We start from the raw sequence: 115,343 nt of genomic DNA, 5'->3' as shown, positions 1-115,343 counted from the left end.
ACAATATAAAAAACCGTGCTCCCAAGATAATTCAGGCATTACATCAAAGTCCATCCCATAAAATGTACCTACCAATGTTAGTGATAAAAACACAGCAGTAATAATAGTAAAGACCTTAACAATTTGGTTTTGTTTAATATTCGTGACAGCATTCTGAAGATATCTAACTTGTTCATACTCAAATGACGCGTATTTCTTAACTTCCACAACGTCACAAGCTAGTTTAGATACTAAAATCTGCGGTTCTACCAAATCACTATCAAATGATGGTGGTAGAACGAAGGCGGGTTGACAGACCAGTCATCTAGAAACCGGCACGCACAAGGCGTCCCACCTCCGTCCTACCGCTACGAAGGTTAGTAGCCAAGCCCCATACAGTCAAGCACACAAAATGACATTTGTTTTAAATTAGATCATTAAAAACTAAGGATAAATAATTAAAAATTATTGTTCATTTGGGATTTATAAAGTCTCGGTTTAAAGGCCTTTAAATCTCTCAGTTGACTGTATAAAAAGGCATAACAAAATCAGTAAAACTTCGCTTCACCAGCAGGACGAGTTTTAAACCTTCTATGAAACCACATGTATTGTGTTGGGGCGATCCGAATCTGGTTTTCAATAATTTTATTGACGCGTTCAGCATCATTCACTTCGCATTCGCTAGGAAAATTTTCAAGTTTAGGTTCTACTAGTACGTTATATTGAGGATCTCGAATATCCCCGCTTCTGTAAAAATATAATGGTATTGCAACAGCGTTTGAAATATCCATGAGTCTTCGATGTGCCGTGACTGTGGCTGCTTGTATTCCAAAGAATGAAGCCATGACACCTTGCTTTAAACCAAAGTCTTGATCAGGGCTATACCAGATTGCATGACCATTTTTGAGTTTTTCAATTAAGCTACGCATGTTGTCTTTTGCAATTTGGTTTTTATAAACCCTAGCGCGACTACGATGAATGAGGAAATCCATGAAAGGATTATTTTGAGGTCTATACACCACATCCATATCAAAAAATAACGTACATGCAGCACCTCCGGCATCGAGTAATGTGCTATGCGTGCCTAACAGCAGAATGCCCCGATCCCGATTGTCATTTAGATGTTCCAAGCCTTCTATATGAACTCTTTTTTTAAACCATGCAGGACAATACCAAGCATTTAAGGCTTCAAATATACCAATCATCGTATCGGTAAAAACCGACTTAGCCTTGGCCTCAATTTGCTCAGGTGTTTTTTCCGGAAAACACGCACCTAAATTTCTTAAAGTCGTTTTCCTTCTAGAACCCAATAGTGTCCAAGCAATTTTTGAAAATAGTTTTGCTAAGCGCCACTGGATTGCCCAAGGCAAGTACGCAAGAAACATTAGAATAAAAGCTGTGAACCAGATACCCCAATATTTTAATGATAGAAAGGAAAATTGAAATTGCCCTGATTGATACTGCGCTTCAGGTTTCGTCATATTGTAAATATCTAGAGGTATAGAAATTCATCCTAACACACTCGCACTCTACATACGTTTGTAAAGTGTGTCTTAATATTAGACTCAATCTAGCAAACTACTGCTAAACAGTACTGGTGAGTGCTCAGATTTATTCTTTATCGGTCTTGATGGACAATTGCTTGATAAACTCATTTAAAGACATTGGGCAGCCCCATAAATAGCCCTGAAACTCGGTACAACCATTACTTTTAAAAGCACTAAACTGTTCAGCCGTTTCTATTCCTTCTACCAACACGCGAAGGTTTAAATCTAGGCCAATTTTAATAATACCCGTCACTAATTTATTGCTGCGTTTATCATCTAAAGCTGCCTGTACAAAGCTGCGATCAATTTTAATTTGTTTAATTGGCATTTTTTGTAAATAGCTTAAGGATGAATACCCTGTACCAAAGTCATCAAGTGAAAGCTGAATACCATGCTTAGATAAGAAGTGCATTTTTTCGATCATGCTCGCACAATTATTTAAAGCAATATTTTCAGTAATTTCTAATATGAGCCGAGATGGATTGAAGTCATACCGCTGAACCAGACCAATCACCGTGTGCTCAAAGTTAGATTGCATAAAATGATCAGCACTAATATTGATTGAAAGCGTAAGATCTTTGGTCTCTTCTTTTTTACTCCAGTCCTGTAAAACTTGGCAGGCTTGGTCCAATACCCACTCGCCGATCTCTGGCATTAACCCAAAAGTTGCCGCTGCCGGAATAAACTCTTTTGTTGGAATATACCCTAAAACCGGATGATGCCATCTTAACAAGGCTTCCGCACCAATCAGTTTTTCTGACGAATTAACTTGGGGCTGATAAAAAAGCTCAAATTGTTGCTTAGTGAGTGCCAAACGTAGATTGTGCTCCATACTGCTTTCTATTTGTATCTCTAGTTGCATGGTATAAATTGAAATACAAATCATAAGAGTAGCGACACAAGTGGCTATCCACCCACCATGATCACGAATATCTTCTGATAAAGGTATGGCATTATCGAGAGTAAAAGAGCTACCACTAAAAAATATAAAGCAGCCAATCGACAGTAAAATTAAAACAATTTGTAAGAAGCTTGGCTCCCTACGGTAATTCAAATACCCCAATATCGCTCCGGCAGGTAAAAACAAATGGGCCACTCGAGGGCGATCAGGCGTAGCAACATCGAAAAATAAGCAAAAAACCACTGGAAACACCAGCAGAACCGCTTGTGATAAAAGTATCCCTGCCGAAATACGGTTTATATAAATAAGAAAAAAGCTAAATATGGAAATTAGTGTGAAACAGATATCCATATAAACAATCACCCACATTTGGGCAAATGCAAAATATATAGTCCAAAATAAGCAAAAAATAATACAAATAAAGATATTTGCTTTGGCTGCGATTGTAAGCTGTTGGTCCTTTAGGGAGCGATAATGTTTCTTGTGTTTTTTAAAGTAAGACGAAGTTATCATAAATAAACCAACCGTAAATATTTCTTTAAAGGACCCCAGCCAGCTTGGTCATTGATACTCCATTTCAATATTTACCAATAAAACGTAATCATTTCTCCCATTGTGATTTGTACTTATTATTTTGAGATCAAGTTTTAACCACCTTAATGGTATAGCCCGATTAGGTCACTTGAACGATACTGCTTTTTAAACACTCTATAATTTTAAAGTATCATGACTTAACGATACATGCCTATGACTCTCAGGTACAGCCTTTAAGTGCAGAAAAATTAGTGAATTACAATTTTTGCGTTAAATATTTTTATTATTTAGATTCATCAATAGGACCATTTAAAATAATGCACATGTGTGCTTAATTATGCTGCTAATGACCAAGTTGTGAGCTTTGTTGTTCTGAGGTTGGAGCTAAAAGCTAAAGAACCCATGAGATACCCATCTCATATTTTTTGATCGGGCTATCTCATGTTTACCAGAAATATTTATTTTTTAATAATATAGTAGTCTCAGCTTATACCTTATTGCGTTTATAAGAGAAATAAGAGCAACCTGCACACGATGCCATAATAATTGTTATGCCTAGAACCTGAAAACTATTTAATCGTTCATCTAAAATCAGCCATCCAGCCAAAGCGCTGACTGCGGGTGACGCACTTAGTAAAATCCCAAAAACTCGAGGATGCAGTTTTTTCATGGCAATCATATCTAATATAAATGGAATAGCACTTGCTAGCATCGCCATAAGTAAACATGTAAAAAGAATCTTATAACTATCAAAAATATGGATAATGTGAGATGCACCTAAAGGCGTTGCAAGTAAAGCCGCTATAAACATTCCGGTCGCAACAGAGCTACCACCACCTTGTGCAACTTTTGAGCCATAAATCACATACAGTCCCCAACCCACTGCAGCTAATAAAGCATACGTCATGCCAATAAAACTAAAGTTATTATTGGCATTGCCCATAGGTAGAAGAAGCAAACCAATAATAGATAATCCACCCCAAAAATAATCTAATTTATTTTTAGACATTAAAATAGCAACCGTAAGTGGTCCTAACACTTCGATGGAAATCGCAATCCCAACAGACATGTAAGAAAATGCTTTATAAACCAAAGTATTCATTAAAGTGAGGATTGATCCATAAATAATTAGATTTTTCCAATTGGTCTGTTTATTCCACTGTCGCCATGGTTTAAAGACTATCCATAAGAAACAGGCCGATAAGGCAAGTCGAGTTAAGGTGACTCCTTCAGCAGTAAGAATCGGAAAAAGGACTTTTGCTATTGCTGCGCCGATCTGTACAGAAACTAAAGATAAAAATGCGGCTGCAAATGCCATACCTTGTTTGGAGTTTGTCTCAATCATCATCTTTACTATTGGGGGGAATGATTGAAATTTTAATTCTCTATAATCAATATATTTCTTCTATTTTTCACGGTAAAACGATTAAATAACTCTATATTTAATATTTAATGAGAGATTTACTCATGTCAGAGATTTCTTTAGATAATTTTGATTATGCGATCTTAAGAATACTGCAAAAAGACAATAAAACTTCCCATCGAGAAATTTCTGAAAAAATCGGTCTATCCGCTGCATCTGTACAAAGGCGTATAACTCGGATGGAAGAAAAAGAAATTATTTTAAAAAATTGCGCTATCTTAAATCCCCTCAAATTTGGTGAAAAAATTACTTCCATTATTGAGGTCCGCCTTAGCGAAGATCGTTCAGTAGTTATGGACAGAGCGAAGCTATACTTTGCTTCTGTTGAAGAAATTCAACAGTGCTACTTCGTGAATGGAGGAGTCTCATTTATAATTATCATGCTGAGCAATAACTTATCTCATTTTGAAAGTTTAGTTAGAAAACATTTCGCTGATAATGAGGATGTAAAAACTTATAGAACACTCATTGTTTTAGATCGCGTAAAAGTAAGCTTTGAGTTGAATATTTAAGTTTTTCAATCCTTGGCTTAAAAGACCCAATTGTTCTATTTTTATGTCTTGCTACATTCAACCTCTATTTCAATGCTTGATCACTTTTTTTCGTTAACTCAAATTTGTTACCATTGCACCACTGGAATGGTCTGAAGTCACTTTATACTAGGGATGCTGATTCTAAAGTTCATCCAGTTGTTGTACTTTTCTTGAATTACATTCATTTTTAAAGACTTGAAATTGGTTAATAAACCAAAAGTAGATTTTTCGTTTTTTTAAGGGTTTATTACGCATGAATAGCGCTGAAATCATGGCTGATCTCTCCAACCACACTCCAATGATGCAGCAATATCTCAAAGTCAAAAAAGACTATCAACATGCGTTGCTGTTTTATCGTATGGGCGACTTTTATGAACTGTTCTTTGAAGACGCGCATTTAGCAGCCAAACTTTTAGGTATTACCTTAACCCATCGGGGTAAAGCAAATGGCAACCCTATTCCAATGGCAGGTGTTCCCTACCATTCAGCCGAAGGTTATTTGGCGCGTTTAGTAAAAGCCGGCCGAACTGTAGCTATTTGTGAGCAAGTCGGCGAAGTTACTGGCAAAGGCCCGGTTGAACGCAAAGTTGTTCGTATTCTTACACCGGGTACTTTAACTGACGACGCACTACTTACAAGTTATCAGTCCTCTAACCTTGTTGCGCTATGTATCCATCAAAACCAGATCGGTTTTGCTTTACTCGACTTAAGTGCGGGTATTTTTAAAGTTCAACAACAAGACTACAAACCGGAACAACTTCCAATTGAACTGGCTCGCCTCATGCCAAGTGAAATTTTGATTGATGAAGATCTGGTTGACCCGAATATTATCGAACAAATTAAAAAACATTTAGATTGCCCTGTAACCAAGCGCCCAAATGTCGATTTTAATTTAAACAATGCGCAAAAAACCTTATGTGACCAGTTCTCTGTATCAACACTCTCTGGTTTCGGACTAGACCCGTTACCTTTGGCTAAAGCCGCCGCGGCAGCACTTATTCACTATGCCAAAGAAACTCAAAAAACGGCGTTACCTCATATCCGTTCAATTCTTTTAGAACAAAGTACTGATTTTATTGCGCTCGACCCAATCACGCGCCGTAACTTGGAAATTATTGAACCTTTGTTTGAGCACGGAACTTCTTTATTTCAACTTGTGAATGATTGCCAAACTGCAATGGGTGGACGTTTACTTAGCCGAATACTCATGCAGCCTGTCCGTGATACAGCATTACTTGATGCACGTTTAGATGCGATTGAGCAATTGATTCAAGGCTACCATGAAAGCCCTGTTCGTCTGGTACTTAAAGAAATTGGTGATATTGAACGTGTTCTTAGTCGTGTGGCGCTGGGTAGTGCGCGACCACGTGATTTAGTGCAACTTCGTCATGCTTGCGCGCAAATTCCATTTTTACGAAATGCTTTAGCACCTGTTGTACAAGCAAAGAAATCTAAGTTATTAGGACAGCTCGATCAGGAATTGGGTGACTTTAAAGCGCTTCATCAACATTTAATGGCTGCGATTGTTGAAAATCCGCCTGTATTACTTCGTGATGGCAATGTAATTGCAGAAGGCTATGATGCTGAACTTGATGAATTACGCCAAATTCGTGATCATGCAGGTCAATTCCTCATTGATTTAGAAATAAAAGAGCGTGAACGTACTGGTATTAGCACCTTAAAAATCGGTTATAACCGTGTGAGTGGTTACTACATTGAGCTGACTCGCGCTCAAGCCGAGCAAGCCCCGGCCGACTATATCCGCCGTCAGACATTAAAGAATGCCGAGCGCTACATTACCCCTGAACTAAAAAGTTTTGAAGATAAAGTTTTATCCAGTGAGTCGCGTGCATTAGCTCGTGAAAAAGCATTATTTGAAGCTTTACTTGAAAACCTTCGTGAAAATATTGCTCACCTACAAATGATGAGCTCAGCAATCGCGCAAATTGATGTAATTGCAAACTTTGCTCATCAAGCGCGTTTAAATAATTGGGCACGCCCTGAATTTACTCCAGAAACAGGTATTAAGATTCAAGGTGGCCGCCATCCTGTAGTTGAAGCGTTAAGTAAAGCACCATTTACACCAAATGATACTTTCCTTGATGTGCAGCACCGTATGGCAATTATTACCGGTCCAAACATGGGCGGTAAGTCTACCTTTATGCGCCAAACAGCATTAATTAGTTTGCTTGCTTACTGCGGTAGTTACGTTCCGGCACGAGCTGCCAAACTTGGCCCAATCGACCGTATTTTTACCCGTATTGGTTCAGCCGACGACTTATCGACAGGCAAATCGACCTTTATGGTTGAGATGACTGAAACTTCACAAATCTTGCACCATGCGACGAATCAATCGCTTGTGTTAATGGATGAAGTTGGTCGCGGAACCAGTACCTACGATGGTCTTTCTTTAGCTTGGGCTTGTGTGGTTGATTTAACCAAACGCGTTAAATGTCTTTGCTTGTTTGCGACCCACTATTTCGAATTAACAGAGTTGGGTAGCGAACCTGGTATTGATAACTACCATGTCACTGCTCAAGAGTTAAACGGTAATCTCATTTTATTGCATAAAGTCCAACAAGGACCAGCAAGCCAAAGTCATGGTTTACAAGTTGCAAAATTAGCCGGTATTCCAGCTAATGTGATTAAAGAAGCTCAGAAGCGTTTACGTATTTTAGAGAAGCAACAACAGCAGCATTTACAAACTAGTGTTCAAAGTGATTTGTTTGCAACTTTAGATTCAGAAGTTACCCCAAGCACTCAAGTCATAGAGAAAGTGATAGAAGTCGAAGTCTCTTCACCTGCCCTCGATTTACTTAAGCAAATCGAAGTAGACAACCTGACTCCTCGTCAGGCACTTGAACAGCTTTATGAGCTAAAAGCAGCGCTTAATTCATAATCACTCATTGAGCAAACATGTGTATAGGCATGTTTGCTCTTACTTTAAGGAGAATAAAATTTCTATTTTCTTAAGGCCACTACAATACACAGAGATCGATTTAATTTGGCAACAGATTAATCGTCGTGAACTGATTACCCAACTCTACTTACAAAAGCAAGAACACTTAGAATTAACAGATTGTTTTTATGATGTTAAACATTGGGATGCTTATCATTTAGAAAATGATCCGCCCAAATTAAAAGAACTCTATGAACAAGGGGCTTTATTTATCGGTGCTTTTGATGCGTCTGAACAGTTGGCTGGCATTAGTGTAGTCTCGAATCAGACTATTACTGATTATCCCAATGCAAAATTACTGCAATATTTTTACGTCGATGCCGATCAACAAGGCAAAGGTATTGGTGCAAAGCTGATGCAAGCGGCAAAAGAATCGGCCAAGCAATTGGAAGCCAATCAACTTTATATTTCAGCCACTCCAAGTAAGCGTACAGTAGATTTCTATATAAAGCATGGCGCGGTCGTATTAAAGCACCCAGATCGGCAATTATGGGAACTTGAACCAGAAGACATCCATTTACTTTGTACACTTTAAGCTCATTACTTGACGATTTTTTTGTATATCAATTCAGCATAGAGGCAAAATTTACAAGTAAATGTTGTAGTTGAGGTGTCTGCCTAAACAGATACCTTGACCCAAATGACATTAAAACTCATGACAAAAAAATTATTTAAACTATTGTTTTATAAAACTTATTATTATCCTGATTTTATAATTTAGCTCTTATTTAAGCTGAAACATTCTTTTGAATATCAATGTATTAACTTATCTTCATATGTATAAATAAACAATATCAATAAAAGCAATTGTTTGTTTACCCCTTTTTTGCCTAAAATAAGCTATTCGAAATGAAACCATATTTTTTAGGTAGCTGTCGCCATGACCTTTGTTGTCACTGAAAATTGTATTAAATGTAAATACCAAGATTGCGTAGAAGTTTGTCCTGTAGACTGTTTTTACGAAGGTCCGAATTTCCTAGTGATTAATCCGGATGAATGTATTGACTGTGCATTGTGTGAACCAGAATGCCCTGCAAATGCAATTTTCTCTGAAGATGAGCTACCAGAAGGTCAAGAAGTATTTATTGAATTAAATGCTGAACTTTCTCAAAAGTGGCCTAACATTACTCAAATTGGTGAACAACCTGCTGACCGCGAAGAATGGAACGGCAAACCAGATAAGTTACAGTATCTAGAAAAATAATTTCAAAAAGATCAGCAACCGCTGATCTTTTTTATACCCTATTCAAACATTTCATTGCAAATTCCTCGTAATTTGTGCACTGTTTTGCATTAAAATAGGCGCAATATTTATAAGCTTTTGATTTTTCTTATGCGGAAGTTTTTGCAGAGCATGCTGCCCCTATGCATAATCCCTGCGATTATGGTGGGTTGCGCCAGCTCTCCTCAACACACAACAACAGGCAAAACCTCTCCAAGCGGTAAGCGCATCTTTATTCCTCAAGAGCGCGTTATTATCGAACGTCCAATTCCACCTAAAGTTGAACCTGCTTCCTATCGCGCTTGGTTAAATACAGGCGATCATTATGAACGTGTACGCGAATATGAAAAATTCCTGGCGCGTCATGATGTGGCAGGTATCGTACCAAGTTTTGAATTATTAAGATCCGCTCGTGATTGGCAGAAGTGTGGCCGTTCAGAATATGCGGTACCTAACCGTGAACTTTGGAATAATTCTTTATCGACCTTACGTGTCTTTAAATATCTTATTGCCGCAAAAGTTTTAACCGACTTTGAGGTAACTTCAGTTTACCGAGACTTACCTTTAAATGAATGTGCAGGCGGCGCAAGTTCTTCTAAGCATTTATTTAACTCTGCCATCGATTTCCGTATTGGACCAGAAGTTCCACAGCCACAAGACTACGCTTTTATTGAAAATACGAAGTTTAAATTGTGTCAGTTCTGGGCTCAGCACGGCCAAAGTTTAAATTTAGGTATTGGATTATATAGTTCAGGACAAATCCATATTGATACTCAAGGCTATCGTACTTGGGGACCTGACCTAACCCGTAATACGTCAATGTGTAATTTCTAAAATATAAATCCCCTTATGCGCTTCAGTTTAAGGGGATTTGCTCATTCTATAGTCAACCAAAATTTCTTGAATCGAAGATTTTTGCACTCTAGTCATAAACGTTTAAAATACGCCTATCAACATACAGGTAAATTTGACTATGCAGCAGATGTGGACAGACATTGACGAATATATCGATTCACATTTAATTCCCGAAGATCCTCGACTCGACTTTGCATTAAAAAATACCGACGAACACGGCTTTTCAAATCATCTTGCAGTTGCTCCAAATCAAGGAATGTTCTTGCAAATGCTCATTCAGATGAATAAGTGCAAGCGTGTTTTAGAAATTGGGACCTTTGCTGCCTACAGTACAATCTGGTTAGGACGTGCATTGCCTGAAGATGGCTATTTGCTTACCATTGAAGGTCGTGATACTCATGCAGAAATGGCTCAAAAGAATATCGATCATGCCAACCTGCCTGTAAAAGTTGAGCTTAAATTAGGCCGTGCTGCCGATGTACTTTCCGCAATTGACCCTCAATCGATTGAGCCTTTTGATTTTATCTTTATCGATGCCGATAAACAGGGCTATCCGGAATATTTAGAACTCAGTCTCAAATTTTCAAAATCTGGCACTATTATTGTGCTAGATAATGTCATTCGTGCCGGTGATATTTTGAATCCTGAAAACAAAAAACCAAGTATTGAAGGCATTCGTGAAACCTTTAAAGCCCTAGAAAATCATCCGCAAATTTTGTCTTGCACAGCTTTACAAACGGTTGGCTCAAAAGGTCATGATGGTTTTGCAATTGCAATTGTGAAATAATGGTTAAAAAATCATCTTTTTCATTTTATTATTTATAATCAATAAATTACTTTTATTACCCCTGCTTTTCCATATAGTTATCCACAAGATTTGCGGATAACTATATGCAAATCTCATCATTTAGCCACAAGTAATGGTACAGTCGCGTTACGGAAAATCGTGGTTGCAATACTTCCCAAGAAGAACTGATGTATTTTGCTATGGCTAAATGCGCCGAGCACAATAATTTGAATGCCGTGTTCTTGTTGGTACTCTAGAATATTTTGCGCCACATCACCGTATCTATAAACGGTCACTACATCTAGCCCCGCTTGTTTCAAGTAATGCTCTGGTTCATTCAATATTTCAGGATGGTCACCGACATAAACTAAATGGCATTGTAAAGTCCGTAATAGATCACTTTGCGCAATACGGCGCATCATTTTTTGACATGTCGGAGAGTATTCATAAGCGAAAATAAAACGTGTCGGTACTTTGAAGTTTTCACCAATGGTCAAAACCGTACAATTTGCACCGCGGATAAAGTTTTCAACATTGCTGCCAATCGGTTTATGTTTTTCGGCAGCTCTTTCGCCTACGCGACCTAAAATCACGATATCGTTTTCGTGTAAGAGATTAAAACTTTGCTCTAGAAAATCCCCTTTTTCCTGAATTTTTGAGCAAGTAATTCCGTGTTTTTCTTTAATTAAGTCAGAAATATGTCTGAGTAAATTATTGCTGTAATCTAAAGCGAGTTCACTTTGTTTTTGCTCTAATTCAGCTAACTCTTTAAGCAACATTGCATTGCTTTCAAAGCCGATTACGCCACTAATTTCACCAAGGTGATAACTTGCCGGGTAGTAATCTAGAATTTGTAATAATACAAGCTCTCGTCCAGTTGCTTTCGCAACCCAAGCCGCTGCATCTGCAATAGCATTAATACAAGGTGATGAGTCAATACACGCAATAACACGGTTCATTTTTGCCTCTCTTCTTCAGGTCTATTTGCCTTGGAGATTTTTCTATAACTTAGCTTTAACTTAACATAGATAAAAATCCGTATGTTAAGGTTTATGTATTAAAATCCACTTTTTTGTTTAAAGATCAAACATTTTATTACATTCTTGAGACTGCATTATTCTCTTAAACGGATAAATTTTGCTGGGTTTCCTCCCACAATATGGTACGGCTCCACATCTTTTGTCACCATACTATTCATGCCAACTACAGCATGTTTTCCAATTTTAATCCCGTCTTTAATCCCCACATGTGCACCTAACCAAACATCTTTTTCAATTTCGATACCCTGTGAGCGAACAGGCTGTTGGTAAAGTGGACGGTCGAGTTGCATGCCATGATCAAATGCATAGAGATGACAATAAGCAGCAATACGAACTTGATCATGTAGTTTTATGCCTGCTCGACCACCATCTAAAATACAGTGGTGGTTAATTGCAACCTCATTACCAATCTCAAGCGGTCCATGCAAACTACAATCTGCCGCAATAAAACAATTATCACCAATCTTAATTTTCCGTCCCGGCTCGGCAAAAATATGGGCTAACGGTGAAATAAAACAGTTCTCCCCGATCTCGACCGTTTCCATATCCATTAAATAAGCCTGATATTCTTTTTGCCATTCTTCCGCCCAAACACGGTGTTTGGGTTTCAATGTCCAATATAGCCATGGCATATAATTTAAACGGTGTTTATGCTGCTCGCGGTACTTGAGTAAAGAATCAGTCATCAGTCAATTCCTCCTCAACTTTTAATTCTTCGCGACCACGAGTTACATCTCGCAGTTTTAGAGCGAGTGGTTCAATTTGGTGAACCTGTAGCCTCGCTTCAATATCGACACCTGTTGCAGTATAACTTTCCTGATATTCAATTTGCTGCTGTGTCAGCTCATACTGAAAGATGGCCCATTCATTAAAATGACAAGAAAAATGAATCGTTTTCTTGGCAATCAGTTCAATACGTTCAGCTAACAATAAAGATTGTCCGGCACAACCACCATACGCCCGAACAAGGCCACCAGTTCCCAGTTTTATACCGCCATACCAGCGATTCACCATGACAATAATATTAGTCAGGTCATTTCCTTCAATAGTTGCCAGAATTGGACGTCCCGCTGTACCAGATGGTTCCCCATCATCATTAAAGCGAACGTTATGCCCAATTTTCCATGCCCAACATTGATGTGTGGTCGAAATATCTTTATTTAATTCTAAAAACTCTTTCACTTGCTGTTCATTTTCTACTGGCGCAGCAATCGCCTGAAATCTACTTTTTTTAATTTCTTCTTCAAAAGTAACGGGTGATGCAATCGTAAAAGCCATAAATGAAATAAAGCATAATAAAAATCAAATTATAACGTGAATTTAATAGAAGCAAACCTATAAAAAAGCCCCGAATTTCGGGGCTTTTTTTCTTATCTTTCTCTTAATGCTTCTTTGGCTTTATTAAATGGTTTAAGTAAGTAATCCAGTACAGTCTTCTCACCCGTACGAATATCTACAGTTGCCACCATACCCGGTGTAATACCGAATGCTTTACCTTCTTTATTGTAAAGCTTGTCGGAATCAGTTCGGATATAAACACGATAATAGAATTGATCCTGTTTCACTTCATCGCGAATGGTATCTGGAGAAATAACCGTAACCTTACCTTTTAAACCACCATAAATTGAGTAGTCATAGGCCGTGATCTTAACCAAAGCTTCTTGTCCCGGACGAATGAACGCAATGTCACGAGGCAAAATACGGGCTTCAATTAATAACTGTTCATCAATTGGAACGATGGTCATTAACTTACCGTTTTGTGGAATCACACCGCCATGCGTTGTCACTGTAATTTCTTTTACCACACCGCGCACAGGGGCTTTAAATACGGCACGTTGTAAACTGTCGTTACGGCCCATGACCACCTGTTGTTGAGTTTGCGTGTCAGTATTTGCTTTAGATAACTCTTCACGTGCTTTAACGTAGTATTGGTTACGTGCATCGTTCATCTTGTTTTGCAAATCATTTGCTTCACGGCGTAAGCGTAAAACCTCAACCTCACTAGCAGCACCTTTAGCAACCAAAGGCTCTGTCATGGCCAATTCTTGCTGAACCAGTTGTAAAGCCTGTCTTAATCCTGAAAGCGTTTGTTCAAGATCGGCTCTGCGTGATTCATACAAAGCAGTCTCTTCATGAACAAGCTTCGGATCTTGTGCAACTATTTCAGGGAAAACCAATGGTGTACCGTTCACTTCCGCACGTAAACGTGCTGCTGTGGCTTGAGCTGCAATTAATAAAGATCTCGACTCACCCACATTTGAAGCAAAACGGGTTGGGTCAAGCTGAGCAAGAATTTGCCCTTTTTGGACAATATCGCCTTCTTGTACATTTAGCTTAGTTAAAATACCGCCCTCTAAAGACTGGATGACCTGTTCTTTAGATGATGGGATAACCTTACCTGTACCGGTTGAAACTTCTTCAAGCTTAAAAAACCATGCCCAGATAAAGAAAATCACTAAACCAATGCCCACGATCCAGATGACTAAACTGGCACGCGGTAATGGTGGTTCACTATAAGATACATTCATTGAACGGGTAAGTTCTTGTTGTTGTTCGCTCATGAATTGCCCCCTTGGCTCACTTGTTTTTGTTGGGCTGTAGATTGATTAAGTACCTGATCTCGTGGTCCATCCATCACGATTTTGCCTTCATTGACGACAATAATTCGATCGACCAGTTCAAGAACAGCTCGGCGGTGGGTCGCTACAACCAACGTTCGGTGTGCTAACCATCCTTTGAGATGATCAATTAATTGTTTCTCTGCAACATCATCAATGGCTGCTGTCGGCTCATCAAGCAATAAAATATTCGGTTGACGAATCAATAAACGCGCCAGCAATAAAGCTTGCTTTTGACCACCAGAGAAACCAACGCCTCCTTCTAAAACAAAGTAATCCAAGCCTTCTTTTTTCTCTTGAACAAAAGATAAAGCACCTGTTACTACCAATGCACGAAGAATATCTTCATCTGTTGCAAGCGGTGCACCTAAAGTCAGGTTTTCACGGATTGTTCCGTAGAATAAATGTGCATTCTGGTTGAGTAGCCCCATATCTCGGCGCACATCTGATGGGTCGATTAAAGAAAGATCGAGTCCATCTAAATGCACAGCTCCCTGAGTTGGAACCTGCATACCAGATAAAAGTTGAAGCAATGTCGACTTACCAGCACCATTACGACCCAAAATCGCAATTTTTTCTCCGGCACGAATTTTTAAATGGCGAATTGCAAGACTTGGTCTCGGATCTTCTTCTCCATATTGGAACAAGATATTTTTTAATTCATAGTCGCCATTTAAAACAGCTTTGTGTACCAGATGTGAACGGTCAGCCTGATCAATCGGACGCTGCATAAGTTCATCTAAACTTTGCTTAGCAACTTTTGCCTGTTGTAGACGACCTAGTACGCCCGTAATCTGGGCAATTGGCCCTAACATACGCGAAGATAAAATTGAACATGCGACTAAAGCACCTGTGGTCATTTCACCGTCCATTACCGCAAAACAGCCCACTAACACCACAATGGCATAAGTTAAACCCTGAACCATTTGGGTCCACGCCATTAAGGTACCCACAATTTTACGCTGTCTCATACCAATGTCGGCTGAGACTTCATTCATATGGTTCCATTGGTTTTGGAAACGTGATTCAGCACGTAAGAGCTTAATGTCTTCAATACCTTGCACCGCTTCTACCAAAATTGCGTTACGAATTGAAGATTCTCTCATGCCTTCTTGTGCCAGTTGAGCCAGCTTCTTCTGTACCAAAATACCTGGCAAGATCATAAGCGGCACAACAAGTAACATTACCCAGAACAGTTTTCCACCAATAATGGCAAAAATTACTAAGAATAGGAAAAAGAACGGAAAATCGGCAATCGCACTAATTGTAGTTGAGGTGACCAGTTCACGAACGCCTTCGAGTTCACGAATCTGGGAAATAAAACTACCTGTAGATTTCGAGCGATCTTTATTTTTAATTCTTAAGGCATGGCCAAATACACGATCCGACACACGTAAATCAGCACGTTTACCAATAATATCGGATAAATATACTCGTGAAACGCGTAAGGTAAACTCAAAAAGAGCGGCAATCAGTACACCACCCGCCAAAACCCATAAAGTTGGAATTGACTGGGATGGAACCACGCGGTCATACACTTGCATCGAGAAAATAATGGTTGCCAGTGCCAACACATTGGCAATCAGTGAGGCAAACATAATATCAACGTAGCGTTTCCAGTCTCTTAAAACGATTGACCAGAACCAGTTGGCTTCATAAGGTTTGATATATTCGTCAATACGTGCATCTGGTATAGACGTTTCAGGACGCAAGATATAGACATTTTTAAGTGTAGTTTTTAAAGCGTCTAAAGATAAACTTTGCGAAAGGCCCTGATCTCCACTGAACTGGATACTCACATTTCCTTGTGTATCGGCCTTATCGATTACACCGACTTGGCCATCATTAAACTCCACCATGACAGGTAAACGCCATGGGTTGAGTAAGTCTAAGGAAAATGGTGCCTTACGAAGATTCAGACCGACTTGACGTGTCATTAACTGCAAGACGTTATCTAAATTCTGATTTTGGTTCCAATCAAGTTGTAAACGAATTCTTTCTTCTGAAGGCTCTATTCGATAATGTTTAGCAATAGTTAAGACCGCCTGTAGCCAAGGCTGGTAATTTATTTTTGTCATCATGGTTGTACTTCGAACCCCTGAATTGAAATATTATTTAAGCCATAGGCTTGGCGGGAACGTCCTGTTGCTTCAATGTACTGAACAATGCTGCTATAAATGTCATAACGTGCTGATTCGAGTTCTGAGTTGGCACTATGAATAGCTTGTTCAGCATTTAATAAATCGACCAATGAACGCGTACCGAGCTTGTATTGCTCTTGATAGAGTTCACGTGTACGAACCGTTGTTGCTTGGCGACTTGCCAAAACCTGCATTTGACGCTGTTTATTTTCAATCTGTTCGCGACTTGTTCTAATTTGGTCCAGAACATCCATATACACCGAATTCACTTTGGCTTTTGCAGCTTCTTCGGCATAACTTGCCATTTTTACTTGTGAAGCGGTAGCACCGCCTTGGTAAAACTGACTGGTTGCTTCAAGCATGACTGAACTATATAAACCGTCATCTTTGTCGTTATTTGGGTTTTTACCATTAATCGCCTGACTTACCGAACCTTTCACAGCCAAGGTCGGATATCGGGTTAAACGGGTTTGTTGTTTTTGAGCTTTTGCAACCTCAACACCTGCCTGCGCGGCAATCATTTTTGGAATAGTATTAAACTCAGGTTCACCATAAAGATCAGATTGCTTCACGAGATCATCGGAAATAATCCATCCGGTATGACTAACATCCGCACCTAATAAGGTTCTTAAATGCTGTTGGTATTGACGTAATAATGATTGCTGAGCAATCAAAGCAGACTGCGCTGCCTGTAAGTATGACTGAGCCTGAATTGGGTCGGCTTGACTCGCGACACCAGCGTTTGCACGCAGGTTAGCAATTTCCTGAATACGTCGAATACCGGCGATTTGCTGCTCAGCAATTTTATTAAGCTGTAGATAACGCTGAATATTCACAATGGTCTGTGCACCATCCAAAGCTAGAGTATCAACGCTAACCAAGACGTTGGCTTGTTCAACCTGAACTTTCGCTTCTTCAACATCAACACCTGATTTGACTTTACCGAAGTCATAAAGCATTTGGGTAGCACTTAAGGTTAATAACTGCCGACCTCGTTCTCCACTGCTTAAATCACCAGTCGTAATCCCTCCTGAAAGCTGGGGATAGTAACCGGCTTTAGCAACGTCAACTCCTGAATTTTGACCTGCTAAAGTTGCAATAGATTGTGAAATATCGGGGCTACGCTGAATGGCAATTTTTACCGCATCTTGCAATGTCATCGTTCTAGATGGCAAGTTAGAAAAAGATGAAGCTCGATTATCATTAAGTTGAACAGTAGGAAATTCCTGCACAATAGAACGGTCTAGCTTAAAATTACTAAGCTTGTGCATTTTGGCAACTTTAAAGTCATCACTACTTTTAGGGACAAAAAGTTGTGACAAGTTCTCTTTCAGGGTGTGGTATTGCTCACTTGGCTTAGCAGCGTATATCACGACAGGTACATGTAGTGTACTTAAAAGCATAAGCCCTTTCAGGAAAGCCTGCTTTCTACATATCCCTCTTACTCTTCTTTGGTTATATCCAATCATGCTTATCTTGTTGATCTTGTTTGTTATCGTTTAAAAGCTTCTACATTCTACATAGTTTTTCACCTAAAGCAGCATAATTGATGGAATAAATCACACATTATTTTTTCATTAAATGATTGATATATGTATTTGTTTTTATTTATAAAATACTAAAAAATAAAAAAAGAGGCCTTGACCTCTTTTTAACCAAACAGATTAATGTCTTTAATTAAACTGTGAAATCATCACCTAAATAGACTTTACGCACCTGTTCATTGTCTAAAATTTCTTGTGGTGTGCCTTCGGCAATTACCGAGCCTTCACTTACAATATAAGCACGTTCACAAATTGCTAAAGTTTCACGAACATTGTGATCGGTAATGAGGACACCAATACCGCGATCCTTTAAGGTCTGGATAATATCTTTAATATCACCTACTGAAATTGGGTCAACACCAGCGAACGGCTCATCCAAAAGCATAAATTTCGGATCTGCGGCCAAAGCACGTGCAATTTCTGCACGACGACGTTCACCACCAGATACACTCATTCCCAATGAATCTTTAATATGACTAATTTTAAAGTCATTTAATAACTCAGTAAGGCGCTGCTGACGTTGCTGTTTATTCAAATCCTTACGCGTCTCTAAGATCGACATAATATTTTCAGCAATCGTCAATTTTCTAAAGATAGAAGCTTCTTGAGGTAAATAACCAATACCCTTACGTGCACGTTCATGCATCGCTAGGTCTGACATATCCAAGTCATCAAGATGAATCTCACCTTTATCCATGCGCACTAGTCCAACCACCATATAGAAACTGGTGGTTTTTCCAGCACCGTTAGGACCAAGCAAACCAACAATCTGTCCACTTTGCATACTAAAAGAGACGTCTTTGACAACCCAACGCTTACTATAGTTTTTTGCTAAGTGTTTAATACACAAAGTTTGCGGTTGTTGAAGAGCTTGCTGCATTAGTCACGCGCTCCTGGGAAACTTTTTGAACTTGAAGGTGGAATAATGATTTGTACACGGTTTGAAGAAGAACCTTGAGCTTCAACATCACCCTTATTCATACTATATTTCAGGGTGTTACCGCGAATACTTGAACCATCTTGGTATAAATATGCACCGCCAGACAAGGTAATAATGCCTGTATCTGCATTATAAACAATCGTTTGTCCTTCACCGCGTGCAATACCTTTATCAGCACTTATTTGTTGCTGAAACTTAGACGGTCTACCTTTAGCAGTGATCGTTTGAATTTCACGTTTAGAGTTTAGCGTAGCAACAATTGAGTCGGCCTGAAGCTTCATGGTGCCCTGCTCAATCACGACATTACCCGTATAAGTCGTCAAACCGGTTTTTTCATTATAAGTTGCACGGTCTGCCACTAACGAAATTTGTTGATTACGGTCAGACGGCAAAGCAAAAGTCGAAGCAGATGATAAAGCAACGAATGTAATTACCGCAGCTTGTTTTAGGAAAGCTGAAGAACGTTTTAAATTAAGACTTTGGTGCATACTTTCCTCGAATATTAAAAAATTCGTACTGACCATTATTCAAATTGGCTTTTAGACCTTTGCTCACAAACTCGCCTTGTGGAGACTGAACTGTCACTTGATGATTAGTTTCAATGTCTCTAGTTTTTGGATAACCAGTTAATTCATCGGTTTGAAACTCAATGGTTCCTTGCGGTGCCAACTTAGTGGCTACCACGTCACCCGATAACACAACCTTTTGATTATCATCATATCCATAAGCTTGTTTAGCAAAGAATGTTGCATCAACTTTACCTAATTTATACATAGTGGCATTGAGTTGATCCAACTTTGACGTTTTTTGTTGCATATCCTGTTCAAGCTGACGAACTTCAGCACGAATATACAAATTGCCTTTGTCATCAGTTTGAGTCAAATGGACGCCCTGCGCCGAATAAGTCATATTCTTCGCCGAACCAATGTCCAGTTTTTTTGCCTTGCCACTATAGTAGTAGTAACCACCACTCACAGCAGCAACCACTACAGCAACAATATATAAAACTCTGGTATCCATGAGCAGGAATAGCCTACCTTTTTAAGTAATCTTGTTATTAATGCGGTACTGCAAGATATTTTTCAAGAAGTTCTTGGTAAATGCCTTTTGCGATCAGCAACATATCACAAACTTCACGCACAGCTCCACGGCCACCCATCGCCTGTGTTACCAAATCCGCACGACGGCGCACTTCTTCATGTCCGTTTGGAACAGTAACACTCATTCCGGCAATGGCAAATGCTGAAAGATCCGGCCAATCATCACCCATATATAAGCAGTCTGAAGGCAGGATATTAAACTGTGCACACGCTTCACGTAGTGCCGAGCCTTTATCTTCACGGCCTTGGAAAACCAGATCGACACCTAAATCGGACATGCGTTTTTCAACGATATTACTTTTCCGTCCAGTAATAATGATGACTTTCATACCCGCTTGTTGCGCAAGTTTCATACCCAAACCATCACGAATGTCGAATGATTTAATTTCATCGCCCGTGTTGGTTAATGTCACAAAGCCATCACTTAAAATACCATCTACATCCAGAACCAATGCCTGCAAATGACGTGCTTGTTCTAACAATGCATACGATGCCATTGATTAATTCACCCCTGCCTGAATAAGGTCATGCATACTAATTACACCAATCACTTTGTTCTGATCATCGACTACTACAAACTGACTGATTTTTTTCTGGTTAAGTTGTTGTAGAGCTTCTACAGCTCGTGCTTCTTGAGAGATCGTTGACGGTTTCTTTGTCATCACTTCAGACACCGGTAAATTTACATCAAACCCTTGCTGTTTATCGATGAGACGACGTAAATCCCCATCAGTAAAAATACCGAGTAGATGATCTTGTTCATCAACAATTGTTGTCAAACCTAAACGCTTATTTGAGATCTCGTAAAGCACTTGATTCATGGGTGTATCAGGTGAAACTTTCGGTAACTCGTCACCTGTATGCATTAAATGTTTTACATGTAACAGTAAACGCTTACCCAACGCACCTGCCGGATGCGAACGTGCAAAGTCATCAGCAGTAAAACCACGAGCTTCAAGTAAAGCAACTGCTAAAGCATCGCCTAAAACCAAAGTCGCTGTCGTACTTGAAGTAGGCGCCAAGCCTAAAGGGCATGCTTCGTCAGACTCACCTAGAGTTAAAGCAATATCTGCATTTTGCGGCATTGGGCCTTTATCATCACGACTAATCGTAATAAGAGGTACACCAAGATGCTTAATGAGTGGCATTAACATCATGATTTCATCGCTTTTCCCCGAGTTGGAAATTGCAATAAGTACATCGCCACGAACCAGCATTCCTAAATCGCCATGCCCTGCTTCGCCAGGATGCATAAAGAAAGACGGCGTGCCTGTCGAAGCAAATGTCGCTGCCATTTTTCGGCCAATATGCCCAGATTTACCCATACCCGTGATCACAACACGACCTTTGCATTGTAATAATATTTCACAAGCACGATTAAAACGGTCATCAATTTGTGTTGCTAATACATCTATGGCTTGTTGCTCAATGCGCAATGTCGCTAATGCACTGCTTTGGAAATCTGTAGGATTAGGCATACGAGTTTGACTCAAAATAATTGATCTGATCTCTGGTTGAGATCGGTGATTTTAATCAAAAGATTTGGGGGCATTCTAGCATAACTCAATCAGTTACACGTTTTTAAATGTATAAGATTTCACAAGCTTATAAAATTCATGCATAAAACTTTGTTAAAAATGATGCATCAGTTATGATGTAACACTATTTTTGTTGAGTGTTTGAAAACCCTTATGCAACCGTTTGTTTTATATAACTCTGAGCAACGAAAAAAAGTTGAATTTGTACCTCGCAAAGAAGGTCACATCGATATGTACGTCTGCGGTATGACCGTTTACGACTACTGTCATATCGGGCATGCTCGAGTTATGGTTGCATTTGACTACATTATCCGTTTTTTGCGTAGTCAAGGCTGGAAAGTCCGCTACATTCGCAACATTACCGATATTGACGACAAAATCATCAAACGTGCGAATGAGAATGGTGAAACAATCCAACAGCTCACCACGCGTTTCATCGATGCCATGAATGAAGATGCAGCGAACTTAGGCTGTTTAGCACCAGATGAAGCACCTAAAGCGACTGAATATATTGACCAGATGCAAAATATGATTGGCAATCTAGTCACCAAAGGCGCTGCTTACCCTGCTTCAAACGGTGATGTTTATTTTGAAGTCACCAAATTTGAAAAATATGGTCGCCTCTCTGGCCGTAAGCTTGATGACATGCAAGCTGGCGCAAGTGAGCGTGTCGATGTAGAAGTTGAAAAGAAACATCCTTTTGACTTTGTGCTTTGGAAACATGCAAAAGAAAATGAACCATCTTGGGCGTCCCCTTGGGGTAATGGCCGTCCAGGTTGGCACATTGAATGTTCTGCAATGTCGACTTGCTGCCTAGGCAATCACTTTGACATTCATGGTGGCGGTTCAGATTTAATGTTCCCGCACCATGAAAATGAAATTGCGCAAAGTGAAGCTTCGACTGGTGAGCAATATGTAAACTACTGGATGCATGTTGGCTTTATTAACGTTGATGGTGAAAAGATGTCTAAGTCTTTAGGCAACTTCTTTACGATTCGTGACGTAATGGAGAAATTCCACCCTGAAGTGATCCGCTACTTTATTGTGTCTTCACACTATCGTAGCCCTGTGAACTTCTCTGATGTAGCACTTAAAGAGGCAAAAACTTCTTTAACTCGTTTCTATCATTCATTTAAAGCTTATCAACAAGTGTACGGTCAAACGACAACTGAAGCGCTTGATCAAAGCTTTATTGAACGCTTTAACAATGCAATGTGTGACGATTTCAATACTGCCGAAGCAATGGCTGTATTGTTTGAACTGAACAAAGAGTTAAACCGTGCTGTAAAAGAAGAGCAAGCTGACCAAGCGACTGTGCTTTATTCGACATTACGTCACCTCACCAACATTTTAGGTTTGGTACAACACAATGTAGACGATTTCTTAAAATCAGATATTGGACAAGATGCACTTGCTTTGTCTGATGCTGAAATTGAAGATTTCATTCAACAACGTGTTGATGCGAAAAAAGCAAAAGACTTTGCTAAAGCAGATAGCATTCGTCAGTCTTTACTTGAGCAAGGCGTAGTTCTTGAAGACACTCGCCAAGGTACAGTTTGGCGTCGTGCTGATTAAACGTTCAATTAGATCACAAGAGTGTTGACACTTTAATGAAACACTCTATAATGTGCTCACATTGCGGGAATAGCTCAGTTGGTAGAGCATAACCTTGCCAAGGTTGGGGTCGCGAGTTCGAGTCTCGTTTCCCGCTCCAAAATTCAAAAACCACTTAATTCGAAAGAATTAGGTGGTTTTTTTATTATCTGGTAGTTATTTGCTTTGATTAATTAGACTATTCAACTAACCTATACTTTAAGTATTAAAAAAACCCGCTAAAAGGCAGGTTTAGAATTAAATATTTAAAACACCGTAATTTTTAAAACCTATTTTAAAGATCTAAACTTTTAAGCTCATTAAGACGTTCTTTAGTTTTATCAGCTTCACAACTTAAAATAATTAAATGTGAACCTGCTCCTATTGCTTGAGATCCATAATACCCCATCAAACCAGAACATTGCTTTGTACGATAATCAAGCCAAGCCTTTTGGGAATTTTCCAAACTGGCTTTCCCTTCACTATCCAAGTTTGAAGCTAATTTATTGTATATCTTATTCATTTTAGCTTTATCAGTTTTTAACTGTTTTTCAAAGCATTCAATATCAGAATAAACATTGCCAGTTTTACATTCTGCATGAGCAACCCCACAAAATAACACTAACAATGTAAGCATTAATTTCTTCATTTATATAATACCTTTCACATTTCTAACTATTTGAATCATTAGGTTTTTAATTATGACATGAAACAACTTTTATTCGTACCAGAGGTTTTAATTATTTAGCTACGTCATTTCAGTTACTGCAGCATGGTTAATGGATCGCTATAGCCTGTCTCGTAAATTGATTATTGATGAGCTTCGTCCATTCAATAAAGGTACTGATGGCAAGCATCTATACGATCCAAATGAAGTCATTCCTATTCTTGAAAACTTAAATATTCAAAGGCAGCAACGCCAGTCGAGACGGAAGAATTAAGACAGAGGTACACTTCCCTAACAAATTAATTTTTTGGGGATGATTCCCCTCGATTAATATCAAAGTGTATTTAACTCACATATAGGTGTGAACTTGGATATTTATAAAAAATTGATTTGTTTCGCTATTAATATACTTTTGGTCGCTTGTCAGCCACAAGTATCGAGGGTCGAAAATAGCCATGTGAAAATACCTAGTTATCAATCAAATGGCGTTTTTGCCTCTGCACGATTAAGGGGGCCATTACAGCTAAAACAAGAATGTCTATATGTAAATGATATTCTAATTATTTTCCCTGAAGGATATACAGAATGGGACCCTAAAAATCAAACTTTAACTTATAAAAGTAAGAAAACTGCTTTAGGCGAAGAATTTGATTTAGCTGGTAGTTTTGGTCGGTTTGAGCGAGATAATCAACGAATTAAAAATTTAAGCCCTTTATGTGATCATAAAACTATTTGGATTGCTGGATAATTTAGCATCTTATTAAAAGGCAGCAGCGGCAGTCGAGACGAAAGAATTAAAAAGGCGCTCAAAGTGCCTTAATCATTAGTATGATTTTATTTACTTTACCAATAATTGCGTTATATATTTAAATAGAATTATTAATTCTTTTAGAAAATAGAAAACTATCTAAAAGCTACTGATAAGCTAATTATTTAAAGCAGGTATAAATGGATTTTAGCGATTATATTGTTTATGTAGATGAAAGTGGTGATCATACCCTTAATGGCTATAATGCAAAGTATCCTGTATTTGTCTTAGCTTTCTGTATTTTTCACAAACGGTATTATACAGAAACTGTTATTCATAAATTAGAACAATTGAAATTCAAGCATTTCGGGCATGACATTATCGTGATGCATGAGCGAGATATCTTAAAAGGTACTGGAGATTTCAGAAATTATTCATCAAAAGAGCAAAAAGAATCGCTACTTAATGACTTAACGACCTTAATGCAAGAAACAAATTTCATTCTTATTTCATGTGTAGTTAGAAAAGACCTTCTAATAAAAAAATATGCCACTCCCAAAAATCCATATTTCATTGCATTGGAGTTTGGTCTTGAAAGAATTTATAAATTTTTAGTAGAAAAGAATCAGCAAAATAAGAAAACATTTATTGTTTTTGAGCAACGGGGGCTGCAAGAAGACAGAGATTTAGAACTTGAATTCAGAAGAGTATGTGATGGGAATAATTACGATAAGATTTGTTTACCCTTCGAAATTAAAATGGCTTCAAAAAAAGTTAATTCTTCTGGTCTGCAAATTGCAGATTTGGTTGCTCGACCAATAGGAAATCATGTTTTAAAACCTTTTCAACCAAATAGAGCTTTTGACGTATTAAAGTTTAAGTTCTATAGTTCTAAAGGAAGACTTGGAGCAGGTGTTGGATATACAGGTTACGGTCTGAAAGTATTCCCATAAAAAAACAAAAGGCCCTAACATAGTGCTAGAGCCTCTTGCCGACTGGGAATCCCCGGTCCATGCGTGAAATATAGATTATTCGATCAATTTAAGCAAGCCAGATTTACATTTCAGAACATCTCTTTTGAATCGGCTTATTTTAGAGCTTTAAATCTGATCAAGAATTGTAAAATTTTATTTAACACCACTTCGGCACCATTAAAACATAACCTATTGTTATTTAATATTTATTACAACCTTACCAAGGTTGGGGTCGCGAGTTCGAGTCTCGTTTCCCGCTCCAAAATTTAAAAACCACTTAATTCGAAAGGATTAGGTGTTTTTTTATTGTTTATAGGTCAATTCAAAATTCGCATTAAAAAACGCTTTATATTTCCATTGCAGTACCATGAAATTTGGAGTGTTATTATGCAAAAGCCAGTTAAGCGCGGAGACGCGTGGCGTATCACTGTCCGTTATTTAGGCAAACGTTATACAGCTACTCGAGATACTGCGAATGAGTGTGAACAATGGGCCGCTAAAAATTATTAGAATTACAATCTGAACAGGCTAATCCTGAGTCTGAAAAAATCCATATCTCCTTCTATGCCCTTTTTGAACAGTACTATCAAGAAGAAGGCAGAAAAATGAAGAGTGCCCGCTTAATTGTTCAAATACTTAAATGCCTAAAGAAAAAAGAATAATGAAAATATAGTTAATATTTTATGATTAAACCCATCATTAAGTTTTTATTGATATTGAAATTAAAAATTAGCTCAAAAGTATATTATCGCAAAGTCTCCCCCATTGAGGAGACTTTCTAAGTATTAAATGACTTAAGGATGAATTTTTTTCAATCCATCTTCTACAGCAAATTTAGCTTCCTCCCACTGTAGACGTGAACTGCCTTTAACTTGCTCCCATTTAGTTTTCAATTTAGATTCAACCTCGGAAAAATTAATTTCTGCATTACTATCTACACGATTTTCATAACCTAAACGATAAGCCGCCCGATAATCACGATCATATTCTAGATTCTTGTCTTCAGTATAATATGGCATTTTTTTATAGTTTTCTCGCCAATAATTATCTTCTTCTTGCCAGTCATTACTATCATCTTTTTGATTATTTGTTTGAGCTATATCACTACCTGCTATTGCCCCTACCACACCACCAATAATCCCCCCAACAACAGCACCTGGAGGGCCGCCAACAACACCAAATGCAGCACCTACCGCCGCTCCTCCCAAGGTTCCTGCACCTGTAGCAACCAAATTCTCTCCCCCTTCATTCATATCGGGTACATGATTGTTATTAGTCGGTGGAGAGTTTAAATCTGGACGAGCATTATCAATTGTGGATGAAATGTCTTGTAATGGTTTGCTATTTGATACATTACCATTAGAAGATGGCTCTTTTTGAGTCGTATGATTACCAACTGAATTTGATTGTTTTGTATTTACCATTTTCTTACTCCCTATATTTTAAAATCTAGTGTCTTTCAAAAGAGCTAGAATATTAAAAGAGCTTTTGAAGTATGCTTGACAATTATTATTATAATTCACCTTTAGGTTAGTTATGTTTCATAAATACCCCTATTAAGTAAGGAGATGTTATTCATTAAAGAAATTATTTCTCACCAATAAAAATTCTTATTCAAATAATCTTCACAATTATATCATTCTTTAACCCATAATCATTATATTTCGCTAGATTAAACATTACCCATAACATTCTAGTTTTACACTACCCTGCAGGAAATTATTATTTTATGTATATGCAATTTAAAAAGCCTAGTTAATTAATACTAGGCTTTTTAAATGTATTTTTAAAAGATAATAATTATATATTATTTCATATTTTTAAATATATCTTCAGCTGCTTTTAGGTGTTTCGCAACAGCATCACGTGTTTGTATGAGCATATTTTTTAATTCAGAACTTTTCGTGTTTGGTATTAACTGCTTATCAATTATCGTTAAAACTTTACGGTGAACTTTAACTTGACTCATCATATAATTTTTATCAGTATCTGATGTTATTTGATTAAGCTTACTAACAATTTTATCACTATCATTTTGCAATGATTTACTAAGATTACTGGTTTGTGAAATCAACTGTAACCGACTTGCCAACGCTTGTGCATTTTTTTCATTGGCAGAATGTTCTTTAATCATCATTTCAGCATATTTCTTAGCTTCATCCATTTTTAGTTTTGGCAATGCAGTTTTTGCCTGCTTAATTTCACCATTATTAGCTGTACTTAATATCTTGAAAATTTGACTATCAGTCAAATTTTCATGGTTTTCATTTAATATTTTAGAGTGATTCTTCCCATCATTTATAGTTTGTTGATTCGCTGCCATAATCTCAAATGCACTGAAGCTTAAAACACCACTAATTGCGATACAGCTAATAATTTTCTTCGTTAAAATAGCTTTCATACCAATATCCTTTAACTTAATTCATGAGTATTTCTACCTATGGGTAGCTTTTTCACATTTCCAATCTATATCCCTACTTGTAAATTCAAGGTTGGGGTTATTTATTCATTATTTCAATCAACCATATTTATACCGCTCGTTGAATATTCTTCGCAAAGGGTAAATAGCTTATTTAAAGTAGATGATATAAATTTAATAATGAATCATGCCTCTGTATCCAATCTTATTAATGTAAATATAAAATATATATAATTTTAAAAAACATTAACTTAAAAAAATTTTTATTTTTTATTTTTACGAAAATAACAATAAAGCTCGTTATATTAACTTATAGATACTAAAGCTAAAATTAAATATATTTAAAGAAAATTTAAACCAATTTAACTTATTCACCCATCTATAAAAAAGCGTTCTCCTAAAGACTTTAAGTCACACACTGCACACAAACAGTGACATGCACTTTTGTAGATATCGTATGAGCTGTGCAACCTGAAAGTAGAATACACAGCGAAATCAGAGCCTTCATAGTGAAACGCGGTTAGCAATCCAGCCATAAAGGAATTGTTCCTGCGTGGGATTTCACTCACAAATTTCGATGTAACGTTGGCCTTGCATGATATTAAGAACCCGAACTAATACCTTCTCTCCTTCTTTACCGCGCTTAGCCAGTGTTAGCGAAGAGGTAAGTAAGAAATAAAGTTCTATCTTCCAACCTAAGCTAGCCATTTCCCCCTAACACTCACATATTTTTAGCTAATTCTTTTGCCAAACATTGTTCATGCCAAGTGGTTTGAAAATTCTCGACAGCTTTTGACTTAATGAGAGGGTCTTCAAATAGCTTTGAAGAATATGCAGATTTGATAAGCTCTTGATAAAGTTGTTTGGCTTGTTGCTCTTCAAGATGATTGGCGATGTCATGTAACTCTTTAGCTGGCACTTCATGTTGTCTAGCATCCATCACACCACTCGCTGCTTTTTTCACAGTTTCACAGTAATGGAGTTCCATCGCTTCCGATGCTGCATAACATTGAATTGAAATTGCGCTTATAAAGAGGAATATAAATCTCATAATCTCACCTTAATTTGACGCGCAAGGTTAGCAACTAATCTCCCAAAATTTAAGTTAAAAAAGGTTAATTTTTCTATTCTCTTATTTTATTTCACCTTTTGCACTTGAGTATCAGAGGCTTTTAGCACTTTTCCATCTGCTGTGACTGGTGCCATAAATGGAATTTGCTGACCTGTATTTTTATCAATTAACAGAGAATGGCGCTCACCACTTTCGAATAAGTTGTGTTCTCCCCATTGACGTAGAGCAACAATCACAGGAAATAAACTCTCCCCTTTAGGGGTTAGCACATATTCCTGATAAGCCGTACCATCTGAAGCATCTTGCATTTCAAGAACACCAACATCCACCAACTTTTTCAGCCGGTCAGAAAGAATATTTCGTGCAACGTCTAAGCTCCGCTGGAAATCTCCAAAACGGCGCATTCCATCAAAAGCATCACGCACAATAAGCAGTGACCAGCGATCTCCTATGAGATTGACGCAGCGTGCAACAGGACAAGGTTCTTCTTTCATCAATGTAGAGTTAGCCATTGAGTTTCCTTACCAATAATCAGTAACAAGATATCCAGTTGCATTTTAAAACCAGTCGATCTAACATTCAACTAGTTGCATTTTAAAACTAGATTGAATGGATTTAGGACAATGAAAGCTTCTCTTGTATCTTCAACATCTCCGGTAAACAACAATAAAACGCATTCGAACCTACCTCGTAGCGTAGTTTTACTATTTGCTATAGCAAGTGGTGCAAGCGTAGCAAATGTCTATTATGCACAGCCTTTGCTCGACATCTTGGCGAGTGACTTTAATGTTAGCCATGCCGCCATTGGTGGTGTGGTTACAGCCACTCAAATAGGTTGTGCACTTGCCCTCGTGTTTTTAGTGCCGTTGGGTGATCTTGTAAATCGGCGTCGGTTAATGGCTTTAATATCTGCATTGCTAATGGTTGCCTTTGCCCACTCTACAATTGTTCTTTTGACAGGAATGCTTGCGGTAGGTCTACTCGGCACAGCCATGACACAAGGACTTATTGCCTATGCTGCAAGTGCTGCGGCCCCACATGAGCAAGGGCATGTGGTTGGTACTGCACAGAGTGGTGTGTTCATTGGGTTACTACTTGCCCGTGTATTTTCAGGAGGAATTAGTGATGTGGCGGGTTGGCGCGGCGTGTACTTTTGCGCAGCTATCATTATGCTCATGATTGCCTTACCACTTTGGAGGCGACTCCCTCATTTAAATGTTCAGCCCGTTACAATGCGCTACCCGCAGCTTCTGGCCTCTATGTTAAAGCTACTGCGCCAAGAAAAAGTCCTACAAGTACGCGGTGTATTAGCCTTATTCATGTTCGCGGCATTTAATATTTTCTGGAGCGCATTGGTACTACCGTTAAGTGCACCACCCTATAACTTTTCGCATACTGTAATTGGGTCTTTTGGACTGTTCGGTGTAATCGGTGCTCTAGCCGCCACTCGTGCTGGCCAATGGGCAGACCGCGGAGATGCTCAGCGCACAAGCTTGGCAGCACTGTTAATATTGCTGCTCGCATGGTGGCCGCTTTCACTCATGACCTACTCACTTTGGGCGCTGGTGATTGGCATAGTATTGCTCGACTTAGGTGGACAAGCCCTGCATGTGACCAACCAGAGTATGATTTTTCGTACTCGTCCAGAAGCGCATAGTCGGCTTGTGGGTCTATACATGCTCTTTTATGCAATAGGTAGTGGACTGGGTGCAATTAGCACAACAGCCACTTATGCTTATGCAGGTTGGCTCGGCGTATGTAGTCTAGGCGCATGTGTGAGTTTATTGGCGTTATTATTTTGGTGGAGAACGATGAAGCTATAACCCAAGTATTTTAAAAGTTCGTTCATCTAATTCTCTCAATTCATCCAAAGTATAGAGCCGCCCCTTTGGATCAAAAAATTTATCAAAATCAAATTGCCCTTCTTTATATAACTTATAACGTTTAGGGCCTAACCATTCTTTTTGGAAAAAATTATCGGTCAGATTAAAAAATTCTTTGAAGGAAATATTTGCGTCTATTTGCCCCATTAACTGAGTCCGCTCATCTTTAGGAATATCTCGTACTTTTCTTTCATCCATAACGAAAGATCTGTTCCCAATAAGCCTTCCATCCTTACTTACGGGAACCAGAATACTTCGGCAGTTCGGATGCAAAGGTGGCACTCTTTTCGCCGGGTCATTCAGTTTCCAAATAGAACCGTCAACGGCTGCACAGATTTTAGAAGTCCTGCCATCTAAAACGCTCACGAACCTTACATACTCAAAATTAAAATTTTTGAAGTTATATAAATAGACCTGATTTGATATATGACTACGTAGCGTTCTAATAATTCTTTCAATATCGATTCTGGTACTGTTGAGCAATCCATCTTCGTACTTAAGGCGTTTTGTACCCGTAATACGTTTGATGATTTGCTGAGGCGTCATCCCGGTATTCATGCCATCCCGAATAGCGTATTCAATGCGTTGAAGGGCATTTTCACCAATTTGAGCTAAGGATTCATCAACCAAGGCACCGCCAGCCAAAGGCACTCGTTTTATTGACTGATAAAGCTGCTCTCCCTCTAAATCTTTAATAACCTTACCAAATAGTTTGGCCATATAGTTTGACTCATATATAGCCAAAGCAATTGCCGAGTGAGTAAAAATTTCCGGTAAAACAGTGCTAATTGAATTAAACCAGTTCGAAATAACAAGTTGAATGTTTTTTAGATGCTGAGTTGTATACTCACCACCAGCAAGAGCAAACCTCTCAGTTTCATTCAGCTCTTTCATTAAATCGCCTAACCGATCAAGCATATCCATCGTTTCACTATTAAAAAACTTATAAAGTTCATTTACCGATCGCGATGATGCTCGGTAGAGATAAGCTTGATGCTGGGTAAAAACATCAAAAAGTGATTTTTCAGTAATAGTCTTCATGTAAGTTACCTCTACAAAGGTGCACTTTATTTTTCTTTTTATATCGCTGTTCTATAAAATTTATTAATAGTTTTGAGTAATTAAAAAGTTTATAAAGCTAATTAAAATAGTACTTTTGTTTTACGAACTTTTTTTGCACACTAATATTTCTAATAAAATTAGTGAGCCATAAAATAAATTCATCCCTATACTCAAAACGAGGAAGTAGACTTAAGTCAACTTTTATCTCTCTTTCAGAAAGAGGCTTAGTTAAACATTCTTCAAAATCAATTTTGGTATATTTTAACTTTAAATCATTTTGTTCGGCTTCTTTTCTAATTTCTGCCATTACTCTATTGAGATTGGTTACAGGGTTATCCGTAATCTGGTACTTTTCATACATATTTTCGTATACATTTTCGGCAATATCTAAATATTTAATGAGTTCAGCATTCTCATTCATCTCTTCATCATCCTATTTTTTTGGAAATTATGTACCAGTAAATGTTTCTATACGTAATTTAAGATTATTTTTATGTGAAAAATATTTTAATAAAAATAACAATATAATCTCTAACTTATTATTTTTTATGTCATTATTAATTCTTTATAAAACATTTCCATATTTACTGACATTTTTGATAAGTTTTATATGCTGATCATTTAAGCTTGTTAAATAAAAAAACCGCCCCAGAAGGCGGTAGCTGAATATTATCAGCCAGATATAGAAGTAAGGTGGACAAACACTTCTATATTTAAGAGGATATTTTATTATTTTTAATGAAATCTTCAGATTTAAAGTAGTTAATAATCATCTCAGCATTTTCTTCTTTGCTTGGTTCAGCAGCCACAGGAATTTCGGCTTGATCAATTTTAAAGCCTTTTGGAATATAGTTTGAAATTGGAGGAAGCTTCTCTTTCCCTCCAATTGTCATTCGCTCAATAAAGCCTGCAAGCCACAAAATGAATTCATCTTCATTTTTAAACTTGGGCATAAGACTTAAATCAATATGCACTGATTTTTCTTTATTAAATTGATTTAAACATTCTTCAAAATTTATAAAATTGTACTTAAGTTTGAACTCAGTACCTTTAATTGCTTTGCGAATCAAGCTAATTAAACAATTTAAATTTTGAATGGTATCTTCAGTAAATAAATTATCTTTTTTAATTTCCTTGTATACTTTCTCCGCTATAGCTAAATACTTTGGCATTTCTTCCTCCTCAATATTATTATAAATAATTGAAAATAAAAAAATTCATCTTCTGATTATGAAGACTTAATTGTAATTGAGTGCAAATAAATTTAAAACAATGTAAGAACTACCCATATTATGTAAAATTGCACCATAACGGAACACAAATAGTCAAACTAATGTTAAATGTTTCACAATTTTATTTAATACTTTTAACTAATTAGAAATATTTTCTTTCAATTGTAAATGATTATTTTTCACACAACATGAGTAATAAATTATCATTAAAAAACAATGTAGAAATAATTTTTATGTATTCCTCTCATGCTTCTAGATTCACCATACTTTAGTCTTTTTTCAGTCATAAATTTGAAGAAAAACTTAATTAAAGATGAGGTTATAACACCTACCCATCTGTTATATTTTTTTGAAAAAATTCTGTATCTATGATTACACCTTGCCTTTCTTCATGATAGTAACTATCTAGACACGAGGTAGCTAACATGAGTTTTTTAAGAAAGAAAAATAAAGCTAGTTTTGTACTATTTATTATTACGCTCTATTCAATGCTAGGGTTCGGCTTAGGTTTTATTATTTGGGAGTATTTCCTACAAATTCCATAACTTGAGCTAATAATTGATTTTTAAAGTAGCCGTTTTGATGGTTCTTTGAAAGATAATGTTTGCTTTACCTTTATACGGCTAAACCATGGTGGTTAAAAAATACCTTCCAAATATAAAGCGTTAACATTTGGAAGGTACTTTGTAATCAGCTAAAGCTAGTGTCTCGTAATTTCTGCATTAATTTCTAAGCTTATTTCTTTACTACGATGGTAAGCTGCTTTTAAAGCCAGCCGAATATCATCAGAGAGGTTGCCTAATTCAAACATTCGTAATGCAGACTCTGTAATACCATTCGCTAATGTGACCTTGCCACATAACTCACTAGGCTGAACATTACTTTTACGAACCATTTCTACAGCGCCTGATGCAGCTTGAAGTATTAGATCTAAAGCAAATTGCTTATCTAGCCCCATAGACACCCCTGTTTTCACCATACTGTCGAGAATATAGAAGAAGTAAGCTGGTCCTGAACCCGATAAAGCAATAATCGCGTCACTTTGGGATTCTGAATTTGCCCAATAGGTTCGCCCTGTGGCTGAGTAAATTGTTTCTATCACTTCTTTATCTAAAGGCTCTAAATAGTCTGAACCAATTAACACATGGGTACCTGTATAAGTTAATACAGGCGGATTAGAAATGACTCTGATAATTTTTTTTGAACCCGTAATACTCATTAATTGTTGAATATTAACTCCGGCCATCATCGACACAATAGTTTTATCAGCTAACCATTTTTTTAAGGGCGCCAGTATAGCCTTTAAGTCTTTTGGGTCTAGTAATAGAACAACTATATCTGCCTTTTTCACCTCATGTTGCTTTTGCTTTAGAATGATTTGATTCTCAAATTTGACTTCCTCTATTAGATTAATTTTTTCTCTTTGAAAGCCTTTTAAAACTAAACCTCCAATTAAAGCTAAAGACAAATTACTGCTACCAATGAAGCAAATATTAGGCTGTACTATATTCAACATTTAGAATTATTTCCTTCCTTTAGATATACTACAAAAAGAAATATTACTTATGACGTAAGTCATGCACCGTTAAGACAAGAAAAATTTAATAAATTTTCATGAATGTTAATTTTAATTTTACAACGATTTTAAATTCTGAGCTAAGATTACTCTTTACTTATGACTTTATGAATAACAAATTATTCTAAATTGTTAAAAATATGTAATTAAAAATAATTTTTAGCTTATCTCATTAAAGAAATAGACTTACCAGACTTAAAGTATTTAATTAAAATTTACTTAATAAAAACTTTGTTCTTTTTTAAAGAAACTTTCAGCTATTCTGGAGGCTTCTTGAAAATTGATTTCATTACACATCCAAAATGATAAAAGCTTTCCATCCAATTGGAAATATTGCTTGTGATACTCCGTTACATCATCTGAATGAGGATTTCCTATAGAGAAATAATTTTCATTATTCTTTCTTACTTTACCGTTTAAAATACCGCCAATACAAATATCCATTTTTATACCAGTTATAAAGTCAACTTATACAACACAATTCTAATTTCTATATTATATAAAACAAATAATCAACTTATTTAATTATCCATATAAAAAACCCACAAAGGAAGAAGTGGGTTTTTTAACTATATTGATGATTAGAGCCGTTTAATTGAGCAAATCACTACAGATCAAATCGTCTAAAATCATCAAATTACTTTAGTTTAAGCATTCGTCACAATTGTGATATTCGAAGCTTGTGGGCCTTTTTTACCCTGTGTTACAGTAAACTGAACACGCTGACCTTCTAAAAGAACTTTAAAGCCTTGTGTTTGAATCTCAGAAAAATGTGCAAAAACATCTTTACCTTCATCAGTTTGAATAAAACCGAAACCTTTAGTTTCATTAAACCATTTTACTGTACCAGTAGTATTAGACATAAATTAATCCTAACTTTTAAAAACATTATCATTTATTATTGGGCAAACCAATAGAACTAAAAAATACACATTCTACTTAAATATCTAAAAATATACGGAGGATTATAAATAAAACTGCGAAAAGAGAGACTTTGGGTAACATGAATATTTTTGTAGTTAGTGTCGACTATACACGCTTCTTAACGAATTGCAATCGATATCTTAATTAATTCATTTCTTATTGAATACGAAGGTATCAAATTCTAACTTTCTATCTGATTTTCAATGATATTTAAATATAATTTTCTAACACTGTATCTATATATTAATTAAAAATATTTAATGCTTTTTAAAGTATTGGATTTTTAATTTTCAAATTATTTAGAGTTAAAAAAATAAGATTGTGTAGGAACTTTCAAATATTATCCTATTAATTTACTTTTTTATAAATTATACATACTTGTCTGTATACATTATTCCTATTCTACTTTAAAGTAGGCATGCAATTAACATATTGATGATAAAACAGGAAGTATCAACGTGAGCGGTCTTTTAGTTTTTATAACCATTGCTTTTCTTACTTTATCAAGCCCAGGCCCAGGCGTTTTATTTACAGTAACAAATTCAATAAATTATGGTGTGAGAACAGCTTTATTTGGCATTAGTGGTTTAATTATTGGTATGTTTATTATCGCTGTGATTTCTGCAAGCGGTGTCGGACTTATTATTACTAGCAACCCTACTATCTTCACTGCTTTAAAATTTATTGGGGCCTTTTACTTAATGTACTTAGGCTATAAAAATTTTATTAAAAAATGCCCAACTCAAGACTTATTAGAAACTGAACATAATCAAAAAAGTATAAAGAAATCAAAGCTTTTCTATCAAGGGTTGTTTGCCTCACTACTTAATCCCAAAACAATTGTCTTTTTTATTGCCCTTTTCCCACAGTTTATTGATATTAAAAAAGAAATATTAAATCAGTTTTTGGTTTTATCTTTAACATTCTGCTTGATCGGATTTTTAATTCATTTAGTTTATGCCAACTTTTCCTCAATATTCAAAGAGAAGATGCTTGCCGGAAATAATTTTTCTAAGCTCAATAAAGTCAGTGGTTGTATATTTTTTCTTTTAGCAGTTTTACTTATTACTCAATAAAACTATTTTATGAAAGTGAGCCAACTTGTAAGGCTATAACTCAATAGCTTTAGCAAGTTGGCTTTTTTATAAGCTGATACGATTAGCAAGCCATCCATAAAAAAATTGCTCATGCTTCGGATTTGTTTCCGTAATTTCAATATAGCGTTGGCCTTGCATAATATTAAGAAGCCGTACCAGCACTTTTTCACCTTCCTTACCACGGTTTTTAATATATTTTATTAAAGCCTGCAAAGTGGCTGGCCCATATTCACCATCTACCTTAAGGTCTACCCAGCCTTCTTTGCCCTGCCTATTCAATAAATTTAATGCACGTTGTAAAAGTGGTTTTGTGAAACTAATGCCACAATTCACACCCGTGTCGAATAACTCTTCAGCAACAAGTGCGCTGATCAAATTAACTTGATCAAATCGCGGCTCAAGCCAATATTGATTCCTATAAATTTCTCTGGCTGTCTCTAACGTTAAATTCTCCATTGCACCTTGATAACCATAACTACGAGCAACGGCTTGTGTAATTCCAAATTTAGTCGCATGCCCATGATCAAGTGGATCATTTACATAGCCACCTTCGCGCTTTATTAGTGCATCTAAATATTGTTCAATATTCATAAGAGTTGTCCTCATCTTTATTAGGGCCAAACAGCTATTAGCTTTGGATATCATCTTTCGCTTTTTTTAGATCTTTCATGACTTCAACAATGGTTTTTCCTTCTTGTTTATTAATGAAATTAAATATCCACCTCACAATTGCCCAACCAGGTAAGCCACAAATAAAGAAGAATCCACCTAAAGTGATCATTCCCCATATATCTGTCACCCACTCATGTAAATTCCATTTCATGATAATGAATGAGCCACCAGTCAAGCTTGAAACAACCGTACAAATCAAACCAACGACCCATTCTTGAGGTGAACGTGGAAAGCGCATAATTAAAACTACTGCAACAACTAAGCTCACTGCTAAAGCCACCATCATGACAGTGCCATAAAGGTTAAAAGCGGCAGCTAGCCCATTTGAAGTTAAAAAATTTTCCATAATTTAATCCTGCCTAAAGTGTAATTTTTTGAAAAATAATCATGGCTACTGCTTTGTTATTTTTCATATTTTTATATCTAACTCTGCTATGTACACAGATTTAATCTAGTCGCTCTTGTTCTTTTTAAACCGCTATGAATGACATAAGCCTCAGTAAAACTGCACCGCTAGATAACCTCTCTTTTTTGACCATAAAGTTGAGATAACACGTTGCCGTATATCGGAAACTTTTGTGACGCATTAAATTCTTTGTTAGATTCTTCATGTTCTTGATACCCTTTATCGACGAACATTAAGCCTGATCCACGGAATCGGGCTTTTTTTATTCCATTTCTTGTTTTTAATAGTCTGTATAAACCACTCATCGACTATCGCCATTTTTATATTCTGTCGTCCAGTGAGGCAGAATAATCATTATTTTCTTAATAAGGTATTGATAAAATTAAGAAATAAATTTCAAATAAAATATTATTTTCGTTCTATCAATATGTCCTTATAACTGATATTATAACTATAGTTATTATTAGTCAATAACTATAGTTGTTTTACTACATATAACTTAAGTTATATATTTGTTATAAGTTAGCTGGTGCGATCATTATGGCTCTTAAAGACCGTTTAAAAGATTCAAGGATTAAAGCTAAAAAAACACAGGCAGAGGTTGCTGAAGCAGTAAAGATGTCTCAGCCTGCTTATCAAGCTTTAGAATCGGGGAAGAATTTAAAATCTGCTTTTCTTCCACTCATTGCACAGTTTTTAGGTGTAGATGCTTATTGGCTTACTACAGGAAACTCAGAAGACTCTTTTAGAGAGAGTGATGTATTTAGTCCTACTGTCGTGAATAACGATGCAGCAGACCAATATGTCTGGATCGAAGTAGTGGAAGCGAGTTTTTCTTGCGGTACAGGCGAATCAATTGAATTTCATTTTGATGCAATTAACGGAAAAATTCCTTTCCCCGCTTCATTCTTTAAAGAAAAACGTGTTGCTCAGGAATGCATGCGTATTATCAAAGCTAAGGGCGATAGTATGACCGATTACATCAAAGATGGTGATCTGGTCGGTATTGATATTTCTCAAACAGAAGTAATTGATGGTGAAATCTATGCCGTTTATTTTGCTGGTGAAGGCATGATTAAACAAATTTTTAAAGAGGCAGATGGCTCTTTAATTTTGCATAGTTTAAATGAAAAATTTAGAGACCGACGTGTCACCGAAGAGAACGGAAAAAACTTTAAGGTCATGGGGCGTCAGTTCTGGAGAGCAGGTTAATTTAGTTATTAAATATAGCTAAAATAATAATAAGAGCTTTTTAATCACTTTCGTCTTTTTATAACTTTAATTATTTAGCTTTCTTCTCGATATAAAAAAACCTATCTCATTTAAAAGAGATAGGTTTTTTTGCTTTATTACCATGATTTTATCAACAATATGTATTTAAACGATAAAGTTGATTAAACCCAGCATAGAAGCTTTTTCCGTCTTGGTTTAACTCAATTTCTTCACCAGTTTGAAGCTGAATTTTCTTTCCAACCTCAACCCAACGATAACCATCAAGCGAGTTTTGCTTACGGACGTGAGGAACAATCCGCACATTAATTTCATTGCCATTTACGGCTGTGGCGATTTGCCACTCATTTACTATATTCACAATCATTCACTCATCACTGAGCTCATGTGATTTAACGGTATTTAATTAGAACGCTAGATTTAAGGTATGGACAATTCGTCTAGAATTTAATATTTAGCTTGATATAGGGTTATTTATAAGCTAATTGCTTTCCATGATTTCGTATCATGAAAAGTAGTACATCACAGAGCATAATATTTTGGATGCGGGGGTCGGATTTGAACCAACGACCTTCGGGTTATGAGCCCGACGAGCTACCAGACTGCTCCACCCCGCAATTGGAAGTAAGCTTTATACGCTTATATATTCTATAAAGCAAACTTTATTTTTTAATCGGTTGTAATTATTAAGAATTATCTTTTTATTAATTTTTCTTTTTATCCGCTCAAATTAAATAAGCCCCCTCAATTTCAATTTTAACGCTCTAAATTGTTGTATTTATTTTAAACAGAACCCATTATTCATAGACAGCAATTGCCATGCTTGGGTAGCTTTTATACTATCTAGTTTCAACCCATCATTTATAGTTTATATGTCTGATCCTCAGCTCTCTCTCAGTGAATATCTCGGTACAGTGCAGGAAATCATACGCCTGACTTTTGACGAGCCTGTATGGGTGAGAGCGGAAATTCGTAATTTAAATGTTAAAGGTGGACATTATTATTTAGAGCTTGCAGAAAAAGATGCTGACACCGACAAGGTCATTGCAAGCTGTAAAGCAACCATCTGGAAATTTTCAGCCAGTAAAATTGTTCTAAAGTTTGAACGTGAAACAGGTATTGAGTTAGCTAGTGATTTAAACGTTTTAATCAAAATTAGAGCGCGTTTCGATCCACAATATGGATTTTCAGTCAATATTGAAGAAATAGACTCAAGTTTTACACTTGGAGAAATTGCAAAACGTTATCAACAAATTGTAGAACGTTTAACTCAAGAAGGGTTAATACATAAGAACAAACTTCTCCCTACTCCTTTTGATATACAAAATGTATTAGTTATTGCTCCTCAAAATGCTGCGGGTTTAGGTGACTTTAAAAAGGATGCGGATGCTCTTGAGCGAAATAGGGTTTGTCATTTTGTTTATCAAAGTGCGACCTTTCAGGGAAATACGGCTGCCGTCAGTCTTATGGAGTCGTTGGCAACAGGTTTAAAACAATGGGCAAATAATTTTAACTTTCCACCCGACCTGATTGTGATTATTCGTGGTGGCGGTGCTGTAAATGACTTAGCTTACTTAAATGATTATGAGCTTGCCGCCCTACTCTGTAAACGTAGCGTGCCGATTTGGGTCGGTATTGGACATGAAAAAGATCGTACTATCCTTGACGAGATTGCACACCGTTCGTTTGATACTCCAAGTAAAGTGATTGCGGGTATTCGCAACCATATTGTTGAACGTGTACAAGAAGCTGTAGACAACCTACAAACAATCAAACTCTTGTCACAACATCAAATTACGACTTACCAAAGTAAGAGTGATCAATATCTACAACATATTAAATCCTCTGCCCAAGCTCAGCTTAATTCAGCTCACCAGTTCCTTGAGCAGATAAAGGAACGCATTCAATTTGTTTCACAGCAACAAGTTAAATTTTCTCTATCGCAAACTGAATCTCTTATGCGAGAAATTCTTTTGCAAAACCCGAAACAAATTCAAGCAAAAGGTTATGCAATTGTAAGATCAGAAGGCAAAGCAATTCGTTCCATTCACCAAATCACTAGCTCTACCATTACTGTTGATATGCAAGATGGAGCAATTAACGCTAATATTACCGAGGTAATTCCAAATGAATGATAAAGAACTGACTTTTAAAGAAGGTCATGACATTTTAAAGCGAAATGCCGAATTACTTGAATCTCAGGAAAGCCCAGATATTGATAATTTGATGAAGATTGTTGAAGAATCCATTGGTGCTTATAAAGCTTGCAAAGCTCGCATTGAAGCAGTCCAGCAAGCTTTAGATGAAACTTTTAAAGAATAAATTTCCATAAAAAAAGCCCATTTCTACTTCTCATTGAAGAAATGGGCTTAGTGAACACCACTTAGTCCTGAAATACAAAAATGTGGATTAGGTCACATTTTTGCAAAAACATAGTCCCATAAGGACCCCTTGGTGTTCAAGATTTTAATTGTGTCTATACGTTAGTTTGCTTTTATTTTAAGCAACACTAAAACAGATGAAAAAATCAATTTTCCTTCGCCCCTCTATAATTCATCTTCATTAAACGGGCCAACTAATTTATAAATTTTTCCATCTTTTGGATTTTCATACAGTAAATCCATATTCGGTAGAATAATATCGTCATCAATTTCGATATGCTCTACACTTTTATACAGCTCTAATTTCTGATCGTTCGCAGGTCTAACCTTTGCTAAAGCAATACTTTCTTGGTCAAACTGATCTTTAATAACAACTTTTAATCTCTTCATGAAAAAACTCCTGTATATTAAATTTTTTAATATAAATTAATTTGTTAGGTCTAAAATGAGCTAATCGCTGAATAGCCGATTGGCATGGCAAAAAAAGTTAAAATAAATGCAGCAATACGTTGTAAGTTACGTTGATTTAACCAAGTGACTTTATTTGAGATTAATACTGTACCAAACATAATCCATAAAAAAGCAATTGGGGTAATTAAAGATAAAAAGACAACAATGTGAATAAAATATAAATGAGGAACTTCCCACGCTGCATGTGGAAAAATCGCTGAAGCAAAAAGTAAAGCTTTCGGATTTAAAAGTGTCGCAAGAAATAAAGCTTTTGGTGTAATAAGCGGTCGGTCTAAATTAATATCTTCAGACGATGTCATCCAGAGTTTAAAAGCAAGATAGAGTATAAAACCCGCACTCATCAGCTTTAATATGGCTGGAAGCCATGGAATGAAATGAGACACCGATTCAAGTAAAACACCCCATGAGGTAATTGCGATCAGGTAACCTATTACCTCTGCCGGAATCAACTTAAGAGAATGCTTTACCCCTGCTTGTATGCCAGCCGAGGCTAATAATGTATTTGTTGGTCCTGGAGTCAACAAAATAGTGACTACAAGTCCAATAAATAAAAATGACACCATAGGCAAAAAACTCTATTGATTACGCTAGGCGAAATATGTCAAAAACAATCCTGTATTGTCGACAAAATCGTTGTAACAAGAAATATTACAAATATTTTTTATTTTTTAAAATCAAATCATTAATAAAAAATGAACTCAAGCTTCACTATAAATTATTCAATTTTAAATTTGCAAAATACGTCACATAAATTTTAAAAAACCAAATTTAAGTTAAAAATAGACTTAATTTATCTATAAAAATGAAGTGGTTATTTTTGTATCTTTTTTAGACAAATTCTCACGTTTTTCATCCCACAAAAAGAAAAATTACAGAGCTTGAAATTATCAAATTGATCAATATATATACACATGAAAATCGTGATTTTACTGAATAGATGTATCGTTCCCATCAATTCATTAATCGCCGCTTTCATCGAATTAAATAGTTGATGGAGGATGCATGATGAATGCTTATGTACGCCCTCATCCCGATGGTTTTAAATCTTATTTAGGAAAGGATCAGAAAACCGGCCTCTATACAGTACGGGTTGGTTGGACAGTATATGAAACCAATGCCAATGGTTCTGTTCTGTATATTGTTAAAGAGGAAAGTAAGATTCCACTGGATGTAGAAAAGTTTAAAACTGACCGACCTAAAATCTATGATGCGCTTTTAAATGAAGTGCAATTTCAACGCAGAAAACAATTGGCTATTGATCTTCAAAAGTCCAATATTCCCTCTTATGATCGTAAAGCCTACAAAAAGCGCCGCGGCTTTACAGGTTCTTAATTTAATCCTCCCATAGTCAAGTCATACAGAAAAAGCACCCGTGGGTGCTTTTTCTTTATCGACCAGTTGCAATTAATACAAACAAGCTCAGTATTAAAGTACTTAATGATCGTTTGCAGTGTACGTGGACTTCATGCTCAGCTCCGTGAGCGTACTGTTCTATGTTTTCCATTACGTGTGCCCTTAAAGTTCACACTAATAATTTGCCTAATTTTCATACATTAAAAAATTAGCCAAAAGTATTATATCCAAACAAATTTTATTTTTTGTTTTTAGGTATCTCTTCTTAAGGTTTTACTGTCTTTTTAGAATTTAGCTAACAAAGTACCTGTAACATTCTTATACGAGGTTAATCTCGTATTGAGCATTTGTAGATCTTTCATTTCAAAGTGCCCGATAGGAAAAATGTTTTTATAAAATGAAAAAAGATAACAATATTCGGTTTTTTAATAATAGCCTTTCAAAAGGAGAATATTAAAATGAATAGCTCACAAGAACCAAATCAATCTCTGTTTAATCAAGCATCTACTTCTATTCAAGCCTGCATTGAATGTATGTTTGCTTGTAAGCATTGTGCCTCTGCATGCCTACAAGAAGAGCATGTGCATATGATGCGTGAGTGTATCAAACACTGCTTAACCTGTGTAGAAACCTGTCAGTTATGCACATCTTTAGAACTAAGACATTCCGAGCTTGCTGAACAAGCCATGCAGCTATGTGCTAATGCATGTCAACTATGTGCAGCTGAGTGTAGTAAACACGAACATGAGCATTGTCAGGTTTGTGCAAAAGCATGTTTAGCGTGTGCTCAAGCTTGTCAGGCATATCGTGCTTAATTTTTAGACGTGTTTAGAAACCTACGGCCTATTACGTTCGTAGGTTTTTAAACTTTATAGAACAAAGAATTAAATTTTTAGATCAGCTGAGTCATTACTTTTTTTAGGCATAAAAAAAACCCGCATCTTGGGGAAAATGCAGGCTCTTAGATCTCCCACAACGACCATGAGTTCATTATTAAGCTTGAACTTTAAACCGTTAACTAAATGTACCCTTAATAAAAATAAATTTCAATACAGAATAGTCTGTATATTTGAAATATTTTATTATTTTTACATTACTTTTTCTTAAATAGTTGAGAAACATAAGCTATCCCACACTTAGAAATAACTTTTCATAGGCATTAAAAAAGCCCGTTTCACGGGCTTTTCTGCAACGTTGAGCACTCAAAAAATGTGTCTATCCATTTTTATTTGCTCTTTGCTAGCTGTTTATAAGGTCTTATCGTATCTTTTACCCTGTCCCAAGTTTCCCTGTGGATCGAGGAGATATTACGATTACCTTAAGTACATTTATAGCACATTATTTATTCATGGCTAGTGCTGTTCACGTTTTTTTACAAATGAATAAAATACTTCAAACCTTCATATTTCAAGGGTTTTCGACGCCATTTGGGTACTGGCGAGCCGTATCACAAATTGGATACCACTTCACTTGTGAATTGACAAATGCATGAGAGATGACTGGCGTCGATATTTCTTCATTAATGAGCCCTATCCTTAAACGCACCACATCAGGTTTATCTAAACGTTCACTCCAGACAGGTGAACCGCAGGTTTTACAGAACACTCTCTTTTTATTAGGCGATGCAAAATACGCTTGCAAAAGATTTTCACCCTGTACAATCTCTAAATCGCTTTTTTGTACTTGAGTGATAGCCGCAAAAGCAGCCCCTTGTGCTTTTTGACATTGTGTACAATGACAAACCATGATGGGTTCTAATTCGGCATTAATACGGAGTTGAATCCCATTACAAAGACAAGAAGCTGTATAAGCCATGATTTTCCTTTTTTATTTTTATAAGATTTAACTTACGCCTACACCTTTTTCAATGTGGTCTAAAATCGCACACGAAGCCTGTTGGTCACCACAGCAATCATCAGCTGAAGCCTGCAAAATATTAACCATTTCTTGTAGGTGGGCAATTTTTTGCTTTAATTCGGCAATGTGTTTGACGGTTAAGGCTTTCACCTCTGCACTATGCCGATCGGTATTTTTCCAAAGTGAAATAAGCTCTTTCATCTGTTCAGATGAAAAACCTAACTCTCGAGCATGTTTTAAAAAGTTTAAAGTTTTAAGGTCTGTTTCTGAATAAATACGATAGCCAGAAGCAGAACGTTGAGCTGCTTCAAGTAAACCGATTTCTTCATAGTAGCGAATCATTTTCGCTGAAATACCCGAATGTTTGGATGCCTGACCGATATTCATCTCACACCTCAAATACTAAATTTGGTTTAAGACCTGCTGTCATGATCTTAAACCAAAAGTTGATTTTCAGCACGCTTACTTTACTGGCGCATGAAAGCGTTTTAAGCGTAACGCATTGCCTAAAACAAAAACCGAAGAAAGTGCCATTGCACCTGCTGCAAACATAGGTGAAAGTAACACACCAAATGCTGGATATAGGGCACCTGCTGCAATTGGAATAAGTGCAACGTTATATACAAATGCCCAGAACAGATTTTGGCGTATGTTTCGCATAGTTGCTTTACTTAGCGCAATTGCGTTCGGTACGCCTTTTAAACTACCTGACATCAGCACCACATCGGCAGCTTCGATGGCCACATCTGTTCCTGTACCAATGGCTAAGCCCACGTCCGCTTGCGCCAAGGCTGGTGCGTCGTTAATGCCATCACCAACAAAAGCTAAGCGACCATATTGTTTTTGCAGTTGGCGGACTGTATCCACTTTGCCCTCGGGTAAAACCTCTGCCACAACTTCATCAATGTTCAGCTTTTTGGCAATTGCTTGCGCCGTATGACGGTTGTCTCCTGTAATCATGGCAACTTTGAGACCTAATTGATGCAAGGCTTCAATCGCAGCATAGGTTGTTTCTTTAATTGGGTCTGCCACGGCAATAATTGCTGCAAGTTGCTGGTCAATGGCAACATAGAGTGGTGTTTTGCCTTCTTCACCTAATTGAGCTGCAATCGCTTGGAATGAGTTGGTATCTAAACCAAGTTGGTGCATATAACGATCTGCGCCAATTTGTACTTTTTGGCCTGAAACTTCCGCTTCAATACCTGAACCTGTAATCGAGTTAAATGCTGTTACTGGTAATAAGTTTATGCCTTCACTTTCTGCTGCTTGAACAATAGCTAAAGCGATTGGATGTTCAGACTTGGCTTCGACAGAGGCAACTAAAGTCAGCACTTGCTTACGTTCAAAACCTGATTGCACATTAAAGTCTGTCAGTGTCGGTTTGCCTTCGGTGAGCGTACCCGTTTTATCAACTGCAACCACTTGCGCTTCTTGTAAAAGCTGCAAAGCTTCACCTTTACGGAACAAGACACCTAGCTCAGCACCACGTCCAGTACCGACCATGATAGAAGTTGGTGTTGCAAGCCCCATCGCACAAGGACAAGCAATAATCAGTACCGCAACAGCATTCACCAAGCCAAAAGTTAGCGCAGGCTCTGGTCCCCAAATAAACCAAACCAAGAAAGTAATTGCAGCAATTAGCATCACTACAGGCACAAACCCCATAGTGACTTTATCGACCAACCCCTGAATCGGAAGTTTAGAACCTTGGGCTTGTTCAACCATGCGAATAATTTGTGAAAGTACAGACGAAGAACCAACGGCGGTTGCCCGAATGTTTAGAGTACCGTTTTGATTGACCGTGCCTCCAACCACCTGCTGTCCCACTACTTTTTCAACAGGAACAGGCTCACCCGTAATCATAGATTCATCAATATAGCTGTGCCCTTCAACCACCTCACCATCGACTGGCACACGCTCACCCGGACGGATTTCTACAATAGTTCCACTGACCACTTCGGCAACTGCAACTTCCACTATTTGTCCATCGCGCTGAATGCGAGCAGTTTTTGGCTGCATTCCTACCAAATGTTGAATCGCTTGCGAAGTACGTCCTTTAGCTTTTGCTTCAAAATAACGTCCGAGTAAAATTAAACTGACAATTACAGCAGCCGCTTCAAAGTAAACATTGACCGTGCCTTGTGGTAAAACCTGCGGCATAAAGGTTGCCACGACTGAGAAACTGTAGGCAGCTAAAGTTCCAACAGCGACCAACGAGTTCATATCGGGTGCCAAACGCCATAAGGCTGGAATTCCTTTTTGGTAAAAACGGCGACCAGGAAAAACGAGTACTAAGGTGGTCAAAACAAACTGTAAAAGCCAGCTATTGTATTGACCAATTGTGTGCATGACCCACATGTGAAAAGTTGGAACGAGATGTGAACCCATTTCCAAAATAAACACAGGTAAGGCTAACACAATCGAAATGATCAAATCTTTTTTAAGCTGGTCTAACTCTGAAGCTTTTTTATCGAATTGCTCATCTTGATGTTTTTCCGATGCTTTCGCGTCATATCCTGCTTTTTTCACAGCGCTAATTAAGTCTTCAACATTGACTGAAGAATCTGCTTGTACCCAAGCCTGCTCTGTTGCCAAGTTGACGGTTGCCTCTTGAACGCCGTCTACTTTTTTAAGGGCTTTTTCAACACGTGCAACACAAGATGCACAGGTCATGCCCTCAATAGACAACTCCACTGGCGCAGCTTTTGGAACATCATAACCTGCTCGTTCAACTGCTTTAACTAGTGCTTCGCGCTGAATCGGTTGATTGGAATAAACAACAGCTTTCTCTGTTGCCAAATTAACGTTAGCAATTTCTATATTTTCAACTTTCTTAAGTGCTTTTTCGACACGTCCTACACAGGAGGCACAAGTCATGCCCTCAATTGAGAGTGTTTCACTATATGCTGGCAATTTTGTGGTTTTTGAGTCCATCAAACACCTCTGCAAATCTGCAAAATTTAATATTCTGTATTGAGCATACAGATTCCCATCATGGGAAGGTCAAGCATATTTTTTTAAAAATTTGGTCTTGACCTTACAATCATGACAAGGTTTAGACTCAATGTTATCCAAACAAACATCTCATTCTTGATGGAGTATGAATATGAAACTACTTATTGAAAATATGACTTGTGGTGGCTGCGCACGTGGTGTGACAGCAACGATTCAGGACATCGATCCAAATGCAAAAGTAGATGTAGACTTAGCGAGCAAAATTGTGACTGTTGAAAGCAGTGAAAGCATCGATAAAATTACCGAAGCACTTGAAGAAGATGGTTTCCCAGCGAAAGTGCAATAAGATATAAAACTGCATAGCTTCAACCTTGAGGCTATGCACCTCCCTTATTTAAGAGTCGATACCATTTGAATCATCTATCGGGTTCTGGTCGAGTGTAAAAACAGTCCGTTGATAAGGTATCCCTTCTAAATCATAAACCTGATAAATACAATCGAACAATGATTGTAAGTCTTCACTTCTGTCCATTGCCCGTGCAGTAATAAAAATTGGGCTGACCGCGCCGTTATCTAAAATCGGAATATAGTTTAAGTGTGGAAATCGAATGGTATCAGCACTTGCTGGAATAATGCAGATCCCTTCCCCCGCTGCGACTAAGCCCAAAGCCAATTGAATTTCCCGTATCTCATGCATATTTTTGGGAACCAAACTATGTTCGGCAAAAATATTCAAAAGCTGGGTTGAGAAGTTGGGTTTCGGTGAAGTGGGATACATAAACATCTTTTCATCAATCAAATCGGCCAGATATACCCCTTCTGTGCGCTGTGCAATTGGATGACTGGTATGCGCGGCAACGACCAAACGCTCTTTACGTAAAAGAATTCGCCTCACGGCGGGATCACTAATTCTTAAACGCCCAAACCCGACATCAATACGGCCTTCTTTTAAGGCCTGTAACTGTTCAGTTGTACTTAATTCTATGAGCTGAATATTCAGATGAGGCTGCTGCTGACGAAATAAATAAATGATTCGAGGCAGCAACCCATAAAGTAAAGACCCGACAAAACCAATGGTCATGCTTCTTTCGATGAGACCAATACGCTTGGTCATACTTTTTATTTCTTCAGCATTCGACAAAAGTTTAACAGCGTGCTGATAAAAGAAATGCCCTGCTGGTGTGGTCTGTAAAGGGCGGCTTCCTCGCTCAAAGAGTTGAATTCCAAGCTCACTTTCCAAATTTTGGATTTGCCGACTCAAAGGCGGTTGAGCAATAAATAATTTTTCGGCTGCCTTGGTGAAGCTCTGTTCTTCTACAACAGCCACAAAATACCGTAAATGTCTTAGTTCCATCAGGTTTCCATACCTTTAAGATATATTAAAATGCAAATTCAGTCTTAGACACAGTTTAACCATTCTTTTAAGGTATATACAAGCAATAACCCGATGAAGTTATAGATCACTTGTATAGCACCGATTGAAATCATACTGGCCAACATTCGATCTATCTTTATCCATTCGCGGTTAAACACCCGACGCGTTTATACGCTTCATTGACATATTAGGATATCAAGACCTTTTAAATCGTAGCGAAGGTCTTGATGACTTCCACCCTTTGGAAAGTCGGAGAACGGACATGCCACGTATTCCTGTAATCAATACCAGCCATCTTGACCGTATTGATGAATTACTTGTAGACAATATCGATACAGGTGAATTTAAACTTCACCGCTCAGTTTTTACTGATGAAGCCTTATTTGACCTCGAAATGAAATACATCTTCGAAGGTAACTGGGTTTACTTGGCACACGAAAGCCAAATTCCAAATAATAATGACTACTACACGACTTATATTGGTCGTCAGCCGATTATCATTGCCCGTAACCGTAATGGTGAACTTAATGCCATGATCAATGCATGTTCACACCGCGGAGCACAACTTTGCCGTTACAAGCGTGGTAACAAAGCAACGTATACTTGCCCTTTCCACGGCTGGACTTTTAATAACTCAGGTAAATTGCTCAAAGTAAAAGACCCAACTGACGCAGGTTACTCTGACTGCTTTAACCAAGACGGCTCACACGACCTTAAAAAGGTAGCTCGTTTTGAGAGCTACAAAGGCTTCTTATTTGGTAGCTTAAATCCCGATGTTCCTTCGCTTGAAGAATTTTTGGGTGAAACCACCAAAATCATCGATATGATTGTTGACCAGTCTGAACATGGTTTGGAAGTTTTACGTGGTTCATCTACCTATACCTACGAAGGCAACTGGAAACTCACTGCTGAAAATGGTGCCGATGGTTATCACGTTTCTGCTGTTCACTGGAATTACGCAGCAACAACTCAACACCGTAAAGAAACTCAAGCTGCCGATAACATCCGCGCGATGAGTGCAGGTTCTTGGGGTAAACAAGGCGGTGGCTCGTATGGCTTTGAAAATGGTCACATGTTGCTTTGGACACAATGGGCAAACCCAGAAGACCGTCCTAACTTCCCAAAAGCAGACGAATACACCGAAAAATACGGTGAAGCGATGTCGAAATGGATGATTGAGCGTTCACGTAATCTTTGTCTATATCCAAATGTTTATTTGATGGATCAATTCGGTTCGCAAATTCGTGTACTTCGCCCACTTTCAGTCAATCGAACCGAAGTCACCATTTACTGTATCGCGCCTAAAGGTGAAGCACCTGAAGCTCGTGCACGCCGTATCCGTCAATATGAGGATTTCTTTAATGCTTCAGGCATGGCAACACCAGACGATTTAGAAGAGTTCCGCGCTTGTCAGGCAGGCTACGCAGGTATTGCCCTTGAATGGAATGACATGTGCCGTGGTTCAAAACACTGGATTTATGGACCGGACGATGCAGCAAACGAAATCGGTTTAAAACCCATGTTAAGTGGGATTAAAACTGAAGATGAAGGCCTGTATCTGGCCCAGCATCAATATTGGTTAAAGACCATGAAACACGCGATTGCTACAGAGAAAGAAATTGCTGATCAGGGAGAAACAGCATGAGTACTCAAGACAAAGTAACTTTAGAAAATATTGCTCAGTTTCTTTATCGTGAAGCTCGCTTTTTAGATGATGAACAATGGGATGACTGGCTTGAATGCTATGCGCCAGAAGCTTCTTTCTGGATGCCAGCTTGGGACGACGACGATAGATTAACTGAAGATCCGCAATCTGAAATTTCACTTATTTATTATCCAGACCGTCAAGGTTTAGAAGATCGCGTGTTCCGTATTAAAACCGAGCGCTCATCTGCAACCATGCCGGACACACGCACAAGCCACAATATTGCCAACGTTGAAGTTCTCGAGCGCGACGGAGACAAAGTTACTGTGCGCTTTAACTGGAATACCTTGAGTTTCCGTTACAAGACAAATTACAGCTATTTCGGTATGTCACGTTATGTGATCGATTTTTCAGGTGATCAACCAAAAATCTTGAGCAAGTATGTCGTTTTGAAAAATGACTACATCAATCAAGTCATTGATATTTATCACCTTTAAGACATACCCCCTCAGCTAAACGGACTGTTGGCTGAGAGTAAAAGTTTCAAATATTTTGTAGGATACATGCCATGTCAAACCACAATGTTGCACTTCAATTTGAAGATGGTGTTACACGTTTCATTAGCGTAGCTCAAGGCGAAACCCTATCTGACGCAGCCTATCGCCAAAAAATTAATATTCCTTTGGATTGCCGTGATGGTGCATGTGGAACTTGCCGCGCATTTTGCGAGTCAGGTCATTATGACATGCCAGAAGAAACCTATATTGAAGATGCATTAACCCCTGAAGAAGCTGAGCAAGGCTATATTCTTGCTTGCCAATGTCGGCCAACTTCAGACGCCGTATTCCAGATTCAAGCGTCGTCAGATGTTTGCAAAACAGAAATTCATAGCTTTCAAGGTACATTAGCCCGAGTTGAAAACTTATCAGACTCAACCATCACATTTGATATTCAACTTGATGAAGGCCAACCGGATATTCATTTCCTTGCAGGTCAGTATGTGAATGTTGCAATTCCAGAAACCGGCGAAACCCGTTCATATTCATTTAGCTCAAAACCGGGTAATCGTTTAACTGGTTTTGTGGTACGTAACGTACCAAATGGCAAAATGAGTGAATTCTTAAGTAAGAATGCCAAAACTGGCGACAAAATGACTTTTACCGGTCCATTCGGTAGCTTCTATTTACGTAATGTAGCTCGTCCAGTGTTGATGCTTGCAGGTGGTACTGGTATTGCCCCATTTATGTCGATGTTACAAGTGCTTGAGGAAAAAGGCTCCGAACAACCTGTTCGTTTAGTCTTTGGTGTAACCAATGACTTTGATTTAGTTGCTCTAGAAAAACTCAATGAGTTGCAGGCGAAATTCCCATGGTTTGAATACCGCACTGTAGTTGCAAGCCCTGAGAGTAACCATGAACGCAAAGGCTATGTAACGGGTCATATTGAAAGTGAATGGTTAAACGGTGGCGACGTCGATGTTTATCTATGTGGTCCAGTGCCAATGGTAGAGGCGGTACGTAGTTGGTTAGAAACTGAAAATATCAAACCAGCAAACTTCTTGTTTGAAAAATTCTCTGCAAACTAACTTAAGGTGGAGAAATTATCTATGTCAAACCGTCAAAGATTTACCGATAAAGTTGTGATTGTTACGGGTAGTGCCCAAGGTATTGGCCGCGGCGTGGCATTGCAAGTCGCGGATGAAGGTGGACAAGTCGTCATGGCTGACCGCTCTGAATATGTTGAAGAGGTACTCACAGAAATTCAGCGTACAGGTGGTGATGCTGTCACGGTTAATGCTGACCTAGAAACCTATGCAGGTGCACAAGCGGTTGTTGCAAAAGCCATCGAACATTATGGTCGGGTAGATATCCTGATTAATAACGTAGGCGGCGCGATCTGGATGAAACCTTTTGAAGAGTTTTCCGAAGAAGAGATCATTAAGGAAGTGAATCGCTCATTGTTTCCAACTTTATGGTGCTGCCGCGCTGTATTACCGACCATGATTAAGCAACAAGCGGGTGTGATTGTAAATGTATCTTCCATTGCAACCCGTGGCATTAACCGTATTCCCTACTCCGCATCTAAAGGTGGGGTAAATGCCCTAACAGCATCGCTTGCTTTTGAACATGCTAAAGACGGGATTCGAGTCAATGCTGTTGCGACTGGTGGAACCGCAGCGCCACCTCGCAAAGTACCACGTAACACTAATCCGTTAAGTCAAAATGAAAAAGACTGGATGCAACAAGTAGTTGATCAAACAAAAGATCGAACATTTATGGGCCGTTATGGCACAATTCAAGAACAAGTCAATGCAATTTTATTTCTTGCATCAGACGAAGCATCGTATATGACGGGATCGGTCATTCCGGTCGCAGGTGGAGATCAGGGTTAACCCTGATCTTTTTATATATTTGGATAAATAACATGATTTGCATGGAGGCAATCAGACATGGCAACCCTGTTCAAGACATTAAAAAATGACTGGTCCATATCAGCAACAGTTGCGGGCTTTCTTGCAGTTTTAATTTCTTACTCAGGCCCACTGATTATTTTTTTCCAAGCTGCTCAGCGTGCCCATGTATCCACCGATATGATGGTGTCATGGATTTGGGGAATTTCAATTGGCGCTGCCGTTTCAGGTATTTATCTTTCGATTAAATATAAGACTCCTGTGATTACCGCGTGGTCTGCACCGGGTACTGCCCTGTTAGTTACCCTATTTCCAAACATCTCATTGAATGAAGCAGTAGCCGCCTATATTACTTCTGCCATCGTTATTTTCTTAATTGGCATTACAGGTTATTTCGACAAATTACTGAAGTGGATTCCACAAGATGTTGCTGCGGGCATGATGGCAGGTATTCTTTTTCAGTTTGGTATTAGCCTATTTACCGCATCTGATAGCATGCCTTTGATTGTCTTTAGTATGCTCATTGTCTTTTTAATTGCCAAACGTTTAATGCCTCGCTACACCATGATTTGGGTGTTAGCTGCTGGAGTTTTATTAAGCCTCATTTTAGGCAAAATGAATCCGGTTGATGTGAGTTTTAATTTAGCAATCCCCCAGTGGATTAGCCCGGAATGGACTTGGAACTCAACACTCAACCTCGCCGTTCCTCTTATTTTAGTCAGTCTAACTGGCCAATTTTTACCGGGTATGGCGATTATGAAACTTAGCGGTTATGACACGCCAGCCAAACCCATTATTACGGCGACCAGTATTGCCTCGTTAGCCGTTGCCTGTATCGGTGGTATTACCATTGTACTTGCCTCGATTACCGCGGCTTTATGTATGGGTAAAGATGCACATGAACTTAAAGAAAAACGATATATTGCAGGAATCGCCAACGGAATTTTTTATATCTTAGGAGGCTTATTTGCTGGCAGTATTGTCATGCTATTTAGCTTACTTCCTAAAGAGTTGGTTGCTGCATTGGCAGGTTTAGCCTTGCTTGGTGCCATTGCCACAAATATTTCTGTTGCTATGAAAAATGACAGTCAACGTGATGCTGCACTTATTACCTTTTTAGCCACGGCATCGGGCATGCATTTCCTTGGATTGAGCTCAGTCTTTTGGGGTATTTGTATTGGTGTAATCGCCCATTTCATTCTTACACCACGCTCAACTCCAGCCACAAATTAATTTTTTATCTAAGTGCCCACCACTAAAATAAAGCTTCAAACGCCAAATCAGGATATAAATAATTCGCTATCCCTGATTTGGCAATTTTTATTTAATATAAATTAAATTTCATTTTTAAGATGAGTTTCTAAAATAATTGACTTTAATATTTTTTATTTATTTCCACTTTAATTCCTAATATAAATTTAGCTATATTTCTAGCTGTGATTCTCAGCAATAAAATCTATAAAAAGATATCTATAAAATCCTTAAAATTCTCACAATACAATATTTAACCCTATTTCAAACATAACAGAAGCAACAACCAAAATTATTAAAATAAACCATATTTTTCAATAACTTATTTTAATAAAAATACAATACCTTAAAGACATAAAGATATATCAATTAGGTTTTTGACTCTATTCCAATAACAAAATAGTTTATTAAAAAATAACGCGATGCTTCACAAATTGGAGGTGAAGAAAATGGACACAAGCAAGGTTAATATTAATGAGTTAATTGATAAAGCCCGTTTTACATCTTTTCATTGGAAAGTTTTAATCTGGTGCTTACTTATTATTATTTTTGATGGATATGATTTAGTTATTTATGGGGTTGCTCTTCCTCTGTTAATGCAGCAATGGTCGTTAACTGCTGTTGAAGCTGGTTTACTCGCCAGTGCCGCTCTATTCGGCATGATGTTTGGTGCCATGATTTTCGGCACACTTTCAGACAAACTTGGACGTAAAAAAACCATCCTGATTTGTGTCACCTTATTTAGCGGATTTACCTTTATAGGTGCCTTTGCCAAAGGACCAACTGAGTTTGCTATTTTGCGCTTTATTGCAGGTCTTGGGATTGGTGGCGTTATGCCAAACGTTGTGGCACTTATGACCGAATATGCACCTAAAAAAATCCGCAGTACATTGGTCGCAATTATGTTTAGTGGCTATGCAATTGGTGGCATGACATCTGCGCTACTCGGTGCATGGCTCGTAAAAGATATGGGCTGGCAAATCATGTTTTTAATTGCTGGTATTCCCTTGTTACTGCTCCCGCTCATTTGGAAATTTTTACCAGAGTCTCTCGCCTTTTTAGTGAAATCTAATCATAGCGAACAGGCAAAAAATATAGTGAGTAAAATTGCGCCTCAAACTCAAGTCAATGCCAATACTCAACTGGTGTTAAATGAAAGTACAACAACAGATGCACCTGTCCGTGCGCTTTTCCAACAAGGCCGTACCTTCAGCACATTTATGTTCTGGATTGCTTTCTTTATGTGCTTACTCATGGTGTATGCCTTAGGAAGCTGGTTGCCTAAACTCATGCTGCAAGCGGGCTATTCGTTAGGTGCAAGTATGTTGTTCCTCTTTGCACTTAATATTGGCGGCATGGTCGGTGCAATTGGTGGCGGTGCTTTAGCTGATAGATTCCATTTAAAACCTGTTATTACGATCATGTTTATTGTGGGATCAGCAGCTTTAATTCTGCTTGGCATTAATAGTCCACAATTTATTTTATATAGCCTAATTGCGATTGCTGGTGCTGCCACCATTGGTTCACAAATCTTACTCTACACTTTCGTTGCGCAGTTCTATCCAACCGCACTTCGTTCAACTGGCATGGGCTGGGCATCCGGCATTGGCCGTATTGGCGCGATTATTGGACCAGTTTTAACAGGTGCTTTACTTTCATTTGAACTTCCTCACCAAATGAATTTCTTGGCGATTGCAATTCCGGGTGTGATTGCTGCACTTGCAATATTTATGGTCAATCTAAAAGCCTCTGTTGCTGCACAAACGCCATCAACTTTTAACCCTCAAAACACGCTTACCCAGCAGTGAACATAAATGCGCCGAGGACTGGCGCATCTTTTTGGAAATGGATTATGGAATTATTACACCGTTTTAAACCACACACTTTAGCTTTTGCCACTTTATTTTTTATGTGCAGCAGTTCTTGGGCTGCAAACCCAAATCAGCAAACTGAAGATGAGTGGAAATTTACTTTAAAAAATGCCTATATCAACCGCGATTTTGACAATGATGCACTCAAAGATACGGGTAGCTGGTCTCAGGCAGCCTCATTATTTTATAAGTCGAAAATGTATGACACTCCGTTAATCATAGCAGACAAGCCTATTACCATTGGAGCTGATGCTTCTGTTCAATACGCCGTACGCTTGAGTTCAGACAAACATGTTGCGGACACGGTCTTACCTTTTAATAAGGAAACGCAATCTCAAGCATCTGACTTTTTAAAATACGGCGCAACTTTAAAACTAGGCTACGACAAAACCCTTTTAAGTGTGGGTGAACTCTGGTTGGATTTACCTGTAACAGCTGTGGATGCCAGCCGACAATTGCTTGCCTCTTATTGGGGAACCAATCTTAAGTCACAACTTTCAGATCAGCTTTATGCTGAAATTGGACGAGTTGAAAAAGTGTCGCCACGCAATGAAGAGGACTTTAAAAAGTTTTCCTTTACGGCAAATGGGATTACTAAAGAATCCGATGGCCTGAACTATATTGACCTACGTTATCAATTTACGCCGTCACTCAAGGGTGAATATTACTCTGGTAACTTAGAAGACCTCTACAATAAACACTATGTAGGGCTTGAGCATAATTGGAAACAACCTAATTTTGCCCTCACCTCTAAGTTTAAATACTTCAATGCAAAAGATGATGGCAATACTTTTGATATCGATGCGCAAAACATCGGGGTGCTAGAAACACTTAAAGTAAAAAATCATACCTTTGGTTTGGGGTACCAGCAGATTATCGGTGAGTCGGCTTATCCATTACCGGATGGTTTTTTACCAGAAACCTATTTCATTAACTGGAATGCTACAGGTTTCTTTAAAGAAGATGAGAAGTCTTATCATGTGATGTACGGCTACGATTTTAAGGACTATGTGCCTGGCCTAAATGCGATGGTGAAATATGTTTATGGTCAAGACTTTAAAGCAGCAAATGGCGAGAAAAACCACGAAACCGAGTCGAATGTGATTTTAAACTATACGTTTCAACAGCCTTTCTTAAAAGGCTTTGCCCTGCAATATATTCGAATTGATTACAACGTAAAACATGGCAATGACTTTGGTGAAGATCGCTTGTTTGTAAACTACACTAAAAAGTTTTAATTATTTTTGATTCAAATGAAGCGGGCTAATTTTGGCTCGCTTTATTATTTTTGTGCCATAAAAAAACGCTCTTACGAGCGTTTTTAATTAATCTAGTAACTTAAGCAACATGCTTTTGTACAACAATCGAACCTACTGAATAACCAGCACCGAAAGATGAAATCACGCCATATTCACCATCATCTACTTCGTGGCCTGTACGATGTAAAGCAATAATTACACCTGCTGAAGAAGTATTGGCAAACTCATCTAGAATAATTGGTGCACGGCTTAGATCTGCATCTTTACCAGCCACATATTTCAAGATTAATTCATTCATGTTGGCATTGGCTTGGTGTAACCAGAAACGCTTAATATCGTTTGCAGTTAACTGCATTTTTTCCAACTGTGCATTAATGATTTTTGCCACCAACGGACAAACATCTTTAAATACTTTGCGGCCATCTTGACGGAATAACTTGTCGTCAACTACCGCATCTTCGCTACGGTTTAAGAAACCAAAGTTATTGCGAATGTTGTTTGAAAATTGAGTGAATAAATGAATATCTAAAATTTCAAAACCAGTTTTAGTAGTGGTTTCTTCAATAATAGAAGCGGTCGCCACATCACCAAAAATGAAGTGACAATCACGGTTACGGTAGTCTAAGTGACCAGATGTAATCTCAACATTCACTAATAAAACACGGCGAGCACCTGAACGAATTGCATCTGCCGCTTGTTTCAAACCAAAAGTAGCAGCTGAACACGCAACGTTCATGTCGTAAGCATAACCTTGAATACCAAGTGCTGACTGGATTTCAATTGCCACAGCCGGATAAGCACGTTGCATGTTTGAACAAGCCAAAATTACAACATCGATATCTTCAGCAGTTACACCTGCATTTTCCATTGCCTGTTTTGCAGCAATAACGCCCCACTCTGCTTGAATTGAAAGTTCATCATTTGAACGTTCAGACAAACGCGGACGTAAACGTGTTGGATCAAGAATACCCGATTTTTCAATCACGTAACGGCGCTTAATACCAGAAGCTTTTTCAATAAATTCAGCACTTGAACCACGTAATTCTTCTAGTTCGCCTGCTGCAATTTTCTCTGCATTCTCTTGGTTATATTGTTCCACATAAGCATTTAAACTGTCGGCCAGTTCTTCATTAGAAATGATTTCTGTTGGGTGAAATAGCCCAGTACCTGTGATACGAATGCCCATGTAAAACTCCTAAAAAAATGAATAGGGTCTGTTAATCTTTCATTTATAAATTGCGTTGCCAGCTAAAAACAACATAAACAGACCCCGATCTATTTTAACTGATTCCCAAACGATCCCATAACTTTTGTAGTCGAGTTGGCGAAATAGGCATCTTGGTTTTCATCGGCTGAGAAAATAAAGAAATACGTAATTCTTCCAGCATCAAATACAATTCTTTGATTCTTGGATCATTTTTGAACTTAAATACCTTGTCCATCCATGGATCGACATCGTCAATAGCAGCATGATCTCGCTGTAGATTATTTGGCAATCGATCTAAACGCAATAGCAGCGCTTTTAAATAACGTGGATATTCCTGCCAAAGATCAACTGGCTGGCAATAGACAAAATTGCCGAGTGACATGAGGTCTAGCTGATCTTCAATATCATCGATACTGCGTCCAAATACGTCCGGATCAAGTACTAAAAGTTGACGACGGATTTGTTGCCACTGAATATAAATATCACTTAATTGCTCAAGTGCTTGCTGCCCATAGCTCAAAAATTGTTTTTTAACTTGTTCAAGCAATTGATTAAATTCACCAGCATTAATTGGCAAAGTCGTAATTGCCATTTGTAAAGTCGCGTATACCAGCATTTGCTCAAGTTTAGCTTTATCACCTAAAGGTGAATAAGCTAACGCAAGCGGTTTTGAAATCTGCTTTTTCAACTGGCGAACCAAATCGCCAAGTTGCATATGGACCAGACGAATAATACCTTCGCGATGCTGTTTAATCGCCTCTGCCTGATCGTTAAATGTTTGTATAACCACGCCAGAATCATCTTTCGCCTCAAGTTCGGCAAAATTTTTAGTTGGCACTAAAGCTTGATATTGTTTAACAACAACCCCTGTCACCTTCTGTGAAGCTTCAAAGGTAAAGTTTTCAGGGAAGGTTTTAAATTCACCTTTTTGCTGTTTCACCGGACGATGCGTTTCTACGCGACAACGAGCCTTCAACTCAGCCAAGTCACGGCCTTTGGCGATCAATTTACCTTTTTCATCAATCACCTTAATAAAAGGCACCAAATACGGATCTATGCGTTCAAATGAAAAATCTTTTTCCGTAATCTGCTCACCACGTAAAGCAAACGCCAGATAGCTAAAGATATGTTGTCGCAAATGTACAGCATCAATACCTTGCATGAGCTTACGCGCCGTATCTGGAATCGGTACGAGGTTACGACGTTTATCTTTTGGTAAGGCTTTCAATAAGGCTTCAATGAGATCTAACCGCCAGCCTGGAATCCCCCACGACCAAATATTTTCATCTACCTGAGGCAATGCCTGTACCGGAATTTGGACCGTTGCGCCATCTTCATCATGACTTGGGTCAAAGCGATAAGTAGTTGCCAAACGTAACTGACCATTATGTAAATGATCAGGGAATTGCTGCGTGGTCGGACGATCATTGAGCCAAAGCGCATCATCTTCCACGTATAAATAACGCGGATTTTTTGCTTCTACAGTTGCACGCCAGTCTTCAAAACTACGACGACTCGCAATTTCTTCAGGAATTTTCGACGCATAGAACTGATAAATCGTTTCTTCATCGACCACCAAATCGCGGCGACGTAATTTATCTTCAACTCGCTCTACTTCTTCAAGTTTAAGCAAGTTGTGTTTTAAAAATGGTGGAACTGTCCCCAGATTTCCTGTGGTTAATGCATCACGTAAGAAAATCTCATGTGCAGCAGGTTGATCAACTTTCTCAAAATTAACCAAACGCTTCGGTTCAATAATTAAACCAAACAATGAAATTTGTGCATAAGCATTTACAATACCGGCTTTTTTAGACCAATGCGGTTCGAAATAGTGATATTTCAATAAGTCGCGTGCAGCAAGCAAAATCCATTCAGGATCAATTTTTGCTAATGTACGTAAATAGACTTGAGAGGTTTCCACCATTTCAAAAGCCATCACCCACGCAGTATTGGTTTTGTGCAATGTGCTGGCTGGAAAAACTTTTGCCTTTTGCTGACGTACTGCCATAAAGGTATTACGTTCATCAGTTTTATTGGCAATAAAAGACAATAAACCTGTTAGTAACGCACGGTGCAAATTTTCATAATTTGCAGGCTTTTCATTAAAACTAAGTTTTAAACCTTCGGCCAGCTCAACTAGCTGCTGGTGTGTTTGTTTCCATTCACGTAACCGTAACCAGCTTAAGAAATGCTGCTTAGCAAATTGACGACGCTTGTTTTCCGACATTCCTGCTTCACCTTTAGGATTTAAAGTATCCCAAAGTTTTAGATAAAACAGAAAATCTGAATCTGCCTCTTTGAATAATGCATGCTTTTGATCAGCTTGCATTTGTTTATCTGCTGGACGTTCACGCGGGTCTTGAACTGCAAGTGCACTGACCACCACCAAAATTTCTTTGAGTACACCAAAATGAGCCCCACCCACAATCATACGTGCGAGTCTTGGATCAATCGGCATACGTGCCATCATTTGGCCGACTTTGGTCAGTTCGTTTTTCTTCTCGTTAAGTGCGCCTAACTCAATGAGTAGCTTACGACCATCATTGACTAGACGGAAATCTGGCGGCTCAATGAAATCAAAGTTTTCCAGCTCACCTAAACCTAAGCTCTGCATTTGCAGAATAACCGATGCCAAGTTAGTTCGCTTAATTTCAGGTTCGGTAAACTCAGGACGACTTAAAAAGTCTTCTTCGCTATATAAACGAATACATACACCTGGAGCAACACGACCACAGCGCCCTTTACGTTGATTTGCTGCAGCTTGTGAAATTGCCTCAATCGGTAAGCGTTGCACGCGTGAACGGTAGTTATAACGAGATATACGTGCAAAGCCGCTATCAATCACGTAGCGAATATTAGGAACAGTCAGTGCAGTTTCTGCAACGTTCGTCGCAATAATAATACGGCGGCCCTTTCCACTTGGGCTAAAAATCTTTTGTTGCTCAGAAACGGCTAAGCGTGCATACAAAGGTAAAATCTCGGTATGTCTCGGCCCGTACTTTTGTAAGGTTTCCTGCAATTCTCGAATTTCTTGCTCTGTACTTGAGAAAATCAAGATATCTGCATGTTCTGGATGGCCTTTTTCTTCGGCATCAGCAAAGCATTCCTCTACAGCTTGTACGACTGCACGCGGCAGGTTTTCTTCAAAGTCATCGAACTCGTCGTCATCACTACCACCAATATTCATTTCTGAAATTGGGCGATAACGCACTTCAACCGGATAACTACGCCCTTCTACTTCAAAAATTGGTGCATTATTAAAGTAGTTACTAAAACGATTTACATCTAAAGTTGCCGAAGTCACGATAACTTTTAAATCTGGGCGTTTTGGCAGTAACTGCTTTAAATAGCCCATAATAAAATCGATATTGAGTGAGCGCTCATGCGCCTCATCAATAATGATCGTGTCATATTTAGACAAGAAGCGGTCATTGCCTAACTCGGCAAGCAAAATACCATCGGTCATTAAACGGACAATCGAATCTTGCGAGCCTTGTTCATTAAAACGGATTTTAAAACCAATTGACTCGCCAAGTTTTTCACCGACTTCTTCAGCAATACGCTGCGACACACTACGTGCAGCTAAACGGCGTGGCTGGGTATGACCAATCATGCCAGTCAAGCCACGCCCTGCTAACATTGCAATTTGAGGGAGCTGAGTAGTTTTCCCTGATCCTGTTTCACCAGCCACAATAATGACCTGATGCTTTTGAATCGCTTCTATTAAACGGTCAGCATATTGGGTAACAGGAAGATCCTGATTTAATTTGATTTTTGGTAAGCGTTCAAAACGTTGTCTAACTTTTGCATTAGACTGTTCAAATAATTTTTCAATCTCTGCAGTATTGGCTTTTTTATCTTTACGTAAACGATTTAAACGGTAACGATCTCTCGCCATCACCCATTGATCTATATTCAAACCATTCAGCACAGATAAATTTTCCTGAAAATTCAACAATCCTCTATTTTACGCCTTAATGACCATAAGGTAAAACAATTGGTTTTTTATATATTTTTAATTTTTTTACATTTCACCCTTGAATTTTTAGTATGTAAGCTTCATGTTGTTAGGCAAGTTTCTTTTACTATAACTGTCATTTGATTTACATGTTTTTGCAGTCAAATCGAATACAGTATTTGGGGACTTAAAAATCGAAAATTTCATACTTATTCAATTTTCCGATTTTAGTCATGTAAAAATACTATTTCCCCAATAAAGAATTTTTATTTATTCTACATCTCGTAAACAAGTTTAAATATAAACCTCAATCATGGAGACAATGATGAGCTTGATTAATACTGAAGTTAAACCTTTCCAAGCAACTGCTTACCACAACGGCCAATTCATCGAAGTGAACGAAACTAACCTTAAAGGTAAGTGGTCTGTTGTATTCTTCTATCCTGCTGACTTCACTTTCGTATGTCCTACTGAGCTTGAAGACTTAGCTGATAACTACGCTGAATTCCAAAAATTAGGCGTGGAAATCTACGGTGTTTCTACTGACACTCACTTCACTCACAAAGCTTGGCACGACACTTCAGACGCGATCAAGAAAATCCAATACCCATTAATCGGCGATCCAACTTGGACTCTTTCTAAAAACTTTGACGTTTTAATCGAGTCTGAAGGTTTAGCTGACCGTGGTACTTTCGTTATCGATCCAGAAGGTAAAATCCAAATCGTTGAAATCAACGCTGGCGGTATCGGTCGTGACGCATCTGAACTTCTTCGTAAAGTAAAAGCTGCTCAATACGTACACTCTCACCCAGGTGAAGTTTGCCCAGCTAAATGGAAAGAAGGCGAAGCAACTCTTGCTCCATCTATCGACCTAGTTGGTAAAATCTAATCTCTCTTAGATTTTAAAAACCTAAAGAACCATCCTGTATCGGATGGTTCTTTTGTTTTGAATAAGCACATCACATTTTCTACTGATACTTTTACAATTCTGCCCTTCCCCGTTACCTAAACATTGAGTAATGTCAAATAAACAACTGGTTAATTTTTGAGTACGTTTGATATGAAATAAAGGGGTGCATTTATGGCGAATACAGCGGTCGTCACTTCATGGAAATACAATGCGACATCGCGTCATTTAAAAATTTTTTATAGCGATGGCTCAGGAGATCTTTATCATCCTGTTCCTGAGTTTGTTTATGACAACTTATTACGTTCAACCGATAAAGCCGCCTTTGTACACAAATACTTAGAATTTAATTTGCACTTTACTCGACTCTCTTTGGTGATTGCCTCATAAAATTATAAAAAAGGCCTGTTCAAAACAGGCCCCCACTGGAATATGAAAAATTATTTCAGCATAACTATTTTGTGACCACTAAACACAAACCTGCGCCGACAGGCAAAATGCTGCTCATATAATCCGGATCTTTTTTAATTAAAGCTATAAATCGATTTACTTCTGCCGCATGAGATATCACATTATCGACAACTAAAACCCCACCTTTAGGCTTCATTAGACGTTTTAAATCTGGCCAATAATTTTCATATGCATCGCGTTCAGCATCTAACAAAATAAAATCAAATTTTTCCTGAGCTGCTTTTAAGTAATCGGCTGCATCTCCTACCCAAAATTGAACAATCTCACTGAGCTCTAACTCAGCTACATGACGTTTTGCCTCTGCACTTCGCTTTGCATCAATTTCAACTGTAATGACTTGCCCACCAGTCGCTTGGGCAGCTTCGGCAAGCCACAAAGTTGAATAGCCTGTTGAAGTGCCAATTTCCAAAATAGACTTGGCTTGCTGCATACGAATAAGCTGGGAAATTAGCTGAGCAGATTCTACTTCTATATTACGATACCGTTGTAAACGATCGGATTGCTGTGAGTCATGCTGTTTAAAGGTGTCATATAAATCAGCAACTCTTTGTAAGAAAATAGTATTTGGCATCTATTTTACTCCTTCTTTATATGACAGCCGTTTTATTTAAGTACTTTGTATTAATTTAAAACGCGGTACGACGCTACCATCACTCATTTGCACGGTTTCAGTAAACATATCAAGTGGTCGAACCCAAGTTGAATAATCACCATATAAACATTGATAAACGACCAATTCCTCTTCAGTTTCACTGTGTTTTGCTACAGAAAAAACTTGATAGAGATTACCTTTATAATGCTGATAAATGCCGCGTTGCAATGACATGAAAGTACCTTTTAATGTTATGACATAAAATCTTTACAGCCATATAACATATATAAATTTTCAAACACTTTCACTTTAAAATACTGCAAAACTAAAAATGAAATTAAAATGCTCTTTTGCACTTTCTTAACTTACGCGTTGTTGCAAACCAACATTCAAAAAAACGATTAAATTCATAAAAACATACTGTTTTACCTATTCATTGTTTTAACGTACTATGCATCTATTGAAAGAATTTGGATGCATTGGAGTAAAAAACAGATGTTAGATCAAAACATTAAAACTCAATTAAAAGCTTACCTAGAACGTTTAGAAAGTCCAATCGAATTAGTTGCTGCTTTAGATGAATCAGACAAAGCTGCTCAAATTAAAGAATTAGTAACTGAAATCGCTGAGCTTTCTGACAAGGTAACAGCCCGTTTTGACGGTAATAATACACGTCGTCCAAGCTTTGGTGTGGCTAAAGCAGGTGAACAGCCTCGTGTGTTCTTTGCAGGCTTACCAATGGGCCATGAGTTTACGTCTTTGATCTTGGCTCTGTTACAAGTGTCTGGCTATGCACCTAAAGTGTCAGATGAAGTTTTAAATCAGATTAAAGGTTTAAACCTCAAAGCTAACTTTGATGTCTTTGTATCATTAAGCTGTCATAACTGTCCGGACGTGGTACAGGCGCTTAACCTGATTGCCATTTATAACCCGAACACCACGGCAACCATGATTGATGGTGCATTCTTCCAAGACGAAGTGGAACAACGCAAAATCATGGCTGTACCGATGGTATTCCAGGACAATGAACACATTGGTCAAGGTCGTATGACCCTTGAAGAGATTGTGGCAAAACTTGATACCAATTCAGCTGAAAAAGACGCAGCAGCACTCAATGCCAAAGATGCGTTTGATGTATTGGTGATTGGTGGTGGACCTGCGGGTGCAACAGCTGCAATCTATGCGGCACGTAAAGGCATTAACACAGGTATCGTGGCTGAACGCTTCGGTGGTCAGGTCATGGATACCATGGACATTGAAAACTTCACTTCTGTGCAAAAGACTCAAGGTCCTAAGTTTGCTGCCGAGATGGAAGCACATGTTCGTGAATACGATGTGGATATTATGAACCTGCAACGTGTCAGCAAAATCACTGGTGCAGACCAAACAGCAAATGGCTTGGTTGAAGTTGAACTTGAAAACGGTGCAAAACTTGAATCGAAAACTGTGATCCTTTCAACAGGTGCACGTTGGAGAGAAATGAATGTACCGGGTGAAGCTGAATACCGTACCCGTGGTGTAGCGTACTGTCCACACTGTGATGGTCCATTGTTCAAAGGCAAACGTGTTGCCGTGATTGGTGGCGGTAACTCAGGTGTTGAAGCGGCGATTGACCTTGCTGGGATTGTTGAGCATGTAACTTTAGTTGAGTTTGACACTAAACTTCGTGCTGACCAAGTCTTGCAAAACAAGTTAAACAGCTTGCCAAACACCACTGTGATTATGAATGCATTAAGTACAGAAGTGTTAGGCGACGGTNNTGTAAAAGGTGTATTTGCTGCAGGTGACTGTACCACTGTACCTTACAAGCAAATCATTATTGCTACAGGTGAAGGCGCTAAAGCATCACTCTCTGCGTTTGATTACATCATCCGTTCTGGGCAATAAAACTGGTCAAATCACTATCATTTGGTTCAAGCCTAGCATTACAAAATGCTAGGCTTTTTTAATACGAGAGTTACAACTTTTTAACAATTTTTGATCTTTATTAATCAGTTACTTTATGTTTATATTTTAGACATCCATAATTTTGGATGCCATGAATTAGAAGGAAAAACACAATGAATAAATTACTTGTTGCTTTAGGTCTTGCTGCGACTGTTGCCCTTGTTGGTTGTAATAAAGATAAAGCTCCAGAAACTGGTGCTACTACAGGTGAACACTTAGAAAATGCTGCTCAACAAGCAACAGCAGATATCAAATCTGCTGGTGATCAAGCTGCGAGCGATATTGCAACTGCAACAGACAACGCTTCAGCTAAAATTGATGCTGCTGCTGACCACGCTGCTGATGCGACTGCTAAAGCTGCAGCTGAAACAGAAGCTACTGCACGTAAAGCGACTGCTGATACAGCTCAAGCTGTTGAAAATGCAGCTGCTGATGTGAAAAAAGATGCTCAACACTAATTCGCTTTAGCATTAAAAAAGCCCCTATTTCTTAGGGGCTTTTTTAATACTTTTGAAAATTGCTTATGAAATTAAACCTTCATCACGCATTGCAATTTGTACTGACTGACGTTCTGCAACTTTATTACGTAAGGCAATAATATGTTTATATGGCGTTAAATCATGCTCAATTGAGTTTGACCAATTTGTTAAAACAAATAAATACGCATCTGCTGGACCAAAATTATCATTTACCAAATAGTCATAATCCGACTCAGCCAAATAATTATCGATATATTTTAAAAGACGGTCGATTTCAGCATAAGCTTTGGTCTTTTCATCGGTTGTTAACGGCGCCCCAAAAAATACCGCGTATGCATCATGCAATTCAGAATTTAAATAGCCCAACCATTCCAATACTTTCGCACGGCCTAAGCCCGAAGGAGGAATCAAATCTTGTTTAGGGTCGTGCTGAGCAAGGAAAGGTAAAATCGCTACGTTTTCAGTTAAAATTAAACCCGGATTAATTTCTAAAGCTGGTACATATCCCTTTGGGTTAATTTCATAATAATCTGCACCTTTTTCTGTTTTATGTGTTTTTAAATTTACTCGTTCTAAATCAAAATCAACATTAATTTCATTTAAAATAATATGTGCAGCTAAAGAACATGCGCCTGGCGAATAATATAATTTCATATCTGATCCTTGTTATCTCACATTAACGTTTTAAATTGGTTCTAAAAAACCTGCAAGGTTTGTACAATTCCTTAATTGTAAAAAAGCGTAAATTTATAAATTACTTACACTACCTAATATTCTTGAAAAAGTTTTTCCTTGCAAGTTGTCTTGCGTGACGATTGTTTAAAATATGATAAAACACATTCACATCACGCATTTTTATCGTCAACTACGTTTAAAAAGCTGGCTAATCCATTCCATTAATTGAGATAAGAAATCGAAAATTGGACTTTTCTGGTTATCATTTGGCTGATTCGAGTCTTTGCCATTTAAATCTAGATCGACAATCACAGGATCATGGTCTGAAGAACGATAGGCATCTTCACCATAGAACAAAGCTTTTTGCTCATCAGTTTTATATTCTTCGTTGTAATCTAGAACCGTCGGCTCGTCAGCATTAATATGCCAAGCAAAAGTACGAACTACTTTTGGATATAAATCTGCATCAGCAATAGCATGATCCAAATTACCCGCTCCACCATTACCATTTGCATCACTTGCCACACCAAAAACATAACTGTACGCCTGAGCGCCTTGCCCAACTTTAGCGTCATTGAGTAAGACTTTATAATTGGCTTTTTCAAATGCCAAAATCGGTGCCTCTTTTGCATAACTATTCATGTCTCCAACGAGTAAAGCATTTTGCTTAGGCACTTGCGTCGGATTTTTTGCTAGCCACTGCACAATTTGATCAACTGCTTTTACACGGGTTGGATTCCAGCATCCCTGACCATCATTTTGATCGGCATCAGAAGAGTTAGCATCTACTCCACTACACCCTTTTGATTTCAAATGGTTTGGAATAACGGTAAATGTTTTATTACCACGGACAGCTTGGAACGTTTGAGCTAAGGTCGTTCTGTTTTTATCACCTAAATCAAGCACAACAGCTTTATTTAAAGGCTTCACACGCTTGCTGTTATAAATAATCGCAACAGCAATAACATCGCTACCTAAACGATCCAGATTTTCAGGAATAACATATTTCCAGTCTGGACCTAGTGCACTCGTTAAATGAGCAATCGCGCTGTTTGGGCCATAGCCATTGTTGGCAATTTCCATTAAACCGTATACGTCAGCATCAATCGCTTTTAATGCACTCACAATTTTACGGTGCTGTTTATCAAACTCTGCTTGTGTGTTTGCGCCACGCTCTGTTGGGAAACCTGTTGCACCATTGTCATAGTTCAAGACGTTAAATGAAGCTACACGAATATGATTGGCATTTTTCGCAATAACATTTTGACGAGAGTTGGTTTGAGCAATAACTTCTGGTTGCGTACGTCCAAGCACTGGTTGTACGCGCCAACCGTTAAAACGATATTCTAAAATCCCTTCGACATTTTTAAGCTGATAGCCTGAACGCAATGTATTGGCAGCACTAAAATTTGTAGGTAACCATGGTGTACGGTTTTGATTGTTATAACCATCATCAAAAATAATTTTAGATAATAAATTTTTCTGAGCTAGAGCTTTAGCTTCAGGAGTTAGCGCTGGATATAAATTGGTTGGAATATATAAGCGACCTAAACTTAAAGATAGTTCACCATAACGACCATAATTATAATTCTCACTCACCGTTAAAGTCTGAGGCAATTTCACCAACATGCCTTGATAACGCTGCGGAGAATGGGTTGAACCGCCTGTTAAACTTGAAAATGGTAGTTCAAGGCTAATGGGCTGAACCTGATTTGCCATATTGCTATTACAGGTTTGAATATCTTGTTGTAATTGGTCAATCTGTAGCTGATTTTGATAGCTGGTTAAACGGCCACGTAAAATAACCTCATCACCAATTTGCCCACCTTTCACCGCACTACTATTCGGAATATAAACAAAAATAGCATTGCTCACATTTGCACGTGCTTTCGTATCAGGTGTTTGAACATAAAAACCTGAGAAACCATTTGCATAACGATAGTCGGCAGTAATTACCCCACGCACGGTATAAGTCTGGTTTTGTGCTGATGTTGCTAAATCGGCAATTGGTGTATCTGAGCTTGAACAGCTGACCATTTCAATAGGAGGCTGAGTAGTAGTACCTGATAGATTTGTAAAATCATTTCGGTTTGCCCATGCTGTCCATGAATGGTCCAAATCAAATGCAGCTGTCGGATCAATACTCAAAGCTGGATTTTCAGTTTCAATACGTTTAAAGCTATTTCCCAAGCTTGAAACAGCAGTTCCCCATCCTGCCTCAGGTCGCTCCCCAATACGGCCAAAACGATCTACAGGCGTGCCTTTATAAACAAGCACAACTGCATCATCCCCATTAAAAGACAATGCAGCCACTTGATTTACTTTATTGCCAAGTTCTGTCTGTAATTCTGAACGCCCCACCAAAAATTTTTGTTTACTTGCAAGCGTACCTTGTAAACGGAAGGTAGCTGTTTTCGCAGTTCCACCATTATTAAATTGTTGAATTTCATAATCAGCCAAGTTAACAGTAGTACCATCCGGGTTATAAATTTCTAACCCTTTTTTATTACTGCTACCATCAACATACTGGCTAAACATGAGCTGTGCCTGAGCAACAGAACTATATGAAAATGCACCTAATGCACTTAAAAAAACCGAAAGTGTTTTTAATTGAAAAGTTTTCATGAGTAAAAATGTTCATGTGAGTTTTAATTAGCCTCTTAGCTTAAATATTGATCATGACATCTACATGAAGAAAAACACCGAAACATTTGACTTGACCACATGAAGACTTAAAATACCGCATTTGAATTTCAATATTGCCAAGGTTATGTCGATCGATCAGTTACAAACGCAAATTGCAGAATTGGACAATTTGCCTGAACACCGTGAAATTGTGACGTTTATGCGTCGTTCAGCCCCACTCAATACGTCTCAACGCACGGCTTTAGAACAACATCGCGATTTAATTTTGGAATATCCCGTGGGTGACTTACGTCAGCACTTTGAGCATCCGGAGCGCCCTTTAACAGTTGAAATCGGTTTCGGTATGGGCCGTTCTTTAGTGCTTATGGCTAAAGCGAACCCTGAACGCAACTATGTGGGTATTGAAGTCCATGTACCAGGCATTGCTCAATGTGTCTATGAAGCAGGTATGGCAGAGCTTAAAAATTTACGTGTACTCGATGCTGACGCAATTCAAGTACTACGTGAAATGCCTGACAACAGTATCAACTGCGTACAACTTTACTTCCCGGACCCTTGGCAAAAGAAACGTCATTTCAAACGCCGCTTCGTTATTCATGAACGTATGCAATTGGTTGAACAAAAACTTGAGCTTGGTGGCACATTCCACGCTGCAACAGACTGGGAACCGTATGCTGAGTGGATGTTAGATGTTTTAGACAACCGTCCAAACCTTGAAAACTTGGCGGGTAAAGGCAACAGCTATCCTAGACCAGAATGGCGCCCAGTAACTAAGTTTGAACGCCGTGGCATTGAGTCAGGTCATAAGATTAATGACTTTATCTTTAAGAAGATTAAGTAAGAAACAGGGCTTAGTAACAAACTAGGCCCTTTTCATTTCAATATTAAAAATTAAATAAACCTATAACTTATCTTGTCCATTTTTCTGACTAATTAAAGATTGCCAATTCAACTCAATCTCGTTATTTATAGAAAAGGTACTTGCCATACTAAAAAATACTAAGGACAACACATGTTAAAAATCTTAGGGCGTGATAATTCTATTAATGTTCGCAAAGTCTTATGGCTATGTGACGAATTAAATCTTACATATGAGAGAGAAGATTGGGGTATAGGCTTCCGCTCCGCTCAATCTCCTGAATTTTTGCAATTAAATCCTAATGGTCAAATTCCAGTGATTTTAGATGGCGACTTAGTCCTTTGGCAGTCGAATAGCATTATACGTTATCTAGCAAATGCTTATGATAAAGACCATATACTCTACCCAACTCAAGCTAAGCAAAAAGCTATTATTGACCAGTGGATTGATTGGCAAGCTATAGAACTGAATAACAGCTGGACTTATGCATTTATGTCGCTCATTCGACATTCAGCCCTTCATCAAGACCCGAATTTGTTACAACAAGGTATTGATCAGTGGAATAAACAAATGCAGATTCTCGATCAACAACTTGAAAAAACTCAAGCCTATGTTGCAGGTACTGAGTTTACCCTAGCCGATATACCAATTGGGCTGTCTGTACAACGCTGGAAAGCAACTCCTTTTGACCATCCAACGCTTAAACATGTCGACCAATATTTTGAACGTTTAAATCAGCGTAAAGGCTTTTTAAAATGGGGCAATAACGGTCAACCTTAACCTCTTAAAATTAAGATGAGTGATGGCGCTTTACGATGCCATCACTTAAAAGTTGATAAACCTTTTTTAAATCATCTCGATTTGCTTGGGCTAATAAGCTTTGATGCATTGCCAAGATATTCTGATCTCCTCGCATTGCAGGTCCTGTTTGCATTTGCTTTGGATCATTTTCAGTAGCTTTCTTTGCTGTTTCCAGAATTAATGGATAAAGCAAGCCAAAGTCGACCTGTTCCGCGTCTACGACTTGCTTTGCTATATCAAAACAATAATTACTAAAATTACAGGCAAACACGGCTGCCAAATGCAAAGTTAAACGTTGTTTGGAGGTGTATTGATATACTCGCTTACTTAGGCTATTTGCTAAATCAGAAAGTATGACTAAATCGTCTTTATTGGTCGCCTCTACAAATAATGGTGTGGCTTGCCAATCAACGTCTCTTTCAAGACTGAACGTTTGCAAAGGATAAAACACCCCTGCTTTTTCATGTACCTGACTGATGACTTGAATGTCTGTACTCCCCGAAGTATGAACCATAAGCGTTTCGGGAAATAACTCGTGTACCTGCATTGCAAGTTCAGTAATAGCACTGTCTGAAACAGCTAGAATAATTAAATCGCTTGGTTGAAACTCTTGAAGAGACTGACATGCTTTCGCTTGAATTTGCTCTGCAAACTTCTTGGTTTTCTCAAAATCACGTGCATAGACTTGTACGATGTTATGTCCCTTAGCCAAAAGTGCCTTTGCCAAATGGAAGGCAACACGCCCACTCCCTAACAAACTAATTTTCATGCCAACCTAACAATATTTATTTCTATAAAAAAAGCTTCTCAAAATGAGAAGCTTTTTTCAAATTAGAATTCAATAAAATCTGTTTTTTATTGAGCTACTGAAAACTCAATACGACGGTTTTTAAAGCGTCCTTCTTCGGTCGTATTGTCTGCAACTGGCTGTTCTGAACCATGGCCTTTAGCAACCAGTTTAGAAGCATCCACTCCTTTAGAAACTAAATAATCTACTACTGCTTGAGCACGTCGTTGAGAAAGCGCTTTATTAGCAGCGGCATTCCCTGTTGAGTCGGTGTGACCACCTACATCTAATTTAACACCAGACACTTTATTTAAAAGGGTTGCTGCTTGATCAAGAATAGCTTTGTTATCTGCAGGAATGTCACTTGAGCCACTCGCAAAGTTAATAATTTGTAAATTAAGTGCTTTAACTAGTGCGTTTACATCTACATTGTTCGGGTCAATTGCAGTTAAGGCTGTTTGTGAAGCACTTAAACTGTTGCTTACAGACTGTTCAGCTGTTTCTGGCGCTGCGGCAACAACTTCAGTATGTGGAACAAGTGCTTTTACTTTAGCAGTTAACGCTTCTAACGCTGCAGCATCACCTGCTTTCAATGTAATCTTGTCACCCACCCATTCTAAAGAAGCGTTTGGAATACCTTTTAATGCACCCAACACACCTGCCAAAGCATCCTTATCGGTAAAAGCAGCCGCATAAGTTTGACTTGTATCAACATCACAATCTTTAGTAGCTGAAAAGACTTGTTTAACTTGAGTTTGTAAAGTCGCCAAGAAACCTTGATCGCCAATTCCAGCCTGACACTGGCTCACAGCACCTTTATCATCGGTGCTTAAAGTTAAAGTAGCTGGAGCAGCCGCGGCCTCTACACCGCTTGCAGCTTTAGTTTCTGGTGCAGGTGTAGCTTCTTTATGCTGGCAAGAGCGCCACAACCAAGCAATTAATAACCCGAGAATAATGAGCGCAATAATGGGTAAAAAACCACGAGATTTGCCCGTAGTCTCTGTTGCTGCTGCAAGTGGCGGTGCTGTCGATGATGTTACAGAAGATAAACCAGCTCCAATACCTAATGGAGCTAATAAGCCCACGGCCCATCCTGGTAAATATGAACGGATCGTTTCAGCATGCTGACGTAAATAGTTCACAATACTTTGTTGATCATTTCCGGCAACGTCAGAAATTGCATTAAGGCTCGGTTTTAATGCGCTATTGAGGGTATTTTCGATTTCATTATTTGGTGCTGTACCGCTTAAATGGGTAAGCACAGTATTCTTAATTTGCTCATTATGAGAAAAAAGATCGGATAATGACGGAGCCAAACTGTTTTTCAATTGTCCTATAAGATCAGGTTTAGCAGCTAATAATGAAAGTAGAATTGGATAAAACTTAGATAAAGCGTTTGTTTTTTCGCCGAGGTATCCATCCTGATTATTTAATATTGTTGAAGATACTTTTTCTTTAAGCAGTTCTATAGGGTTTATCGACATTGGTTATTCTCCCGAATCTTATACGTCGTAACCAGCAACTTTTTGATTATTCAAATACTTCTCTTTGCTGATAGTTTTTTATTCTAATGCGCTCGAAATCTTTTGTTGTTTTTTAAATAATTTATATACAATTTTCCATCTAGTATTTACAAAACAGGTAGATCTTTATGATCTACCTGTTTATATTTTATATCGGCATTTTGCTGCTTAAAATTAAACAGCAAAAGTCTGTAAGACTTTACCTGTAAGCTTTTGACCCAGTAAAGGGGTGTTTTTCCCTTGAGATAAAATAGTGTCTTTACTTACAGTCCAGCTTAACTCAGGATCTACCAACACCCACCCTGCTTCAGCTTGCCAACGTGCTGTCATATTTGCTACCTGTGCAGGAGCACTTGTCACTTTAGTTACCCATTCTAAAGGTTCAAATAAACCTTCATTAATGAGCTGAATACCCAAAGCCACATAAGTATCAAATGCAGTAATACCCGGTTGGGTCTCTGCAAATGGAGCCATTTTAGCTGAACTGCTTAAAGGCTCATGGTGGGTACAGATTGCATCAATTACACCTTGTTTTAAACCTTGGCGTAAAAGCTCTTTATCTTGCTCAGAACGTAATGGTGGACGAACATGTGCAAGTGAATTGAAGCCATCAATTAGTTGCTCAGTTAAATGTAACTGATGCATTGCTACATCGGCAGTAACCGGTAAACCTTTTGCTTTTGCAGCACGAATTAATTCGACCGAAGCGCCACAAGACAACAAACCAAAGTGAGCTTTGACACCTGTCGCTTCAATCATAAGCAGATATTTTGCAATCGCTACGGTTTCTGCAATTGCAGGAATCATTGGTAAACCTTGACGTGATGCAATAAAGCCTTCATGAGCACAACCATCTTTAGCAAGTTGTGGCTCTTCAGCATAGAAAACGACGGTTAAACCAAGACCCGCGGCGTACTCTAATGTACGAACAACAACATCGTCATTTTCAAAAGCAGCATTCGCATTTGAAACAGCAGTACAGCCACCCTTTTTAAGGCCTGCCATATTTGCTGGTTGCTTACCATTTAGACCTTGAGTCTGGGCACCGATGATATGCATGTGAATACCACCATCATGCCAAGCTTTTTCAATTAAGCCGTGAATGAGCGCACCGTTGTCTTGTACAATCGGCTTTGAGTCTGGCGGCGTAATGACGTGCAAAATACCATTAGCACGTGCAGCTTTACCTTCTGATTTCAACGTTCCATGCTGCTGCTGACCTGGTTCACGCAAACGTGCACACAAATCAACCATAGTTGGCATTAACCATTTACCCTGACCATCAATAGTTTGTTCAACCTGATCGACTGGGGCAATGAGCTTACCATCTTGAAGATATACAGTTTGTACGCTGTCTGTTTTTTGGATTGGGTCTAACACACGTACATTTTCAATTTTTACAATACTCATGTGATCCATTCCTTACAACGCAATCGCTTCAATTAAACCTTGTTCTTGGAGTTGCCCTTGCATAGACAACGCTAGCACAGCCATACGAACTGCAATACCGTTAGTGACCTGTTTTAAAATCACTGACTGTTCGCCATCAGCAATACTCGAATCAATTTCTACACCACGGTTCATTGGTCCCGGATGCATAACAATACAGTCCGGTTTAGCCAAGCTAAGGCGCTCTTTGTTTAAACCGTACATTCTGTAAAATTCAGATTGTGAAGATAATGCTGGTGAATCGATACGTTCATTTTGAATACGTAAAGCAATAATCACATCACAACCGGTAATGCCTTCATCCATGTTATTGAACAAACGAACATGGTCGCCATATTCTGAAAAACCAACCGGTAATAAGGTGTTCGGCGCAATCACACGGATATCTTTACATCCGAGTGTTTGAAGTGCAGCTACATCTGAACGCGCAACGCGAGAGTGTTTAATGTCACCAATAATGGCAACACTCAAGTCTTCAAATGGTTTTTTCGTCTCACGGCGAATAGTGAGCATATCGAGCATCGCTTGCGTTGGATGGGCATGACGTCCATCTCCGGCATTAATAATTGCGACTTTCGGACATACATCTTTAGCAATGAAATGTGCAGCACCTGAAGATGAATGACGTACAACAAAAATATCGGCAGCCATTGCTTCGAGGTTCCAAAGCGTATCTCGTAAAGTCTCACCTTTTGACGTGCTTGAACGTGCAATATCAATGTTCAATACATTGGCAGACAAACGTTTTGCTGCTGCTTCAAAAGTAGTACGAGTACGGGTGGAGTTTTCAAAGAAGAGATTCATAACCGTCCGACCTTCTAAAAGCGGGCGGTTAATTAAATTATTATTATCATCTAAAAAGCTTTGCGCGGTATCTAAAATCTTAGTGAGGTTTTCTTTTGAAAGGCCCTCAATCGTTAAAAAATGTTTTAAATTTCCGTCTTGATTGAGCTGAACCTGGCTCGGTTGATGCAACGCTGCAATATGCATAATGGATTCCTATGGGTCGAATCGCGAAAACGTGCATAGTGTAGCTGAATTCCGTTCTTTTCGCAGAAGAACTTTACAGAATAAGGCCCTAAATTGACCAGAAAATTTAGAGCCGTGCTCAGATTACCTTAAAGCACCAATATAATGATGTGGAACTTGTGCCCGATAAATGTCTTCGGCTGTGATTTCTGATTCTTCACTAGTTTGAATACTCACTGTCATTTCTTTTTGAGACTGCTCTGGTATTGAATCAGTCAATACCATTAATCGTTCAACACAGCGTTTTAATTCGTCATCTTCTGCTTCTAGTGCCAGTGCAATTACATATTTCGCATAGTCTTTATTTTGAACAACATACATTGCATCTATCACCCGTCCCGTTACTCTACGCATACGCACATAAATTTGAGTAGCTAGTGTGAAAGCTTCTGCATTCGCTATAAAACCATTCCCCATCATATCTTTCATTTATATTCCCCTATGTATTCAAATCATGAAATTGGTTAAAAACCATCAATAATGATTAATTAAATAAGTTTTATTTCGAAAAAATTAGCAAAATACATACCAGTTTTTATATTTTAAGCTTTAAAAATCAATTTATTGGTTGCCAAGTGATAGGTTGCAATAATTTAAAAACTTTTAGACAACAAAATACGTTAAACTTTGCATCGTTAATATTTATATGTTTTGGTCAATCGAGTTTATGAATACCTCTTTACGTTTAAACCACTATTGGATTACTTGTGCTGATGGTTTAGAAACCCTCTTACAAGAAGAAATAGAACAGCTTGGCACCAAAGTGACAGAACGTAAAGCAGGACGTTTAATCATTGAAGGAACGCTTGAACATGCTTACCGTATTTGCATGTGGTCACGTCTTGCTTCACGTGTTTTACTTCCAATTCATACTTATGAACTTGAACGTACCCACGATGCGCGTGATGTAGCAGAAGAGCTTTATGAAGGTGCAATTAGTTTTGATTGGTCTCTTATTTTTGCACCACAAAGTACCTTTGCAATTCGCTTACATGCAGAGCGTGAAATTAAGGTAAATACGCAGTTTGCAACCCTTCGTGTAAAAGACGGCGTTGTTGATTCCTTTATGGAAGCTGTAGGTCGCCGCCCAAGTATTGATACCAAACAACCGGAAATTACATTATATGTGCTTGCGGGCAAAACCGAGCATACATATTGCCTAGATTTATCTGGTGATTCATTACATAAACGCGGCTACCGTCGTTTCATGACAGATGCACCAATTAAAGAAAACCTCGCAGCGGCAATTTTGCAAAAAGCCAAGCTTCAGGAACGTAACCCGGAAATCGTACTTGACCCAATGTGTGGTTCAGGCACATTTATTATTGAAGCGTTAATGATTTTAACTGATCGTGCGCCGGGTCTTGTACGTCGTTTTGGTTTTAATGGCTGGCATGGTCATGACCGTGAACTTTGGCTTTCACTCAAAGCGGAAGCAGCAGAGCGTCATGAAAAAGCACTTGAACAACCGTTACCTAAGTTTTATGCATACGATGCTGACTGGGAAGCTGTAAAAGCAACACGCGAAAACATTATTGCAGCAGGTTTTGAAAAGCTACTAGGCGATATTCAAATTGAAGAGCGCACTTTAGCAGACTGGCCAGATTTCGGTGCTGAAAATAAAACTGCTTTTATCGTTACCAACCCTCCATATGGTGAGCGCTTAGGTGACAAAGCTTCTAACCGTTCTCTTTACTTAGGCTTATCTGCCCTCTTACAAAAGAACTTCCCAAATCAATATGCAGCAATTATTGCCGCACAAATTGAACAAGCCGATGTTTTAGCATTTGAAGCACCAGAAACATTACGCTTAATGAATGGTAAATTACCGATTTATGTTCGTTTCGGTACAGTTAAACCTGAAAAAGTCACTCAACCATTCTTGGCAAACTGGCAAGCTCAACCTGTTGAAATGGAAGAAGCTCAAGACTTTGCTAACCGTTTGCAAAAGAACATGACTGCCTTGAAAAAATGGGCAACCAAAGAAAATATCTATTGCTTACGTTTATACGATGCAGACCTCCCTGACTTTAACCTTGCTGTAGACTTATACGGCGACCGTTTACATGTTCAGGAATATGCACCACCTAAAAAGATTGATCCTGAAAAAGCAAAAAAACGTTTTAACTTAGCGCTTGCTGCTATTCGTGCGGTGACAGGATTAAATCGTGATGCAATCTTTATTAAAACACGTGCGCGTCAAACTGGTACTAATCAGTACACCAAACAAAGTACAGCCAATAAACGTTTCATCGTGCAAGAAGGTAAAGCTAAAATTTTAGTGAACCTGACTGACTACCTTGATACTGGTTTGTTCCTTGACCACCGTCAAATGCGTTTACGTATTGCTCAAGAAGCACGTGGTAAGCACTTCTTAAATCTTTATAGTTATACCTCGACAGCCAGCTTACACGCGGCTTTAGGCGGCGCTGCAAGTACAACCAGTGTAGATTTATCTAATACTTACTTGAGCTGGTCAAAAGAAAACTTCGTTTTAAACGGTTTAACGGTAGATCATGCAGACGAACAGCATATGTTCTTTGCAAGTGACTGTTTTGAATGGTTAAAAGAAGGTCATGAACAATATGATCTTATTTTTATTGACCCGCCAACATTCTCTAACTCTAAAAAGTTCCACGGTACTTTTGATGTGCAGCGCGATCACGTCTCTTTGATTAAACGTGCAATGAACCGCTTAACAAGTGAAGGTACACTTTACTTCTCAAATAACTATCGTGGTTTTGAGATGGATGAAGAGATCGAGGCTTTATATGACGTTGAAGAAATTACTTCTGAAACGATTGGACCCGATTTTAAACGTAATCAAAAAATCCACCGTGCATGGAAAATTCAGCATCCTGGGTTAAATTAATCTGAATTTGAAAAAGGAAGTTATCATTACTTCACAGTAATGATAACTTCACCATGTACATTCTTTGACTCAAAATCATAACGTGTAAATCGATCAGCTCTTTCTGGCAGAGCAACCATTTCTAATTTTTTCTTCTCTTTTCCATCAATGACCTGATTTTGCTTTTGTTCTTGATAAGGTGATAACACACTTGTACGCAGTGAATTCCATCGAACCTGTTGTAAATAATTATCCCCTAGTGTTTGCCGAACTTGACGTTGCTCTATTTCTGGCTTCTTCGCATCATCTTGAGCTTTCGCAATAATTACGGGTAGAGCTGCCGTTACTGCTCCTGTTTGAGTTGCAAGCGCACTTTCATTCATAGGCTGTGCAGCCCATAGATTCATCGGTAATACCGCTATACAACTTAAAATTCCCAGCACACACCCTTGCTTATTGTTCATCATGTTCATCCTAAAATTGTTATTGTTTGTTATATCGAATCAAACTAACAAGTTTTTAACCTTGTCGCAATGTTATAAAGAAACTTCCCGATAATTAGCATTGATCATTTTAAAACCTGAAATTCTTCACAGGCTTTTTGTGAATATTCAAATAGTTTTATAGATTTTTATCTTAGACTTGAACCAGATCCTTAGATCACTTAACGTGATTTTATAATTTATTTGTAGTTAGATTTATTCATAAATAAACACCATACGAGGTGGAATAATGCTTCAGCAATGCTGTCAGTTATTAGAAGACCGTTTACTTAAAGTCGCATTTATTGAAAGTGCCAGTTCAGGTTACTTAACCAGTCAGTTTTCGATTCATAAAAATAGTGGTGCTGATATTTTACTGGGTGGATTAGTCAGTTATGACCCCAGTATTAAAATCAGTGTTTTAAAAGTTGATCCAAAGTTAATTGAAACCTACACAGCAGAATCGCCACAAGTAACTGAAGAAATGTGCAGGCTTGGTCAAACCCTATTTCAACAAGCTGACATTGTTGTGAGCTGCACAGGTTTATTAAAACCTGGCGGAAGTGAAACCACGGAAAAACCTGTAGGTACTTTCTTTATCTGTATTTCTTATCTAGGACGTATTTATCATTACCATTATTTTTTATCAGGTCATGCCGAACAAAAACTTAAAACTCTCACACAGAAAGTAGCAGACTCAATTATTGCGCTTATATCTTCAAATCAGCATAAAAGTTAAATATAAAAAAAGAGAATATGTTTCCATATTCTCTTTTCGGTTTTAGCAGAAAAAACTTAGCTGAGTTTCAGCTTATCAAACACTAAGTGACCATTTTCGCCTTTAACTAAAATGGTATCACCCGCAACAAAGTCACCTGACAAGATTTTTTGAGCTAGTGTATTTTCAACCTGTTGTTGAATTGCACGTTTCAATGGACGCGCTCCGTATACAGGGTCAAAACCAGCGTCAATCAATAAGTCAAATGCACTGTCATCTACAGTTAAACTCATATCACGATCAACAAGTCGTGAGCGTAAGCGGTCCAACTGAATATCGGCAATGCCACGAATCTGTGCTTTTTTGAGTGAATGGAAAATCACCAACTCATCAATCCGGTTAATAAATTCTGGACGGAAATGCTGACTTACCGCATTCATTACAATAGTACGCACTTCATCATCAGTTGCACCTTCACCAAGTTCACGTACATCTTGTGAACCCAAGTTCGATGTCATCACAATAACCGTGTTTTTAAAGTCCACTACACGACCTTGTGAGTCGGTTAAGCGTCCATCGTCTAACACTTGTAGCAAGATATTGAAGACATCTGGATGCGCTTTTTCAACCTCATCAAACAACACTACGCTATATGGTTTACGGCGAACAGCTTCGGTTAAAACACCGCCCTCTTCGTAACCTACGTAACCCGGAGGCGCACCAACTAAACGGCTGACAGAATGTTTCTCCATGAATTCACTCATATCGATACGAATCATGGCATCATCACTGTCAAACAAGAAGTTAGCTAAAGCTTTAGTTAACTCAGTTTTACCTACACCTGTTGGACCTAAGAATAAGAATGATCCGCTAGGACGATTCGGGTCAGATAAACCTGCGCGTGAACGACGAACTGCATTCGATACCGCAACAACTGCTTCATCTTGCCCAACAACACGGTCATGTAAAAACTCTTCCATATGAAGAAGTTTTTCACGCTCGCCTTGCATCATTTTAGCAACCGGAATACCTGTTGCAGCACTAACGACTTCGGCAATTTCATTTTCAGTTACTTTTGTACGAATGAGTTTTGGCTCTTCGTTTTCTTCAGCAACTTCATCTTGTTCAAGTTGTTTTTGCAACTCCGGAATTACACCATATTGCAAACGTGCTGCTTCTGCCAAATCGCCTTCGCGCTGAGCTTTTTCAAAAGCAATACGTGCTTTATCAAGTTCAACCTGAGCTTGTTTAGTGCCTTCTACCAGTGTTTTCTCAGCTTTCCACACTTCTTCCAGATCGTTGTATTCTTTCTCGACTTCAGCAATCTGTTTTTCAAGATGAGTAACTTCGGCCTTACTGCCTGCGTCTTCATCTTTTTTCACCGCTTCCAATTGCATTTTCAACTGGATTAAACGGCGATCAAGTTTATCAAGTGCTTCTGGCTTAGAATCGATTTCCATCTTAATACGAGAAGCTGCCTCATCAATCAGGTCAATCGCCTTGTCCGGTAATTGACGGTCTGTAATATAACGGTGAGACATTTTCGCCGCAGCAATAATCGCTGAGTCTAAAATCTGTACGCCATGGTGAGTCGCATACTTTTCTTTCAGACCACGTAAAATCGCAATAGTATCTTCTACACTTGGTTCATCGACCAGCACTTTTTGGAAACGACGCTCCAAGGCTGCATCTTTTTCAATGTATTGGCGATATTCATCTAAGGTTGTTGCACCCACACAGCGCAACTCACCACGAGCCAACGCAGGTTTTAACATATTACCTGCATCCATCGCACCGTCACCTTTACCAGCACCAACGAGTGTATGTAACTCGTCAATGAATAAGATGATTTCGCCTTCGTGTTTCGCCAAATCTTTTAAAACAGCTTTTAAACGTTCTTCAAACTCACCACGATACTTAGCACCTGCAAGCAATGAACCTAAATCTAACGATAAAACACGTTTATTCTTTAAGCCTTCTGGTACTTCACCATTAACAATACGTTGTGCCAAACCTTCAACGATAGCGGTTTTACCTACCCCAGGTTCACCAATGAGTACTGGGTTATTTTTAGTACGGCGTGACAAGACCTGAATGGTACGGCGGATCTCATCATCACGTCCAATCACCGGATCAAGTTTCCCCGATAAAGCCCGCTCGGTTAAATCAATCGTATATTTATTAAGTGAGTCACGTTGGTCTTCGTGATTATTACTCATGACTTTGTCACTACCTCGAATATTTTCAATTACTTTGCGTAAGCTGTCGGGAGTTACACCTACGGCACTTAAAATATTTTTTGTTTCACCAGTTTCTGCCAAGCCCAATAAAACCCAGTCAGTTGACAAAAATTCATCGCCAGCTTTTTGCGCGTATCGATCTGCCAAGTTGAGTGCTTTAACTGCTTCTGGGTTTAAATTGACATCGCCCGTCGGGTTAGCAATAGTCGGAGCATCTTTTAAAGCCTGCTCTAGCTTTTGTTTAAGTTCAGGTAACCGTGCACCTGCTTGTTGCAACAAACTAATATTGGACGGCTCTTCCAATAAAGTACTCAAAATATGAATACCTGCTATAGCTGTATGGTCTTTACCCATCGCTAAGGATTGAGCATCTGAGAGGGCTTGCTGCAAGCGGTTCGTAAATTTTTCAAATCGCATTCTTGTTATTCCTCACAACAAATTCGTACTTGTGTAATAGATGGGAACACTTTTTCGGATTTCAAATAAATTTTTATATATTTTTCATTAAGTTATAAAAAATACTGCGAGTAAAACTCGATTATAATATGGGTTTGTTTTGTATATATTTCAAGTACACTTCGGCTACATTTTATTAAATAACTTGAATATTTATATTTACTCTCATCTATTTTATGGTCTTCACAAAGACTTCATTGAGAATTCTCAAATTAAGAATTAATTTATCTTTCCAATTCCATCCTGTTTTTGAAATTAAAAATGCGCTTAAAACATATTATATTAACAACTTGTCTTTTTAGCTCGACTCTAGCAATGGCGGAGTTACCCCAAGACTCAAGAAGACCCGGTGGTATTGCAGTTATTCCTTTGACTTCGGATATTACTCAGGTCACTTTTCAACACAAACCAGTTTTAATTAGCCAAGAAGGACAGCAGCGTTATGCTGTTTTCGGTATTCCGTTATCTACTCCACTTGGTAGTGTTCAACTCGAAACCAATAAAGCCCCTATTCAAATAGAAGTTAAATCTTATCCGTATGCTGAGCAACGCCTTAAAGTTACCAATCAAGACTATGTAAATCCCAATCAAAGTCAATTAGATCGTTACGCTCAAGAAGCTAAAGAACAAAATGATGTTTATAGTTCATTTACGCAAAGTTCGTGGCAAGCCTTACCAAAATTTATACGCCCAACTTCTGGTAAATTTACCAATTCTTTTGGAAGAAAACGCTTTTTTAATGGTGAAGAACGTGCTCCACACTCAGGTCTAGACATTCCAGCACCAATAGGCCAAAAAGTAGTTGCTCCAGCAGACGGCGTAGTCGTTCAAACAGGTCATTATTTTTTTAATGGGCAAACTGTATTAATCGATCACGGTCAAGGCTTAATTAGTATGTTTTGTCATTTAAGCGAGATAAAAGTAGAAAAAGGCCAACATATTCGTCAAGGGGAAACTTTAGGTCTAGTCGGTAAAACAGGACGTGTCACAGGCCCCCATTTACATTGGGGAATGAGCCTTAACAATGCACGGGTAGACCCTCAACTTTTTCTAACTACGACTCATTAATTTAAAGCTTTACGAAAGTACTTTGGCGCTTCGACATAGCCTTCTCTTAGGTAAAATTGATGTGCCAAAGGTCTTTGTATCCCCGAATGAAGTTCCATTCGGTCACAACCATGTTGCTTCGCTATCCGTTCTGCTTCTTGTACAAGCAAATGCCCCACTCCTTTACTACGCATTTTCTCGTCAACACACAGATAGCATATTTTGGCAAAGTCACCTTGTAAGGCAATTTGTGGAATAAAATAAAGCGATAAAACTCCATACACTTTTAAATCGTCAGCTGCAACCAACGTAATCGCATTAGGATCTTTACTTAGTATTTGAAATTGTTCCTGAACTACTTTTAAAGGCTGTGAATATCCCATTTGTTTAAGTAAATAACATATGGTCTCGGTATCTTCCCATTGTGCTAAACGGATATTCACTTAACTCTCTCCTTTTATTTTTTTAATTATTCTTATCATAAAAAAAGCCAACATGACTGTTAGCTTTTTTATTTTTTAGGCATTCACAAATAAAATTATGCTGCTTCAATAATCTCAAAATCGTGAGTAATTTCTACGCCACCATCTGAAAGCATTTTACTTGCTGAACAATATTTCTCAGCTGATAGCTCTACTGCTTTTGCGACCTGTTTTTCTTTTACAGCTTTACCTGTCACTACAAAGTGTAAATGGATCTTGGTGAAAACTGCCGGAATTGCATCTGCTCTCTCAGCTTTAAGCTGACATACGACATTCGTCACATCTTGACGGGATTTCTTTAAAATAGTCACAATATCAAACGAAGCACACCCACCAAGTCCCATTAATATCAACTCCATAGGACGTGGTCCACGGTTTTCACCACCGTACTCAGGTGAGCCATCCATCACTACACTATGACCACTCTCTGATTTCGCTTCAAAAGCAACATTCTCTAGCCAATGTACACTTGTTTGCATTGCAACTACCCAAAAAAAATTATAAATTTAAGCAGGGTCTGTTGACATTTCATCTATGGATTGCGTAATAGCTAAAAATTAATCCAAATAAAACGCAAAACACAGACAAGGGCAATCCTTTGTCCAGTTTTGTAATAAAGTTTGTTAAATTTCAGCCGGAATCTGAGGTGCAATTAAAGCATCTTTGATGCAGCGCAAGGCCAGATTTTTTTGTTCGTTTCGTTGTTAAGCTCTATTGATTTAGAATGACTAAATTCCATAGTTCTTGCTTCGTAACGTCCAGAAAAATTGTCTTATGTCGCAACCATCTGTGAAATGTCAACAGACCCTTGTTTTGTACACTAACATAAAATGAGTTGATAAGGAATTTCATCTCTTCTGTGTAATAGCTCATCTCGAGCTTGTGTGAATTGTTTACCCTATTCGGAACATATCAAGCATGACTTCAAATTTTTCACAACTCAGCACAGATGCTTTATCTCCGGGGCAACTACCTGAATCCGTTAAAGCATTGTTAAAACGTGCTCACATCAACAGATATCCAAAACGAACCACAATTGTTGATGCCGGAACAGAGTCAAAATCTTTATATTTAATTTTAAAAGGCTCAGTTTCAATTATTTTACGTGAAGACGATGAACGTGAAATTGTTGTGGCATATTTGAATCCTGGTGACTTCTTTGGGGAAATGGGGCTTTTCGAACCGAACCCTCAACGTACAGCTGAAGTTCGTACCCGTGATGTCTGTGAAATTGCGGAAATTTCATATGACAACTTCCACGAACTGAGCAAACAGTATCCAGATCTCAGCTATGCCGTTTTCGCGCAACTCGTTCGTCGTTTAAAAAATACAACTCGTAAAATGACCGATCTTGCATTTATTGATGTGTCGGGCCGTATTGCGCGTTGCTTAATCGACCTATCTTCACAACCAGAAGCAATGATCTTGCCGAATGGCCGTCAAATTCGTATTACTCGACAAGAGATTGGACGCATTGTCGGGTGTTCACGAGAAATGGTTGGCCGTGTATTAAAGACCTTAGAAGATCAAGGTATGATTCAAACTGACGGTAAAGCTATTTTGATTTTTGATACTTCATTAGAAGAAACCCCAGTCACTGACGAAGACTATGATGACGAAGAATAATTACGCGTAATTATTGAATAAAGAGCAAACTTCGGTTTGCTTTTTTTATATGCAACAATGAGTTAATACACAAAGCTTACAAACTATTCTGTTTTTATGATTTAAGTTGAATACATATTCTCCGTTAGGCTAACTTAAAATTTCTTAAGGATTTCGCAGTATGCAATTTAAACCACTTGGTCACACTGGCATTAACCTTCCTGAAATTTGCTTAGGTACCATGACATTTGGTGAGCAAAATACTCAACAAGAAGCTTTCGAACAACTCAATTACGCTTTAGAACACGGTTTATATTTTTGGGATACGGCAGAGATGTATTCCGTCCCTCCTAAGCCAGAAACATATGGAGCAACCGAAACCATCTTAGGCAATTGGTTTGCACAGCATGGTCAGCGCGATAAAGTATTCCTTGCTTCAAAAATTGCAGGTCCTGGTTTTGGTGGAACACATATTCGAGAAGGCCATACCAAGTTTAATAGTGAACATATTTCACAAGCAATTGATGGCTCTCTCAAACGCTTACAAACTGATTATATTGATCTTTATCAATTACATTGGCCTGAACGCCATACCAACTTCTTTGGAACGCTCGCTTATGGTAATCAGCAAGCCCAAAATGATTACGATACTACTCCCTTAGAAGAAACATTACTCGCTCTCCAAAAAGAGATTAATCGAGGCCGCATTCGTTATATCGGCTTATCTAATGAAACACCGTGGGGCACCATGAAGTTCCTTCAGCTTGCCGAAAATTTAGGTGTGAGTAAATTTGTGAGTGTGCAAAATCCGTATAGTCTGCTTAATCGCACCTATGAAATCGGTATGTCAGAAATTGCTAAATATGAGGGTGTAGGTTTACTTGCATACTCTCCTCTTGCTTTTGGTTATTTAACTGGCAAATTTAGAAATGGGGCTCGACCAGCCAATGCCCGCGTTACACTCTTCCCTCGCTTTAGCAGATACAGCAACCCGCAAAGTGAATGGGCAACTGAACAATATGCACAGCTTGCTGAAAAGCATGGTTTAAGCCTGACTCAATTGGCTCTGGCTTTTATTAAGCAGCAATTTTTTGTGACGAGTACGATTATTGGTGCAACCAATTTAGATCAGCTCAAAGAAAATATCCAAGCTTTTGAAATCGAGCTTTCACCAGAGATTTTACAAGGCATTGAGGCTATTCATCTACAACAGCCTAATCCTGCTCCTTAAAAACAAAAACGGATGCTCAAGCATCCGTTTTTAACATCAGTTCTATAAGTGTTAAAACTTACCTACGACCATTATAAATAGCTAATGCCGCAGGTAAATTCTTACGCATGTCATTAATACGTTGAGCGTTTGATGGGTGAGTAGACAAGAAAGATGATCCACTGCCTTCAAGCTTGTTCATTTTTTCCCAAAGCGTAATCGCTGCATTTGGGTTATAACCTGCACGCGCCATTAGCATTAAACCACCTTGGTCAGCACGGCTTTCCAAACTACGAGAATATGGCAGACCCACACCTACTTGCGTGCCTAACTGAGCCGCAGCCGCGCCTAGTTGACTCACATTACCACCATTAATCTGACTTAAGCCAATATTTAACGCTAAATCAGTTAAAGCTTGTGCGCCAATTTTACTTTTTGCATGCTCTTCCAAGGCGTGAGTCATTTCATGGCCCATAACTGCTGCAATTTCAGCATCAGTCAAGTTCAGTTTATTTACAATACCTGTGTAGAACACGACCTTGCCACCAGGTGCAACGTAAGCGTTAATCGTATCTGACTTCAATACAGCCAATTGCCAACTAAATGGCTGGCCTGTCTGATTCATTTGATTCGCATAAGGTTTTAAACGGTTAAAAACCGCATTAATACGGTTATAGGTACTTGAACTTGTATCTAAAGCACCTTTACCACGCGCTTCCTGCACCATTTTATTGAAACTTTGTGCAGATTGAGCATTTAAGGTTGCGGTATCTGCACCTGCCATATCAGCCATTGTGGCACAACCAGAAATTGTTACTGCACCTGCTGCGCACAAGCTTAGAACGAACTTTTTATTCATTAACATGGGTCACCTAAATCGTTAAAAAACTGTTTATTCTTTTGCACTTATTATAAGAAATACCACTCACGCTTTAAATCTCTCATTTCTTCACGATCATAGTATTTATGTAACGGTCAATTAGATAAAGTCATCAAATAAATCCAGAATATTAAACATATTATGTTTAAACCAAGATAAACGTGACTTAAAGTCTTAACTTTCTCTTCAAGATTAGGATTTTTCCTCTTCCAGAGTAAATAACTGTTTTGTATGAGAACAACCGGAATGAGGACACAAGCAATCAGGACAGAAAGACTCATAAATGCCGTCATGAAGAAGTCCGGATTATAATTTTGACCATAAATAATCAGCATTGCTAATGTGGGTGAACCACCTATAGCAAATAAAAAAGAATAAAAAATGGTTTTTGAAATAGTGGGTTGCAGCTTCATCCTGAGCCTATGATTCCTGAACTATATATCATGTTTTAATCTGAATCGAACCAAACCAAAACTGCACTTTAGTAGGGTATAAAAAAAGCCCCCTTTTAGGAGGCTATTTTTATCTTTGCGAATTACGCAGAGAATGGATGACGTAAAATGATTGTTTCTGCACGGTCTGGACCAGTTGAAACGATATCAATCGGACATTCGATTAATTGTTCAATACGTTTTACATAAGCCAAAGCATTTGCAGGTAATTGGTCAATGCTCGTTAAACCAACAGTTGACTCGCTCCAACCTGGCATAGTTTCATAAATTGGTTTCAAGCATTCGAAAGAAACCGCATCAGAAGAACCTACACAACCTGAATCTGTATTTTCATAACCCACACAGATTTTCACTTCTTCTAAACCATCTAAAACGTCAAGTTTAGTTAAGCAAATACCTGAAAGTGAGTTTACATCTACAGAACGGCGTAAGATTTCAGCATCAAACCAACCACAACGACGTTGACGACCAGTAGAAGCACCGAACTCATGACCCACAGTACCCAAATGTTTACCAATTGGGTCACCAGAATCACTCGCAGCATCGTAAACCAATTCAGTTGGGAACGGACCAGCACCTACACGTGTTGTATAAGCTTTCGTAATACCTAATACATAATCAAGATGTAAAGGACCCATACCTGAACCAGAACTTACACCACCAGCAGTTGTATTTGAGCTGGTAACATACGGATAAGTACCGTGGTCGATGTCTAGAAGTGAACCTTGAGCGCCTTCAAACATTACAGCCTTACCTTCTTTGCGGTAGTCATGTAATACTTTAGTTACGTCAATCACTAATGGAGCAAGAACTTCACGCCATTGGTTGCAAAGAGCCAATACGTCTTCAAATTTAACCGCTTCTACACCGTAGAACTGAGCCAATTGGAAGTTATGTAACTCTAGCATTTCGGCTAGTTTTTCTTCTAACGCTGCACCACCACGAACAAGGTCAGCAACACGCACTGCACGGCGCGCAACTTTATCTTCGTACGCAGGACCGATACCACGACCTGTAGTACCGATTTTAGCGTTACCACGCTTCTTCTCACGTGCCTGATCAAGAGCAATGTGGTTAGGCAAAATAAGTGGACAGTTTGGAGAAATGCGTAGACGCTCCTTAACCGGAACACCCTCAGCTTCCAAAATTCCCATTTCTTCAATTAATGCTGCTGGTGAAAGCACCACGCCATTGCCAATTAAGCACAATACGTTTTCACGTAAAATGCCTGATGGAATGAGGTGTAATACAGTCTTTTTACCACCTACGACAAGAGTATGACCTGCGTTATGTCCGCCTTGATAACGTACTACCGCAGCCGCCTGATCTGTGAGCAGGTCGACGATTTTACCTTTACCTTCGTCGCCCCATTGGGTACCAAGTACCACAACATTTTTGCCCATAATAGCCTCATTACATCATGCTGTTAAAATTGGAAACCATCAGTAAAAAACTTACTGCTGGCGTTTAAATCTTTTCAATATTCCATTGTCCGTTTTGCAACACTAATTGATGTGTTGCATAAGGAATAGAACTTAAATCATCATTACCTAACAATTGAACTACACGTAAACCCTCTGAACGCGCATTCGCAATTGCTTTAAGTAAATCAGCTTCTGTACCTTTAGGTGCCACTACAGTTTCGATTTCGGCAAACTGGTTCGCACCTAAAGCATATAAATCACAACTAAAACCGGTAGCCGGACGTGCACGACCGAAGTGTTCCCCAATACCATCATAACGGCCGCCTTGCGCTAAAGGTGCGGCACGATTTGGTGCATAAACTGCATACATCAAACCAGTGTGGTAGTGGTAACTGCGAAGTTCAACCACGTCAATTCCAACATTAAGTGCTGGCCAACGGTTTTTAATCTGTTCGAGAGTGGTTTTAAGTGCATTTAATGCAGCATCAAATTCAGTATCTTTTAAAATATCTGCACTTAAATGCGCTTGTAAGGCATCTAAATCACTTGCATAACGGCCAAGTGCATAGAAATCTGAACCCATATTTAAATTTTGGGTAAATTCAGCTAACTCAGGTAATGCTTTTCTTTGATAAAGATCAGATAACTCATGCTCTTCATTTTTAGAAAGACCAGCATATTTTACTAAGCTACGAAATAGACCTACATGCCCTAAGTCTAAATGTGCGCCTTGCAAAGTATAGGCATTTTCAATTAGACCAAGCATTACGTCGACCATTTCGACATCAGCTTCAATACTATCGTGCCCATATAACTCTGCGCCTAATTGTAAAGGTGCGCGAGTCGCATTGAAATTTTGTGGTTTTGTATGTAATACAGTCCCTGCGTAACAGTAACGTGCAACACCTTCAACAGGTCTTACATGTGCATCAATACGTGCAACTTGCGGTGTCATATCAGCACGGATACCGAGTAAACGGCCTGAAAGCTGGTCAATCACCTTAAAAGTTACTAAATCCAGGTCTTGATTTGATTCTGATAATGAAGACAACGATTCGATGTATTCGATAAATGGTGTATATACCAGTTGATAACCTCGTACTGCGAGGAAATCTATAGCTTCACGGCGAAGTTTTTCAATGACTTGCGCCTGTTCCGGCAATACATCTGCTACCCCGTCAGGCAGCAACCATGTCTCTGAAATGGTCATATTTCAAGCCTAAAATCTGATCAACGTGGAACGACCCCACATAAAAAAATCGGGAACACACCCGATTTCTCTTAGTGTAGCATGATACTTTGTGCCATGCACCTGACAATTTGCATAAATCTTTCTTAATAAACTCTAAAGTCAAAAAGTAGACTCTATGAATTAAAAATAATATTCAAAGACTTATTGTTTTTGACTTCCATTATCAATAAAAGTTCTTAGACCAAAGAATGGGGCAATAACTGAACTATCACCCGGTTTCCAATTAACCAAATTTAACTTTTAAAAGAATCGCACAAATCCAATAAACGATTTGCATAGCCCCATTCATTATCATACCAAGCAAATACTTTGGCTTGATGTCCAACAACCATGGTCTGAGTTAAATCAACAATAAGTGAATAAGGCGAATGATTAAAATCACTTGAAACTAATGGTTCATCTGTTACAGCCATAATTTCTGCATAATCTGTTTGAGATGCTTTAATTAGCAATTCATTAATATGATGAACCGTAATTGGAGATTGCGCGATAAACGTTAAATCAATTGCCGCTACATTAATGGTAGGTACCCGAATTGAGTAACCATCAATACGATCTTCCATTTTTGGCATTACACGCTTTAAAGCACCGAGCGCACTAGAGGTCGTCGGGATAATGTTTTGCCCAGAAGCTCGAGCACGACGCAAATCACGATGCGCATGATCAAGCACAGACTGATCTGCCGTTACCGCATGAATTTCGGTCATAAGCGCTGTTTCTATGCCAAATGCATCATCAATGATTTTAACCAGTGGAACTAAAGCCTGTGTCGTACATGACACACTCGATATAATCTGATCAGTCGCTTTCACATCAGCATGGTTAACACCATAAACAATTGCAGCATCAACATGATCAAAAGGCGCAGCGCCAATAATGACCCTTTTAGCCCCTGCTTCTAAATGGCGGGTAGCATCAGCATGGGAGCGGAATAAACCTGTACACTCAAGTACAACATCAATTTTTAAACTTGCCCACGGTAAAAGTTCCGGCTGTTTTTGCTGCAAAACTTCAACCTTTAAGAGTCTCTGGTTAGATTGAATATTTAAATAAATCTTTTCATTTTCAATGGTGATATCAACCTTGCCATTAAAACGACCATGGGTTGAGTCATATTTGAATAAATGTACCAGTGTATGTACATCTGCTATATCGTTAATCGCCACGATTTCAAAATGAAATTGTTTCGGGCTCTCAAACCAGGCACGTAAAACATTACGTCCAATCCGGCCAAACCCATTAATGGCGATACGTTGCATGACCTATCCTTATCTACAAAACGAGAAGCGAAAGAAGGCATATAGTAAAACACGTCATGGCTAATTGAATATAGATTTTTAGCCAAATCACAGTTTTGTAAGATATTCCCTCTAAAATCGTTGGTTCGGTGGGGTTTTTCCGTTACAATTTAGCGTTTTTTAAAAATAAGCCCCGTATCACATGCGAGTTTTGTGAACAAATAAACTTGTGGTGATGCTTTTAGCCAAATTCGAAAATATGGAGTGACTTGGTTGTGAGTACTCGTTTAATGACATCTGCTGAAATTCGTGAAGCATTTTTGCGCTACTTTGAAACGCAAGGGCATACACGTGTTGCATCGAGTTCTCTTGTTCCTGCCAACGACCCAACTTTATTATTTACAAATGCTGGGATGAACCAGTTTAAAGACTGTTTTTTAGGCCTTGAAAAACGTGATTATGTACGTGCAACAACATCACAAAAATGTGTACGTGCAGGCGGAAAACATAACGATTTAGATAATGTTGGTTATACAGCTCGTCACCATACATTCTTTGAAATGTTGGGTAACTTCTCATTTGGTGACTATTTCAAACGTGATGCTCTCAAGTTCGCATGGGAATTTTTAACTAGCGAACAATGGCTTGCTTTACCGAAAGATAAACTTTATGTCACGGTTTACCATACTGATGACGAAGCTTACGACATCTGGAATAAAGAAATCGGCCTAGCACCAGAACGTATTATCCGTATTGGTGATAACAAAGGCGAAAAATACGCATCAGATAACTTCTGGGCAATGGGTGATACAGGTCCTTGCGGTCCATGTTCAGAAATTTTCTTCGACCACGGTGAACACATTTGGGGTGGTTTACCTGGTTCACCTGAAGAAGACGGTGACCGTTTCATTGAAATCTGGAACAACGTTTTCATGCAGTTTAACCGTACTGCTGATGGCGTACTTCACCCACTCCCTGCACCTTCTGTAGATACAGGTATGGGCTTAGAGCGTATTTCTGCCGTATTGCAACATGTTAATTCAAATTATGACATTGACCTGTTCCAACACTTATTAAAAGCTGCTGCAAACATCATTGGTATTGAAGATGAAGGTCAGCCTTCTTTACGTGTAGTTGCAGACCATGCCCGCTCTTGCTGCTTCTTAATTGCTGATGGTGTAAACCCAAGTAATGAAGGACGTGGTTATGTATTACGTCGTATTATCCGCCGTGCTGTCCGTCACGGTAACAAGCTTGGCGCAACAGGTACGTTCTTCTACAAAATGTTGCAACCATTAATTGAAGTAATGGGACAGGCTTATCCTGAGTTAGAAGCTCGCCGTGAAGTCATTGAAGCAACATTAATTCGTGAAGAAGAACAGTTTGCTAAAACCTTAGAGCAAGGTTTAAAACTTCTTGAAGGTGAACTTGCTCAGTTAAAAGACAAAACTATTCCGGGTGCGACTGTATTTAAACTTTACGATACTTATGGTTTCCCAACAGATTTGACTGCTGATATTGCACGTGAACGTGGCTTTATTATTGATGAAGCAGGTTTTGAAGTTGAAATGGCTGCACAGCGTCAACGTGCGCGTGATGCTGGTAAATTTGCTGTTGACTATAACAACATTGTAAAAGTTGAAGGCGAAACTCAATTCGACGGTTATACAAACACAACCGGTCAAGGCCAGATTGTAGCGATCTATAAAGATGGCGTACAAGTTGATGAAGTTTCTGAAGGCGACGAAGCACTTATCGTTTTAAACCAAACTCCTTTCTATGCTGAAAGCGGTGGTCAGATTGGTGATACTGGTATCTTCAAAAACGAAACAGGTATTTTTGAAGTTCAGGATACGAAAAAGTCTGGTGGTGCCTTTGTTCATCAAGGTATTGTGACTGTTGGTAACCTTAAAACCAATCAAAATGTAGAAGCGATTGTTAAAGCAGACATTCGTGAAGCTACTGCGCGTAACCACTCAGCAACTCACTTGTTGCATGCTGCCCTTCGTCAAATTTTAGGTTCGCATGTACAACAAAAAGGCTCTTTGGTTGCAAGTGATATCTTACGTTTTGACTTTGCAAATGACCAACCTGTGTCATTTGAACAACTACAACAAGTTGAACGTCTCGTAAATGCTGAAATCATTGCAAATACTGCCGTAACAACTGAACTACTCGACATTGAAACTGCGAAAGCAAAAGGTGCAATGATGTTGTTCGGTGAAAAATACGGTGATGAAGTTCGTGTGCTCTCTATGGGCTCTGTCATTGACGAGAAAAACTTCTCAATCGAACTTTGTGGCGGTATTCACGTAAAACGTACAGGTGATATTGGTTTATTCAAAATCACTTCTGAAGGTGGTGTAGCTGCCGGCGTACGTCGTATTGAAGCAGTGACCGGTACTAAAGCATTAGAAGTAGTACAAAAAGCTGATCATGATATCCAGCACATTAATAGCTTATTAAAAGCACAGAAAGACCAAACGGTTGAGCGTGTACAAGCTAATGTAGAATTGGTTTCTGCATTACAAAAGCAGATTGAACAACTCAACCAAAAATTGGCAAACTTCCAAGCGGCTGATTTGATTGACCAAGTTCAAACTATTGCTGGTCGTCAAACGCTTATTACTACTGTTCAGGGTGTTGATGCCAAAGCGCTTCGCAACTTACATGACAGTGTAAAATCAAAATTAGAGAACGCAGTGATTGTGTTAGCAGGTGTAGAGGGTGACAAAGTCAGCCTGCTTGCATCAGTCGCGTCGCAATACACTGCAAATCTAAAAGCAGGTGACATCATCAAACATCTAGCGACCGAGTTAGGTGGTAAAGGTGGTGGTAAACCTGACTTAGCACAAGGTGGCGCGCCACTTAACGAGAAGTTTGGACAAGTTATGGCAGCATTACCTGCTTGGCTTGAACAAAAATAAGACTTCACTTTTTGTGTAACTGACCCTGACAAGCCTCTCAGGGTCATGGCTTATATGGAACAACTATGGCATTAATCGTTCAAAAATATGGCGGTACTTCTATGGGTACCCCCGAGCGCATTTTAAATGTTGCTCGTCGTGTGAAGCGTTGGCATGATCACGGTCACAAGGTTGTTGTGGTCGTATCTGCAATGAGTGGTGAAACAAACCGCTTACTTGCCCTCGCTAAAGCCATTACCGAAACACCTGACCCACGCGAGTTAGACCAAATGGTTTCAACCGGTGAACAGGTGACGATTTCCATGTTAGCTATGGCACTTAATTCGATTGGTGTGGAAGCTAAATCCTATACCGGACGTCAAGTCGGTATTAAAACTGACAGTGCATTTACTAAGGCGCGTATTGAGTCGATTGACACAGATGTCATGACCAATGACCTAGATGCAGGCCGTGTTATTGTAGTTGCAGGCTTCCAAGGCTTCGATGCCAACGGAAATACTACAACTCTAGGACGTGGCGGTTCAGATACTTCTGGTGTTGCCATTGCAGCTGCCCTAAAAGCAGATGAATGCCAAATTTATACTGACGTTGATGGGGTTTATACTACAGACCCTCGTGTTGCCCCTAAAGCGAAGAAAATCGATCGTATTTCTTTTGAAGAAATGCTAGAAATGGCATCATTAGGTTCTAAAGTTTTACAGATTCGCTCAGTAGAATTTGCCGGAAAATATCAAGTTCCTTTACGCGTATTATCAAGTTTTGATAATGATGACGACGGCGCATTTGACGACGAATTTAAAGAAAATGTAGGTACACTCATTACTACTGAGGCAGAAGACACTATGGAACAGCCAATCATTGCAGGTATCGCTTTTAACCGTGACGAAGCAAAATTAACAATTTTAGGTGTACCTGATGAACCGGGTATTGCTTCTAAAATTTTATCACCAGTAAGTGATGCCAACATTGAAGTGGATATGATAGTCCAAAATGTTGAAGAAGATGGCACAACAGATTTCACGTTTACTGTAAACCGTGTTGATTTAGCAAAAGCTGAAAAAATCTTAAATGAAACTGCCAAAAATATTGGTGCACGTGAAGTTTCAACACGCGATGACATCGTTAAAGTATCTATCGTGGGTGTAGGTATGCGCTCGCATGCGGGTGTAGCAAGCAAAATGTTTACTGCCCTTGCTGACGAAGGTATTAACATCCTTATGATTTCAACATCTGAAATTAAGGTTTCTGTCATTATTGATGAAAAATACCTTGAGCTTGCAGTTCGTTGCTTACATACCGCTTTTGGTTTAGATCGTGAACATGGTGAAAGTAGCGCACGCGCTTAATTTTACCGAACGGTCAAGAATTCATTAAAAAATGTTTACTTGTCCGACAATAATCAAAGAAAACACAGAGCCGCTATAGTTTTTTTTATAGCGGCTCTGTTATATTAAACGGAAAGTTTTTTGACAGTGATTATCAAAATATGACTTTGTTCTCATATTTCTGTTAGAATCTGACTGAAAACTGAGGTTGAGCTTTTTATTTGGGTACCAATATTGCAGTTTTAAGCGTTTAGCAAGGAGATAAACATGCTGATTCTGACCCGCCGTGTCGGGGAAACATTAATGATTGGGGATCAAGTCAGTGTTACTGTGCTTGGCGTCAAAGGAAACCAAGTTCGAATTGGTGTAAATGCACCAAAAGAGGTTTCTGTTCATCGCGAAGAAATTTATCAACGTATTCAACATGAACGTGCAATGCATGAACACCTTCAACATCTTGATCAAGATTATCAAGTTTCATATGAAGATGATAATTATGCACAGAAAAACTTCAATCGTTAGTATGAAGTTGTTCTCTCCCTAATTAAAGCGACTTTATAGTCGCTTTAAATTTTTTTGGGAATATATAAATTTATAGACCTAATGCGCGTTTTACAGGTGCATAACTACGACGGTGTTGATCAATCACGCCATGAGCTGCAATGGCTTCAAAGTGTGCTTTGGTTGGATACCCCTTATGTTTGGCAAAACCAAATAATGGATATTGTTGATCTAATTCTGCCATTTGACGATCACGCGTAACTTTAGCCAAGATACTCGCCGCACTAATCTCGGCATGGCTTGCATCTCCCCCTACAATCGCCTCGCAAGGAATAATAATTCCTTTGGGAATTTGATTGCCGTCTACAATTACCTTTTGAGGTTGTGTTTTCAGACCATCCACTGCACGTTGCATAGCCAAAAAAGTTGCCTGCAAGATATTCAGCTCATCAATTTCTGCATGTGTAGCTTCTGCTATTGACCATGCTAAAGCTTTTTCTTGAATTTCAATAAACAACTTTTCACGTTTCTTTTCAGTTAATTTTTTAGAGTCATTTAATCCTAAAATTGGATTATTCGGATCTAAAATAACAGCTGCAGCAACAACAGAACCCACTAATGGGCCTCGTCCTGCCTCATCTACGCCTGCAACAAACATGTATACTCCAATGAAAAAGAGGCCGATTTATATGAATCGGCCTTCTTTAATGCTTAAAACATCAATTATTTTTGTAAAGCTTCTGCCACACAAGCATTTACAGTTTTAGAAACCACTTGGTTTACGATTGTAGCACGTGCATTCACGTCAAGCGCAGCAGCAGCTAATTCTACTGCAGTCACACTATTTGGTGCTTTTTCACTTACACAGCCGCAAACATTCGTTTGGATGCTATCACGCTGTTCAGCAGTCATATATTTTGTTGCTGTCTTCCATGCAGCAACATTATTAATTTCTGTAATACATTTCGCATTAACAGCAACTTTTAAAGCAGCTACGCCTAACTGTTGAGTTGTCGTTTGTGCAGAAGCACCGCCAGTACCGGTACCTGTAGTGGTTGCACATGCAGTTAAAGCTAAAACAACTGGTGCTACAGCGAGCATCAATTTTTTCATCATTTTTTCCTTTGATCGAACGTAAGCAGCGCGTATTTTGCCTAAACTTGTGCTTAGAAGAAACAAATAAATTGATGCATTTATGCAAATTAAGTCCCTTAATCTCCAGCTCAACTTAACCGTGTTTTTTTAAATTGAAGCGTTCTGTTTATAGCACGCTCTGTTACGGGAACAACATTTCTCAAATTTAACAGTTTCCCATAAAATCTAGCGCTAGAATGACAAAAAAAGGGTCTTTTATGCCTGCCTCAACCTCTCAATACTACACCCGTACTGCACAGATTCTGCATTGGGTCATGGCCATCATTTTTATCACTGCTTGGGTGATTGGTTTCTATAGTGGAAATTTTCTAAGTTATGACGTTGATGGCAGTTTTAAAGGCGATGTCATTACACTACATAAGAATATCGCCACAACCATTATCTTCCTCGTGGTCATTCGTCTGTTTTGGCGTTACACCCATCCTGCCCCACAATTACCTGACACGATGTCACCAACAATGAAAACTTTAGCTCACATCGGACATTTATTACTGTATGTGATTTTAGTCGCTTTACCAGTCACTGGCTGTTTATTTAGCTGGAGTGCTGGTCACCCTGCTCCGGTTTTATATTTATTTGAAATTCCACGCCTAGTGCAAGATAATCCTGAGTTATTAGCCATTGTTAAGCCATTACATATTTATATTTCATGGTTTGCAGGTTTACTTATTGTTGGACATGTACTTGCAGCTTTAAAACATCACTTTGTAGATAAAGACAATGTTTTAAACAGTATGACCAAACAACCTAAATAAATTCAATGTAAAAAAACCGCCTATCACAGGCGGTTTTTTTTATTTAGATTTTCTGAATTTCTGAAATCCACTTTTGTTTCTCTTCATCTGAAATGAAAGAGGCTTCAAAAGAGTTAATTGCGAGTTGCTTCAACTCATCATTAGTTAAATCTAATGCCTGTTGAATGGCAAAGAAATTATCATTCATATAACCACCGAAATATGAAGGATCATCTGAGTTAACAGTCACGTGTACGCCTTTTTGTAAAAGACGACGGATATTGTGATCTTTCATATCCTTAACAACACATAGCTTTAAGTTACTTAAAGGACAAACCGTTAATGGCATTTTTTCATTAATTAAACGAGCCATTAATTGTTCGTCTTCTTCAGAACGCACGCCGTGGTCAATACGGTTTACTTTGAGCAGGTCTAAAGCCTCCCATACATATTCAGGTGGGCCTTCCTCACCTGCGTGAGCCACGATTAAGAAGCCTTCTTCACGCGCTTTAGCAAAAACACGTTCAAATTTAGCTGGTGGATGGCCTACTTCGCTTGAATCAAGTCCTACAGCGATAATATCTTGTTTAAACGGTAAAGCTTGCTCAAGCGTTTCAAATGCAGCTTCTTCGCTTAAATGACGTAAGAAACACATGATCAGCTGAGAACTGATACCAAATTTGGCTTTTGCGTCAGCACATGCACGTTTAAGCCCATTGATCACGGTTGCAAAAGCAATACCACGGTCAGTATGAGTTTGCGGATCGAAGAACATTTCTGTATGAACGACACGATCTTCCGCACACTTTTCAAAATATGCCCATGCTAAATCGTAGAAATCTTGCTCATGAACAAGAACATTTGCACCAGCATAGTAAATATCTAAAAATGATTGAAGATTGTGAAAGTTATAAGCTTGCTTTACTTCTTCAACAGATTTGTAAGGAATCTGAATCTGATTACGCTGTGCAATGGCAAACATTAATTCAGGTTCAAAGGTCCCTTCAATATGCACATGCAACTCGGCTTTTGGTAAGGCCTGAATCAGCTCGACTTGATTCATATTAACTCCACATCTAAAGAAAAAAGGGTGTGGTAAGCACACCCTTCTATAATTTCCTTCTTATATCCCTATCACTAAAATAGTTCTAGAAGGAAATTATAAACAATCGTATTAACCGCCAAAGGCGATGAATTTAAATACCCAAAGGGCAGCAATAATCCACACCATATATGGAACAGTTTTTGCCTTACCCGTAAATAATTTAACTAATGCATAGCTGATAAAGCCCATTGCAATACCATCTGCAATTGAGTAAGCAAATGGCATAAATACAATCGTTAAAAAGGCTGGTACAGCTTCTGTAATATCATCCCAATCGATGTGAGTGATCCCTTGGATCATCAATACACCAATGAACAATAAAGCGGGTGCTGTTGCAAAACCCGGCACAGATTGAGCAAGAGGTGCCAAGAATAAACAGCAAATAAATAAGAAAGCGACAACTACCGCGGTTAAACCTGTACGTCCACCTGCTGCTACACCTGAAGCCGATTCAATATATGGCGTAGTTGATGATGTACCTAATGCAGCACCAGCAACGATTGCAGTAGAGTCAGCAAATAGCGCTTTTTTCAAACGTGGCAATTTACCATCTTGTAAAAGGCCGGCACGGTGTGAAACGCCAACCAAAGTACCTGTACTGTCAAACAAGTCAACAATAAAGAATACGAAGATGACACCAACCATACTTGCGGTAAACAACCCTTCAAAGTCCATTTGCATGAATGTTGGTGCAATTGAAGGAATTTCACCAACCACACCCTTAAATTCATTTAGACCTAAAGCTGTGGCAATTGCTGTAACGACTAAAATACTAATAATAATCGCACCGCGGACTTTAAGCTGATGCAAAATTACGATAAGTAAAAAACCAAATAAAGCTAATAATACAGTAGGTTGTTTAATATCGCCCAAACCGACCAATGTTGCTTGGTTCGCGACAATAATTCCGGCATTTTTTAACGCAATGAGCGCAAGGAATAAACCAATACCACCACCTATCGCAAATTTAAGCGACATCGGGATTGCATTGACAATCGCCTCACGAATTTTAAAGAAACTAATCGCAAGGAATACCACACCTGAAACAAAAACAGCAGCTAAAGCTGTCTGCCATGGCACTCCCATGCCCATACAAACCGAATAGGTAAAATAAGCATTAAGCCCCATACCGGGTGCCAAGGCGATTGGATAATTAGCAATAATACCCATCACTAAGCAACCGATTGCTGCTGCCAAACAGGTCGCAACGAATACGGCGCCATGATCCATGCCGGTTTCAGATAAAATGAGTGGATTGACAATGATGATGTAGCACATTGTTAAAAATGTAGTTACACCAGCAAGAACTTCTGTTCGAAACGTGGTTTTATTGTCGCTTAACTTAAATAAACGCTCTAACCACCCTGCCGAAGAATTGGGCGCCGCCATAAGTAGCCTCTATGCAAAATCTGAGCTGTGGAATATGTACTTCTATGTAGGTATCTGAGCAATCTTGTTTTTCTGTTCAGATCTCTAGACAAAAATCTTAAATAGACGAAGCAACAAATATGCCACTCATTTGATTTCTGCTGTCATACACAGAAAATAGCCACAGCCCCTCTTGAAACACAAAAAAGCTGCATAACCCCTATGCAGCTTTTTTACTATACGTTCAATAAGTTTAACAGATTCAACAGCAACATGATCAAAATTTATGAAAAGATATGATCAATGGCACACTTTTTAAAGCAAATCTCAATCGGCACTGTGCTTAGAAAAAAACTTTTTTATCACTGATATATTTTTGCAAATTATATGAAGCTAAATTGCTATGACTAACACGGTTAGGATTACGTTCGATGGTCTGCAAATTTTTTTCAGCTTCTTGGATGATCCTCATGAGCTCTTGATGTCTTTTATTTTGGGTATCTAAATATGCCCAATATCCTAATACAAATACAATACTCACGCATAACACTATTAATACTTTATTGATCATTATTATTATCTCTATGTTTTTAATGTTAATGATCTTAACAAAAAAAAATAAGGTTGTGAATACTTTCACATTTATTTACAATAATTATTAACCACACAAGTTATTGATATAAAAATGTTTTTTAATATACAATTTAAAAAATTGATTAAAAAGAAAACTTTTCACTTAAAAATTCATTTTTAAAAATAGCTATATTATTTTAAATGGAACTTATATAAAATTCTTGGCCCATTTTTATTTTTAAGTATATTTAAATTTATCGTTTACTTTAACTTCATTATATTATTTATTGAATTTTCATATATTTCTTTCATTATTTAATAGTAAAAAGCCCACCTTAATCAATAAAGTGGGCTTTTATAAATTAATTAACCTGCGACTTCTTCAACTTTAGGTTTTACTTTTACAAGATCAGCTTCATAGATGACCTCATATTCTTCTAAATTTAAATGATGTAAACGCTGTCTAAGCTTTTTCAATGACCATGGCCATGCTGCAAAGTTGCGACCATTTGCATCAAGGTAATAACTCTTACAACCACCACTATTGAATACTGTGGTTTGTAAATGCTTTTGTACAAGCTCATTATGCTTTTTAATTATTTCTGATTTTACAGAAAGTTTAGCAATACCTTTCGCTTTCATTTGCAATAAACCATCTACAATATATTGCAGTTGGGCTTCAGCAAGACCAATGAATGAGTCGTAAACCAAGACATTTGGCCCTAGCATAAGAAATGCGTTCGGCACATTTTCAATGTTGGTTCCTAGGTAAGCTTCCGGTGAGGAGTCTTTCCAGAGTTCTGCCAGACATTCCCCTTTTTCGTTATGTACCCGTTTACCAATGGGTGGATGAGACACTTCAAAACCTGTACCCCAAATAATCACATCTACTTCGTGACGTTCACCGTTAGCTGCAACCACGGTGTTGCCTTCCACTTTAACTAAGCCATGTGGAATAAGTGTGGTATTCGGTGCTTGTAATGCTGGATAATAGTTATTGGCAAATAAAATACGTTTACAGCCAATATCAAAGTTAGGTGTGACGTTTTTACGTAAAACCGGATCTTTAATTTGTAACTTTAATAGTTGTTTTGCAGCAAAATTGACAGGCTTTAAAGCTTTTGGGTTGCGTAAACCAAAATTGATGACATTTAAGGTGCCTGCTACAGTCTGGCGCCAAGTGGCCTGTATTTTTGGGTATTTGGCAATAATTGATTTACTCAACTCCCCCAAATCCGTATCCGGTTTTGGCAGTACCCAAGGGGCTGTACGTTGGAATACAAACAGTTCTTTTGCTTTAGGCTGAATTTGGGGCACAAACTGGATGGCAGATGCACCAGTACCAATCACGGCAATACGTTTTCCCGTAAGGTCATAGGCATGGTTCCATTTCGCCGAATGGAACATTTCACCAGTAAAGGTATCTAAACCTTCAAGGCGTGGAATCTGCGCCTCAGTAATTGGGCCTGTAGCAAATAGAACTGTTTTAGTAATATATAAACCAGAGCTTGTCTCTAGTTTCCAGACATTTTTTACATTGTCCCATTCCGCTTTTAATAGTTCGGTATTGAATTCAATTAAGGACTCAATATCAAACTCACGACTAACATCTTCTAAATAACTTAAAATTTCCGGCTGACGTGCAAATAAATGGCTCCATTTTGCACTTGGAGCAAACGAGTAAGAGTACAGAGCCGAAGGTACATCACAACCACAGCCCGGATAGGTATTTTCACGCCAAGTACCACCGACGCGGCTTGCTTTTTCAATAATTTTAAAATTGGTTAAGCCTGCTTCGTTTAGCTTAATTGCAGCAGCAAGACCAGAAATACCCGCACCGACAATAAAAGTGTCATAAATATGTGCAACTTCTTGGGTTTTACGGGTGCGTGTATTTGTTCTAGGTTTAGTGACCATAATTTTTCTGCCTATACAAAATTTTATTTAAATAACTGATACGAAAGCCCAAGGAACTTTGCATATAGCGTTGGAGATGTCCTTTTCATAAGCCAGAATAATTTGGCGTCGATCTGTGGCGTGGTGTAGAGCTGCCCACGATCTAATCGATTCAATGTTAAAGTTGCAACTGCATCGCTGGTCGTCATGGCATAGTTCATGAGTGCATGGTCTGCAAGCTTGGAATAACGCCCCGGAATACGACCATTTTTAATGATATTGGTTGGCACCAAAGTCGGGCAAAGTACATTGACTTTAATATTGAATTTGCGAAGCTCGGCTGAAAGGGTTTCTGATAATGCCAAAACACCCGCTTTCGTTACATTGTAGACACTCATTTCTGGTGCTGCGGTATACGACGCGGCAGAAGCCACATTAATGATTGCACCGTAACCTAGTTTTTTGAACTTTGGCACAAATGCATGACAACCATGAATAACACCCCACAGATTTACATGCATACACCATTTCCAGTCTTCCAAACTCATTTCATCAAATTTGCCACCTAGACCTACGCCAGCATTATTAATAATGAGAGTTACAGGATGATCAAGTAACTGCTCTGCCTGATCAGCCAAAGTCTGTACTTGTTCTGCTTGCCCAACATCGCACTGTACAGCAAATGCTTTTTGTCCCAACTGTTCAATTAACTTTACGGTTTCTTCAGCAGCTTCTAAATTAATATCTGCGCAGACTACGCTGCCACCACGTTTTGCCAGTTCAACTGCAAAGCTTCGTCCAATCCCACTGCCTGCCCCAGTTACGACCGCATATGCGTTTCGGCTCGGCTGGTCTTTCTTACCAAATAAAATCATAGTAAATCCTAAAAAACTTTAGGGAGATGGCAGTAATTGTCATATTACTGCCATGACCAATAGGCTTATGAAACTGCACGAACTGGTGGTGTAAATTCCTTCACAAAGTAAGGCGCAATTGCACCGCCCTCGTTAAGTAATTTCTTTTTGTAGTACTCCAGATATTCGGTCGTGTCATGGTCATTTGGATGGAAGTCTGGACGTAAGTAATCAAAAATCTGACCAATGGTGCTACCAAATACGCCATCTTTTGGACTAAAAATTAAGTTGACGCCACGACGTGCATCTTTCCAGAATTTTCTGGTCAACAGTTCTTTTGGCTTACGCAGTAGAGGTACAAATAACGTTGCTGTTGGAATAAGCCCTAAAATGGTAATGAAAGCCATTAAAAAGCCCGTTGCCCGTAACGGATAATTACCGTTTAAAACCTGATAGACGTCATAAGCAATATCTTTATGCTCAGATTCTTCAAGCATATGCCACATCCATAAGGCACGACTTTTGGCATCGTCGGTATAATAGAAATTCTTTTCATGCTTCATCATGTATTCGGCAAGTACCGCCGTAAAATGTTCAATACCCGCCATGAGTGAAAGCTTTAATGGCTGCGGGAATTTTAAGAACACATATTTAAAGAAGTTCTCACCCAAGAAACGATAAAAATCGACCGGATATTCCAGCTCTTTAATTGCATCATTGAACTCATTATGCAATTTTGAATGGATGGCTTCTTGACCAATCAGCGATGTAACACGCTGTTTTAAAATCGGATCTTGAATAAATTCACGGTGGTGACGAGCTGTTTCAATCACCAGATCTTCACCATAGGTCAAAAAAACCGAAAGCGTTGCAAAGAACAAAGTTGCAAACTGGTTGTTGACGTAAAACTCGATATCAATTTCTTTACCATCAAACCCGATATTTAAATGGCGAATTGGGATAGTCCCTTTATTTGAGAAATCTATCTTTTGATACTGAGCTATAACTGATTTAGGAGAAATAATATTTCGGATAGCTTGAGCGACCATTTTCGACACCCTATAAAATTTGTTAAATACAAGGCAGCGTCGAATCAAACAGCTAAAGTTGTCTTTGGATTATTTCTTGCAATCTTTAACTGCTCTCGAACAAAAATTTGCTCGAATACCTCTGCCTTGTCATGTTTTATGAACTTAAGCGTTGTTAAGTTCACCAAATCAGGTTAAATAGTGCGCTTGCTATAACACTCGAACAAGGACAAAAAAAGCCAATCCATTTTGAAACTTTTTGCCAACTCAAATATTTTTCGATTATTTTAAATTATTTATATAAACTACTATTATTCATTATTATTTAAATAAAATACATTTGTCCTAAAATGATAAAAACATGGCTTAAAAAGATAACAGACGAAACTTTCTGCCTATTTCTATAGATGCCTCAGTTCTATATTTGAGCGTTCCAAAAATCACACCAAGCTTTCTGTTTTTAGAGCTTTATTGCACAAATGAAAACGATAAACTGCATTCAGAGAAAAAAATTGGATGAGGAGAATAAATCATGTTTGATATGCGTTTATCTCATGAGCGTGGTGCAGCACATCATGGCTGGTTACAGTCGAAACACACGTTTTCATTTGCAAATTATTGGGATCCGAAACAAGTTGGCTTTTCAGATTTACTTGTAATTAATGACGATACTGTTGCTCCATCAAAAGGCTTTGGTACTCACCCTCACCGTAACATGGAAATTATTTCTTATGTGCTTGAAGGTGCGTTAGAACATAAAGACTCAATGGGTACAGGTTCGGTTATTGTGCCTGGTGATATTCAGTTAATGAGCGCAGGCCGTGGGGTTGCACATAGTGAATTTAATCACTCTGCTCAAGAAAATGTGCACTTCTTGCAAATTTGGGTAGTTCCAAATGAAGTGAACACAACACCAGGCTATCAACAATTGCATATTTCCGAGGAAGACAAACGCGGCAAATTGCACTTGATGATTTCACCAAAAGGTGGCGAAAAAACTTTATCCATCAAACAAGACATTAATATTTATTCAGGTCTTTTTGATGGTGAAGAAACAGCAGAGTTTGCAATTCCAGAAGGTCGTTATGTTTACCTACATGTGGCAAAAGGCCGTATTGATGTAAACGGCAAAACCTTTAATACCGGTGATGCTGCGCGTATTCGCGATGGAGGCAAGTTATCATTTACTAATGGTGACAATGCTGAAATTCTGATTTTTGATATGCGTCCGGAAGAAATTCCAACCATGCCATAAATAGTAAAAACACCTGCGTAGAAGTATACGCAGGTGTTTTTTATCACATTTGAAAAACTAAAAATTATGATTGATCTTCTGAGCGTGCCATTTCGGTATTGATATAACTCATGATCATAGTTGTTAGCCCCTGCACCATTTCATCAAAACTAATAAATGGGTTGGGTAAAATAAGATGTCTTGCAACATTAAAAATACCGCTATTAATACAAATATAGGTAATTACAGGTAAGTTATTAATTTTTAAATATTTAGGATTATGCATCATATACTTCATGATGACTTCCATTAAAGCCTGTTCAATTTTTGGAATATATTTATCGTATTGCAACTCACCTGCATAACGTAAAACGGTTAAATAACGGTCATTATTTTTCTTTAATAAATCACTGAACGTATAAAAAATCATTTCAATGACAGGTTCTAACTCCAACTCTAAAATTGTAGGAGTTAGCTCTTTAATCATGTCGAGAATTTCACTCACAAAGTAGTGATTCATCGCATCGTAGATTTCTTCTTTGTTTTTAAAATACTCATAGAGTGACCCCACACTTACCCCTGCAATTTCTGCAATATGACGTGTGGTGGTACCACTTGGTCCATGCAATGCTACGGCAATAAAACCTGCTTCAATAATGGTATCGACAGTGACTTTGGCTCGTGCCTGACGGGGCTTTCGCGTAGACATATTTTCTTATAAATAATCCGAACATAAGCTCAGATTAGCATGTAATTTAGCCCTACCCTAATAAAAAAACAAAATCCGAATAGTTGTCAACTTTCATGAAATATTTCTTTTAAAACTACAATGAAATACAGTTATAAGTTCTTTTATGTTTGAATATTTCTTTTTAATTACATTAAAATATTTAAATAAAAATCAATATATTAATAAATTTTAAAACTAATTTTTTATTTTATAAAAACATGAAACTTTAGGTTTAGAAACTTGAAAAGTTACCCGAATTGAATCCGAACATAAACTCAGATTAACATGAAAAAATCTAAAAAGAGGTTGAGCCGTTTTACTGAACTTTCCTCTTTTTCCCGTTATTCAGTCAAATAATCACACAAATAACGGAGCAACATCACCGTAGTCAGTAAGCAGAGAAAACTGCTTTTTGAAAATGGAATTTACAGTGTCCTGTTGCAAATCAAAGCTTTTTGATTTTCGACATAGCCGCACTATCACTGATTGATCTGAAGGTGTCACCATGATCTCGACCACAGTTAAAAAATCACTAAACAAAATTAAATTTTACCGTGAAATCGAGTTACCGGATTTTGCCAGTAAAAAATCCATCCCAATCCGTCATTTAAATATCGGATTTGAAGGTAAAGAGATTGATGTTGAATTCTATATGAATAATCAATTTGCCACGATGTTTTTTGCTACGCTTTCAGTATTTCTAACTTATGGTGAAGATCTGGTGATTGAAACAGCTCGTCATCACCGTGAATTTATTCAAGATCCAGTTTTAAAACAGCGTGTTACTTCATTGATTGGACAAGAGGCGATTCATTCTAAGTTACACAATGAATATAACGATGCGCTTAAAGATGTTGAATACCCTGTCGATTTATACCGTTTCTTGGGTGAAAACTTCTTTAAATATGTGTTTTTGAAATTCCCGCAACCGCTTAAATTATCGATGATGGCCGGTATTGAGCATTTTACTGCGGTACTTGCCGAATACATGATGAAGCACGAAAAGAATTTCTACTATTCAGATGATGCAAAAAGCCGTGCTTTATGGATGTGGCATATGCTTGAAGAATCTGAGCATAAAGATATTGCCTATGATGTATATCAATTACTCAATGGTAGCTACCTACTACGAGCTTCTGGCTTCTTCTTAGCTTTCTTTACTATTTTAGGTTTGATCCCAGCAACTACCTTGTTTATTCCGGTTTTAAGAAAACCACAGGAAATGTTGACTAGAAAATTCTGGAAAGACGCGCGCCGTGGTGTAGGACTTATTTTTGGTCCAAAAGATGGTGTATTTGGTAGCACCATTGGCCAGATTTTCGATTATTTACGTCCTGACTTCCATCCAAATGACCATGACACGACCGAATATCTGGAGTACTACAAAGACAAATTACTCAAAGAAGGCGGCGCGATTGCACCTTACTTTGTGAAGGAATTTACCCCACCTGTACGCTTGTCTTAACTGGCTTACAACCAGTCATTACTTAATGGCTGGTGTTCCTTAAATCTATTTCGGGATGAATCATGATTTTATTTGGCAAAAAGAAAGTTAAACCAAGCCAAAAAGCTTATGCCGTCGTGACGGGTGCAGGCAGTGGAATTGGACGAAGTTTTGCAATTGAACTGGCAAAACGTGGTGGCAGCGTAGTCTGCGCAGATATTAATTTAGAAGCTGCTGAAGAAACTGTAACATTGCTTGAACAACAGGGTGCAAAAGCATTTGCAATGCATTGTGACGTAGGCAACCCTGAACATGTCACAAATTTGGCTGAAACTGCTGAAATTTTACTTAGTCATCCTGTCACCCTTGTCATTAATAATGCGGGTGTAGGTTTGGGCGGTAAGTTTGACGAACTCAGCCTAGAAGACTGGAACTGGGTCATGAATATTAACCTATGGGGTGTTATTCATGGTTGTCATGCATTTGTGCCAAAGTTCAAAAAACTAGGTTACGGCGCAATTATTAATGTAGCTTCTGCGGCGTCTTATACCGCAGCACCAGAAATGACTGCCTATAACGTAACGAAAGCTGGAGTCCGTGCGTTGTCTGAAACACTTTCGGCTGAACTTCGCAAATTCAACATTAAAGTCAATGTGCTCTGCCCGACTTTGGTGCCTACCAATATCATTAAAAATGGTCGTATTCCGGGCCGTTATTCAAAACTTGCAGACCATGCGCTCATGAACTACGCACTCACCACAAGTGATGATGTAGCCAAACTGACACTTAACCGTCTTGATCAGGATGAGCTTTATACCATTCCTCAAATCGATGCGAAGTTGTTCTGGCTGATGAAACGTGCATCACCAAGTTTGTATACCAAGTTTCTTGGTACCTCTTACAAATTATTTAAATAAGAAATTTTATAGGTAGTACCCATATGACTGCTCAAATGAAAACAAATGCATCAGCAAAAAAAGCTGTCAATTCACCTCACCATATTTACGATACCTTTATTGTCGGTGCCGGAATTTCCGGTATCGCCGCAGCGATTCGTCTCGACCAAGTTGGCTATACCAACTATAAAATTATTGAAAAAGCAGGACGTGTGGGTGGCACTTGGCGTGAAAACACCTATCCGGGCTGTGGCTGCGATGTACCGTCGGCTTTGTATTCTTATTCGTTTGCGCCTAGTGCAAAATGGAGTCACTTATTTGCGCGTCAGCCGGAAATCTTAAGTTATTTAGAAGATGTAAGTAACGAGTTTAATATCACGTCTAAAATTGAGTTTAATAACGAACTGCTCAATGCCGCTTGGGATGAATCACGCCATTTGTGGGTACTTGATACAACTACTGGTCAATATCTATCTCGAACTGTTATTTTTGCAACAGGTCCAATTACCGAAGCCCAGATTCCACGTCTTGAAGGTTTGGATACCTTTACAGGCGAAATGTTCCATTCAGCGAAATGGAATCATGACTACGACCTTACTGGAAAACGCATTGCTGTAATTGGTACAGGTGCATCTGCTATCCAGTTTGTGCCACAAATTCAACCTAAAGCCAAAGAGCTATTTGTGTTCCAACGTACAGCTCCTTGGGTACTGCCAAAACCGGATACAGACTTAGGTGAGTTTAGTAAATCAATTATTGCAAAATATCCAGCGATTCAGGCAAGTTGGCGTAAAAGTGTAGCGCTAACCCTCAATGCGATTAATTTTGGTTTACGTAACCCACTTGCACTAAAACCAGTAAATGTACTCGGCAAGCAATTACTTAAACTTCAAATTGCAGACCCTGAGTTACGTAAAAACGTAACGCCTAATTTTGATATTGGCTGTAAACGTATTTTGTTTGCTAACAATTACTACCCTGCACTACAAGCACCAAATACCACGCTTATTCCACATGGCTTAGTTAAAGTCGAAGGCAATACGGTGATTGCAGCTAATGGCGAACGCCATGAAGTTGATGTGATTATTTGGGGTACAGGTTTTGAAGTATCTCACCCACCAATCGGCAAACGTGTGTTTAATGAAAAAGGCCAACGTTTAAATGATTTGTGGAAAAATAGTTCACCGGAAGCTTACTTAGGAACTAACATTGAAAATGTACCAAATGCATTCTTAGTATTGGGACCAAACGTACTGGTTTATGACTCATTTATTGGTTTGGCAGAAGCACAGCTCGACTATATTGTAGATGGCTTGTTAAAAATTAAAAACAAAGGAATTAGCAAGTTAAATGTTAAGGCTGATGTAATTAAAAAGCACAACGACTTGGTGCAAAAGCATCTTCAAACCACTGTATTCAATAGTGGTGGCTGTAAGAGTTATTACCTTGACGCTAACGGTCGCAACTTTGCAGCATGGCCGTGGTCATTGAAAAAGCTTAAACAACGTTTGAAAAAACTAGATTTGAAGGATTATGAAGTTACATATCAAATGTCAAAGACACATTAATTTGTAAATTTGACCAAATCAGTTGTAAGGAATGGGCAGTGTATTTTAGATTTTCATGAAATACACTGCCTTCTTCATTCAGTCTTCAAGAAATAAAAGAACAGGTTAAAGATGAAAGAAGGTCAATCAAGCCGTACTGCCGAAGCCGCTGCTGCTTTACGTGCGAATCACTTTAAAAATACGATAAATCCTGTATTTTCAGATCCCTATGCTTTTGAAATGACCAGTAAAGGCTGGAAAAAGCTTTTATCTACACCACTCATTGTTAACTTAATGAATTCACCCATTTTAAACCGTACCTTAGGTTTATTGAGTGGACAGGTTGTCGGCCGATCACGTTATGCCGAGGACTTACTGAATCAAGCTGTTCAACACAATATTAAGCAATATGTTTTGGTTGGAGCGGGTTTAGACTCTTTTGTACTCCGAAAATCACAGCATTATCCAACTTTAAAAATTTTTGAAGTTGACCATCCTGATACTCAGGCTGCCAAACAATCTAAACTCAAAAAATTAGGCGAACTTCCCTCTACTGTTGAATTTGTTTCTATTAATTTTGAAAAAGAATCTATCTCTGAAGCGCTTGCCCGAAGTCGCTATGTACGAAAAGCTCCGGCTTTCTTTTCTTGGCTGGGCACCACTCATTATTTAAAGCCGGACACTACGCTACAAACTTTAAAAAGTATTGCTGAGTTTGCTGCAAACGGTAGCGAAGTGGTACTCGACTATTCGACCGATTTTCAGGAATTAAAAGGTATTGAGCGACTTGGGAGTATGGGCGTTGCACAGTTTACCCATTTGCTCAAAGAACCTTTATTAGGTCAATTTAAACCTTCAGATTTACATCAGGCGGTTGAAAAAATGGGTTTTGAAGTAGTCGAAGACTTGTCTGGTGAAGCTATTACTGAACGTTATTTTTATAACCGTGCCGACAATATACGCCATACATCAGCGACGCGCTTATTGCATTTGCGTTTAAAGAAATAAAGATATTTTGATTATTGGCTATTTAACCGCATGGCATGAGGTGTTTTCCCATGCCATCTTTTATAAGCATGAATAAAACTGGCAGGTTCGGCATAGCCTAACCACTCGGCAATTTGCTCAACAGAAGCTTTTGGTAATGCCAAATACTGCTCTGCTAAGACCTGTCTAACCTCTTCACGAATCTGGATAAAAGTCATTCCTTCCGATGCCAAGTGACGGCGCAGGGTTCTTGTATTTAAATGCAATCGATCAGCCACTATATCCATAGATGGCATTTCCCCGCGCATACTCATCAGCTGCTGTTGCACTAAGGTTGTAAATTTATTTTGTGATTGGCGCTTTTCTAATATTTGACGACATTGTTCTTCTGCAGTGTGCAAAACCAACTCATTCGCCATGAGTAATTTTTGATCCACTTTTTGCGGATCAAGAATTACAAAACTTTTAGCTGCGCCAAATTCTGGCATGACCCCAAATAAATTCCGATAAGGCTCGGCATCACCTTTGGGTTGGAAAGAAAAAGCCAAATATTGGCAAAAATTATCCTGCACCAAATCTCGCTGTACCGTAATCAGTGCAGCGGCATCGCGTTCAATAATGAATTGACGCACTGAAGATGGGATATCTTGCTCATCAATTTCGATACGGATTCCTTGTGGTGTATCCGATACCTCAAAGCGAGTAAAAGCAAAAGTTAAAGTGAAATAGGTTAAAGCCAAATCTAGTGCTTCGCGAATGCTGGCGCTACTCATCAGAGCCATGCCTAATGGCCCAAATGTGGTGAAATGATAGCGTGTGCCCACCTCTAAGCCTAATGTCGGTCTGTCTCCTAGTTGCTCAACCAAGTTATGAATCAACTGTAATTCCTGATGGCCTGTCACCACCATATTAGGGTCAAGTAATTGTTGTTGGCTAAGCCCAGTCCCTTGCAAAATTGTCTGATAAGAGATGCCTGATTCCATCGCGAAATCAGCCATTAACCGAACACTATGTACACTGCGTTCAAATGCCCATGCATACTTCACTGTATCGCTCAGAATGTCCTCGAATCACAATATTTTGTCCTCATCCATCCTCTAAATCAAGTTAATAAACGTCTATTCTGCATACAGGAAATTGCGATTTTTTCGCTCACTGTTTTTAAGGATTTTAGAGCAGCCTATGTTTAATTCGTCGTCTAATTCAAATAAAAATGTACGCATCGCCATTATTGGCACTGGCTTTGGTGGTCTAGGACTTGCCATTCGTCTCAAACAAGCAGGTTTTGAACAATTTACGCTATTTGAAAAAGCTGCCGATGTAGGTGG

The 115,343-nt window shown here is 38.5% G+C and carries 110 protein-coding genes, 2 tRNA genes and 5 pseudogenes (2 of these 117 cut by a window edge); 49 read left to right on the top strand and 68 right to left on the bottom strand.

Annotated elements, in window-relative coordinates; translation table 11 throughout:
• The 4 genes from RFX69_RS08630 to RFX69_RS08615 all read right to left on the bottom strand — a co-directional run.
• Positions 1-207: the 5' portion of a CorA family divalent cation transporter gene (locus RFX69_RS08630; RefSeq protein WP_223241117.1), read on the bottom strand. It extends 102 nt beyond the left edge of the window; the window shows 207 of its 309 coding nt (coding positions 1-207); the start codon lies at positions 205-207; the stop codon falls past the left edge of the window.
• A 320-nt stretch (positions 208-527) separates the two neighbouring features.
• Positions 528-1,460, bottom strand: coding sequence for a lauroyl acyltransferase (locus RFX69_RS08625; RefSeq protein ID WP_000165398.1), 933 nt, complete (start codon positions 1,458-1,460; stop codon positions 528-530).
• 130 nt (positions 1,461-1,590) lie between these two features.
• Positions 1,591-2,940 (bottom strand): EAL domain-containing protein, encoded by a 1,350-nt coding sequence (locus tag RFX69_RS08620; RefSeq protein WP_114199132.1) that lies wholly within the window; start codon positions 2,938-2,940, stop codon positions 1,591-1,593.
• 508 nt (positions 2,941-3,448) lie between these two features.
• The gene (locus RFX69_RS08615; protein ID WP_032061791.1) at positions 3,449-4,309 is read right to left on the bottom strand and encodes a DMT family transporter; all 861 of its coding nucleotides are present in this window, start codon (positions 4,307-4,309) and stop codon (positions 3,449-3,451) included.
• A 119-nt stretch (positions 4,310-4,428) separates the two neighbouring features.
• On the opposite strand from RFX69_RS08615, the gene RFX69_RS08610 reads away from it, so the two are divergent.
• From RFX69_RS08610 to RFX69_RS08585, 6 genes are all read left to right on the top strand, one after another.
• On the top strand, positions 4,429-4,896 hold the full coding sequence (locus RFX69_RS08610; protein WP_031379541.1) for an Lrp/AsnC family transcriptional regulator: 468 nt from the start codon (positions 4,429-4,431) through the stop codon (positions 4,894-4,896).
• 274 nt (positions 4,897-5,170) lie between these two features.
• Complete coding sequence (mutS, locus tag RFX69_RS08605; protein WP_032040482.1) at positions 5,171-7,816, top strand: DNA mismatch repair protein MutS; 2,646 nt, start codon at positions 5,171-5,173, stop codon at positions 7,814-7,816.
• Between the two features lie 64 nt (positions 7,817-7,880).
• A complete protein-coding gene (locus RFX69_RS08600; protein ID WP_031946146.1) occupies positions 7,881-8,411 on the top strand; it encodes a GNAT family N-acetyltransferase in 531 nt (176 codons plus the stop codon).
• 345 nt (positions 8,412-8,756) lie between these two features.
• Positions 8,757-9,080 carry a ferredoxin FdxA gene (gene fdxA / locus RFX69_RS08595; RefSeq protein WP_000144889.1) on the top strand — a complete coding sequence of 108 codons (324 nt, stop codon included), beginning with the start codon at positions 8,757-8,759 and terminating at the stop codon, positions 9,078-9,080.
• 129 nt (positions 9,081-9,209) lie between these two features.
• Complete coding sequence (locus RFX69_RS08590) at positions 9,210-9,932, top strand: D-Ala-D-Ala carboxypeptidase family metallohydrolase (RefSeq protein WP_001986294.1); 723 nt, start codon at positions 9,210-9,212, stop codon at positions 9,930-9,932.
• 139 nt (positions 9,933-10,071) lie between these two features.
• Complete coding sequence (locus RFX69_RS08585; RefSeq protein ID WP_001186837.1) at positions 10,072-10,740, top strand: O-methyltransferase; 669 nt, start codon at positions 10,072-10,074, stop codon at positions 10,738-10,740.
• Positions 10,741-10,856: 116 nt separating this feature from the next.
• Here the strand turns inward: RFX69_RS08585 and RFX69_RS08580 are convergent, their stop codons facing one another.
• From RFX69_RS08580 to RFX69_RS08530, 11 genes are all read right to left on the bottom strand, one after another.
• Positions 10,857-11,699, bottom strand: a complete 843-nt coding sequence (locus RFX69_RS08580) for a universal stress protein (RefSeq protein WP_001082436.1) — start codon at positions 11,697-11,699, stop codon at positions 10,857-10,859.
• 155 nt (positions 11,700-11,854) lie between these two features.
• Entirely contained in the window at positions 11,855-12,466 is a 612-nt protein-coding gene (locus RFX69_RS08575) for a chloramphenicol acetyltransferase CAT (protein ID WP_000132356.1), read from the bottom strand.
• Entirely contained in the window at positions 12,459-13,058 is a 600-nt protein-coding gene (locus RFX69_RS08570; protein ID WP_000885988.1) for a YigZ family protein, read from the bottom strand. Before RFX69_RS08570 ends, RFX69_RS08575 begins: the two co-directional genes overlap by 8 nt.
• A 92-nt stretch (positions 13,059-13,150) precedes the next feature.
• Positions 13,151-14,341, bottom strand: a complete 1,191-nt coding sequence (locus tag RFX69_RS08565; RefSeq protein WP_000003555.1) for an HlyD family type I secretion periplasmic adaptor subunit — start codon at positions 14,339-14,341, stop codon at positions 13,151-13,153.
• Positions 14,338-16,479: a type I secretion system permease/ATPase gene (locus tag RFX69_RS08560; RefSeq protein ID WP_289332742.1), complete on the bottom strand. Its 2,142-nt coding sequence runs from the start codon at positions 16,477-16,479 to the stop codon at positions 14,338-14,340. The genes RFX69_RS08565 and RFX69_RS08560 overlap by 4 nt, the downstream gene beginning before the upstream one ends.
• The gene (locus RFX69_RS08555) at positions 16,476-17,942 is read right to left on the bottom strand and encodes a TolC family protein (RefSeq protein ID WP_289332743.1); all 1,467 of its coding nucleotides are present in this window, start codon (positions 17,940-17,942) and stop codon (positions 16,476-16,478) included. Before RFX69_RS08555 ends, RFX69_RS08560 begins: the two co-directional genes overlap by 4 nt.
• Positions 17,943-18,216: 274 nt before the next feature.
• Positions 18,217-18,963 carry an LPS export ABC transporter ATP-binding protein gene (gene lptB, locus RFX69_RS08550; RefSeq protein ID WP_001183458.1) on the bottom strand — a complete coding sequence of 249 codons (747 nt, stop codon included), beginning with the start codon at positions 18,961-18,963 and terminating at the stop codon, positions 18,217-18,219.
• On the bottom strand, positions 18,963-19,511 hold the full coding sequence (gene lptA / locus RFX69_RS08545) for a lipopolysaccharide transport periplasmic protein LptA (RefSeq protein ID WP_000554244.1): 549 nt from the start codon (positions 19,509-19,511) through the stop codon (positions 18,963-18,965). The genes lptB and lptA overlap by 1 nt, the downstream gene beginning before the upstream one ends.
• Positions 19,495-20,043 carry an LPS export ABC transporter periplasmic protein LptC gene (lptC, locus tag RFX69_RS08540; protein WP_000381220.1) on the bottom strand — a complete coding sequence of 183 codons (549 nt, stop codon included), beginning with the start codon at positions 20,041-20,043 and terminating at the stop codon, positions 19,495-19,497. The genes lptA and lptC overlap by 17 nt, the downstream gene beginning before the upstream one ends.
• Before the next feature lie 37 nt (positions 20,044-20,080).
• Positions 20,081-20,620, bottom strand: a complete 540-nt coding sequence (locus RFX69_RS08535) for an HAD family hydrolase (protein WP_000179337.1) — start codon at positions 20,618-20,620, stop codon at positions 20,081-20,083.
• Positions 20,621-20,623: 3 nt separating this feature from the next.
• Positions 20,624-21,601, bottom strand: a complete 978-nt coding sequence (locus RFX69_RS08530) for an SIS domain-containing protein (RefSeq protein WP_001133552.1) — start codon at positions 21,599-21,601, stop codon at positions 20,624-20,626.
• A gap of 213 nt (positions 21,602-21,814) precedes the next feature.
• On the opposite strand from RFX69_RS08530, the gene cysS reads away from it, so the two are divergent.
• Positions 21,815-23,236 (top strand): cysteine--tRNA ligase, encoded by a 1,422-nt coding sequence (gene cysS / locus RFX69_RS08525; protein WP_086377995.1) that lies wholly within the window; start codon positions 21,815-21,817, stop codon positions 23,234-23,236.
• 63 nt (positions 23,237-23,299) lie between these two features.
• Positions 23,300-23,375: transfer RNA gene (locus tag RFX69_RS08520), tRNA-Gly, on the top strand.
• Positions 23,376-23,549: 174 nt separating this feature from the next.
• Here RFX69_RS08520 and RFX69_RS08515 read toward each other — a convergent pair.
• Complete coding sequence (locus RFX69_RS08515) at positions 23,550-23,903, bottom strand: lysozyme inhibitor LprI family protein (protein ID WP_272293930.1); 354 nt, start codon at positions 23,901-23,903, stop codon at positions 23,550-23,552.
• A gap of 112 nt (positions 23,904-24,015) precedes the next feature.
• Here RFX69_RS08515 and RFX69_RS08510 point away from each other — a divergent pair.
• From RFX69_RS08510 to RFX69_RS19410, 4 genes and pseudogenes are all read left to right on the top strand, one after another.
• Positions 24,016-24,195: pseudogene (locus RFX69_RS08510) on the top strand (hypothetical protein); the annotation flags it as partial.
• 93 nt (positions 24,196-24,288) lie between these two features.
• Entirely contained in the window at positions 24,289-24,669 is a 381-nt protein-coding gene (locus RFX69_RS08505; protein ID WP_240369732.1) for a hypothetical protein, read from the top strand.
• Positions 24,670-24,869: 200 nt separating this feature from the next.
• Positions 24,870-25,622, top strand: a complete 753-nt coding sequence (locus RFX69_RS08500) for a DUF3800 domain-containing protein (protein WP_079548357.1) — start codon at positions 24,870-24,872, stop codon at positions 25,620-25,622.
• Between the two features lie 408 nt (positions 25,623-26,030).
• Positions 26,031-26,296, top strand: a pseudogene (locus RFX69_RS19410) (site-specific integrase); the annotation flags it as partial.
• Between the two features lie 141 nt (positions 26,297-26,437).
• On the opposite strand, the gene RFX69_RS08490 reads toward RFX69_RS19410, so the two are convergent.
• The 5 genes and pseudogenes from RFX69_RS08490 to RFX69_RS08475 form a co-directional block, all read right to left on the bottom strand.
• Positions 26,438-27,067: a hypothetical protein gene (locus tag RFX69_RS08490; RefSeq protein WP_215763730.1), complete on the bottom strand. Its 630-nt coding sequence runs from the start codon at positions 27,065-27,067 to the stop codon at positions 26,438-26,440.
• Between the two features lie 383 nt (positions 27,068-27,450).
• Positions 27,451-28,044 (bottom strand): DUF4142 domain-containing protein, encoded by a 594-nt coding sequence (locus RFX69_RS08485; protein WP_000644339.1) that lies wholly within the window; start codon positions 28,042-28,044, stop codon positions 27,451-27,453.
• 579 nt (positions 28,045-28,623) lie between these two features.
• A pseudogene (locus RFX69_RS19405) lies at positions 28,624-28,707 on the bottom strand (hypothetical protein); the annotation flags it as partial.
• A 76-nt stretch (positions 28,708-28,783) separates the two neighbouring features.
• On the bottom strand, positions 28,784-29,113 hold the full coding sequence (locus RFX69_RS08480) for a hypothetical protein (RefSeq protein ID WP_001210983.1): 330 nt from the start codon (positions 29,111-29,113) through the stop codon (positions 28,784-28,786).
• 86 nt (positions 29,114-29,199) lie between these two features.
• Positions 29,200-29,646, bottom strand: coding sequence for a helix-turn-helix domain-containing protein (locus tag RFX69_RS08475; protein ID WP_000024022.1), 447 nt, complete (start codon positions 29,644-29,646; stop codon positions 29,200-29,202).
• Positions 29,647-29,757: 111 nt separating this feature from the next.
• On the opposite strand from RFX69_RS08475, the gene RFX69_RS08470 reads away from it, so the two are divergent.
• Complete coding sequence (locus RFX69_RS08470) at positions 29,758-30,957, top strand: MFS transporter (protein WP_289332744.1); 1,200 nt, start codon at positions 29,758-29,760, stop codon at positions 30,955-30,957.
• Here the strand turns inward: RFX69_RS08470 and RFX69_RS08465 are convergent.
• The 3 genes from RFX69_RS08465 to RFX69_RS08455 form a co-directional block, all read right to left on the bottom strand.
• Positions 30,952-32,058, bottom strand: a complete 1,107-nt coding sequence (locus tag RFX69_RS08465; protein ID WP_032039671.1) for a minor capsid protein — start codon at positions 32,056-32,058, stop codon at positions 30,952-30,954. The genes RFX69_RS08470 and RFX69_RS08465 overlap by 6 nt on opposite strands.
• A 97-nt stretch (positions 32,059-32,155) precedes the next feature.
• Positions 32,156-32,500, bottom strand: a complete 345-nt coding sequence (locus RFX69_RS08460) for a hypothetical protein (RefSeq protein WP_001004676.1) — start codon at positions 32,498-32,500, stop codon at positions 32,156-32,158.
• A gap of 292 nt (positions 32,501-32,792) precedes the next feature.
• On the bottom strand, positions 32,793-33,251 hold the full coding sequence (locus RFX69_RS08455) for a hypothetical protein (protein ID WP_001127325.1): 459 nt from the start codon (positions 33,249-33,251) through the stop codon (positions 32,793-32,795).
• A gap of 485 nt (positions 33,252-33,736) precedes the next feature.
• On the opposite strand from RFX69_RS08455, the gene RFX69_RS08450 reads away from it, so the two are divergent.
• Positions 33,737-33,856 carry a hypothetical protein gene (locus RFX69_RS08450; RefSeq protein WP_001982898.1) on the top strand — a complete coding sequence of 40 codons (120 nt, stop codon included), beginning with the start codon at positions 33,737-33,739 and terminating at the stop codon, positions 33,854-33,856.
• Between the two features lie 155 nt (positions 33,857-34,011).
• On the opposite strand, the gene RFX69_RS08445 is transcribed toward RFX69_RS08450, so the two are convergent.
• The 3 genes from RFX69_RS08445 to RFX69_RS08435 all read right to left on the bottom strand — a co-directional run bounded on the left by RFX69_RS08445 (position 34,012) and on the right by RFX69_RS08435 (position 35,750).
• Complete coding sequence (locus tag RFX69_RS08445; protein WP_000932373.1) at positions 34,012-34,827, bottom strand: pyrroline-5-carboxylate reductase; 816 nt, start codon at positions 34,825-34,827, stop codon at positions 34,012-34,014.
• A 279-nt stretch (positions 34,828-35,106) separates the two neighbouring features.
• On the bottom strand, positions 35,107-35,331 hold the full coding sequence (locus RFX69_RS08440; RefSeq protein WP_289332745.1) for a hypothetical protein: 225 nt from the start codon (positions 35,329-35,331) through the stop codon (positions 35,107-35,109).
• 203 nt (positions 35,332-35,534) lie between these two features.
• Entirely contained in the window at positions 35,535-35,750 is a 216-nt protein-coding gene (locus RFX69_RS08435) for a cold-shock protein (protein ID WP_000072673.1), read from the bottom strand.
• A 519-nt stretch (positions 35,751-36,269) separates the two neighbouring features.
• Between RFX69_RS08435 and RFX69_RS08430 the strand changes: the two genes are divergently transcribed.
• A complete protein-coding gene (locus tag RFX69_RS08430) occupies positions 36,270-36,887 on the top strand; it encodes a LysE family translocator (protein WP_289332746.1) in 618 nt (205 codons plus the stop codon).
• Between the two features lie 66 nt (positions 36,888-36,953).
• Here the strand turns inward: RFX69_RS08430 and RFX69_RS08425 are convergent, their stop codons facing one another.
• Together RFX69_RS08425 and RFX69_RS08420 are read right to left on the bottom strand one after the other, a co-directional pair.
• A complete protein-coding gene (locus RFX69_RS08425; RefSeq protein ID WP_001019688.1) occupies positions 36,954-37,499 on the bottom strand; it encodes a glycoside hydrolase family 108 protein in 546 nt (181 codons plus the stop codon).
• Positions 37,500-37,536: 37 nt separating this feature from the next.
• Positions 37,537-37,926: a hypothetical protein gene (locus tag RFX69_RS08420; protein ID WP_000427180.1), complete on the bottom strand. Its 390-nt coding sequence runs from the start codon at positions 37,924-37,926 to the stop codon at positions 37,537-37,539.
• Positions 37,927-38,526: 600 nt separating this feature from the next.
• Between RFX69_RS08420 and RFX69_RS08415 the strand changes: the two genes are divergently transcribed.
• Complete coding sequence (locus tag RFX69_RS08415; RefSeq protein ID WP_001185369.1) at positions 38,527-39,198, top strand: LexA family transcriptional regulator; 672 nt, start codon at positions 38,527-38,529, stop codon at positions 39,196-39,198.
• A gap of 151 nt (positions 39,199-39,349) precedes the next feature.
• On the opposite strand, the gene RFX69_RS08410 is transcribed toward RFX69_RS08415, so the two are convergent.
• A complete protein-coding gene (locus RFX69_RS08410) occupies positions 39,350-39,583 on the bottom strand; it encodes a transposase (protein ID WP_000636785.1) in 234 nt (77 codons plus the stop codon).
• Positions 39,584-39,756: 173 nt separating this feature from the next.
• Positions 39,757-39,833 (bottom strand) — tRNA-Met (locus RFX69_RS08405).
• Between the two features lie 255 nt (positions 39,834-40,088).
• Here RFX69_RS08405 and xseA point away from each other — a divergent pair.
• Entirely contained in the window at positions 40,089-41,351 is a 1,263-nt protein-coding gene (xseA, locus tag RFX69_RS08400) for an exodeoxyribonuclease VII large subunit (RefSeq protein ID WP_031966463.1), read from the top strand.
• Entirely contained in the window at positions 41,344-41,538 is a 195-nt protein-coding gene (xseB, locus tag RFX69_RS08395) for an exodeoxyribonuclease VII small subunit (RefSeq protein ID WP_000998195.1), read from the top strand. The genes xseA and xseB overlap by 8 nt, the downstream gene beginning before the upstream one ends.
• A 224-nt stretch (positions 41,539-41,762) precedes the next feature.
• Here the strand turns inward: xseB and RFX69_RS08390 are convergent, their stop codons facing one another.
• Complete coding sequence (locus RFX69_RS08390) at positions 41,763-41,987, bottom strand: hypothetical protein (RefSeq protein WP_000825869.1); 225 nt, start codon at positions 41,985-41,987, stop codon at positions 41,763-41,765.
• A gap of 50 nt (positions 41,988-42,037) precedes the next feature.
• Positions 42,038-42,631 carry a LysE family translocator gene (locus RFX69_RS08385; RefSeq protein ID WP_000253376.1) on the bottom strand — a complete coding sequence of 198 codons (594 nt, stop codon included), beginning with the start codon at positions 42,629-42,631 and terminating at the stop codon, positions 42,038-42,040.
• A gap of 439 nt (positions 42,632-43,070) precedes the next feature.
• Here RFX69_RS08385 and RFX69_RS08380 point away from each other — a divergent pair, with 439 nt between their 5' ends.
• Positions 43,071-43,400: a hypothetical protein gene (locus RFX69_RS08380; protein WP_000980495.1), complete on the top strand. Its 330-nt coding sequence runs from the start codon at positions 43,071-43,073 to the stop codon at positions 43,398-43,400.
• A 479-nt stretch (positions 43,401-43,879) separates the two neighbouring features.
• Positions 43,880-44,236, top strand: coding sequence for a four-helix bundle copper-binding protein (locus tag RFX69_RS08375; protein WP_001088962.1), 357 nt, complete (start codon positions 43,880-43,882; stop codon positions 44,234-44,236).
• A 592-nt stretch (positions 44,237-44,828) separates the two neighbouring features.
• On the opposite strand, the gene RFX69_RS08370 is transcribed toward RFX69_RS08375, so the two are convergent.
• The 3 genes from RFX69_RS08370 to RFX69_RS08360 form a co-directional block, all read right to left on the bottom strand.
• The gene (locus RFX69_RS08370; protein ID WP_000331911.1) at positions 44,829-45,236 is read right to left on the bottom strand and encodes a GFA family protein; all 408 of its coding nucleotides are present in this window, start codon (positions 45,234-45,236) and stop codon (positions 44,829-44,831) included.
• A gap of 27 nt (positions 45,237-45,263) precedes the next feature.
• Positions 45,264-45,665, bottom strand: a complete 402-nt coding sequence (gene cueR / locus RFX69_RS08365) for a Cu(I)-responsive transcriptional regulator (RefSeq protein ID WP_001020650.1) — start codon at positions 45,663-45,665, stop codon at positions 45,264-45,266.
• A gap of 75 nt (positions 45,666-45,740) precedes the next feature.
• Positions 45,741-48,212, bottom strand: a complete 2,472-nt coding sequence (locus tag RFX69_RS08360) for a heavy metal translocating P-type ATPase (RefSeq protein WP_289332827.1) — start codon at positions 48,210-48,212, stop codon at positions 45,741-45,743.
• Positions 48,213-48,378: 166 nt separating this feature from the next.
• Between RFX69_RS08360 and RFX69_RS08355 the strand changes: the two genes are divergently transcribed.
• A complete protein-coding gene (locus RFX69_RS08355; RefSeq protein ID WP_085941179.1) occupies positions 48,379-48,579 on the top strand; it encodes a heavy-metal-associated domain-containing protein in 201 nt (66 codons plus the stop codon).
• 48 nt (positions 48,580-48,627) lie between these two features.
• Here the strand turns inward: RFX69_RS08355 and RFX69_RS08350 are convergent, their stop codons facing one another.
• Complete coding sequence (locus tag RFX69_RS08350; protein WP_000423276.1) at positions 48,628-49,587, bottom strand: LysR family transcriptional regulator; 960 nt, start codon at positions 49,585-49,587, stop codon at positions 48,628-48,630.
• A 283-nt stretch (positions 49,588-49,870) separates the two neighbouring features.
• Here RFX69_RS08350 and benA point away from each other — a divergent pair, with 283 nt between their 5' ends.
• The 7 genes and pseudogenes from benA to RFX69_RS08310 all read left to right on the top strand — a co-directional run bounded on the left by benA (position 49,871) and on the right by RFX69_RS08310 (position 58,023).
• Positions 49,871-51,253, top strand: coding sequence for a benzoate 1,2-dioxygenase large subunit (gene benA / locus RFX69_RS08340; protein ID WP_001137401.1), 1,383 nt, complete (start codon positions 49,871-49,873; stop codon positions 51,251-51,253).
• Positions 51,250-51,769: pseudogene (gene benB, locus RFX69_RS08335) on the top strand (benzoate 1,2-dioxygenase small subunit). The gene benA and the pseudogene benB overlap by 4 nt, the downstream one beginning before the upstream one ends.
• A gap of 52 nt (positions 51,770-51,821) precedes the next feature.
• Positions 51,822-52,838 (top strand): benzoate 1,2-dioxygenase electron transfer component BenC, encoded by a 1,017-nt coding sequence (benC, locus tag RFX69_RS08330; protein WP_289332828.1) that lies wholly within the window; start codon positions 51,822-51,824, stop codon positions 52,836-52,838.
• Between the two features lie 21 nt (positions 52,839-52,859).
• Positions 52,860-53,645, top strand: a complete 786-nt coding sequence (locus tag RFX69_RS08325) for a 1,6-dihydroxycyclohexa-2,4-diene-1-carboxylate dehydrogenase (RefSeq protein ID WP_289332829.1) — start codon at positions 52,860-52,862, stop codon at positions 53,643-53,645.
• Positions 53,646-53,702: 57 nt separating this feature from the next.
• On the top strand, positions 53,703-54,896 hold the full coding sequence (gene benE / locus RFX69_RS08320; protein ID WP_000212306.1) for a benzoate/H(+) symporter BenE: 1,194 nt from the start codon (positions 53,703-53,705) through the stop codon (positions 54,894-54,896).
• A 467-nt stretch (positions 54,897-55,363) separates the two neighbouring features.
• Positions 55,364-56,722 carry an aromatic acid/H+ symport family MFS transporter gene (locus RFX69_RS08315; protein ID WP_000381291.1) on the top strand — a complete coding sequence of 453 codons (1,359 nt, stop codon included), beginning with the start codon at positions 55,364-55,366 and terminating at the stop codon, positions 56,720-56,722.
• A 44-nt stretch (positions 56,723-56,766) separates the two neighbouring features.
• Positions 56,767-58,023 (top strand): OprD family outer membrane porin, encoded by a 1,257-nt coding sequence (locus tag RFX69_RS08310; RefSeq protein ID WP_271056028.1) that lies wholly within the window; start codon positions 56,767-56,769, stop codon positions 58,021-58,023.
• A gap of 100 nt (positions 58,024-58,123) precedes the next feature.
• Here the strand turns inward: RFX69_RS08310 and RFX69_RS08305 are convergent, their stop codons facing one another.
• Together RFX69_RS08305 and hrpA are read right to left on the bottom strand one after the other, a co-directional pair.
• Positions 58,124-59,230 (bottom strand): beta-ketoacyl-ACP synthase III, encoded by a 1,107-nt coding sequence (locus RFX69_RS08305; protein ID WP_000512836.1) that lies wholly within the window; start codon positions 59,228-59,230, stop codon positions 58,124-58,126.
• Positions 59,231-59,324: 94 nt separating this feature from the next.
• Positions 59,325-63,182: an ATP-dependent RNA helicase HrpA gene (gene hrpA, locus RFX69_RS08300; protein ID WP_289332830.1), complete on the bottom strand. Its 3,858-nt coding sequence runs from the start codon at positions 63,180-63,182 to the stop codon at positions 59,325-59,327.
• 352 nt (positions 63,183-63,534) lie between these two features.
• On the opposite strand from hrpA, the gene ahpC reads away from it, so the two are divergent.
• Both ahpC and RFX69_RS08290 read left to right on the top strand, forming a co-directional pair.
• The gene (ahpC, locus tag RFX69_RS08295) at positions 63,535-64,098 is read left to right on the top strand and encodes an alkyl hydroperoxide reductase subunit C (RefSeq protein ID WP_000052794.1); all 564 of its coding nucleotides are present in this window, start codon (positions 63,535-63,537) and stop codon (positions 64,096-64,098) included.
• A 192-nt stretch (positions 64,099-64,290) separates the two neighbouring features.
• A complete protein-coding gene (locus tag RFX69_RS08290) occupies positions 64,291-64,506 on the top strand; it encodes a KTSC domain-containing protein (RefSeq protein WP_000024050.1) in 216 nt (71 codons plus the stop codon).
• A 64-nt stretch (positions 64,507-64,570) separates the two neighbouring features.
• On the opposite strand, the gene RFX69_RS08285 is transcribed toward RFX69_RS08290, so the two are convergent.
• Positions 64,571-65,158 (bottom strand): O-methyltransferase, encoded by a 588-nt coding sequence (locus tag RFX69_RS08285; protein WP_001133993.1) that lies wholly within the window; start codon positions 65,156-65,158, stop codon positions 64,571-64,573.
• A gap of 36 nt (positions 65,159-65,194) precedes the next feature.
• On the bottom strand, positions 65,195-65,413 hold the full coding sequence (locus tag RFX69_RS08280; protein WP_000058246.1) for a DUF1653 domain-containing protein: 219 nt from the start codon (positions 65,411-65,413) through the stop codon (positions 65,195-65,197).
• A gap of 261 nt (positions 65,414-65,674) precedes the next feature.
• Between RFX69_RS08280 and ahpF the strand changes: the two genes are divergently transcribed.
• Entirely contained in the window at positions 65,675-67,066 is a 1,392-nt protein-coding gene (gene ahpF / locus RFX69_RS08275; RefSeq protein WP_309169177.1) for an alkyl hydroperoxide reductase subunit F, read from the top strand.
• A 173-nt stretch (positions 67,067-67,239) separates the two neighbouring features.
• Complete coding sequence (locus tag RFX69_RS08270; RefSeq protein WP_001037895.1) at positions 67,240-67,584, top strand: hypothetical protein; 345 nt, start codon at positions 67,240-67,242, stop codon at positions 67,582-67,584.
• Between the two features lie 63 nt (positions 67,585-67,647).
• On the opposite strand, the gene RFX69_RS08265 is transcribed toward RFX69_RS08270, so the two are convergent.
• Entirely contained in the window at positions 67,648-68,259 is a 612-nt protein-coding gene (locus tag RFX69_RS08265; RefSeq protein WP_000781340.1) for a glutathione binding-like protein, read from the bottom strand.
• Positions 68,260-68,466: 207 nt separating this feature from the next.
• Positions 68,467-70,905: an ExeM/NucH family extracellular endonuclease gene (locus RFX69_RS08260; protein WP_289332831.1), complete on the bottom strand. Its 2,439-nt coding sequence runs from the start codon at positions 70,903-70,905 to the stop codon at positions 68,467-68,469.
• Between the two features lie 145 nt (positions 70,906-71,050).
• Here RFX69_RS08260 and trmB point away from each other — a divergent pair, with 145 nt between their 5' ends.
• Both trmB and RFX69_RS08250 read left to right on the top strand, forming a co-directional pair.
• On the top strand, positions 71,051-71,767 hold the full coding sequence (trmB, locus tag RFX69_RS08255; protein WP_005124402.1) for a tRNA (guanosine(46)-N7)-methyltransferase TrmB: 717 nt from the start codon (positions 71,051-71,053) through the stop codon (positions 71,765-71,767).
• A 171-nt stretch (positions 71,768-71,938) separates the two neighbouring features.
• A complete protein-coding gene (locus tag RFX69_RS08250; RefSeq protein ID WP_280033244.1) occupies positions 71,939-72,565 on the top strand; it encodes a glutathione S-transferase family protein in 627 nt (208 codons plus the stop codon).
• A gap of 10 nt (positions 72,566-72,575) precedes the next feature.
• Here RFX69_RS08250 and RFX69_RS08245 read toward each other — a convergent pair whose 3' ends face one another.
• The 5 genes from RFX69_RS08245 to RFX69_RS08225 all read right to left on the bottom strand — a co-directional run bounded on the left by RFX69_RS08245 (position 72,576) and on the right by RFX69_RS08225 (position 77,803).
• Positions 72,576-73,355 (bottom strand): Rossmann-like and DUF2520 domain-containing protein, encoded by a 780-nt coding sequence (locus tag RFX69_RS08245; RefSeq protein ID WP_218657318.1) that lies wholly within the window; start codon positions 73,353-73,355, stop codon positions 72,576-72,578.
• Between the two features lie 86 nt (positions 73,356-73,441).
• Positions 73,442-74,857, bottom strand: a complete 1,416-nt coding sequence (locus tag RFX69_RS08240) for an OmpA family protein (protein WP_000026485.1) — start codon at positions 74,855-74,857, stop codon at positions 73,442-73,444.
• A gap of 213 nt (positions 74,858-75,070) precedes the next feature.
• Positions 75,071-76,306 carry a dihydroorotase gene (locus RFX69_RS08235; RefSeq protein WP_000029356.1) on the bottom strand — a complete coding sequence of 412 codons (1,236 nt, stop codon included), beginning with the start codon at positions 76,304-76,306 and terminating at the stop codon, positions 75,071-75,073.
• A 12-nt stretch (positions 76,307-76,318) separates the two neighbouring features.
• Positions 76,319-77,335: an aspartate carbamoyltransferase catalytic subunit gene (locus RFX69_RS08230; RefSeq protein ID WP_000546639.1), complete on the bottom strand. Its 1,017-nt coding sequence runs from the start codon at positions 77,333-77,335 to the stop codon at positions 76,319-76,321.
• Positions 77,336-77,458: 123 nt separating this feature from the next.
• Entirely contained in the window at positions 77,459-77,803 is a 345-nt protein-coding gene (locus RFX69_RS08225; protein ID WP_000654265.1) for a hypothetical protein, read from the bottom strand.
• 238 nt (positions 77,804-78,041) lie between these two features.
• Between RFX69_RS08225 and rlmKL the strand changes: the two genes are divergently transcribed.
• A complete protein-coding gene (rlmKL, locus tag RFX69_RS08220) occupies positions 78,042-80,246 on the top strand; it encodes a bifunctional 23S rRNA (guanine(2069)-N(7))-methyltransferase RlmK/23S rRNA (guanine(2445)-N(2))-methyltransferase RlmL (RefSeq protein WP_001098022.1) in 2,205 nt (734 codons plus the stop codon).
• Positions 80,247-80,272: 26 nt separating this feature from the next.
• Here the strand turns inward: rlmKL and RFX69_RS08215 are convergent, their stop codons facing one another.
• Entirely contained in the window at positions 80,273-80,689 is a 417-nt protein-coding gene (locus RFX69_RS08215) for a hypothetical protein (RefSeq protein WP_001060737.1), read from the bottom strand.
• A gap of 268 nt (positions 80,690-80,957) precedes the next feature.
• Here RFX69_RS08215 and RFX69_RS08210 point away from each other — a divergent pair, with 268 nt between their 5' ends.
• Positions 80,958-81,446, top strand: coding sequence for a CinA family protein (locus tag RFX69_RS08210; protein ID WP_000941316.1), 489 nt, complete (start codon positions 80,958-80,960; stop codon positions 81,444-81,446).
• A 56-nt stretch (positions 81,447-81,502) separates the two neighbouring features.
• On the opposite strand, the gene clpB is transcribed toward RFX69_RS08210, so the two are convergent.
• A complete protein-coding gene (clpB, locus tag RFX69_RS08205) occupies positions 81,503-84,082 on the bottom strand; it encodes an ATP-dependent chaperone ClpB (protein WP_001210050.1) in 2,580 nt (859 codons plus the stop codon).
• Positions 84,083-84,382: 300 nt separating this feature from the next.
• Here clpB and RFX69_RS08200 point away from each other — a divergent pair, with 300 nt between their 5' ends.
• Positions 84,383-85,189, top strand: coding sequence for a peptidoglycan DD-metalloendopeptidase family protein (locus RFX69_RS08200; RefSeq protein WP_031997594.1), 807 nt, complete (start codon positions 84,383-84,385; stop codon positions 85,187-85,189).
• Here the strand turns inward: RFX69_RS08200 and RFX69_RS08195 are convergent.
• The 3 genes and pseudogenes from RFX69_RS08195 to RFX69_RS08185 form a co-directional block, all read right to left on the bottom strand.
• The gene (locus RFX69_RS08195) at positions 85,186-85,611 is read right to left on the bottom strand and encodes a GNAT family N-acetyltransferase (RefSeq protein WP_271056407.1); all 426 of its coding nucleotides are present in this window, start codon (positions 85,609-85,611) and stop codon (positions 85,186-85,188) included. The two genes, RFX69_RS08200 and RFX69_RS08195, sit on opposite strands and share 4 nt — an antisense overlap.
• A 95-nt stretch (positions 85,612-85,706) precedes the next feature.
• The gene (locus tag RFX69_RS08190; RefSeq protein WP_001195082.1) at positions 85,707-86,129 is read right to left on the bottom strand and encodes an OsmC family protein; all 423 of its coding nucleotides are present in this window, start codon (positions 86,127-86,129) and stop codon (positions 85,707-85,709) included.
• Positions 86,130-86,207: 78 nt separating this feature from the next.
• Positions 86,208-86,327: pseudogene (locus RFX69_RS08185) on the bottom strand (hypothetical protein).
• Between the two features lie 241 nt (positions 86,328-86,568).
• On the opposite strand from RFX69_RS08185, the gene crp reads away from it, so the two are divergent.
• Together crp and RFX69_RS08175 are read left to right on the top strand one after the other, a co-directional pair.
• Positions 86,569-87,276, top strand: a complete 708-nt coding sequence (gene crp, locus RFX69_RS08180; protein ID WP_000203217.1) for a cAMP-activated global transcriptional regulator CRP — start codon at positions 86,569-86,571, stop codon at positions 87,274-87,276.
• Between the two features lie 160 nt (positions 87,277-87,436).
• Entirely contained in the window at positions 87,437-88,486 is a 1,050-nt protein-coding gene (locus RFX69_RS08175) for an NADP(H)-dependent aldo-keto reductase (RefSeq protein ID WP_031997596.1), read from the top strand.
• Positions 88,487-88,544: 58 nt separating this feature from the next.
• Here RFX69_RS08175 and RFX69_RS08170 read toward each other — a convergent pair whose 3' ends face one another.
• The 5 genes from RFX69_RS08170 to gap form a co-directional block, all read right to left on the bottom strand.
• A complete protein-coding gene (locus RFX69_RS08170) occupies positions 88,545-89,324 on the bottom strand; it encodes a M48 family metallopeptidase (protein ID WP_289332832.1) in 780 nt (259 codons plus the stop codon).
• A gap of 116 nt (positions 89,325-89,440) precedes the next feature.
• The gene (locus tag RFX69_RS08165) at positions 89,441-89,758 is read right to left on the bottom strand and encodes a hypothetical protein (protein ID WP_000776215.1); all 318 of its coding nucleotides are present in this window, start codon (positions 89,756-89,758) and stop codon (positions 89,441-89,443) included.
• A 122-nt stretch (positions 89,759-89,880) separates the two neighbouring features.
• Positions 89,881-91,200, bottom strand: a complete 1,320-nt coding sequence (locus tag RFX69_RS08160) for an adenylosuccinate synthase (protein WP_271056405.1) — start codon at positions 91,198-91,200, stop codon at positions 89,881-89,883.
• Positions 91,201-91,264: 64 nt separating this feature from the next.
• Entirely contained in the window at positions 91,265-92,431 is a 1,167-nt protein-coding gene (locus RFX69_RS08155; RefSeq protein WP_000155682.1) for an ATP phosphoribosyltransferase regulatory subunit, read from the bottom strand.
• 275 nt (positions 92,432-92,706) lie between these two features.
• A complete protein-coding gene (gene gap / locus RFX69_RS08150) occupies positions 92,707-93,732 on the bottom strand; it encodes a type I glyceraldehyde-3-phosphate dehydrogenase (RefSeq protein WP_001188823.1) in 1,026 nt (341 codons plus the stop codon).
• Positions 93,733-94,001: 269 nt separating this feature from the next.
• Between gap and alaS the strand changes: the two genes are divergently transcribed.
• The 3 genes from alaS (at position 94,002) to csrA (ending at position 98,485) form a co-directional block, all read left to right on the top strand.
• Positions 94,002-96,638, top strand: a complete 2,637-nt coding sequence (alaS, locus tag RFX69_RS08145) for an alanine--tRNA ligase (RefSeq protein ID WP_000199453.1) — start codon at positions 94,002-94,004, stop codon at positions 96,636-96,638.
• Between the two features lie 65 nt (positions 96,639-96,703).
• The gene (locus tag RFX69_RS08140) at positions 96,704-97,984 is read left to right on the top strand and encodes an aspartate kinase (RefSeq protein WP_001185176.1); all 1,281 of its coding nucleotides are present in this window, start codon (positions 96,704-96,706) and stop codon (positions 97,982-97,984) included.
• Positions 97,985-98,230: 246 nt separating this feature from the next.
• A complete protein-coding gene (gene csrA, locus RFX69_RS08135) occupies positions 98,231-98,485 on the top strand; it encodes a carbon storage regulator CsrA (RefSeq protein WP_000906487.1) in 255 nt (84 codons plus the stop codon).
• A gap of 70 nt (positions 98,486-98,555) precedes the next feature.
• Here the strand turns inward: csrA and rnhB are convergent, their stop codons facing one another.
• Positions 98,556-99,122, bottom strand: a complete 567-nt coding sequence (gene rnhB, locus RFX69_RS08130; protein WP_000495832.1) for a ribonuclease HII — start codon at positions 99,120-99,122, stop codon at positions 98,556-98,558.
• Positions 99,123-99,187: 65 nt separating this feature from the next.
• Positions 99,188-99,577, bottom strand: a complete 390-nt coding sequence (locus tag RFX69_RS08125; RefSeq protein WP_000735756.1) for a hypothetical protein — start codon at positions 99,575-99,577, stop codon at positions 99,188-99,190.
• A 239-nt stretch (positions 99,578-99,816) separates the two neighbouring features.
• Between RFX69_RS08125 and RFX69_RS08120 the strand changes: the two genes are divergently transcribed.
• Positions 99,817-100,374, top strand: coding sequence for a cytochrome b (locus tag RFX69_RS08120; protein ID WP_001111768.1), 558 nt, complete (start codon positions 99,817-99,819; stop codon positions 100,372-100,374).
• A gap of 43 nt (positions 100,375-100,417) precedes the next feature.
• On the opposite strand, the gene RFX69_RS08115 is transcribed toward RFX69_RS08120, so the two are convergent.
• The 6 genes from RFX69_RS08115 to RFX69_RS08090 form a co-directional block, all read right to left on the bottom strand.
• On the bottom strand, positions 100,418-101,416 hold the full coding sequence (locus RFX69_RS08115; RefSeq protein ID WP_001077405.1) for an adenosine deaminase: 999 nt from the start codon (positions 101,414-101,416) through the stop codon (positions 100,418-100,420).
• A 111-nt stretch (positions 101,417-101,527) separates the two neighbouring features.
• Entirely contained in the window at positions 101,528-102,847 is a 1,320-nt protein-coding gene (locus tag RFX69_RS08110; protein WP_000729980.1) for an NCS2 family permease, read from the bottom strand.
• A gap of 322 nt (positions 102,848-103,169) precedes the next feature.
• Positions 103,170-103,397, bottom strand: coding sequence for a hypothetical protein (locus RFX69_RS08105; RefSeq protein ID WP_000608974.1), 228 nt, complete (start codon positions 103,395-103,397; stop codon positions 103,170-103,172).
• 368 nt (positions 103,398-103,765) lie between these two features.
• Positions 103,766-105,316 carry an NAD(P)/FAD-dependent oxidoreductase gene (locus RFX69_RS08100; protein ID WP_289332833.1) on the bottom strand — a complete coding sequence of 517 codons (1,551 nt, stop codon included), beginning with the start codon at positions 105,314-105,316 and terminating at the stop codon, positions 103,766-103,768.
• 23 nt (positions 105,317-105,339) lie between these two features.
• Positions 105,340-106,170 (bottom strand): SDR family oxidoreductase, encoded by an 831-nt coding sequence (locus RFX69_RS08095; RefSeq protein WP_000599996.1) that lies wholly within the window; start codon positions 106,168-106,170, stop codon positions 105,340-105,342.
• Positions 106,171-106,235: 65 nt separating this feature from the next.
• The gene (locus tag RFX69_RS08090; RefSeq protein ID WP_000226456.1) at positions 106,236-107,198 is read right to left on the bottom strand and encodes a metal-dependent hydrolase; all 963 of its coding nucleotides are present in this window, start codon (positions 107,196-107,198) and stop codon (positions 106,236-106,238) included.
• A gap of 511 nt (positions 107,199-107,709) precedes the next feature.
• Here RFX69_RS08090 and RFX69_RS08085 point away from each other — a divergent pair.
• On the top strand, positions 107,710-108,432 hold the full coding sequence (locus RFX69_RS08085; RefSeq protein WP_000459994.1) for a pirin family protein: 723 nt from the start codon (positions 107,710-107,712) through the stop codon (positions 108,430-108,432).
• A 64-nt stretch (positions 108,433-108,496) separates the two neighbouring features.
• Here the strand turns inward: RFX69_RS08085 and RFX69_RS08080 are convergent, their stop codons facing one another.
• Positions 108,497-109,120: a TetR/AcrR family transcriptional regulator gene (locus RFX69_RS08080; protein ID WP_000107496.1), complete on the bottom strand. Its 624-nt coding sequence runs from the start codon at positions 109,118-109,120 to the stop codon at positions 108,497-108,499.
• 526 nt (positions 109,121-109,646) lie between these two features.
• On the opposite strand from RFX69_RS08080, the gene RFX69_RS08075 reads away from it, so the two are divergent.
• The 4 genes from RFX69_RS08075 (at position 109,647) to RFX69_RS08060 (ending at position 114,036) form a co-directional block, all read left to right on the top strand.
• Positions 109,647-110,606 carry a metal-dependent hydrolase gene (locus RFX69_RS08075; RefSeq protein ID WP_111810990.1) on the top strand — a complete coding sequence of 320 codons (960 nt, stop codon included), beginning with the start codon at positions 109,647-109,649 and terminating at the stop codon, positions 110,604-110,606.
• Between the two features lie 62 nt (positions 110,607-110,668).
• Positions 110,669-111,502, top strand: coding sequence for an SDR family NAD(P)-dependent oxidoreductase (locus RFX69_RS08070; protein ID WP_000600022.1), 834 nt, complete (start codon positions 110,669-110,671; stop codon positions 111,500-111,502).
• A gap of 23 nt (positions 111,503-111,525) precedes the next feature.
• Positions 111,526-113,049, top strand: a complete 1,524-nt coding sequence (locus RFX69_RS08065; RefSeq protein WP_000126741.1) for an NAD(P)/FAD-dependent oxidoreductase — start codon at positions 111,526-111,528, stop codon at positions 113,047-113,049.
• A 111-nt stretch (positions 113,050-113,160) separates the two neighbouring features.
• On the top strand, positions 113,161-114,036 hold the full coding sequence (locus RFX69_RS08060) for a class I SAM-dependent methyltransferase (protein ID WP_111810989.1): 876 nt from the start codon (positions 113,161-113,163) through the stop codon (positions 114,034-114,036).
• An 11-nt stretch (positions 114,037-114,047) separates the two neighbouring features.
• On the opposite strand, the gene RFX69_RS08055 is transcribed toward RFX69_RS08060, so the two are convergent.
• Positions 114,048-115,061 carry an AraC family transcriptional regulator gene (locus tag RFX69_RS08055; RefSeq protein ID WP_024436158.1) on the bottom strand — a complete coding sequence of 338 codons (1,014 nt, stop codon included), beginning with the start codon at positions 115,059-115,061 and terminating at the stop codon, positions 114,048-114,050.
• A 136-nt stretch (positions 115,062-115,197) separates the two neighbouring features.
• Between RFX69_RS08055 and RFX69_RS08050 the strand changes: the two genes are divergently transcribed.
• A protein-coding gene (locus RFX69_RS08050) for an NAD(P)/FAD-dependent oxidoreductase (protein WP_000483427.1) crosses the window boundary here: on the top strand, positions 115,198-115,343 show its beginning. It continues 1,342 nt past the right edge of the window; 146 of the gene's 1,488 nt are visible here — the first part of the coding sequence; it begins with the start codon at positions 115,198-115,200; the stop codon falls past the right edge of the window.

Origin of the sequence: Acinetobacter sp. 148, from assembly GCF_031196675.1 — a bacterium.
Taxonomy (GTDB): domain Bacteria; phylum Pseudomonadota; class Gammaproteobacteria; order Pseudomonadales; family Moraxellaceae; genus Acinetobacter; species Acinetobacter baumannii.
This window is presented reverse-complemented; position numbering and strand designations above follow the sequence as displayed.

What these genes read in the sequence shown, in the direction of transcription:
- RFX69_RS08625 (WP_000165398.1), bottom strand. Translation starts at nt 1,460, where the DNA reads ATGACGAAACCTGAAGCGCAGTATCAATCAGGGCAATTTCAATTTTCC.
- RFX69_RS08620 (WP_114199132.1), bottom strand. Translation starts at nt 2,940, where the DNA reads ATGATAACTTCGTCTTACTTTAAAAAACACAAGAAACATTATCGCTCC.
- RFX69_RS08615 (WP_032061791.1), bottom strand. Translation starts at nt 4,309, where the DNA reads ATGATGATTGAGACAAACTCCAAACAAGGTATGGCATTTGCAGCCGCA.
- RFX69_RS08610 (WP_031379541.1), top strand. Translation starts at nt 4,429, where the DNA reads ATGTCAGAGATTTCTTTAGATAATTTTGATTATGCGATCTTAAGAATA.
- mutS (WP_032040482.1), top strand. Translation starts at nt 5,171, where the DNA reads ATGAATAGCGCTGAAATCATGGCTGATCTCTCCAACCACACTCCAATG.
- fdxA (WP_000144889.1), top strand. Translation starts at nt 8,757, where the DNA reads ATGACCTTTGTTGTCACTGAAAATTGTATTAAATGTAAATACCAAGAT.
- RFX69_RS08590 (WP_001986294.1), top strand. Translation starts at nt 9,210, where the DNA reads ATGCGGAAGTTTTTGCAGAGCATGCTGCCCCTATGCATAATCCCTGCG.
- RFX69_RS08585 (WP_001186837.1), top strand. Translation starts at nt 10,072, where the DNA reads ATGCAGCAGATGTGGACAGACATTGACGAATATATCGATTCACATTTA.
- RFX69_RS08580 (WP_001082436.1), bottom strand. Translation starts at nt 11,699, where the DNA reads ATGAACCGTGTTATTGCGTGTATTGACTCATCACCTTGTATTAATGCT.
- RFX69_RS08575 (WP_000132356.1), bottom strand. Translation starts at nt 12,466, where the DNA reads ATGACTGATTCTTTACTCAAGTACCGCGAGCAGCATAAACACCGTTTA.
- RFX69_RS08570 (WP_000885988.1), bottom strand. Translation starts at nt 13,058, where the DNA reads ATGGCTTTTACGATTGCATCACCCGTTACTTTTGAAGAAGAAATTAAA.
- RFX69_RS08565 (WP_000003555.1), bottom strand. Translation starts at nt 14,341, where the DNA reads ATGAGCGAACAACAACAAGAACTTACCCGTTCAATGAATGTATCTTAT.
- RFX69_RS08560 (WP_289332742.1), bottom strand. Translation starts at nt 16,479, where the DNA reads ATGATGACAAAAATAAATTACCAGCCTTGGCTACAGGCGGTCTTAACT.
- RFX69_RS08555 (WP_289332743.1), bottom strand. Translation starts at nt 17,942, where the DNA reads ATGCTTTTAAGTACACTACATGTACCTGTCGTGATATACGCTGCTAAG.
- lptB (WP_001183458.1), bottom strand. Translation starts at nt 18,963, where the DNA reads ATGCAGCAAGCTCTTCAACAACCGCAAACTTTGTGTATTAAACACTTA.
- lptA (WP_000554244.1), bottom strand. Translation starts at nt 19,511, where the DNA reads ATGCACCAAAGTCTTAATTTAAAACGTTCTTCAGCTTTCCTAAAACAA.
- lptC (WP_000381220.1), bottom strand. Translation starts at nt 20,043, where the DNA reads ATGGATACCAGAGTTTTATATATTGTTGCTGTAGTGGTTGCTGCTGTG.
- RFX69_RS08535 (WP_000179337.1), bottom strand. Translation starts at nt 20,620, where the DNA reads ATGGCATCGTATGCATTGTTAGAACAAGCACGTCATTTGCAGGCATTG.
- RFX69_RS08530 (WP_001133552.1), bottom strand. Translation starts at nt 21,601, where the DNA reads ATGCCTAATCCTACAGATTTCCAAAGCAGTGCATTAGCGACATTGCGC.
- cysS (WP_086377995.1), top strand. Translation starts at nt 21,815, where the DNA reads ATGCAACCGTTTGTTTTATATAACTCTGAGCAACGAAAAAAAGTTGAA.
- RFX69_RS08515 (WP_272293930.1), bottom strand. Translation starts at nt 23,903, where the DNA reads ATGAAGAAATTAATGCTTACATTGTTAGTGTTATTTTGTGGGGTTGCT.
- RFX69_RS08500 (WP_079548357.1), top strand. Translation starts at nt 24,870, where the DNA reads ATGGATTTTAGCGATTATATTGTTTATGTAGATGAAAGTGGTGATCAT.
- RFX69_RS08490 (WP_215763730.1), bottom strand. Translation starts at nt 27,067, where the DNA reads ATGGTAAATACAAAACAATCAAATTCAGTTGGTAATCATACGACTCAA.
- RFX69_RS08485 (WP_000644339.1), bottom strand. Translation starts at nt 28,044, where the DNA reads ATGAAAGCTATTTTAACGAAGAAAATTATTAGCTGTATCGCAATTAGT.
- RFX69_RS08480 (WP_001210983.1), bottom strand. Translation starts at nt 29,113, where the DNA reads ATGAGATTTATATTCCTCTTTATAAGCGCAATTTCAATTCAATGTTAT.
- RFX69_RS08475 (WP_000024022.1), bottom strand. Translation starts at nt 29,646, where the DNA reads ATGGCTAACTCTACATTGATGAAAGAAGAACCTTGTCCTGTTGCACGC.
- RFX69_RS08470 (WP_289332744.1), top strand. Translation starts at nt 29,758, where the DNA reads ATGAAAGCTTCTCTTGTATCTTCAACATCTCCGGTAAACAACAATAAA.
- RFX69_RS08465 (WP_032039671.1), bottom strand. Translation starts at nt 32,058, where the DNA reads ATGAAGACTATTACTGAAAAATCACTTTTTGATGTTTTTACCCAGCAT.
- RFX69_RS08460 (WP_001004676.1), bottom strand. Translation starts at nt 32,500, where the DNA reads ATGAATGAGAATGCTGAACTCATTAAATATTTAGATATTGCCGAAAAT.
- RFX69_RS08455 (WP_001127325.1), bottom strand. Translation starts at nt 33,251, where the DNA reads ATGCCAAAGTATTTAGCTATAGCGGAGAAAGTATACAAGGAAATTAAA.
- RFX69_RS08450 (WP_001982898.1), top strand. Translation starts at nt 33,737, where the DNA reads ATGAGTTTTTTAAGAAAGAAAAATAAAGCTAGTTTTGTACTATTTATT.
- RFX69_RS08445 (WP_000932373.1), bottom strand. Translation starts at nt 34,827, where the DNA reads ATGTTGAATATAGTACAGCCTAATATTTGCTTCATTGGTAGCAGTAAT.
- RFX69_RS08440 (WP_289332745.1), bottom strand. Translation starts at nt 35,331, where the DNA reads ATGGATATTTGTATTGGCGGTATTTTAAACGGTAAAGTAAGAAAGAAT.
- RFX69_RS08435 (WP_000072673.1), bottom strand. Translation starts at nt 35,750, where the DNA reads ATGTCTAATACTACTGGTACAGTAAAATGGTTTAATGAAACTAAAGGT.
- RFX69_RS08425 (WP_001019688.1), bottom strand. Translation starts at nt 37,499, where the DNA reads ATGAATATTGAACAATATTTAGATGCACTAATAAAGCGCGAAGGTGGC.
- RFX69_RS08420 (WP_000427180.1), bottom strand. Translation starts at nt 37,926, where the DNA reads ATGGAAAATTTTTTAACTTCAAATGGGCTAGCTGCCGCTTTTAACCTT.
- RFX69_RS08415 (WP_001185369.1), top strand. Translation starts at nt 38,527, where the DNA reads ATGGCTCTTAAAGACCGTTTAAAAGATTCAAGGATTAAAGCTAAAAAA.
- RFX69_RS08410 (WP_000636785.1), bottom strand. Translation starts at nt 39,583, where the DNA reads ATGATTGTGAATATAGTAAATGAGTGGCAAATCGCCACAGCCGTAAAT.
- xseA (WP_031966463.1), top strand. Translation starts at nt 40,089, where the DNA reads ATGTCTGATCCTCAGCTCTCTCTCAGTGAATATCTCGGTACAGTGCAG.
- xseB (WP_000998195.1), top strand. Translation starts at nt 41,344, where the DNA reads ATGAATGATAAAGAACTGACTTTTAAAGAAGGTCATGACATTTTAAAG.
- RFX69_RS08390 (WP_000825869.1), bottom strand. Translation starts at nt 41,987, where the DNA reads ATGAAGAGATTAAAAGTTGTTATTAAAGATCAGTTTGACCAAGAAAGT.
- RFX69_RS08385 (WP_000253376.1), bottom strand. Translation starts at nt 42,631, where the DNA reads ATGGTGTCATTTTTATTTATTGGACTTGTAGTCACTATTTTGTTGACT.
- RFX69_RS08380 (WP_000980495.1), top strand. Translation starts at nt 43,071, where the DNA reads ATGATGAATGCTTATGTACGCCCTCATCCCGATGGTTTTAAATCTTAT.
- RFX69_RS08375 (WP_001088962.1), top strand. Translation starts at nt 43,880, where the DNA reads ATGAATAGCTCACAAGAACCAAATCAATCTCTGTTTAATCAAGCATCT.
- RFX69_RS08370 (WP_000331911.1), bottom strand. Translation starts at nt 45,236, where the DNA reads ATGGCTTATACAGCTTCTTGTCTTTGTAATGGGATTCAACTCCGTATT.
- cueR (WP_001020650.1), bottom strand. Translation starts at nt 45,665, where the DNA reads ATGAATATCGGTCAGGCATCCAAACATTCGGGTATTTCAGCGAAAATG.
- RFX69_RS08360 (WP_289332827.1), bottom strand. Translation starts at nt 48,212, where the DNA reads ATGGACTCAAAAACCACAAAATTGCCAGCATATAGTGAAACACTCTCA.
- RFX69_RS08355 (WP_085941179.1), top strand. Translation starts at nt 48,379, where the DNA reads ATGAATATGAAACTACTTATTGAAAATATGACTTGTGGTGGCTGCGCA.
- RFX69_RS08350 (WP_000423276.1), bottom strand. Translation starts at nt 49,587, where the DNA reads ATGGAACTAAGACATTTACGGTATTTTGTGGCTGTTGTAGAAGAACAG.
- benA (WP_001137401.1), top strand. Translation starts at nt 49,871, where the DNA reads ATGCCACGTATTCCTGTAATCAATACCAGCCATCTTGACCGTATTGAT.
- benC (WP_289332828.1), top strand. Translation starts at nt 51,822, where the DNA reads ATGTCAAACCACAATGTTGCACTTCAATTTGAAGATGGTGTTACACGT.
- RFX69_RS08325 (WP_289332829.1), top strand. Translation starts at nt 52,860, where the DNA reads ATGTCAAACCGTCAAAGATTTACCGATAAAGTTGTGATTGTTACGGGT.
- benE (WP_000212306.1), top strand. Translation starts at nt 53,703, where the DNA reads ATGGCAACCCTGTTCAAGACATTAAAAAATGACTGGTCCATATCAGCA.
- RFX69_RS08315 (WP_000381291.1), top strand. Translation starts at nt 55,364, where the DNA reads ATGGACACAAGCAAGGTTAATATTAATGAGTTAATTGATAAAGCCCGT.
- RFX69_RS08310 (WP_271056028.1), top strand. Translation starts at nt 56,767, where the DNA reads ATGGAATTATTACACCGTTTTAAACCACACACTTTAGCTTTTGCCACT.
- RFX69_RS08305 (WP_000512836.1), bottom strand. Translation starts at nt 59,230, where the DNA reads ATGGGCATTCGTATCACAGGTACTGGGCTATTTCACCCAACAGAAATC.
- ahpC (WP_000052794.1), top strand. Translation starts at nt 63,535, where the DNA reads ATGAGCTTGATTAATACTGAAGTTAAACCTTTCCAAGCAACTGCTTAC.
- RFX69_RS08290 (WP_000024050.1), top strand. Translation starts at nt 64,291, where the DNA reads ATGGCGAATACAGCGGTCGTCACTTCATGGAAATACAATGCGACATCG.
- RFX69_RS08285 (WP_001133993.1), bottom strand. Translation starts at nt 65,158, where the DNA reads ATGCCAAATACTATTTTCTTACAAAGAGTTGCTGATTTATATGACACC.
- RFX69_RS08280 (WP_000058246.1), bottom strand. Translation starts at nt 65,413, where the DNA reads ATGTCATTGCAACGCGGCATTTATCAGCATTATAAAGGTAATCTCTAT.
- RFX69_RS08270 (WP_001037895.1), top strand. Translation starts at nt 67,240, where the DNA reads ATGAATAAATTACTTGTTGCTTTAGGTCTTGCTGCGACTGTTGCCCTT.
- RFX69_RS08265 (WP_000781340.1), bottom strand. Translation starts at nt 68,259, where the DNA reads ATGAAATTATATTATTCGCCAGGCGCATGTTCTTTAGCTGCACATATT.
- RFX69_RS08260 (WP_289332831.1), bottom strand. Translation starts at nt 70,905, where the DNA reads ATGAAAACTTTTCAATTAAAAACACTTTCGGTTTTTTTAAGTGCATTA.
- trmB (WP_005124402.1), top strand. Translation starts at nt 71,051, where the DNA reads ATGTCGATCGATCAGTTACAAACGCAAATTGCAGAATTGGACAATTTG.
- RFX69_RS08250 (WP_280033244.1), top strand. Translation starts at nt 71,939, where the DNA reads ATGTTAAAAATCTTAGGGCGTGATAATTCTATTAATGTTCGCAAAGTC.
- RFX69_RS08245 (WP_218657318.1), bottom strand. Translation starts at nt 73,355, where the DNA reads ATGAAAATTAGTTTGTTAGGGAGTGGGCGTGTTGCCTTCCATTTGGCA.
- RFX69_RS08240 (WP_000026485.1), bottom strand. Translation starts at nt 74,857, where the DNA reads ATGTCGATAAACCCTATAGAACTGCTTAAAGAAAAAGTATCTTCAACA.
- RFX69_RS08235 (WP_000029356.1), bottom strand. Translation starts at nt 76,306, where the DNA reads ATGAGTATTGTAAAAATTGAAAATGTACGTGTGTTAGACCCAATCCAA.
- RFX69_RS08230 (WP_000546639.1), bottom strand. Translation starts at nt 77,335, where the DNA reads ATGCATATTGCAGCGTTGCATCAACCGAGCCAGGTTCAGCTCAATCAA.
- RFX69_RS08225 (WP_000654265.1), bottom strand. Translation starts at nt 77,803, where the DNA reads ATGAAAGATATGATGGGGAATGGTTTTATAGCGAATGCAGAAGCTTTC.
- rlmKL (WP_001098022.1), top strand. Translation starts at nt 78,042, where the DNA reads ATGAATACCTCTTTACGTTTAAACCACTATTGGATTACTTGTGCTGAT.
- RFX69_RS08215 (WP_001060737.1), bottom strand. Translation starts at nt 80,689, where the DNA reads ATGAACAATAAGCAAGGGTGTGTGCTGGGAATTTTAAGTTGTATAGCG.
- RFX69_RS08210 (WP_000941316.1), top strand. Translation starts at nt 80,958, where the DNA reads ATGCTTCAGCAATGCTGTCAGTTATTAGAAGACCGTTTACTTAAAGTC.
- clpB (WP_001210050.1), bottom strand. Translation starts at nt 84,082, where the DNA reads ATGCGATTTGAAAAATTTACGAACCGCTTGCAGCAAGCCCTCTCAGAT.
- RFX69_RS08200 (WP_031997594.1), top strand. Translation starts at nt 84,383, where the DNA reads ATGCGCTTAAAACATATTATATTAACAACTTGTCTTTTTAGCTCGACT.
- RFX69_RS08190 (WP_001195082.1), bottom strand. Translation starts at nt 86,129, where the DNA reads ATGCAAACAAGTGTACATTGGCTAGAGAATGTTGCTTTTGAAGCGAAA.
- crp (WP_000203217.1), top strand. Translation starts at nt 86,569, where the DNA reads ATGACTTCAAATTTTTCACAACTCAGCACAGATGCTTTATCTCCGGGG.
- RFX69_RS08175 (WP_031997596.1), top strand. Translation starts at nt 87,437, where the DNA reads ATGCAATTTAAACCACTTGGTCACACTGGCATTAACCTTCCTGAAATT.
- RFX69_RS08170 (WP_289332832.1), bottom strand. Translation starts at nt 89,324, where the DNA reads ATGAATAAAAAGTTCGTTCTAAGCTTGTGCGCAGCAGGTGCAGTAACA.
- RFX69_RS08165 (WP_000776215.1), bottom strand. Translation starts at nt 89,758, where the DNA reads ATGAAGCTGCAACCCACTATTTCAAAAACCATTTTTTATTCTTTTTTA.
- RFX69_RS08160 (WP_271056405.1), bottom strand. Translation starts at nt 91,200, where the DNA reads ATGGGCAAAAATGTTGTGGTACTTGGTACCCAATGGGGCGACGAAGGT.
- RFX69_RS08155 (WP_000155682.1), bottom strand. Translation starts at nt 92,431, where the DNA reads ATGACCATTTCAGAGACATGGTTGCTGCCTGACGGGGTAGCAGATGTA.
- gap (WP_001188823.1), bottom strand. Translation starts at nt 93,732, where the DNA reads ATGCAACGTATCGCCATTAATGGGTTTGGCCGGATTGGACGTAATGTT.
- alaS (WP_000199453.1), top strand. Translation starts at nt 94,002, where the DNA reads ATGACATCTGCTGAAATTCGTGAAGCATTTTTGCGCTACTTTGAAACG.
- RFX69_RS08140 (WP_001185176.1), top strand. Translation starts at nt 96,704, where the DNA reads ATGGCATTAATCGTTCAAAAATATGGCGGTACTTCTATGGGTACCCCC.
- csrA (WP_000906487.1), top strand. Translation starts at nt 98,231, where the DNA reads ATGCTGATTCTGACCCGCCGTGTCGGGGAAACATTAATGATTGGGGAT.
- rnhB (WP_000495832.1), bottom strand. Translation starts at nt 99,122, where the DNA reads ATGTTTGTTGCAGGCGTAGATGAGGCAGGACGAGGCCCATTAGTGGGT.
- RFX69_RS08125 (WP_000735756.1), bottom strand. Translation starts at nt 99,577, where the DNA reads ATGAAAAAATTGATGCTCGCTGTAGCACCAGTTGTTTTAGCTTTAACT.
- RFX69_RS08120 (WP_001111768.1), top strand. Translation starts at nt 99,817, where the DNA reads ATGCCTGCCTCAACCTCTCAATACTACACCCGTACTGCACAGATTCTG.
- RFX69_RS08115 (WP_001077405.1), bottom strand. Translation starts at nt 101,416, where the DNA reads ATGAATCAAGTCGAGCTGATTCAGGCCTTACCAAAAGCCGAGTTGCAT.
- RFX69_RS08110 (WP_000729980.1), bottom strand. Translation starts at nt 102,847, where the DNA reads ATGGCGGCGCCCAATTCTTCGGCAGGGTGGTTAGAGCGTTTATTTAAG.
- RFX69_RS08105 (WP_000608974.1), bottom strand. Translation starts at nt 103,397, where the DNA reads ATGATCAATAAAGTATTAATAGTGTTATGCGTGAGTATTGTATTTGTA.
- RFX69_RS08100 (WP_289332833.1), bottom strand. Translation starts at nt 105,316, where the DNA reads ATGGTCACTAAACCTAGAACAAATACACGCACCCGTAAAACCCAAGAA.
- RFX69_RS08095 (WP_000599996.1), bottom strand. Translation starts at nt 106,170, where the DNA reads ATGATTTTATTTGGTAAGAAAGACCAGCCGAGCCGAAACGCATATGCG.
- RFX69_RS08090 (WP_000226456.1), bottom strand. Translation starts at nt 107,198, where the DNA reads ATGGTCGCTCAAGCTATCCGAAATATTATTTCTCCTAAATCAGTTATA.
- RFX69_RS08085 (WP_000459994.1), top strand. Translation starts at nt 107,710, where the DNA reads ATGTTTGATATGCGTTTATCTCATGAGCGTGGTGCAGCACATCATGGC.
- RFX69_RS08080 (WP_000107496.1), bottom strand. Translation starts at nt 109,120, where the DNA reads ATGTCTACGCGAAAGCCCCGTCAGGCACGAGCCAAAGTCACTGTCGAT.
- RFX69_RS08075 (WP_111810990.1), top strand. Translation starts at nt 109,647, where the DNA reads ATGATCTCGACCACAGTTAAAAAATCACTAAACAAAATTAAATTTTAC.
- RFX69_RS08070 (WP_000600022.1), top strand. Translation starts at nt 110,669, where the DNA reads ATGATTTTATTTGGCAAAAAGAAAGTTAAACCAAGCCAAAAAGCTTAT.
- RFX69_RS08065 (WP_000126741.1), top strand. Translation starts at nt 111,526, where the DNA reads ATGACTGCTCAAATGAAAACAAATGCATCAGCAAAAAAAGCTGTCAAT.
- RFX69_RS08060 (WP_111810989.1), top strand. Translation starts at nt 113,161, where the DNA reads ATGAAAGAAGGTCAATCAAGCCGTACTGCCGAAGCCGCTGCTGCTTTA.